87 protein-coding genes and 2 pseudogenes are annotated in these 99,718 nt (G+C 69.6%); 54 read left to right on the top strand and 35 right to left on the bottom strand.

All coding sequences use genetic code 11. From position 1 onward, the window contains the following. Positions 1-770 precede the first annotated feature (770 nt). The 3 genes from ACIBPB_RS30700 to ACIBPB_RS30710 all read left to right on the top strand — a co-directional run bounded on the left by ACIBPB_RS30700 (position 771) and on the right by ACIBPB_RS30710 (position 8,082). The gene (locus tag ACIBPB_RS30700; protein WP_225319601.1) at positions 771-3,884 is read left to right on the top strand and encodes an orotidine 5'-phosphate decarboxylase / HUMPS family protein; all 3,114 of its coding nucleotides are present in this window, start codon (positions 771-773) and stop codon (positions 3,882-3,884) included. Then, positions 3,881-4,360 (top strand): GNAT family N-acetyltransferase, encoded by a 480-nt coding sequence (locus ACIBPB_RS30705; protein WP_030500428.1) that lies wholly within the window; start codon positions 3,881-3,883, stop codon positions 4,358-4,360. Before ACIBPB_RS30700 ends, ACIBPB_RS30705 begins: the two co-directional genes overlap by 4 nt. A 1,247-nt stretch (positions 4,361-5,607) precedes the next feature. Next, positions 5,608-8,082: an EAL domain-containing protein gene (locus tag ACIBPB_RS30710; protein WP_052165556.1), complete on the top strand. Its 2,475-nt coding sequence runs from the start codon at positions 5,608-5,610 to the stop codon at positions 8,080-8,082. Here ACIBPB_RS30710 and ACIBPB_RS30715 read toward each other — a convergent pair. Beyond that, positions 8,020-9,045 carry a DUF6545 domain-containing protein gene (locus tag ACIBPB_RS30715; RefSeq protein ID WP_082171438.1) on the bottom strand — a complete coding sequence of 342 codons (1,026 nt, stop codon included), beginning with the start codon at positions 9,043-9,045 and terminating at the stop codon, positions 8,020-8,022. The two genes, ACIBPB_RS30710 and ACIBPB_RS30715, sit on opposite strands and share 63 nt — an antisense overlap. Before the next feature lie 184 nt (positions 9,046-9,229). Here ACIBPB_RS30715 and ACIBPB_RS30720 point away from each other — a divergent pair, with 184 nt between their 5' ends. Next, positions 9,230-10,063 carry an SAM-dependent methyltransferase gene (locus tag ACIBPB_RS30720; protein ID WP_030500431.1) on the top strand — a complete coding sequence of 278 codons (834 nt, stop codon included), beginning with the start codon at positions 9,230-9,232 and terminating at the stop codon, positions 10,061-10,063. A gap of 662 nt (positions 10,064-10,725) precedes the next feature. Here the strand turns inward: ACIBPB_RS30720 and ACIBPB_RS30725 are convergent. The 3 genes from ACIBPB_RS30725 to ACIBPB_RS30735 form a co-directional block, all read right to left on the bottom strand. Further along, positions 10,726-12,255 (bottom strand): hypothetical protein, encoded by a 1,530-nt coding sequence (locus ACIBPB_RS30725; protein WP_030500433.1) that lies wholly within the window; start codon positions 12,253-12,255, stop codon positions 10,726-10,728. Continuing rightward, on the bottom strand, positions 12,252-12,656 hold the full coding sequence (locus ACIBPB_RS30730) for a hypothetical protein (protein ID WP_030500434.1): 405 nt from the start codon (positions 12,654-12,656) through the stop codon (positions 12,252-12,254). The genes ACIBPB_RS30725 and ACIBPB_RS30730 overlap by 4 nt, the downstream gene beginning before the upstream one ends. A gap of 293 nt (positions 12,657-12,949) precedes the next feature. Then, on the bottom strand, positions 12,950-13,576 hold the full coding sequence (locus ACIBPB_RS30735) for a hypothetical protein (RefSeq protein ID WP_148062129.1): 627 nt from the start codon (positions 13,574-13,576) through the stop codon (positions 12,950-12,952). A gap of 1,379 nt (positions 13,577-14,955) precedes the next feature. Here ACIBPB_RS30735 and ACIBPB_RS30740 point away from each other — a divergent pair. From ACIBPB_RS30740 to ACIBPB_RS30775, 8 genes and pseudogenes are all read left to right on the top strand, one after another. Beyond that, positions 14,956-15,588 (top strand): hypothetical protein, encoded by a 633-nt coding sequence (locus ACIBPB_RS30740; RefSeq protein WP_225319866.1) that lies wholly within the window; start codon positions 14,956-14,958, stop codon positions 15,586-15,588. 82 nt (positions 15,589-15,670) lie between these two features. Further along, a complete protein-coding gene (locus tag ACIBPB_RS30745; protein ID WP_030500437.1) occupies positions 15,671-16,393 on the top strand; it encodes a tryptophan 2,3-dioxygenase family protein in 723 nt (240 codons plus the stop codon). Beyond that, positions 16,390-17,547 (top strand): aminotransferase class V-fold PLP-dependent enzyme, encoded by a 1,158-nt coding sequence (locus ACIBPB_RS30750; RefSeq protein WP_030500438.1) that lies wholly within the window; start codon positions 16,390-16,392, stop codon positions 17,545-17,547. The genes ACIBPB_RS30745 and ACIBPB_RS30750 overlap by 4 nt, the downstream gene beginning before the upstream one ends. After that, entirely contained in the window at positions 17,544-18,773 is a 1,230-nt protein-coding gene (locus ACIBPB_RS30755) for a tryptophan 2,3-dioxygenase family protein (protein ID WP_030500439.1), read from the top strand. Before ACIBPB_RS30750 ends, ACIBPB_RS30755 begins: the two co-directional genes overlap by 4 nt. A gap of 105 nt (positions 18,774-18,878) precedes the next feature. After that, a pseudogene (locus ACIBPB_RS30760) lies at positions 18,879-19,733 on the top strand (nitric oxide synthase oxygenase); the annotation flags it as partial. A 262-nt stretch (positions 19,734-19,995) separates the two neighbouring features. Further along, positions 19,996-20,460, top strand: a complete 465-nt coding sequence (locus tag ACIBPB_RS30765; RefSeq protein WP_013476027.1) for a hypothetical protein — start codon at positions 19,996-19,998, stop codon at positions 20,458-20,460. A 687-nt stretch (positions 20,461-21,147) separates the two neighbouring features. After that, positions 21,148-22,251, top strand: coding sequence for a site-specific integrase (locus tag ACIBPB_RS30770; protein WP_013476028.1), 1,104 nt, complete (start codon positions 21,148-21,150; stop codon positions 22,249-22,251). A gap of 451 nt (positions 22,252-22,702) precedes the next feature. Next, the gene (locus ACIBPB_RS30775) at positions 22,703-23,152 is read left to right on the top strand and encodes a hypothetical protein (protein ID WP_030500440.1); all 450 of its coding nucleotides are present in this window, start codon (positions 22,703-22,705) and stop codon (positions 23,150-23,152) included. Between the two features lie 117 nt (positions 23,153-23,269). Here ACIBPB_RS30775 and ACIBPB_RS30780 read toward each other — a convergent pair whose 3' ends face one another. Both ACIBPB_RS30780 and ACIBPB_RS30785 read right to left on the bottom strand, forming a co-directional pair. Then, entirely contained in the window at positions 23,270-23,521 is a 252-nt protein-coding gene (locus ACIBPB_RS30780) for a hypothetical protein (protein WP_170215183.1), read from the bottom strand. A gap of 895 nt (positions 23,522-24,416) precedes the next feature. Next, on the bottom strand, positions 24,417-24,608 hold the full coding sequence (locus ACIBPB_RS30785) for a hypothetical protein (protein WP_030500441.1): 192 nt from the start codon (positions 24,606-24,608) through the stop codon (positions 24,417-24,419). Positions 24,609-24,842: 234 nt separating this feature from the next. Between ACIBPB_RS30785 and ACIBPB_RS30790 the strand changes: the two genes are divergently transcribed. From ACIBPB_RS30790 to ACIBPB_RS30810, 5 genes are all read left to right on the top strand, one after another. Further along, complete coding sequence (locus ACIBPB_RS30790; RefSeq protein WP_013476029.1) at positions 24,843-25,247, top strand: hypothetical protein; 405 nt, start codon at positions 24,843-24,845, stop codon at positions 25,245-25,247. A 96-nt stretch (positions 25,248-25,343) separates the two neighbouring features. Continuing rightward, complete coding sequence (locus ACIBPB_RS30795; protein ID WP_013476030.1) at positions 25,344-26,462, top strand: sulfite exporter TauE/SafE family protein; 1,119 nt, start codon at positions 25,344-25,346, stop codon at positions 26,460-26,462. Then, the gene (locus tag ACIBPB_RS30800) at positions 26,459-26,677 is read left to right on the top strand and encodes a heavy-metal-associated domain-containing protein (protein WP_013476031.1); all 219 of its coding nucleotides are present in this window, start codon (positions 26,459-26,461) and stop codon (positions 26,675-26,677) included. Before ACIBPB_RS30795 ends, ACIBPB_RS30800 begins: the two co-directional genes overlap by 4 nt. Further along, positions 26,674-27,123, top strand: a complete 450-nt coding sequence (locus ACIBPB_RS30805) for a DUF2752 domain-containing protein (protein WP_013476032.1) — start codon at positions 26,674-26,676, stop codon at positions 27,121-27,123. Before ACIBPB_RS30800 ends, ACIBPB_RS30805 begins: the two co-directional genes overlap by 4 nt. 86 nt (positions 27,124-27,209) lie before the next feature. Further along, on the top strand, positions 27,210-27,431 hold the full coding sequence (locus tag ACIBPB_RS30810; protein WP_049800110.1) for a hypothetical protein: 222 nt from the start codon (positions 27,210-27,212) through the stop codon (positions 27,429-27,431). Positions 27,432-27,713: 282 nt separating this feature from the next. On the opposite strand, the gene ACIBPB_RS30815 is transcribed toward ACIBPB_RS30810, so the two are convergent. Next, positions 27,714-30,101, bottom strand: a complete 2,388-nt coding sequence (locus ACIBPB_RS30815) for an MMPL family transporter (protein ID WP_114920892.1) — start codon at positions 30,099-30,101, stop codon at positions 27,714-27,716. A gap of 134 nt (positions 30,102-30,235) precedes the next feature. On the opposite strand from ACIBPB_RS30815, the gene ACIBPB_RS30820 reads away from it, so the two are divergent. Then, positions 30,236-31,756, top strand: coding sequence for an MFS transporter (locus tag ACIBPB_RS30820; RefSeq protein ID WP_013476035.1), 1,521 nt, complete (start codon positions 30,236-30,238; stop codon positions 31,754-31,756). 140 nt (positions 31,757-31,896) lie between these two features. Continuing rightward, on the top strand, positions 31,897-32,580 hold the full coding sequence (locus ACIBPB_RS30825; protein WP_052165558.1) for a helix-turn-helix transcriptional regulator: 684 nt from the start codon (positions 31,897-31,899) through the stop codon (positions 32,578-32,580). 196 nt (positions 32,581-32,776) lie between these two features. On the opposite strand, the gene ccsB is transcribed toward ACIBPB_RS30825, so the two are convergent. Genes ccsB through ACIBPB_RS30860 form a run of 7 tightly spaced genes read right to left on the bottom strand, consistent with a single transcriptional unit; the run spans position 32,777 to position 39,280 of the window. Continuing rightward, complete coding sequence (gene ccsB / locus ACIBPB_RS30830; protein ID WP_013476038.1) at positions 32,777-33,775, bottom strand: c-type cytochrome biogenesis protein CcsB; 999 nt, start codon at positions 33,773-33,775, stop codon at positions 32,777-32,779. Positions 33,776-33,832: 57 nt separating this feature from the next. Further along, positions 33,833-34,294 (bottom strand): DUF2752 domain-containing protein, encoded by a 462-nt coding sequence (locus tag ACIBPB_RS30835; RefSeq protein WP_013476039.1) that lies wholly within the window; start codon positions 34,292-34,294, stop codon positions 33,833-33,835. Next, complete coding sequence (gene lnt / locus ACIBPB_RS30840) at positions 34,291-35,958, bottom strand: apolipoprotein N-acyltransferase (RefSeq protein WP_013476040.1); 1,668 nt, start codon at positions 35,956-35,958, stop codon at positions 34,291-34,293. Before lnt ends, ACIBPB_RS30835 begins: the two co-directional genes overlap by 4 nt. Further along, positions 35,955-36,740: a cytochrome c biogenesis CcdA family protein gene (locus ACIBPB_RS30845; protein WP_013476041.1), complete on the bottom strand. Its 786-nt coding sequence runs from the start codon at positions 36,738-36,740 to the stop codon at positions 35,955-35,957. Before ACIBPB_RS30845 ends, lnt begins: the two co-directional genes overlap by 4 nt. Then, positions 36,733-37,341, bottom strand: coding sequence for a TlpA disulfide reductase family protein (locus ACIBPB_RS30850; protein WP_030500445.1), 609 nt, complete (start codon positions 37,339-37,341; stop codon positions 36,733-36,735). The genes ACIBPB_RS30845 and ACIBPB_RS30850 overlap by 8 nt, the downstream gene beginning before the upstream one ends. A gap of 5 nt (positions 37,342-37,346) precedes the next feature. Beyond that, complete coding sequence (locus ACIBPB_RS30855) at positions 37,347-37,697, bottom strand: helix-turn-helix transcriptional regulator (protein ID WP_013476043.1); 351 nt, start codon at positions 37,695-37,697, stop codon at positions 37,347-37,349. After that, complete coding sequence (locus ACIBPB_RS30860; RefSeq protein WP_143766998.1) at positions 37,694-39,280, bottom strand: cytochrome c biogenesis protein ResB; 1,587 nt, start codon at positions 39,278-39,280, stop codon at positions 37,694-37,696. The genes ACIBPB_RS30855 and ACIBPB_RS30860 overlap by 4 nt, the downstream gene beginning before the upstream one ends. 365 nt (positions 39,281-39,645) lie before the next feature. Between ACIBPB_RS30860 and ACIBPB_RS30865 the strand changes: the two genes are divergently transcribed. Next, a complete protein-coding gene (locus ACIBPB_RS30865; protein ID WP_013476045.1) occupies positions 39,646-40,503 on the top strand; it encodes a hypothetical protein in 858 nt (285 codons plus the stop codon). Between the two features lie 63 nt (positions 40,504-40,566). Here ACIBPB_RS30865 and ACIBPB_RS30870 read toward each other — a convergent pair whose 3' ends face one another. After that, positions 40,567-41,928 carry a hypothetical protein gene (locus tag ACIBPB_RS30870; protein ID WP_013476046.1) on the bottom strand — a complete coding sequence of 454 codons (1,362 nt, stop codon included), beginning with the start codon at positions 41,926-41,928 and terminating at the stop codon, positions 40,567-40,569. Positions 41,929-42,232: 304 nt separating this feature from the next. Between ACIBPB_RS30870 and ACIBPB_RS30875 the strand changes: the two genes are divergently transcribed. The 5 genes from ACIBPB_RS30875 (at position 42,233) to ACIBPB_RS30895 (ending at position 46,984) form a co-directional block, all read left to right on the top strand. Then, entirely contained in the window at positions 42,233-42,580 is a 348-nt protein-coding gene (locus ACIBPB_RS30875) for a helix-turn-helix transcriptional regulator (RefSeq protein WP_013476047.1), read from the top strand. Then, positions 42,577-43,113: a signal peptidase II gene (locus ACIBPB_RS30880; protein WP_013476048.1), complete on the top strand. Its 537-nt coding sequence runs from the start codon at positions 42,577-42,579 to the stop codon at positions 43,111-43,113. Before ACIBPB_RS30875 ends, ACIBPB_RS30880 begins: the two co-directional genes overlap by 4 nt. After that, positions 43,103-44,314: a sodium/hydrogen exchanger gene (locus ACIBPB_RS30885; RefSeq protein WP_013476049.1), complete on the top strand. Its 1,212-nt coding sequence runs from the start codon at positions 43,103-43,105 to the stop codon at positions 44,312-44,314. The genes ACIBPB_RS30880 and ACIBPB_RS30885 overlap by 11 nt, the downstream gene beginning before the upstream one ends. Positions 44,315-44,402: 88 nt before the next feature. Next, entirely contained in the window at positions 44,403-46,373 is a 1,971-nt protein-coding gene (locus tag ACIBPB_RS30890; RefSeq protein ID WP_013476050.1) for a cation-translocating P-type ATPase, read from the top strand. Further along, on the top strand, positions 46,370-46,984 hold the full coding sequence (locus ACIBPB_RS30895; protein ID WP_013476051.1) for a cation transporter: 615 nt from the start codon (positions 46,370-46,372) through the stop codon (positions 46,982-46,984). Before ACIBPB_RS30890 ends, ACIBPB_RS30895 begins: the two co-directional genes overlap by 4 nt. 82 nt (positions 46,985-47,066) lie before the next feature. On the opposite strand, the gene ACIBPB_RS30900 is transcribed toward ACIBPB_RS30895, so the two are convergent. Further along, a complete protein-coding gene (locus ACIBPB_RS30900) occupies positions 47,067-47,495 on the bottom strand; it encodes a hypothetical protein (protein WP_013476052.1) in 429 nt (142 codons plus the stop codon). Between the two features lie 40 nt (positions 47,496-47,535). Beyond that, positions 47,536-48,945: a mercury(II) reductase gene (gene merA, locus ACIBPB_RS30905; protein ID WP_013476053.1), complete on the bottom strand. Its 1,410-nt coding sequence runs from the start codon at positions 48,943-48,945 to the stop codon at positions 47,536-47,538. Positions 48,946-49,043: 98 nt separating this feature from the next. Here merA and ACIBPB_RS30910 point away from each other — a divergent pair, with 98 nt between their 5' ends. From ACIBPB_RS30910 to ACIBPB_RS30920, 3 genes are all read left to right on the top strand, one after another. Beyond that, on the top strand, positions 49,044-49,436 hold the full coding sequence (locus tag ACIBPB_RS30910) for a helix-turn-helix transcriptional regulator (protein WP_013476054.1): 393 nt from the start codon (positions 49,044-49,046) through the stop codon (positions 49,434-49,436). After that, positions 49,433-49,708, top strand: coding sequence for a hypothetical protein (locus ACIBPB_RS30915; RefSeq protein ID WP_047891324.1), 276 nt, complete (start codon positions 49,433-49,435; stop codon positions 49,706-49,708). Before ACIBPB_RS30910 ends, ACIBPB_RS30915 begins: the two co-directional genes overlap by 4 nt. Positions 49,709-50,436: 728 nt before the next feature. Further along, positions 50,437-52,494, top strand: coding sequence for a heavy metal translocating P-type ATPase (locus tag ACIBPB_RS30920; RefSeq protein ID WP_013476056.1), 2,058 nt, complete (start codon positions 50,437-50,439; stop codon positions 52,492-52,494). Between the two features lie 132 nt (positions 52,495-52,626). Here the strand turns inward: ACIBPB_RS30920 and ACIBPB_RS30925 are convergent, their stop codons facing one another. Beyond that, positions 52,627-53,073 (bottom strand): DUF305 domain-containing protein, encoded by a 447-nt coding sequence (locus ACIBPB_RS30925; RefSeq protein ID WP_013476057.1) that lies wholly within the window; start codon positions 53,071-53,073, stop codon positions 52,627-52,629. 170 nt (positions 53,074-53,243) lie between these two features. Here ACIBPB_RS30925 and ACIBPB_RS30930 point away from each other — a divergent pair, with 170 nt between their 5' ends. The 10 genes from ACIBPB_RS30930 to ACIBPB_RS30975 all read left to right on the top strand — a co-directional run bounded on the left by ACIBPB_RS30930 (position 53,244) and on the right by ACIBPB_RS30975 (position 64,434). After that, on the top strand, positions 53,244-54,416 hold the full coding sequence (locus ACIBPB_RS30930) for a glycoside hydrolase family 3 N-terminal domain-containing protein (RefSeq protein ID WP_225319486.1): 1,173 nt from the start codon (positions 53,244-53,246) through the stop codon (positions 54,414-54,416). Positions 54,417-54,741: 325 nt separating this feature from the next. Next, entirely contained in the window at positions 54,742-55,065 is a 324-nt protein-coding gene (locus ACIBPB_RS30935) for an NADH-quinone oxidoreductase subunit A (protein ID WP_176739798.1), read from the top strand. Beyond that, positions 55,056-56,654, top strand: coding sequence for a hypothetical protein (locus ACIBPB_RS30940; protein WP_013476060.1), 1,599 nt, complete (start codon positions 55,056-55,058; stop codon positions 56,652-56,654). The genes ACIBPB_RS30935 and ACIBPB_RS30940 overlap by 10 nt, the downstream gene beginning before the upstream one ends. Continuing rightward, positions 56,647-57,579, top strand: a complete 933-nt coding sequence (locus tag ACIBPB_RS30945; protein WP_013476061.1) for a complex I subunit 1 family protein — start codon at positions 56,647-56,649, stop codon at positions 57,577-57,579. Before ACIBPB_RS30940 ends, ACIBPB_RS30945 begins: the two co-directional genes overlap by 8 nt. A gap of 1 nt (position 57,580) precedes the next feature. Continuing rightward, on the top strand, positions 57,581-58,144 hold the full coding sequence (locus ACIBPB_RS30950) for an NADH-quinone oxidoreductase subunit J (RefSeq protein ID WP_013476062.1): 564 nt from the start codon (positions 57,581-57,583) through the stop codon (positions 58,142-58,144). Then, positions 58,141-58,443 carry an NADH-quinone oxidoreductase subunit K gene (locus tag ACIBPB_RS30955; RefSeq protein WP_013476063.1) on the top strand — a complete coding sequence of 101 codons (303 nt, stop codon included), beginning with the start codon at positions 58,141-58,143 and terminating at the stop codon, positions 58,441-58,443. The genes ACIBPB_RS30950 and ACIBPB_RS30955 overlap by 4 nt, the downstream gene beginning before the upstream one ends. Beyond that, positions 58,440-60,380 carry a proton-conducting transporter membrane subunit gene (locus ACIBPB_RS30960; protein ID WP_030500452.1) on the top strand — a complete coding sequence of 647 codons (1,941 nt, stop codon included), beginning with the start codon at positions 58,440-58,442 and terminating at the stop codon, positions 60,378-60,380. Before ACIBPB_RS30955 ends, ACIBPB_RS30960 begins: the two co-directional genes overlap by 4 nt. A gap of 4 nt (positions 60,381-60,384) precedes the next feature. Beyond that, the gene (locus ACIBPB_RS30965) at positions 60,385-61,875 is read left to right on the top strand and encodes a NuoM family protein (protein WP_013476065.1); all 1,491 of its coding nucleotides are present in this window, start codon (positions 60,385-60,387) and stop codon (positions 61,873-61,875) included. A 3-nt stretch (positions 61,876-61,878) separates the two neighbouring features. Beyond that, positions 61,879-63,288, top strand: coding sequence for an NADH-quinone oxidoreductase subunit N (locus ACIBPB_RS30970; RefSeq protein ID WP_030271518.1), 1,410 nt, complete (start codon positions 61,879-61,881; stop codon positions 63,286-63,288). 144 nt (positions 63,289-63,432) lie between these two features. Then, positions 63,433-64,434 (top strand): C40 family peptidase, encoded by a 1,002-nt coding sequence (locus ACIBPB_RS30975; protein ID WP_013476067.1) that lies wholly within the window; start codon positions 63,433-63,435, stop codon positions 64,432-64,434. Positions 64,435-64,513: 79 nt separating this feature from the next. Here the strand turns inward: ACIBPB_RS30975 and ACIBPB_RS30980 are convergent, their stop codons facing one another. Then, complete coding sequence (locus ACIBPB_RS30980; protein WP_013476068.1) at positions 64,514-66,046, bottom strand: multicopper oxidase family protein; 1,533 nt, start codon at positions 66,044-66,046, stop codon at positions 64,514-64,516. A gap of 152 nt (positions 66,047-66,198) precedes the next feature. On the opposite strand from ACIBPB_RS30980, the gene ACIBPB_RS30985 reads away from it, so the two are divergent. Continuing rightward, a complete protein-coding gene (locus ACIBPB_RS30985) occupies positions 66,199-66,891 on the top strand; it encodes a response regulator transcription factor (protein WP_013476069.1) in 693 nt (230 codons plus the stop codon). Further along, complete coding sequence (locus ACIBPB_RS30990; protein ID WP_013476070.1) at positions 66,888-68,003, top strand: cell wall metabolism sensor histidine kinase WalK; 1,116 nt, start codon at positions 66,888-66,890, stop codon at positions 68,001-68,003. The genes ACIBPB_RS30985 and ACIBPB_RS30990 overlap by 4 nt, the downstream gene beginning before the upstream one ends. Before the next feature lie 22 nt (positions 68,004-68,025). Here the strand turns inward: ACIBPB_RS30990 and ACIBPB_RS30995 are convergent, their stop codons facing one another. Then, positions 68,026-68,244, bottom strand: coding sequence for an SHOCT domain-containing protein (locus tag ACIBPB_RS30995; protein WP_013476071.1), 219 nt, complete (start codon positions 68,242-68,244; stop codon positions 68,026-68,028). Positions 68,245-68,328: 84 nt separating this feature from the next. Beyond that, complete coding sequence (locus ACIBPB_RS31000) at positions 68,329-68,547, bottom strand: DUF2933 domain-containing protein (protein WP_013476072.1); 219 nt, start codon at positions 68,545-68,547, stop codon at positions 68,329-68,331. Positions 68,548-68,745: 198 nt separating this feature from the next. Here ACIBPB_RS31000 and ACIBPB_RS31005 point away from each other — a divergent pair, with 198 nt between their 5' ends. Then, complete coding sequence (locus ACIBPB_RS31005; protein WP_085983677.1) at positions 68,746-70,914, top strand: heavy metal translocating P-type ATPase; 2,169 nt, start codon at positions 68,746-68,748, stop codon at positions 70,912-70,914. Here ACIBPB_RS31005 and ACIBPB_RS31010 read toward each other — a convergent pair. Genes ACIBPB_RS31010 through ACIBPB_RS31020 form a run of 3 tightly spaced genes read right to left on the bottom strand, consistent with a single transcriptional unit; the run spans position 70,895 to position 73,128 of the window. Next, entirely contained in the window at positions 70,895-71,821 is a 927-nt protein-coding gene (locus tag ACIBPB_RS31010) for a hypothetical protein (RefSeq protein ID WP_201766705.1), read from the bottom strand. The two genes, ACIBPB_RS31005 and ACIBPB_RS31010, sit on opposite strands and share 20 nt — an antisense overlap. Before the next feature lie 6 nt (positions 71,822-71,827). Continuing rightward, positions 71,828-72,463, bottom strand: coding sequence for an ABC transporter permease (locus tag ACIBPB_RS31015; protein WP_201766706.1), 636 nt, complete (start codon positions 72,461-72,463; stop codon positions 71,828-71,830). Continuing rightward, positions 72,460-73,128 carry an ATP-binding cassette domain-containing protein gene (locus tag ACIBPB_RS31020; RefSeq protein ID WP_013476074.1) on the bottom strand — a complete coding sequence of 223 codons (669 nt, stop codon included), beginning with the start codon at positions 73,126-73,128 and terminating at the stop codon, positions 72,460-72,462. The genes ACIBPB_RS31015 and ACIBPB_RS31020 overlap by 4 nt, the downstream gene beginning before the upstream one ends. Before the next feature lie 382 nt (positions 73,129-73,510). Here ACIBPB_RS31020 and ACIBPB_RS31025 point away from each other — a divergent pair, with 382 nt between their 5' ends. The 4 genes from ACIBPB_RS31025 to ACIBPB_RS31040 all read left to right on the top strand — a co-directional run bounded on the left by ACIBPB_RS31025 (position 73,511) and on the right by ACIBPB_RS31040 (position 76,107). Continuing rightward, positions 73,511-73,963 (top strand): DUF2752 domain-containing protein, encoded by a 453-nt coding sequence (locus tag ACIBPB_RS31025; RefSeq protein ID WP_013476075.1) that lies wholly within the window; start codon positions 73,511-73,513, stop codon positions 73,961-73,963. A 61-nt stretch (positions 73,964-74,024) separates the two neighbouring features. After that, the gene (locus ACIBPB_RS31030) at positions 74,025-74,450 is read left to right on the top strand and encodes a hypothetical protein (RefSeq protein WP_084213002.1); all 426 of its coding nucleotides are present in this window, start codon (positions 74,025-74,027) and stop codon (positions 74,448-74,450) included. Positions 74,451-74,521: 71 nt separating this feature from the next. After that, a complete protein-coding gene (locus ACIBPB_RS31035) occupies positions 74,522-75,178 on the top strand; it encodes a DUF305 domain-containing protein (RefSeq protein WP_013476076.1) in 657 nt (218 codons plus the stop codon). Between the two features lie 251 nt (positions 75,179-75,429). Then, positions 75,430-76,107 (top strand): C39 family peptidase, encoded by a 678-nt coding sequence (locus ACIBPB_RS31040; RefSeq protein ID WP_013476077.1) that lies wholly within the window; start codon positions 75,430-75,432, stop codon positions 76,105-76,107. 92 nt (positions 76,108-76,199) lie between these two features. Here the strand turns inward: ACIBPB_RS31040 and ACIBPB_RS31045 are convergent, their stop codons facing one another. Continuing rightward, the gene (locus ACIBPB_RS31045; protein WP_049800113.1) at positions 76,200-76,580 is read right to left on the bottom strand and encodes a hypothetical protein; all 381 of its coding nucleotides are present in this window, start codon (positions 76,578-76,580) and stop codon (positions 76,200-76,202) included. After that, positions 76,577-76,717, bottom strand: coding sequence for a hypothetical protein (locus ACIBPB_RS31050; RefSeq protein WP_168168220.1), 141 nt, complete (start codon positions 76,715-76,717; stop codon positions 76,577-76,579). Before ACIBPB_RS31050 ends, ACIBPB_RS31045 begins: the two co-directional genes overlap by 4 nt. 165 nt (positions 76,718-76,882) lie before the next feature. Here ACIBPB_RS31050 and ACIBPB_RS31055 point away from each other — a divergent pair, with 165 nt between their 5' ends. Both ACIBPB_RS31055 and ACIBPB_RS31060 read left to right on the top strand, forming a co-directional pair. Then, on the top strand, positions 76,883-77,245 hold the full coding sequence (locus tag ACIBPB_RS31055) for a BlaI/MecI/CopY family transcriptional regulator (protein WP_013476078.1): 363 nt from the start codon (positions 76,883-76,885) through the stop codon (positions 77,243-77,245). Continuing rightward, entirely contained in the window at positions 77,242-78,165 is a 924-nt protein-coding gene (locus ACIBPB_RS31060) for a M56 family metallopeptidase (protein ID WP_013476079.1), read from the top strand. Before ACIBPB_RS31055 ends, ACIBPB_RS31060 begins: the two co-directional genes overlap by 4 nt. Before the next feature lie 33 nt (positions 78,166-78,198). Here ACIBPB_RS31060 and ACIBPB_RS31065 read toward each other — a convergent pair whose 3' ends face one another. Together ACIBPB_RS31065 and ACIBPB_RS31070 are read right to left on the bottom strand one after the other, a co-directional pair. Then, positions 78,199-78,492, bottom strand: a complete 294-nt coding sequence (locus ACIBPB_RS31065) for a glutaredoxin domain-containing protein (protein ID WP_227457211.1) — start codon at positions 78,490-78,492, stop codon at positions 78,199-78,201. An 86-nt stretch (positions 78,493-78,578) separates the two neighbouring features. Next, positions 78,579-78,863 (bottom strand): heavy-metal-associated domain-containing protein, encoded by a 285-nt coding sequence (locus tag ACIBPB_RS31070; RefSeq protein ID WP_013476081.1) that lies wholly within the window; start codon positions 78,861-78,863, stop codon positions 78,579-78,581. A 241-nt stretch (positions 78,864-79,104) separates the two neighbouring features. Here ACIBPB_RS31070 and ACIBPB_RS31075 point away from each other — a divergent pair, with 241 nt between their 5' ends. After that, the gene (locus tag ACIBPB_RS31075) at positions 79,105-80,526 is read left to right on the top strand and encodes an MFS transporter (RefSeq protein ID WP_013476082.1); all 1,422 of its coding nucleotides are present in this window, start codon (positions 79,105-79,107) and stop codon (positions 80,524-80,526) included. Between the two features lie 125 nt (positions 80,527-80,651). On the opposite strand, the gene ACIBPB_RS31080 is transcribed toward ACIBPB_RS31075, so the two are convergent. Then, on the bottom strand, positions 80,652-82,160 hold the full coding sequence (locus tag ACIBPB_RS31080; RefSeq protein WP_013476083.1) for a copper resistance CopC/CopD family protein: 1,509 nt from the start codon (positions 82,158-82,160) through the stop codon (positions 80,652-80,654). A 400-nt stretch (positions 82,161-82,560) separates the two neighbouring features. Here ACIBPB_RS31080 and ACIBPB_RS31085 point away from each other — a divergent pair. Beyond that, positions 82,561-82,673: pseudogene (locus tag ACIBPB_RS31085) on the top strand (IS5/IS1182 family transposase); the annotation flags it as partial. Positions 82,674-82,741: 68 nt separating this feature from the next. On the opposite strand, the gene ACIBPB_RS31090 reads toward ACIBPB_RS31085, so the two are convergent. The 3 genes from ACIBPB_RS31090 to ACIBPB_RS31100 all read right to left on the bottom strand — a co-directional run bounded on the left by ACIBPB_RS31090 (position 82,742) and on the right by ACIBPB_RS31100 (position 89,299). Further along, positions 82,742-85,918: an AAA domain-containing protein gene (locus ACIBPB_RS31090; protein ID WP_128136010.1), complete on the bottom strand. Its 3,177-nt coding sequence runs from the start codon at positions 85,916-85,918 to the stop codon at positions 82,742-82,744. A gap of 240 nt (positions 85,919-86,158) precedes the next feature. Continuing rightward, positions 86,159-88,309 (bottom strand): DEAD/DEAH box helicase, encoded by a 2,151-nt coding sequence (locus tag ACIBPB_RS31095; protein WP_227457214.1) that lies wholly within the window; start codon positions 88,307-88,309, stop codon positions 86,159-86,161. Between the two features lie 276 nt (positions 88,310-88,585). Then, complete coding sequence (locus ACIBPB_RS31100) at positions 88,586-89,299, bottom strand: recombinase family protein (protein ID WP_085983669.1); 714 nt, start codon at positions 89,297-89,299, stop codon at positions 88,586-88,588. Positions 89,300-89,707: 408 nt separating this feature from the next. Here ACIBPB_RS31100 and ACIBPB_RS31105 point away from each other — a divergent pair, with 408 nt between their 5' ends. The 3 genes from ACIBPB_RS31105 to ACIBPB_RS31115 are packed head-to-tail and all read left to right on the top strand — an operon-like array spanning position 89,708 to position 94,999. Continuing rightward, positions 89,708-90,331 carry a hypothetical protein gene (locus ACIBPB_RS31105; protein WP_013476087.1) on the top strand — a complete coding sequence of 208 codons (624 nt, stop codon included), beginning with the start codon at positions 89,708-89,710 and terminating at the stop codon, positions 90,329-90,331. After that, the gene (locus ACIBPB_RS31110) at positions 90,331-92,409 is read left to right on the top strand and encodes a DEAD/DEAH box helicase family protein (protein ID WP_013476088.1); all 2,079 of its coding nucleotides are present in this window, start codon (positions 90,331-90,333) and stop codon (positions 92,407-92,409) included. Before ACIBPB_RS31105 ends, ACIBPB_RS31110 begins: the two co-directional genes overlap by 1 nt. Next, positions 92,402-94,999: a DUF2510 domain-containing protein gene (locus tag ACIBPB_RS31115; protein WP_013476089.1), complete on the top strand. Its 2,598-nt coding sequence runs from the start codon at positions 92,402-92,404 to the stop codon at positions 94,997-94,999. The genes ACIBPB_RS31110 and ACIBPB_RS31115 overlap by 8 nt, the downstream gene beginning before the upstream one ends. 321 nt (positions 95,000-95,320) lie before the next feature. On the opposite strand, the gene ACIBPB_RS31120 is transcribed toward ACIBPB_RS31115, so the two are convergent. The 3 genes from ACIBPB_RS31120 to ACIBPB_RS31130 are packed head-to-tail and all read right to left on the bottom strand — an operon-like array spanning position 95,321 to position 98,282. Continuing rightward, positions 95,321-97,465, bottom strand: coding sequence for a tetratricopeptide repeat protein (locus ACIBPB_RS31120; RefSeq protein ID WP_013476090.1), 2,145 nt, complete (start codon positions 97,463-97,465; stop codon positions 95,321-95,323). A gap of 30 nt (positions 97,466-97,495) precedes the next feature. After that, a complete protein-coding gene (locus tag ACIBPB_RS31125) occupies positions 97,496-98,053 on the bottom strand; it encodes a DUF6879 family protein (protein ID WP_013476091.1) in 558 nt (185 codons plus the stop codon). A 7-nt stretch (positions 98,054-98,060) separates the two neighbouring features. After that, on the bottom strand, positions 98,061-98,282 hold the full coding sequence (locus tag ACIBPB_RS31130) for a hypothetical protein (protein WP_013476092.1): 222 nt from the start codon (positions 98,280-98,282) through the stop codon (positions 98,061-98,063). A gap of 335 nt (positions 98,283-98,617) precedes the next feature. Here ACIBPB_RS31130 and ACIBPB_RS31135 point away from each other — a divergent pair, with 335 nt between their 5' ends. Together ACIBPB_RS31135 and ACIBPB_RS31140 are read left to right on the top strand one after the other, a co-directional pair. Beyond that, a complete protein-coding gene (locus tag ACIBPB_RS31135) occupies positions 98,618-99,016 on the top strand; it encodes a hypothetical protein (protein ID WP_128136011.1) in 399 nt (132 codons plus the stop codon). A gap of 156 nt (positions 99,017-99,172) precedes the next feature. Next, the coding region (locus ACIBPB_RS31140) for a hypothetical protein (RefSeq protein ID WP_396842921.1) at positions 99,173-99,718 on the top strand (546 nt) is incomplete at its 3' end.

Below are 99,718 nucleotides of genomic sequence, written 5' to 3' on the forward strand. Positions count from 1 at the left end.
CGCCCAGTCCTCCACGCTCAGCACCTCCCGATGCTTCCGGAGGGGGTCAACCTTCAGCCGGAACCACGGGGTTAGTTTTCAGGCGGAGCCGACAGAAGGCAGACGCATCGCCGGGAGCTGCTGAAACGGTTGCTAGAGGGGCCAGATCATGGACAAGTCCTGGGCACGGCCGCCGAGGAGTACGGGCGACAGACAAGCGGCGGATGATGGGCCGAGTTCCTCGGGCGCGGCGTCCGCCACCAAATTCGGTGCCGGCGCCGCCGGCTCCAGAACGAGCTGTTCGACGTCCTCGGCATCCACGGCCGCCCAGCTGGCAACCGCAGGGCCCCCGGGTAGTCCCGCTGACCGAGCACCCCGAACGGGCTGCAGCGACGTGCCGCAACCGCGCCAGCGCGGCAGACCCTCGAGGGTGAAGACCCCCGAGACAGTCGATCCGGGCTGCGCCAGCCACTCACTACCGCGGCCGGAAGCGGCACAGCGAGCGCGGTCACGCACGCTGTCGCTTCGCACGTCGACGACCACGAGGACACCTCCACCATCACCGCTGCTCGCAAACGCGAGGGCTGCCACAGCAGTGGAGGTAACGCGAAGTCGCAGCGCCCATCCATCGCCGTGGTTGTCTGTGCGACCAGCCTGCGGGTTCGGCCTGTCCCATGACGATGCGTGGACGTTCTAGTGTTGTCCTAGTTTCAGCTCGTCTGCGCCTGCCGTCGTCTACTACGCTGCCGACTGCGACAATGACGCTGAGTGCATAGCCTGGGGGATATCCCGTGGAGACGGTACGGCGGTGGACCGGCCGCGAGGCGAGAGCACTACGCCTGGCCCTGCGCATGAGCGTGCGCGGCTTCGCCGAGCACTTGGGCGTCAATCCAGCGGCCGTCTCCAACTGGGAAAAGCGCGGTGCCGCGACCCGCATGCGCTATGAGACCCAGCAGATGCTCGATGTCGATCTGGCGCGGTCGCCGATCGAGGTCAAGCAGCGGTTCGCCCAGACCCTTAAAGCATCAGCGGCCGCAGGTTCGAGCGGCTCGCCCCCGCCTGCCGACAGCCCAGGGCCTGCAATACGAGATCTCGGCGCCCGTTCCAGGGAACGGACGGCTGCGATCCTCGCGGCGCTCGGTGGCCAGCAGCCCGACGACCTCGTGTACACGCCTTCGGCCGACGTCCAGCGGCAGGTTGCGGACTTCCTCGCCTCGACGGCGCGCGTCTACCTGGTCGCTGGCCCTCCGGGCTGCGGCAAGACCAGCTTCACGCGCCATCTGGCGTCTCAGGCTCCTGGGGTGGATGTTCAGCTGCTGACTGCGGACTCGTGGACCGAGGACATCGACCTGGCACGGGAGATCCTCCGCTACGGCTCCCTGCCGGCCGGCGAGGATCCGCTGCTGACCCTAGAGGATGAGAGCCGGAGCCTGTCCAGGCCGCTGCTCGTCGTCATCGACAGTCCGCAGTCCCGCGCCGTGGTGGACAAGGTCTGCCGCCAGCTCGACGGCACGCTGCGGCAGGTGCTCTCGGGCAACCTGAGGTTCCTCCTCGTTCTACGCACACCGCCGGACGTCGAGCTCGCGCCCTACCCCGTCCTGGCCGCAGCGGTCATGCCCGGCCAGGATCATGGTGCCGGCCCGTCGCTGCGGCTGGACCGCTGGGACGCCGGCACGGCCCGCGACGTGTGGAACGCGCAGCGGGATGCAAGCGAGCCCCCGTTCGACGCCCTGCCCGCGAAGATTCGTAACTTGGCTCGCCTGCCGCTGTACATGAGCCTCATCCGGGCCGCGAAGTCGACCGAGCCGCTCGGGCAAGCCAACGCCTACCGGCTCGTGGAATTCTGCGTCGCCTCGATCTTGAAGGCGGCGGGCCTGGACGTCGAACGTGCGACGGCGGATCTGACATCACTCGCGCGACGGCAGCTCGCCTCCGCATGGCCGCACCACCTCCTTCCCGCAATCCAAGGCGACCCGCCAGGGAACGTCGGTGACCTCACCGTGTCCTCGGTCGCAAGGCTCGTGCGGTCCGGCCCGTTCGGCGGCTTGATGTTCCATCACGACGTCATTCGTGAGTACCTCTTCGCACGGTGGCTCGCCCAGCTCATCGAGTCCCATGGACGCTCGACCGTCACCATCGAGCTGCTCAACGACCTGGCCGCTCGCACGAGCACGTCGGCCGACCTGCGAGGCGTCCTGGAATTCCTCTTGCAGGGCTTGGATGCGACCTCACCGGAGCTGCTGGCCGCCGTCGCGCAGTCACCGTCGGTCAGCATCACCGAAACGCTGCCACTGATGCTCGACCTCACCAGCGATGCCCCCGCCTTCGCCACGGCCGAGGTGCTGCGCGTGTGCGCCTCCCGGTGCCTGCACGACAACGGCCTTCCCCTCGCCAGAGCCCTCCTGCACACCAGCGCAGCCGCCTCGGCGCTCGGTGCGGAGTACCCCCGGTGGATGCTGCGGGTGCTGCGCCGCTTCGGCCCGGCAGTATGGTCCGACATCGTGGCGTGCGTGGAGACGCGGCTGCCCATCGCGGCCATCCACGACTTCGTCCGGCTCGCGCAACTCGACACCGTGGAAGACGCGGTGTTCATCGCCCGACACTTCTACGTCTTCCTCGCCACCGACGACGGCAGTTCCCAAGAACTGAAGGCACTGCTGGCCCACCCAGACTGGCGAGCCCGGGCCGCCCTCGCCGAGGGCATCCGAGCGGGCCGCGCTATCCCACACCACACGATGGCCTCGATCATGGAAGCGTTGACCGCGGACCGCGACTACAAGGTCCGCGCCGCCGTCGCCGAAGCCGTCGGTCGCTCGACGGCACCCGGCGTCGAACACCTACTTGCCACTCTCCTCGACGACCGGAACTGGCACGTCCGCGAGCGCCTCCTCCAAGGGCTTGCCGCCCGAGTCGGACACGACGACTCGGCCGCCGACCTGGTCATCAGGGCCCAGGGAGCATGGCGAAACGGTCCGCGTAATGTCCGAGTTGCCGCGCAGCGGCTCCTACTCAAATCCGGCAGGCAACCGACCCAGGACGAGGACTCATCTCGCAGCGCCCTGTTCGGCCTGCTACGAGAAATCCGCACCGGCGCCCTACGGCTACCCACGAACGTCCAATCCGCCCTGATCAGCCAGGGTGTCGCCTCGGCGGACTGGCTCGTTCGCACCGAAGCCGACCTGCTCGCCTCGAACGGCACGGCCACGAGCACAGCAACAGGCATCAGCAAGGAAGCCTTCCGCCGTCTCCGAGACAGACGCGCACTTCAAGTCGCGCTCGATGTCCGTGACGTCGACCACGCCATCGCCGTCGCACAGGCTGCCGCTACCGCTGGTGTGCAATTCATCGAGATCGGCGACCCGCTCATCAAGAGCGTCGGAATTCAAGCCATCAGCGCCATCAAGCAGCGAACCCCTGGCGCATGGATCGTCGCCGAGATGATGTCCGCAGACTGGGGACGCGATCAGGTGGTCCTCGCGACCGAGGCCGGAGCTGATGTCGTGCTGCTCATCGGACCCGCCAGCACTGCCAGCGTGTCCGCAGCCGTCGAAGCGAGCAAGCGCCTCGCGGTCCCCATCGTCATCGACGTGCCCGAAGGCCGGCTGATCCAACGCTGGGTCCAGGACATGGAACGCGTGGGAGTCGACGGCTTCGCCATCACCACAAACATCGACCTGGGCGTAGCCGGTTTCCACCCTCTCGACCAGGCGCAACTCATCAGGTCGTGGACCAAGCTGCCGGTCGCGGTCTCCGGAGGCTTCGAACCCACAGATGTCGAAGCCAGCAGACGACGCTCGTGGGACATCCTCGTCGTCGGTCGCGGAGTCACTGACTCCCTGGATCCCGCCGTTGCCGCGCGGGACCTCGCCGCATCGATCGAACTCACCGAAGGAAACCGCTCATGATCATCACCCCACTCACGGTCGACCGTATCCCCGACCTCGAGAAACTGCTGGCACTGGGAGAGCCGTACATCAGGCTTCGTGGTTCATCGGACTACTGGCTGTACGCCACGCTGTTCGCCAATACCTGCCCACTCGCCATCATCGATGGAGAGGTCGTCGGCAGCGTGATCGCCTTCCGAAGCCAGGTCGACCCGTCAGAGATCTACCTGCAGGACGTGATGACGCACCCGAGTCACCGCCGGACAGGAATCACGCGGGCGCTCGTAGAAGAAGTTGACCGCCAAGGCACTCTCTGGGGATGCCGGCGCCTCTTCCTCACATCAGAACCGGAGAACCACGCCGCGCACGGAGCGTGGCTCGCCATGGGCTTCAGCAACGTTCCCGGCGACACGACTGAGCAAGGCGTATCTGTGATCTACGACTACAAGGGGCCGGGGAAGCACCGCGCCGTCTATGAGCGATGGATCGGTGCCTAGCATCAAGTGGCGCGGGCAGGAGGTCGCCGTCGAGATATGTGCACGGCGAGGTAGATCTCGACGACGGTGTGATGTCAGTCGGCGACGGGTCGTACCGGCGAGATCTTCGGCTCGCGCGCAGCCGTGCTCGCTGCGCCGAGACGTGTTCTCCAGCGCCCCGCATGTCGCGCTGTTCTCCTCAACGCGGACAGCTTCCCCTGCCCGTCGAACTCGGGCTGGCGGTCGCACAGCGGCTGCGCCCGCCCCGGTTGGGCGGGCGTAGGTTAAGCGGCGTGTGGTGGAACAGCGGGCTGGTGGTGCAGGCGCAGGAGGCGGGCGCACCATGTCCGCGCGCCGACCTTCCTCGTGCCCGATCCGTGCCGGTAGCCGCTGCGCGATAGCAGCCGTTGAATGAGCTCGGAGGCGCCCAGAACATAGCAGGGCAACGACTACCCGAGGTGTCTTGCATCAGGCGCACTTCCCCGGAGTTGCCGACCCTGGTGATCGTCCGCGGCAACTCGGGCCGCGCCAATCCGGTCGCTCCCACGTTCATGCCCGAACCGGTGCCCCCACTGGGCTGCGAAAGCCTAATGAGCGCCAGTGCGGCACCGGAGCTCTGAGGCGCAGGGGCTACCACTGCCGCCGCCCTACGAACACCGGCCCTTCGACCTCACCGTGACCGACGGCGAACCCTCGCCCGTCGGGTGGACCGTTCGCGATGCACCTCTGGGTCGGCGCACCGAGCCGAGCGACATTGTGGCAGCGCTTCCAGCCCATACTCGGCGACAGCAGGCAGGGTAGGCAGCTCGACGAACGGGTCTCCGCCCTCGGCGCCAGCCCTAGCTGCCCTACCGGCGGCTAACCCGCCGACTCGTTGTACTTGCGCACCACCTCGGGCAGCGCCCGCGACGGCAACTATCGGGAAGGCGGTTACGCGTCGCCATCATTGCATCGCACTCCGTTAGTCGGGTTTCGAGCGCAATGGAATCGATCGAAGCCTTCGGCACTCACGGCTAGTCCCTTACTGCGACTCATCTACGGGCTGTCACGCCGCAGCGTCTCAGTGCGCAATGGATGACCAAAACGACTCTTTGGTGTTGAAACGCACCCTTGCGCGGTCATACGTTCCGGCTGGTGTCGATACAGCGGAGAAAGGGGGTGCTGCAATGCGTAAGGGCGTCGAGTGGGGCTGAACGCCCGCTGCTGGGCTGCTACTGTGGACGATCTACTTGGAAGGGCTGGGGCTGATGATCGCGGGGGACTGATTGATGCCGATCCAGCGTGAGAAGTGGGCGCTGGGCCTGTTTACTTCCATCCTTTTTGCTTCGGCGCTGGCGTGCCTCGTGTGGGCGGTTACACATGCGGGGCAGCCGGCGCTCTACTATTCCGTCTACCTTTTCATGGGCGCAGCGCTCATGGCGGTCGGCGCGATCTGCTCGGCGCCGCTTCCACAACGAGTACCGATCCGGATCACCTTGACGCCCACGGCGTGTCTGGTCTGCGCCTCCGCTCTTCCGGTCCCGTGGGTTGTCCTGTGCACGGCGGTTGGGGTCAGTGTGGCGCGGCTGGTGGTGAGCCGTTCCCGGTCCTCGGGCCTGCACAAGACGATCCACAACAGCAGCATGGATGTGGTCACTGCGGCAGCGGCCGGGTCGGTTATGTATTCCTTTGGCCTTCAGCCCGGTTTCTCCGAAGCCGATGTAGGCGACCCGAATCTGGTTCGGCACATGATCGCGTTCCTTACGGCGGCGGTGGCGGTACTGGCGCTGGAAGAACTGGTCACGATCACGACGGTCAGATTGGCGACAGGGCGGCCGTTCCTGCTTGTTCTACGCCATCTGTGGCGGACTCGCCTGATCGTTGCCGTTGGGGAGATCGTCACCGCAGGTCTTGTTGCGGTCGTTACCGGGCTTGACCTGCGAGCGTTGATAGCGCTGCCGACGGTGATGCTTATCGTGCACCTCGCGTTGACTTATCGACTTCAGATCCGCGAAGAGCGGCGTGCTTGGGAGGACCTGGCGGTGCTGAGCGATGCACTGTCGGCGCGTGACCTCGACTTCGTTCTTCGCACCGCCGCAGCCGGAGCGGTAAGGCTGTTCGGTGCTCGGGCCGCTGACATCGAGATCGATGGCAGCGAACGGCTGGTTCGTGCTGGTGGCGACGCTGGCGATGCGCGGGTGGTGTACGACGGGCCGGCAGCTGACGCTCCCGACATCGTCGAGTCGCGGCCAACGGTGCGGTCCGAGTTCGGGGACAACGCGACCGGGCTGCACGGTGTGGTGCGGCTGTATCTCGCCGGGGTCGGTGATGAACTGTCAGCGCGGGAACGTGTCACCCTACGAACTTTCACTGCGACCCTGGCGACGAGTCTCGACAACGCGCACGCGTACGACCTGCTGGAGCAGGAAGCGCGCCGGCATGAGGTGGCAGCCGCCCAGGATTCGGACACCGGTCTTTGTAATCGCAGAACGCTGCTGGCCCGCGTCGCCGAGATCGCCACCGGGACGTGCCATGTGGTCGCGGTTCGCCTAGAGAACTACGACTTTCTCGCGGACCAGATCGGCAGGGATGCGGCTCTGACGCTGCTGAACGAACTTGCCGGAAGGCTGTGCCATGCCCCAGGGGATCCGGGCTCCGTCGTTGGACGTATCGGCGACGCCGAGTTCGCCCTCATCATGTGGGCCGTGCCGCGGGACGCCGCGTACCAGCGGGCGTGCTGGACCGTCGCGGCACTACGCCGCCCGGTCACCACCGATCGGGGCATGCTCAACGTCCGGGCCAGCGCAGGAATGACATCTGGTGCCGCCGCCGATGTCGCGGAGCTGCTCGTCGCCGCAGAACAGGTGATGTGGCGGGCTATTCGCCGGGGGCAAGACCGTTTGGTGTCATATCACACTGGTCCTGCATACGGCCGCGCCCTGGACCGGGACCTGGTCGACGCACGGATGTCGATCGCGTACGAGCCGATTGTCGACCTCACCACCGGCAGCATTGTGATGATGCAGTCCGTGCCGCGAATCCTCTACTCACGGCACGATGTGCTCGTCGCCGACGAGTACATCTACCAGCTCGTGACGAACCAGGACGGCCTGGAAGCCCTCGCACGAAAGGTGCTCACGCGATCCCTGTCCGCCGCGGTGACCTGGCGGGAGGCGCTGCCGCACGTCGCGCTGGTGGTGCCGGTGCCCGCACGCGCCCTCACCCCCAGATTCGTCGACGGGCTCCGTGATCTCCTGCGCAACCACGCTGTGGCGGGGTCATCTCTGGTACTGGAGCTGGCGCAACCTACTGGCCTGCCCGGCCGCGACGTGACCGACCTGCTCCGGCAGTACGGGGTGCGGCTGTTGCTGGGCAGCTACGGCAGCATTCAGGGCAGCATTCAGACGCTCAACGCCGCCACTTGGAGCTTCCTCCGGCTCGACCCGGCCTACGCACTCGACGCCGGTTGGCGGCCGGCGCAGGCTGTCATCCGCGCGGCAGCCGACCTCGCCTTCGACCTGGACCTCGCGGTCATCGCACCCGGGATAACCGTCGAAGAGGAGCGACACGAGTTGGCGAGGCTCGGCTGCGCACTCGGCGGTGGGCCATTGTTCGGGGGCGAGATGTTCCCGAGTCAAGTTCGGAATCACGCCTCGCTGTGGCAGCCGACGGCCTTGCACGACGGGGCGCAGATCGTGCGCTTACACCGCACGCGCTGGACGACCAGGCCGCGTCGCGCTGTCTGGCAGCGGCATGACGGTTAGACCACGCGCCAACGTCGCAGGGGGAGAGGCCTCGCTGGTATCGGCGGACGCGATCACCGGCACCCAGCAGTCCACCTCGGCGGCGACGAGGGGCGAGTCATGCAGAGCGCGAGACATCCTGGCCAGGCGGCGGGCCTCAGCCCGCACGTCAGTCACGTCCAAGGGCGCGGCGACGAAGGGCGAATCGTCAGCGAGCGGCAGCGCGGCCTGGCGCCGACGCAGCGCGACCGCTACCGTCGCTGCTTCGGCGACTGCAGCTACAGCAGCAGAATCGAGCCGGTATCGCAGGGCTCGCCGCTCCGCGCTGTCGTGAACCTGTCCACTGCACCACGGTCTCAGCAGCCGCAACGCGTCGTGGACCTCGATCACCCGTCGATGGCGGTGGTGTCTACCACCTACCTCTACTGGGACCTGCTCACCCGTGCTCGTGCTGATGATCTTTGCGTCAGGCATACCCGCCCGCAGCGTCATCCACAACTGGGTGACGTGCCAGTCCGCACGAAGGTCCGTCCATCTCCGCGATGACCAGAGCCTCAACGGCATCCGCGAGAGAGCTGCTACCTGCCGCGTAGAAGGTTCGGCGGTGCTGCCAGCGGCGTGGGCCATCTGCTGGCACAGCAGGTCAGCGGCCAACTCGGCTTCAGCCTCTAGCGCAGCATCGACGTCTGCGTGTAGGGCATCGCCGTCGTGATCGAGGACCAGATGTGCGACCTCGTGTAGAACCGTCTGCGCTCGCGCGAGCGTGGGCAGCGCTGCGTCGATGATGATGTAGTCGGCTCCGTCGAGCCGAACGAGTAGACCGGGCGGATGCTCGGCTCCCAGTCGTTCACCGCGTATGTGTAGGGGGCGGCCCCGAACACCCCCGATGGCCTCGCACCACGCGTCCACCGTGTACGGAGCGGGCGGCGGCGGCACGCCAGCCTTGCGCAGACGTCGTGCGAGACGCGCCCGAGCCCAGACCATCCACACCTCCTGACACTACGATCAGTGCCGGACCAAAGGTCAGAGTGTAACGCCCGAACGGTTACCTGCAGGCCCCCTGATCATGAGGGCCCACCGAAATGAGCCTGTTCGACTAGGCTCCGCCTCCACAACGGACGGCGCCGACGGCGTGGCATCACAGGTGCGCAGGGACGGGGAAAGAACAGTGGCCGAAACACAGAAGGATGCACACGGCGCCAGCGGTGGCCGCGCTACCGTCGCACGAATCTATGACTACCTCCTCGGCGGCGATCAGAACTTCCCCGCAGACCGCGAAGCCGCACGACAGCTCGTGCAGGCTGTTCCCGACGCGGCCGACATCGCCTGGTCCAACCGCCTGTTTCTGCGGCGCGCGGTCCGAGTGCTGACCGAAGCGGGCATTCGACAGTTCCTCGACCTCGGCTCTGGCATCCCCACCCAGGGCAACGTGCACGAGATCGTCCAGGCGGTCGACCGCACCAGCAGAGTGCTGTACGTGGACATCGACCCCGTCGCGGTTGTCGCATCCAACGAGCTCTTGATGGGCATCCCGGGCTGCCGGGCCATCGAAGGCGATTTCACCCGTCCCGACCTCATTATCAATGCCCTCCACGAGGGTGACCTCGCCAGCGTGATCGACCTCGACCAGCCCACCGCGCTGCTCTATTGCGCGGTGCTGCAGCAGGTGCCCGACGATCGGATCGATGAAGTCGTGGCACCAATCCGTGACCGGCTTGTCCCCGGCAGCGCGATGGTGCTCTCGCACCTGAGTGCGGCGGCTGTTACGGACACATATAAAGAGTCGAGCGTGTCAACGGCGAAGAGTGTGTTTCGCACCCAAGCGGCAACCGAGATCACCCTCCGCACAGACGCGCAGCTCACCGCGCTCTTCGGCGACTACACGCTCATGGCGCCAGGCCTCGTGCCGCTCGGCGAATGGCGACCCGAGTTGAGCGAGCCGGACCCCTACGCCGCGACGCCCGCGCGTTCACCGATGCGGGGTGCCGTGGGGACCAACTGACCGCTGAGACCAAGACGGGCGCGAGATCGGGAGCCGAATGTCCTAGGCGCTCGCGATACTGGCGGCTATGGCAACCGGAGCGACCTGCCCACACTGCGGCTCCACTGGAATGCGCGCCCTGCCTGCGGTGCGCGCAACGGGGGCGCGAGTGGCGCGTACGTCCACGACGACACTGGCGGGGGAATGCTCGCCGTACCCAGCCGCAGTGCCACGGCGTCGTCGAGCCTTCTGGCTGTGCAACTACGGCCCCCTCCTCACCCCCGTTCGGCGTTGCGGCCATCGGCAGTAGCAGCAGCATGTGCGGGAATCGTGGTCTTCATCAGCTACGGGCTGCTGGCCGCACCATCGCCCTCCGCGCAGGACTCTGCTGCGGGTATGTTCGCAGCGGCGGTTCTGGCCGCTGTGGGCGGCGTCGCTGGGTTGCTCGCGGGTGTCCTCCGGCACCGTGCCCAGGGATCGCGCGCGGTGACAGAGCGGGCGATGTGGGTGTGGCGCTCAGCGTCCTGGTGTCGAAGCTGTCACCACGTGGTCCTGCTGGTCCCCGGCGCTGACCGTCGGGTCATCGTGAGCGCGGAGCACGCCTACCAAGCGGTTCGCGACCTCGCGCGAGCGGATGCCGCTGGGGCCCTCCGGCCGGCTCGCTGAGGATACGGAAGGTACACCTAAAGTCCCGGCCCGTTGAGGCCCTGGTGGTAGTCAAGCAGTGGCTCGTCGGCCTGCTGCTGCGCGATGGTGGTTTGCCGGTGGTGGGGCTGGAAGCGCGATTGTTGGAACGGCTTGTGTGACCGGATCTGCAGAGGATGCTGGTCTGGGATGGCGGGAGTCGAAGCTGTGACTGCGCTGCGGCGAAGTCGGGCGCGCAGTTCACGGCGGCTTGCTTCGTTGGGAGGGTCTGACTCGTTGATTCCGGGGAGGGCGGCGACACCGGCTTCGCGGGCCATCCAGCTGGCGTGGCTACGTAGTTGGCTGGTGGCGCTGCGTAGCACGATGCCTTGTGGGCTGGCTGGGCCGGCCTTGATCCAGAGGGCTCGTCTTGCGGGTTCGCCGGCGAGTGCGGGCCGCTGTCGGGGATCAAGTTCGAGGAAGGCGCCGCGGTGCAGGGCGGCCAGGGCTGCGCGGTGGACGAGGGTGGCAAAGTCGGGCATCCTGGCGGCGAGCTCGAGGCCAAGGGTCAGCCAGGCGGCGGCGTCGGGACTGTTCCGGAGGGTGTCAGGGTCGCGCCAGCCGCCGTCAGGGCGTAGCTGCTTGCGGAGCCAGGCTTCGGCAGCGGTGAGAACGGCGGGTCCGATGCCGGGCTCGGGCCTGGTGAGGCTGTGCAGGTGGCCGGCAGCCCGGGCTGCGATACGCCAGGCTCCGGCGAGGGAGCCGATGGCGCCGGTGTTGGTGCGGTCGTCTGCGAGGCCGACCAGGTAGTCGGTCTCGTAGGACAAGGCGAGACCGGTACGGGTGAGTGCGTTGAGGTCGGCCGCGGTGAGGCTGCCGTGGTGCTGCACCAGCCAGGCACGTGTGACGTCCATGGCGGTCAGGCAGTCGGCTGGGGAGTTGAGCGCGGTCCATCTCTCTGCGAGGTCGGTAAGGGGAGGAGGCTGGAGGTGGTAGATGGGGGTGCGCCCGAGTGTGCGGCGGATGGCGCTCGCGGCGGGGTATAGGACGGCACTCGCGGTGCGGGCGTCGGCTATCGCGGTGCGCACGATGGGTTGGTGGCTACCCGCGGTGTATCCGGCTTCCAGCCAGCCGGCAAGGATGCGATCAGCTTCGCTGGCCGCGCGGGCGAGTTGGGCGAGGTGCGTAAGGTTCTGAACGCGATTAATCCCGGCCAGAATCGCGTGGCCTTCCGAGGATCGGGGGCGTCCGCTTGCTGGGTCGAAGTGGCTATTCAGGATTTCGCTGGCGGCACGGGCAGAATCTGCTGCCTGGCGCAGCGCGACCGCCACCGGATGAATGGAAGGCGGCGGCAGAGGAAGATCGGATGCCGTGGTTTGGGTAGCCTGTGAGAGCAGTCCGCCGAATTCCGTTTCGTCTCCCCTTGCGGTGAGGCGGGCCACTTGCCGCTCGATTGCCCTGTAGAGATGTGTGCGGGCGATGGCTGCGGCGGCGTAGTCAGCGATCCCGCCGGGGTCTGGGTTCTGGAGGGTGACTTGCACGGTGGCCAGAGCCTGAGCGGTCTCGTCGAGATGATGGCCGTAGGTCACGGCAGTTCCTGTAATGCGCGGGCGATGTGCTGTGCGACTGAGCTCCACGTCAGCCGTCGCCACGGTGGCTCGCTGTCTCGACCGGCGGCGGAGGTGTACAAGGCAGCCAGTGTGGTGAGCAACGCGCGGAGTGGTTGGCTTATGGTTGCGGCGGCGTCCTCGTCGATGTCAGATGCGTCGAGGGGAAGGATCAGCTCGCCGGGCAGGTCTTGGGTGAGCCGGTCGATACCCTCGGCGATGCTGAGGCTGGCAAATGTCCATCGGTCCGGATCGTCTTTCGCGACGGCGGCAACGAAGTCTGCCACTTTATAGGCGATCACAAGAGCGCTAAGTGCCTCAACTCCGTCGGGGTCTGAATCGTCGGTCAGAATCCGCTGTGCGTAGAGGATGTTTTCGGTCATATGGCTACCCTGCCCTTCGCGGGTGTGGGGATCAACCGGCAGTTGCCAGCCTGTGGATAACGGGGACCTGTTCCACAGATCGTGTTGCTCTTTACTTGGCGGTTCACGGCGGTGCGCACCTGGCTCTGCGGTAGGGCTCGCATGCGGTCCTGATTAGCGTGACCTGACGCTGCGTGTGGCGGAGGGTGGCGAGATCGAAATTCGGTCGCAGTTCGACGTTGGTCGGTTCCCGGAATGAGTGGGAGTGCCACTCCGGCAGGTTTGCTGCTGCGAGAATTGCGCTGGGCCGATGGTCAGCTGGCTTGGTTCCAGAGGTCGCGTAGTGGCACCCAGGAGGAGCCCAAGTCCTCCGACCAGTAGGCGAGGAAAACTCCCGCGATTGGCTGAGTCGGGTCGCTCCACCACACGGCCACGACGACTTGCCCCGCGCGCTCTCCCGATGGGATCTCGTAGGCGTACTCGATGTACTGCACCTTGCGGGAGCCGCCGGGAGCGATCCGATCGACCGGGGGAGTGGCACCGGGAGCGAGCTTCGGCGCATTTGCAGCCTGCGCCCGGTACCGGGCCTGTGCGCGGTCGCGGTCAGCGAGGGTGTGGTAGGAGATCCAGTAGGTAGTGATGAAGCCGGCCGTGCAGCGTGTGCGGCTCTGCTCGCCGGTGCTGCGTTGTGGACCGCCGCTGCTGACATCAGTAATGCAATCGCTGACCGTGGGTAGCCACGGCTCGGCGAAGTCGGCGATGGCCGGGGCCGGGAAGCGAGCACGATTGAGCGCTGCTTGGCGCCGCGCCAATGGTTCACGCGTGGGCGAATGCGAGGAGGCCACTGCGGGTGGCTTGTCGTCGTGCGGCTGGCTGCCCCACCAATTAAGACCGAACGCGGCGGCTGCGCCAGCAAGTGCGACGGCCACGCCCACGGCCACTGCGAGAACGGACCGCGGGGACTGGCGCCGAGATCTGGTTCTGCCGGTATTCACCGCGGGCCCTGCGTCGTTCAGCACGCGTCGAGCGCCGGTGGTGCTGGTCGGACTCGTCCGTACGGGTGGGACGGCAGGCGCCCGGCCAGGTGCGGTGGCTGGCACGTCACCGTACGAGACCGGCCAGATTGCCTGGTCCGGGCGCTGCTTGGTCAACGATCAACTCCTCCCGTTCGACCGCCGCCATCCCTGCGGTTACTGCCGTTGGTGGCGCCCTGGCTCATCGAGCCGTCGACGGCCGGCGACGACTAGGCCGATGCCGGCGGCCAGTGCCGTGGCGCCAAGTCCGAAGATTCGGGTTAGGTTCGCGCCGGTCACCGGCAGGGACGGTCCCGACGGCGCCTCGGGGCCCGTCCCCACTCCGCCCTCACCACCCGGGTATCCGCCAGGCCGCGACGCCCCAGCTCCAGCCGAGCGGCTGGCCGATGGCCGCGCTGACCCGCTGCTTGGGCGTGGGGCGGAGGGCGACTGTGGCGGCGCCGTGCTCGGGTCGGGTACAGGCGGTGGGGTCGCGGGATCAGGCCCGGGAGGAATCGTCGGGTCCGGATCCGGCGGCGGATTCGTCGGCTCAGGTTCGTGGGTCGGTGTCGGCTCCAGAGCGGGCGGACCGCTCTCGGCCTGGGACGGATTCGGCTCGGGCTGTGTCGTCATGGCGGCCGAGGACGTGCTGGTTTGAGTGGCTTCGGCAAAGGCTGGAGACGGCAAAGCGAATCCCGCCGCAGCCAGTCCGACGATGATAGCGGACCAGCCGGAAAAGCGTTGGATTGTTCCTCTCGGTTGGCGTATCACGAACTAGTCCTCCCCCCGTTGATGTTCTGATGATCGCTGCTCGGCGCAGATTTTGGACTGCGGATGAACCTGTCGGCACGCTAGCGAAAGGCTGTCACGCAAGCCAGCGACAGTTCGAGTTGACTCACCCATCTTCAAGGCTTTTTCGCTGCTCAGGGCAATGGCCGCATCCCCGCAAAAGGCGGGTAGATTCGGCTAGGGCTAGCCGTATGAGTGGACACGAGCGCTGCCGTCATGCTGAGTTGTTAATGCTTGGCGCGGCTCCAAGGACGGGGGAGGGGCACCGCCAATACCGGTCGCGGGACCCGTGACTGGCTTATCACCGTGCCCCGGGAAAGGCTAAGGCCGTCAGCATGAATCGTGTCAGCACATTGATGCCGCAATGCCGAAGTACTGCTCTGGGCGTAGGCGACGGCACTGAGAGTCGCCCCGACGATGCATCGCGACCCAGCTCCCTTACCCACGTGCTGCCCGCGGGTGACGTGGCAGCGGAGCGGAAGCTTCCGCAGCATCCCCGAGATGGCAGGAGCCCGACCATGCTGGCATCGGGACGCCGCCTCACCCGTGTGGGGCTCGGACTCGTTATCGCGACGATGATCGCCGGCGCTGGATGCTCGCAGGCCGAACGAGCCTCGCAGCAGCCGGCTTCTCGCGGGACCTCGTCTGCCGCCGCCCCGTCGAGCGCCGTTTCGCCCTCGACGCCACTGGCGGCTGCGGAAACCTACCGTCACGTCGAAAAGCTGTGCCAGGTGCTCAAGCCCTCTGCGTTGCGCGAGTCGCTCGGGCCCGTCAGTAACGAACGAAGCGAGGTGCGGCAAGCGAGTGCTGACACCAACATGACGTGCACCATGACGGTAGGGCGGTTGCCCGACGGCCTGGTAGTGGTGATCACGGCTACGGTCGGCGGCCCCGCCTCGGGTCAGCCGATGTACGAGGGACTGCGGAGCGTCCAGGAAGACAGCGGCCCGGTCACCGACATCAGCGGCCTCGGCGCAGCTGCCTACACCTACAGCGATGAGCTGACTGGCATCCACGTCGTGACCTACGACGACAACCTCTACCTAACTATCGCGGCAGCCCCGCTGCGCCTCGGCGCGCCCATGCCCCGTGACATCGTCGCTCGCCTTACCAGGGTCGCAGGTACGGCCGTGTCCGCACTACGTGCCTGAACCTCTCCACGCCTGCGCTCCAGCCTCCTGCCATGTGTTCCGCCGTGCCCGACGTACCTGACGAATCTGCCCGGAGGACATCGTGTCCGCGACATCCCTACCCGCCGTGCTGCCCGGATCCGGCGCAACCGATTACGCCCGCTACATGCGCATCGACGACCTGCTGTCCTTGCAGAAGGGACCGGGGGAGTGGGTACACCCTGACGAACTGTTGTTCCAAGTCGTGCACCAGAGCAGTGAACTGTGGCTCAAGCTCACCCGCTCACATCTCGCCAGGGCCCTCGCGCACATAGCCGCAGAGCAACCGTCCGCGGCGGAACTCCTCCTCCGTCGGGCTGCGGAAGCGCTGAGGCTCATCACCGAGCACCTGCGCATCCTGCGGTCACTGCCACCGGCGCAGTTCGCCGTCATCCGGACCGCGCTCGGCAACGGGTCAGGGTTCGAAAGCCCCGGGTGGCGGCTTCTCCGCGAAGCGACCACGGAGCTGGACATCGCGTTCGCCCGGCTGCTGTCCTCGCTGCGCCTCACCCCCATCGACCTGTATCGGGGACAGCCGTCGGACCCGCTGTACCGGCTCGCCGAGGCGCTGGTGGAGCTGGACGAGCGGATCGCGCTGTGGCGCACCGAGCACTACAGCGTCGCCACCCGTGTCATCGGTCAAGGCGTGCTCGGCACGGGCCGTACCCCGGTTGACAGCCTCACCAAGCTCATCGCCCACCGCCGGTTTCCGACGCTGTGGGAAGCCCGCAGCGAACTCACTGAAGCGTTCTCGCGCGTGGCCTGTCCCCGGCAGGTGCAGCCGTGACCGCCGCGGCACTGACCCGACCCGCGTTGCTCCGGCAGCGGTTGGCCACGCCATCCGGCAGCGCCCACCTGGCGGCGTGCAGCATCGCCCCCCGCACCCTCGACCTGGAACAGGCTGTTGCCCGGATGCTCAACGACCTCTCGCGGCCCGGCTTCTGGCAAGCATGCGAGGAGCAGGTCGCCCGGGCCCGCCAGCTGTTCGCCCGCCTCATCGGCGCCGACGCCGACCAGGTCGCGATCCTGCCCAACGCCAGCATTGCCGCGCACCAGGCGGCATCCGGCCGCCGGTGGCGACGACGCCGGGAAATCCTCACCACCCGCGCCGAGTTCCCGGGAATCGCGCACATCTGGATGGCCCAACCCGGTGCGCAGGTGCGCTGGTGTGGCACGCCCGACGGAACGGTGCACACCGGCGACTACCTGTCGGCGATCACACCCCGTACCGCGCTGGTGTCAGTGCCCGCCGTCACCTACCGCGAGGCCATCCGCCTCGACATCGCACGTATCGCCGATGCCGCGCACGACACCGGTGCTGCCGTATTCGTTGACGCCTACCAGGCCGCCGGCGTCATCCCCCTCGACGTCGACGCCCTGCGCTGCGACTACCTCGTCACCGGCACCGGAAAATATCTGCTCGGGCTGCCCGGCCTGGCGTTCCTCTACGTCCGGCATCCTGGCGGACAGCCGCCGGCGCTCACCGGCTGGCTCGGCCGCATCGACCCCCATGCCTTTCGCACCACCGTCCTGGACTCGCCACCGCACGCCCGGCGCTACGAGACCGGCACCCCCGCCGCAGCCGCCGTCTACGCCGCCGTCGCCGGCCTGTCCCTGATCGGTGACCTCAACCTGCGGCAGGTACGCCACCACACCCAGCGGCTCATCGCCATGACCGCGCAGCGGCTGGCCGCCCAGGGCGAGGTCGTGCGTCTGGCCGCCGACGTCAACGCGCAAGGCGCCCACCTGGCGCTCATCGAGCCACACGCGGAGGCGATGGCCGCCTGGCTCGGACACCGCGGCGTCATCACCGCGCCCCGTAGAGGTGTCCTGCGCCTGGCCATGCACGCCTACACCACCAACGAGGACATCGACGCCGTATGCGAGGCGATCGCCGCGTACCGGTGCCGCAGCCGCACCCGCCCTGGAGCGGCCCGATGAATCCCGAGCCGCTGCACCGCTGGCTGGCCCACCGCCGGCCCACCACACACCGCTTCCCTTACGACAGTGTCGTCGACGCCTACCTCTACTACGGCAAGCACTTCATCCCCGAGACGTGGACCACGCCGCTGCGCTCCGCCCGTGAGCGCCTGCCCGAGGTGTCCGGGCCGCGCGCATACCTGGCCGACTTCCTGGCCGTCGCCCTCGACAAGGTCGACGGCAAGTACGACTACCGCACCTACCTCGCCCTGCCCCTCCTACCCATACCTGACGCGGAGAGCAACGCCGGACCGGCAGACCAGCTGCTGGCCCGCCGCGACCACCTGCACACCTTGCTCCTGACGGACCTCATCTCCTTCGAGCTGCGCGCCCTCGACAGCACCGGGGCGCCGCTGCCCCAGATGCGTCCCGACGCGATGGTGGTGAGGAAACGGGTGCGACATGCGGTACGCGCCGCTGCTCCCGCACTGCGCCGGCTCAGCTTCGACATCCCTGCCGCCGGCGATCCGATGGCGCTGGCCCGCCGCCTGACCGCGCTGACCGCGATCGATCGCACCGCGGGTGACCGGCTGATGCTGCGGACCACCATGCTGCCGGTCGAGCGCGTCCACGACGAGTACCTGTTTATCCGGGTCCTGCAAGCCTTTGAGTCCACCCTCGCCCTGCTCGCCGTGGACCTCACCGCGGCCATCACCGCCGTGGACGAAGAACGTCTGCCCGCGGCCGGCACGCGCCTGTCCTTCGCGGCCTCGCTTCTGCGCGAGACCGCACCGCTGTGGTCGCTGTTGGCCACCATGCAACCGGAGGCGTTCCACGCCTTCCGCGTCTACACCGACGGGGCAAGCGCGATCCAGTCCCGCGCCTACAAGCTGGTCGAATCGCTGTGCCGCACACCCGACCCGCAGCGTCTGCACTCGGCGGCGTACCTGTCCGTGCCCGACGTGTACGCCCGCGTCAGCAACGGACAGCGCAGTCTCGACGAAGCCCTCGACGCCATCCGCGCCGACCATCGGGCACTCGCGCAAACGCCCATTCTGGCCGACGGGATGCGGCAGTTCGCCGCCGCCGTGCGCCAATGGCGGCGCACCCACTACCGCCTCGCCGTGCGAATGCTCGGCACCGAACGACCAGGCACCGGCGCCACGCCGGGAACGCCTTACCTCCTCCACGGCCGCGACCAAAAGGTCTTCCGCAACAGCGACGCCCACGATCCTGAGGAGCGGTGACCGATGACTGCGCCATCGACCGTGCGCCGACGGGCGGACATGCCCCACGATCAGCTGCCAGCCCAAGCCCACGCCTTCCTCCGCCAACGGCACAACGAGTTAGGGATGCCCGGCCTCGCGCGCCGCTGGCGAGAGGTGCGCGCCGAGATCCGCGCGAACGGGACGTGGCGGCCGACCTACGACGAGCTGGCCTACGCGGCGCGGGTGGCCTGGCGCAACTCCGGCCGCTGCATCGGCCGGCTGCGCTGGCCCAGCCTCATCGTCCGCGACCGCCGCCACATCACCACCCTGCAAGAGGTGCGGCGAGAACTGGCCGCTCACCTCGACGAAGCCACCAACGGCGGACGGATCCGCTCCGTCATCACCGTCCTCCCACCCGCCACACACACCGGCCCGCCCCCGGTGCGCATCATCAGCCCGCAGTTGGCCCGCTACGCGGCCTGGCAGAGCAGAGACGGCGTCCTCGGTGACCCCACCAACGTGGCCTTGACCCACCTGGCCACCTACCTCGGCTGGTCAGGACCCACTCGGCGTGGCCTGTTCGACATCCTGCCCTGGATCGCCGCCACCAACGACGGGAGACTGCACCTGCTACCGGCCGAGCCGGCGCACATCCTCGAAGTGCCGATCCACCACCCCGATCATCCGTGGATCGCTGACCTCGGACTGCGCTGGCCCGCCGTACCCGTCATCAGCAAGATGGCGCTCCACTTCGGTGGCCTGCAGTTCCCTGCTCCGTTCAGCGGCACCTTCATGGCCTCAGAGATCGCCACCCGCAACCTCGCCGACGCCCACCGCTACCACCAACTCCCCGCCATCATCGCAGGCCTGGGCCTCGACGACCGTGACCGGCTGCGCGCCGACAAGGCTCTGCTCACCCTCCACGAAGCCGTGCTGCACAGCTTCGAAACGGCGGGCGTGTCCATCACCGACCACCACCGCGAAAGCCGGGCCTTTGCCCGCTTCGTGCAGCGCGAGGAAGCAGCCGGCCGCGTCGTGGTCGGTGACTGGAGCTGGCTCAACTCCTACCCGAGGACTCCTCAGGCCCCTCCTGGAGCCGCTACTACCACCCCGGCCAACCCACCCCGGCCCTTGTCGCGGACCCGTACTGCCTCGCCCTCACCGCCGGCCGCCCCAGGCCCGGCCACGAACCCTCACCGCGTCAGCGCGCCGACGTCCCCCCGGCCGCTGCCGCCACACCCAACCACTCAAGGGAGGACACATGTCCACACGCACACCCGCCAGACCCCACCGGCGACTGACGCGCCTGGCCGCGGCAGCCGTCACCCTGATGGCCGTCACCGCCGGCCTCGTCGGTGTCTCCGGGCCCGCCCAGGCTTCCGGCTGCCGCGCCGCACCGTACAGCGCGAAATTCGGGGCCGCCGACTACTTCATGCAGTACGACGGCGTCGAAGTCATCAGCTACCCCAGGTACCCCAGCTACTACCGCACCACCAGCCAGTGCCGCGATATCCAGGTCCGCAACACCGGCGACGGCGTGGACTTCGGCCCCTTCTACGCCTGCGTCAACTTCTACGGACGTGCCACCTGCAACAACTGGACCTACGTGCCCGTCGGCCAATGGCGCAATCTCGCGACCAACGTCAAGGACGGCACCAAGTTCTACGTCTGGGTCCGCATCGACATGGGCAGGTACTACGGATTCAGAGCCGTCGGCGACTGGTGATCGAGCCTGGGGCCCGCGGTTGCGCGGGCCCCAAGCTCCGCACCGCTAGTAGTCGCCAATTGGAACGCGTTGCATCGATGCGATGAGACCTGAGAGCTCGGCTCCCGAGCAGGTCACCTACATCCTAGGACGCCTAGCGGATGTGATCTTCTCGGAAGCGGCAAATTTGGGGCCGAGGTCGCCGAGAACCAGATTCTATGAACTAGATGTGCGGGGAGCCGGAGCAGTGGCTTTTGCGAATGCAGCATCCGGAGTTGACGAGGGCGCGAGGCTATCGGCCAAGGCGCCAACATCATTGCTGGCAGCCATCGGTCTCCCGGCCCCTCGGAGACGTAGATCCGCGAATGGTGGCCATTGGCAATACCGTCTCAGTGTCATGGACGCGCGAGGGCGGCTTGCCGATCGAGCCCCGGTTCGCGCCATGGGGTGGACCCCGGGCGACTGGCTGAACGGCAAAGTGGGGGATGGCTTCATCATAATCGAGCGCGGCGAGGACGGGACTTGTCTGGTTACAGCACAGGGACACCTCCGCGTACTCTCTGCGATCAGGCATTCGGCCGAGCTGTCCGCCGGTGAACGATTCTTGGTGATAGCGCGGAGGAAGGAAGGAGCGGTCATCCTTTGCACCATGGATCTTGTGGAGTCTGCGCTCGCAGCTTTCATGCGCAGTGACTCAGGTGGTGTTACATGACCGGCCCGTTGCCGAATGGACTAACCAATCAAGAGGTAGCCGCCCTGCGGTCGATTCTTGCGCGGATTCCCAATGAAAGGTCGCCTGGGCCGTCGGCAATCGGCGAAGCGACGGGAGTCCCGACCTTTCGCGACTACATCCAGCGTGTATCGGTGGCCGTTGCTCCAGGCTCCCGCCGACTTTACGAGAGCTACTGGAAGCGAATCGACCAGTGCTGGGGCGAGCGCCAACTGAACGACCCGACACCATCCGAAATCTCGGCGCTTGTAGAGCAGATCCGCGCGAGTGCAGTCGTGCGGAGTAACTCACGCGGGGGTCGATCTGCGGCTGAACACACGGTCTCTGCCCTTCGCTGCCTCTATGCATTCGCGGTCGCCGACGGCTTGATTGCCGAGGCCGAAGATCCAGCTCGACGGGTGGCGAAGCCCCGAAGGCTGCCGAGTAATCGGCATGCCCTAACGGAACGTCAGCTTGCGCAGATTGTGGAACACGCAGTGAGTACGGGAAATGATCCGCACCTAGACTCCCTCATTCTGCGACTTCACATCGAAACAGCCTGCCGGCGGGGTGGAGCGCTCGGTCTGGACCGAGCGGACCTGGACCTCGACAACTGCTGCATTCGGCTCACCGAGAAGGGCGGGACAGTTCGCTGGCAGCCCGTCTCGCCTTCTATGCTGCGTATGCTTGTCCGGCACTACGAAGAGCGCCGGAACAACGGCGGCGATACGCACCTGCTCAGCTACCGGTCGGGCGCTCCGTTGACGAGCCGTCGCTACGATCATCTCTGGCAGCGATTGGGGCGTCGCCTCCCTTGGGTCCAAGCCCAGCAGGTATCGACACATTGGCTACGCCATACCACGTTGACCTGGGTTGAACGGAATTTCGGATATGCCATCGCAAGAGCATATGCCGGGCATAGCGGCAGGTCGGACGCCGGTGTGACAAGCACCTACGTCAAGGCAGACATTTATGATGTGGCACGGGCGCTATCTTCACTTTCAGGCGAGCCGCATCCGCTTGTTGCCGAGGAACAGGCGATACCTTGGCCGGAGCGCATGCTAGCCGTGCCCGAGGGCGAGGATGAGGTCATGGCGCCGTAGCTGAGTTAGAGCCGGACGACTTCGAAGCCGAGCTGTCCCCAGCCGCAGGTCTGGCGGATGAGGAGCCCGTCCTCCCGGCAGGGAGGCTGGCACTGACTCCGCCACCGCTCTTTCAGCTCCTGCTCAGCCTGTTCAAGATCCGCCAGCCAGGACTGTTCCTCGGCGTACCGCACCCGCGCCTGTTGTCAGCGAGCCTCCTGCCTACCTGACCATCGTGCGTTTGGAGCCACATGCCGTACGCCGGCGTGGATGCCGACCTCGCAGGCTTGCCCTGGTGGGCGGCTGGCCTAACCGGCGAGGCAGGTGATGCTCCAGGGCGCCATCCAATCCCTCTCCGGCCAGACCGATGACAGCGGCTGCTCTCCCCAAAGCCCTGCTTCGATCGCATCCGCACGCGGACTGGACCGGCCGGTGGCCAGCGCACGCGGAGGCCCGCGAGTTCGGCTGGCACGTGCGGTGGGACTTGGAGGGGCGGAAGTTCGTGCGCTGCGCCCCCGACGTGGAGGGCTCCGGGCCGGACCTGTCGCGGCTGTACGAGCACGCGCGGTGGGACCAGGCGGCGCGGCGCTGGGTGCGGCGCCGGGCGGTGCTGTTCTCGCGGGCGGTGCGCGGCGGCCGGGCCACCCTGGAGGAGCTGACGAAGGCGGCGCAGCGCTGGCGCGCCGAGCAGGGCTACGAGGTGGTCGGCGAGCACGCCGGCACCCGCGGCTGGCGGGAGGCCGTCGCCGACATCGAGGACGGCGTGGCCGACCTGGTGGTGGTGCCGTCGGTGGAGCGGCTGGGGTTCGGCAAGCAAGTGTTCGAGCGGATCGCAGCGGCATACGCGGCGGGCGGCGATGTCGCCGGCCCCGGTGTGCAGATCAACGGGAACGGCCGGATCGTCGGCGCCTCAACCAGCTAATCCGCTGAGGGGACCAGCGGCGCGAGCTAGGCCGCTCAGCGGACCAGCCGGCCGCCGAGCCGGCAGCAACGGGGACGGCCCCCGCACCGGATGATCCGGTGCGGGGGCCGTAAGGGTTCAGCGGTACTGCCGGCGCTCGCGTTGCAGCATGACGAACGTGGCCAGGGCCAACCCGACCGGTGTGGCCGACTCGGGCACCAGGTGCGTGCCGACGCCGACGGCGGCTGCGAACAGCCCCATCAGCAGCGTGCTGTACGGGATCCCCGGCTCGCCGAGCGCACCCTGCGGTATTACCTGGGGTGAACCCTTGTGGATTACCTGGGGTACCCCGTGCTGCACTTCTGCTGCATAAGCCCGTAGTCTGGGCATTGCGTTGACTCCTTCCGCCCGCACGGCGTTGGTGTTGCGCTTCGACGGGCGCCCGGGGTCCAGCCGGGTGCCCGTCCTTCGTTTGCGCCGGGATCGGTCGACCACGGCACGCGTCCGGGTCCTTCAAGTGGCTCCACGCGATGAGCTTTACCTGGGGGTCATCGAAGTACCGGACTCCTAGGCACTCTAGTGCGCCGACGGGACATTCCCCGTGTCGGACCACCTGTTCGTACGCCTGTGCGGCGGGAGTGCTGAGAACGGGGTGGACGGCCTGTGCCGCAACGGGATCGAGGCTGCCAGGGGTGCTGGGTGGCGGCAAGGATTTCACAGTTTCGCCACCCGCTAAGAGCTGGAACGTGCAGCTCTCCTACAACGCGTAGCCGTTTCACCGGTCCTGGAAATGGGGCGGCGGGCAGGCGACGAGGCTGGTGAAGAGGTCGCCGAACTACCAGGAAGTTCGCCTGGGCGGTCGAGTGCCACGGGCGGACCGGCCGAGGACCTGGAAGCCGTAGCAGATGCCGAAGACCGGCACGGGGTGCGGGTCGAGATGAGTTCGGCGAAGCCGACCCAGTTGCCGACTTTGGGCAGCCCCGAGGACACCGGCCCGATCGTCGACGAGATGGGGGTGGACTCGTTATTCGGGGGTTGGCGAGGTCCTGCATCTCGTACTCGTCGGTCAGGCGCGGCGTGGCGTGTCGCAGCCGTCGCCGATGGCCGGTGGAGGGCACCTATTCGACTTCTGCGCTATTCGTCGATCTTGGCATTCTCGGTGGCATGCAGCCGGCACTACTAGGTATCGCCGGCTTGAGCCCAGCCGGGCATGGAGCGAGATATCGGATCGCACGGCTGCCCGAATGGTGCCGACGTGTGCTGACGGATCGGGACAGGGGAGGGATCACCAGAACACTGCTCGCCGCTGGGCTGGCCATCGCGTCGGTCGCGGCGCATGGGCGTCCGGGGCCAGCTGCCAGCCCTGCGCCGTCAGCTCGCGCACCTCCGACAGCTGCTCTGGCTCCAACCCGTCCGCGTCCGTGTCGGCGGCCGGGTTTGGGGGCTCGTCGATGCCCCAGCCGTAGGCGCTGTCCATTTCCGCAGCGTACGACCGCAGGCGACGGGTGCCTCAGAAGTCGGGCTTGGGTCGGCTGTTGAGGTAGACCGTCCAGACCAAGTCACGACTCGGACATTCGGGGTGCTCACAGCTGTCACCTCCCATGTCACCCTCACCATTCCTGCTCACACCGGACTCACCTACGCCTGCTGGGATCCGCCGTGCTGCCGGAGGCCGCCGCGAAGCCCCGTTTATGCTTGTCGGGTGCCTGCGGTGATCCAGACCCAGCCCGGCCGGCCGGTCCGGCTGGCGCGGTTGTGGCTGGTCGCCGCGGTCCTGGTGGCTGTGGGGTGGATGCACGGCCTGCAGTGCAGCGACGGCATGGCCATGGTCACCGCCATGCCCGCCGGCGGCGTGCACCTCACCATGGACTCGTCGATGGGCCACGATGGCCCGACGATCACCACCAGCGATGAGAACCCGCCGTCCGGGCTGGGCGGCGAGTTGCTGGGCGCGTGTCTGGCGCTGCTGGTCGGCGTGGTCGGCGCGATGCTGCTCGACCGACACCCGGCCCGCCCTCTCATCGCGCTAGTGCTGGCCGCCGCCCGCTCACAGCATCGCGCCCGGATTCGGGTGCGGGCGCCCACGCTGGCACAACTCTGCCTTCTGCGCACGTAGGAGAAGTCTGCCCATCGCACCTGGTCGCCGCTGCGCGCCCAGGGCGATGTTCTGGCGTGCTCGCTTCTCTCGTTCGCTCAGAAAGGCCCACTATCAATGAATCTTGTCCCTGTTCTGCTCACCGGACTGTTGGCGGGCGGGGTGTCCTGCGCCGCCGTCCAGGGCGGCCTGCTCGCGGGCCTGGTCGCCCGGCAACGCGCCACGGTTCCTGCCGGCCCGGCGTCGCCGCAGGTCCGCCCCCGCCCAGGCAGCCCCGCTTCCGCGCCCACCCGACCGGCCCGGGTGTTGCTGGCCGATGACCTCGCCCCGGTCGGCGGGTTCCTGGCCGGCAAGCTGACCTCCCATGCGCTGCTCGGCGCGGTTCTCGGCGCGCTGGGCGGTGCGGCGCAGCTGTCCCTGCACGTGCGCACGATGGCGCAGCTCGCCGCGGGCGTCCTGGTGATCGCTTTCGGGCTGGCCCAACTCGGCGTGCCCGGTTTCAAGGGCCTGGTCATCGAGCCGCCGACGGCGTGGACCCGGTTCGTGCGCGGCCGGGCCCGCTCCGGCTCGATCTTCGCGCCGGCCCTGCTCGGCGTGGCATCGGTGCTGATTCCGTGCGGGGTCACCCTCTCGGTGATGGCGTTGGCGATCACGTCCGGTTCCGCTTTGGCTGGGGCGGCGACGATGGCGGTGTTCGTGGCCGGCACCGGCCCGCTGTTCGCGGTACTCGGCTACGCGGCGGCGGCGGCCCGGCGGGCGGCCGGGGCGTGGCGGCGCCGCCTCGCCCTCGCCACCGGACTGGTCGTGCTCGCCATGGGCCTGTACACGTTCAACGGCGGGCTGGAGATGTCCGGTTCGCCGGTGGCGGCCAGCCAGCTCGCCGCCGCGGCGGGGTTCGGGCCGGCGCCCGTCACCGCCGCCGCAGTTGCCGCCGACGCACCGCCGGTGTCAATGGTCGACGGCAGGCAGGTCGTGGTGATCACCGCGACGACCGGCGCGTACGCGCCGGGCAACATCGCCGTGCGGGCCGGTGTACCCACCACCCTGGTGGTACGGGCACACAACGCCGAGGGTTGCGTCCGCGCGTTCGTCATCCCGTCCATGGGTGAGCAGTGGATCCTGCCGGTCAATGGAGATACCAGCATCGACCTGGGTACCCCCGGGGCCGGCACGTTGCGCTACACGTGCGGGATGGGCATGTACACCGGCAAGCTGACCATCAGCGAGCAGTCATGAGCAGGTACACGTTCTCCGTGACCGGCATGCACTGCACCAGCTGCGGGCTGCTCATCGACGAAACTCTCGAAGACCTGCCCGGGGTCACCCGTTCGCAAACCAGCGTGCGGGCCGGCCGGACGGTGGTCGACCTCGACGAAGCGTTGTGTGCCCCGGCGCAGGTCGCCGCCGCCATCACCGCTGTCGGCTACCCCGCCCAGCCGGAGGTGTCATGAACACCATCACGGTGCCCCGCCCGGCCGGGGCGGTCCGGTACACGCCGCTGGCGGTGTGGGTGATGCTGGCCGGCGCCACCGCATACGTGCTGGCCTTCAACCCCACCGACCGGCTCGCCGATCCGACCGGGCCGTGCGTGTGGCACGCCTTGTTCGGCATCGACGGACCCGGCTGCGGCGGCACCCGCATGTACTGGTATCTGGTCCACGGCAACCTGATCCAAGCCGCCCGGCACCACCTGGCCGCCTGGGCCGCCACGCCGTTCGTGCTGTACGCCCTCGTCGCCTGGACCGCCAGCTGGACATTCGGCCGGCGGCTACCTCAGCTACGGATACCACGCTCGGCCTACGTCACCTACCTCGCCTTCTTCCTCCTGTATTCGGTGGTTCTGCGCAACCTGCCCTGGGCCCCCTTCACCTGGTTCTATGTACCCGACCTCGTGTAGGCGACGGCCTGACCGGTCCGCCCGACGGTGTCGACAGACGCGCGCCGGGTAGTACCGGTCAGGCCCGTGGCGGGAGGTGAGGCCAGGTGATGGACGGCATGGCCGGCATGGTCATATACATGCTGATCTGGGGTGTGCTCGGACTCGCCCTGATAGCACTGGTCGTGGTGGGCGTGGTCTGGCTGGTCCGGTCAATGTCAGGTACCCGGGCGGATGCGGCTGAGCAGGAGCTGCGCCGCAGGTACGCGGCCGGCCAAATCGATGCCGAAGAGTTTCGCCGCCGCCAGGAGGAACTGCGCCGTCCGTAAGAGTCGGCGGCTGAGCGGTGAGGCGCCGCCTGGACTCCTCCCCTCCCGCGCCGCGACCGAGGAGACTGTGGGACCGGCACAACCGAGGGCTGGCAGCAAGCACTGAACACCCTCGCCATGTACTACGGCGAGCGCGCCCCCACCAGAGGATGAGAAGGCGATCACCGCATCCCACACAAGGTTCCGGACAGCCTCCCGCCCTGCCCGGGACGTGCCCGGGCAGGGCGCCCGTGAGGTTCAATGTCGATGCAGGCCCTTGGCTTAGCCGGGTTGGAGGCCAGGTCAGTGCCGGATTCGGAGCCGGGTGTGTAGGCGGTGTAGCCGTTTCGGCGCCCACCAGTTGGCGGAGCCGAGGAGCCTCATGAGGGCGGGGACGAGGAGGGCGCGGATGATGAAGGCGTCGACGAGGACGGCGAGGGTGAGTCCGCCGCCGAGGACCTTGAGGTAGGTGATGCCGGAGGTGGCGAGGGCGGCGAGGACGATGGCGATGAGCAGTGCGGCGGCGGTGACGAGCCGGCCGGTGCGTTGTAGGCCGGTGGCGATGGCGGTGGTGGTGTCGCCGCTGTGGTCGTATTCCTCTTTGATGCGGGAGATGAGGAAGACCTCGTAGTCCATGGCGAGGCCGTAGGCGACGCAGAACATCAGGACGGGTGCGGTGACGTCGATCCAGCCGGTGGGGGTGAAGTCGCCGAGCAGGTTGCGGAGGTTGCCGTCCTGGAAGACGTAGACCAGCGCGCCGAACGTGGCGGTGAGGCTGATGGTCGACAAGACGATGGCCTGGACGGGGATCAGCAGGGACCCGGTGAGGGCGAACAGCAGCACCGCGGTGGTGATGATGACGATCCCGAGCGCCCATGGTAGTCGGTCCGCGATGGCGTCGCGGGTGTCGACCAGGGTGGCGGCGGGGCCGGTGACCAGGGCGGGTGCGGGTGCGGGCAGGTCGCGGATCTGTCGGACGAGGCGGGTCCCGCTGCCGGAGGTCGGTTCGACGTCGGTGACGGCGGACAGCCAGGTGGAGCCGTCGGCGGCGCGGAACCGTGCCGATGCGGGCGTTGGTGGGGCGAGGATCTGTCCGTTGCTGTAGCTGCCGAGGGCGGTGTCGACCCGGGTGACGTGGGGCAGTGCGGACACGGTTGTGGCGTAGGCGTCTAGTTGCGGATCGTCGACGGGGTTGTCGAGGACGATCGCGGTGGCGGTCGTCTCCTGCGTGTCGAAGCGGGTGCGTAGTTTTTCGGAGGCTTGGTAGCCGGGTGCGTCTTTCGGCAGGACCCGGTGGTCGTTGATGCCGAATTCGACCTGGGTGAACGGGGCGGCGAGGGCGGCGAGCACGGTGACGGTGGTGAGGGTGACCACGACGGGCCGGCGCATCACCGCGGTGGCGAGGCGGTGCCACCGGTCATCGGCCGGACGTTGAGGTGTGCGGCGGCGTCGTAGCCGTGGGCGCAGATTGAGGGCGTTGATGCGTGGTCCGGCCAGCGCGAGCAGGGCGGGCAGGACCAGTAGCGTCGCGGCGGCGGTGAGGGTGGAGACGGCGATGCCGGCGTAGGCGAAGGAGCGCAGGAAGTAGCCGGGGAAGACCAGTAGCGCCGACAGGGCCAGGGCAACGGTGATCGCGGAGAACAGGATCGTGCGCCCGGCGGTGCGCATCGCCGCCTCGATCGCGTCGGCGACGGCCTGGCCGGCGGCGAGTTCCTCGCGGTAGCGGGTGATGAGGAACAGGCTGTAGTCGATGGCCAGGCCGAGACCGAGGGCGGTGGCGAGGTTCAGGGAGAACACCGACACGTCGGTGACGGTGGTGATGGCCCACAGCGCGGCGAGGGTGCCGAGGATGGACAGCACCCCGATCAGCAGTGGCAGGGTGGCGGCGACGGCGCTGCCGAACACCAGCACCAGGACGAGCAGGGTCAGCGGCGCGGTGAGCAGTTCGGCGCGGGTGAGGTCGGTTTCGGCTTGGGCATCGACCTCCCGGTCCAGCTGCGCCGATCCGGTCACCTGGACGGCCAGCGGGCCGTTGTCGGCGCCGAGGTGGCGAAGGACCCGGGCGGCCGTTGCTTCGGCGGCCTCGTCGTCGCCGGCCATGCGCAGCAGGAGCAGACCGATCCGCCCGTCGGAGGACCGTAGCGCAGACGGTCGGCCCGGGGACCAGTAGGAGTCCACGCCCGCCACACCCTCCACGGTGGCGATCTGGTCGGTCAGGGCGGTGCCGGCGGCGACCGCCTCGGGATCGTCGACCGTGCTGTCGGCCTCTGCGAGCAGGACCAGTTGTGGCTCGCCGGCGTCGAACCGGTCGGCGAGGATCTGTTGCGCCCGCTCGGATGGCGCGTGCGGGTCGGTCAGCCCCCCGGAGCCCATCCGGTCACCGGCGGAAGCGCCGATCACCCCGCTCAGCAGCGCCGCCGCCAGCGCCACCACGAGTACGACGACCGGGTGGCGGATGGACAGGCGCGCCAGCCTCGCGAGCATCCCAGCCGGACGCCGGTTGGCGGGCGGTGACGGTGGTGACGGCGTGGCGGCGATGTTGACGTTCATGTCGCTCAGCATCGCCAGGTTGCCAGCGGCCGGCTTGAACAGATCCGCTACCGCCCTAACCTGCCCGTGGGCAGCGAAGGTGTGCGCGTTGGGGGCTGCCCAGCGGGTGCCGCGTGACTGCGGACGAGAGGTGCCTGCCATCCCTGGATTATCGGCTGGCGGCGATGATAACGTGCTGAGCCGAATAACCGCGAGCGGGCGATGACAACATAGTTGAACGATGAAGGGGATGGTCGGGCGTGACGACAAGGGGTGGTGCCGCGGTCGGATCTGCGGTGCCGGTGGACCCGCGGCGGTGGTGGGCGCTGGCGGCGATCGTGCTGACTGCCGTCACGCTCGGCTTCGATATCACGATCATGAATGTGGCGTTGCCGACGATTGCGTCCGCTTTGGACGTGGGGACGTCCGGGCTGCAGTGGATGGTCAACGCCTACGTGCTGGTGCTGGCCGGGCTGATGTTGACCTGCGGTGCGCTGGGTGACCGGTGGGGACGCAGAAAGCTGCTGCTGGTCGGATTGGGTCTGTTCGGTGCCGCCTCGGTGGCGGCGACCTGGGCCGACACCGCCGCGATCGTGATCGCCGCCCGCGCGGTGATGGGTGTCGGCGGCGCGATCATCCTGCCGGTCGCGTTCGCGGTGCTGCCGGCGCTGTTCCCGCCGCACGAGCGGGGCAAGGCTGTCGCGGTGACCGTGGCGGCCACCGGCGTGGGCATCCCGCTCGGCCCGCTGATCGGCGGCTGGCTGCTAGACCACTTCTGGTGGGGTTCGATCTTCCTGATCAACATTCCGATGGCCGCGGTGGCGATGCTGGCCATCGTGGTGCTGCTGCCCGAGACGCGTGACCCCCACCCGCCGCGACCCGACGCGCTCGGCGCGGTGCTGTCCACCGCCGGGCTGGTCGCGCTGGTGTACGGGTTCATCGAGGCTCCCGGCCGTGGCTGGAGCGCCCCCGTTGTCGTGGTCGCCCTCACTGCGGCGGTGGTGCTGTTGGCGGGGTTCGTGTGGTGGCAGCTACGCACCGATCAGCCGATGATCGACCTGCGGCTGTTCGGCCTGCGGCAGTTTCTCTGGGGCAGCGTCGCCGGCATGCTGGTGACCTTCGGCCTGCTCGGGATGCTGTTCGTGGTGCCCCAGTATCTGCAGCTGGTCAAGGGGTTTGATCCGTTCGGCACCGGGCTGCGCCTGTTGCCGATGATCGCCGGGTTGGTGATCGGGGCGTCGGCCGGCGAACGGATCGCCGCTCGTGCCGGCTACCGGATCCCGATCACCGCGGGCCTGCTGATCCTCGCCGCAGGGCTGGCCGCAGGAGCGACCACCGATCTGGACAGCGGGTACGGGTTCGTCGCGGCCTGGCTGGCCGCCGTCGGGCTGGGCATCGGCATGGCGTTGTCTCCGGCGATGGACGCCATCCTCGCCGCCCTGCCACCGCAGCGGTCCGGCTCCGGCACCGCGGTCACCATGACGCTGCGCCAGGTCGGCGGCGCGCTGGGCATCGCTCTGCTCGGCAGCGTTTTGTCCCAGGGCTACACCGCCCGCCTGGACACCACCGGCCTGCCGACCGCAGCGGCCAAAGCCGCGGGTGAGTCCCTCGCCGCAGCCCTGGCCGTCGCCGCCCGCCTCGACAACCCGGCACTGGCTGCCGACGCGAAGGCCGCCTACCTCCACGGCATGACCCTCGTTCTGGTGGTCTGCGCCGTGATCGCCCTGCTCAGCGCCGTGGCCATCGCCGTGCTCATGCCGGGCCGCCGCCCGTCCGCCGGGCTCACCCCTTCGCCGGAGCGCAAGGTGCCGGCGTGAACAGCATCAGCACCGCCGCGCCGACCGGCGGACCGCGACAGCCCACTGCCCCTACGCCCGCCGCTCCTCAGACAGCCCGCGACGCCCGGACACCCGCAGGCGGTGGCTGGGCCGGCACTCTCACCACCGAACCAGGGGTCATGGCCTACACCGGCGTCATCGGAGCGGCCCACGCACACGCCCACGCCGCCGTGCAGGTTCTTCACCTCCACGACGGCCACGTCATCCTGCGCGACGCCACCGGCGCCACCCGCGCCGCCACCCGCGCGATCATCCCCGCCGGGGCGCGTCACGAAATCGTGACCACCACAGCCGCGACCGGCGTCATGACCTTCCTCGACCCGACGAGCGCCGCCGGACATGCCGCCGCTACCGCCCTACAGCGCACCGGCGGCGAGCTGTCTGATGTCGACACGTGGCGAGCCGCCGCGGACCCTACAGGCGCCGCCACTTCGACAGACGGGCACACGCCCACGCAACGTCACCAGCATCCGGCGCTGGTGCAGGCCCTGACAGCCGCACCGAACCTGATCGGCGGTCCGATGACGCTGACGGACCTGGCCGGCCGGGTCGGCATCTCGCCCAGCCGCCTCGGGCACCTGTTCGCCGGGCAGCTGGGCCTGTCATTCCCCACCTGGCGCCGTTGGACCCGCCTGCAACACGCCCTACGACAGGTGTCGGCTGGAGCATCCCTGACCGTGGCGGCGCACGCCGCGGGATTCGCCGACAGCGCCCACCTGACCCGCACCTGCCGCGCCATGTTCGGCCTCACACCCACCGAAGCACTACAGGCCATCGGTTGGGACAACCAGCCAAGACCATGACGCAGGCCCTCGGTCAGCAGGTGGTGCGCCTGCTCCGCGTGGGTATCCACGGCCGGGTCGGACTGGCGTTCGCGCCGAGGGTTTGGCGAGCCTGAGGTGCGCGCTGCATTCGCTCGACTGACGGTCCGCAACGCAGGCCGATCGTCCAGCTCAGTGCATCGGACTGGGCCAGGAGCCCTCTCGTTCATTCTCTCTATCAGTTGGTTCCGGCGTAGGAGTGCAAGCCGGCGATGACGAGGTTCACGGCGAACAGGTTGAACATCATGGTCGCCCATCCGAGAATAGCGAGCCACGCGACGACGGGACGTTTGACGCTGGGGGTGGCGCGGGCGTGAAGGTAGCCGGCGTAGATCACCCAGGAGATGAAGGACCAGGTCTCCTTGGGGTCCCAGCCCCAGTACCGGCCCCAGGCGGCCTCGGCCCAGATGGCGCCGGCGACGACGGCGAAGGTCCAGATCGGGAAGGCGAGCGCGTGCATCTGGAACGTCAGCCGCTCCAGTGTCTCGGTGGCGGGGAGGTAGCGGCCGAGCGCGGAGACGAACCCGTACGGCTTGTTCGTGGCGGTGTCGCGGTCGTGGCGCAGTCGGATCAGGTAGCCGGTGGCGGCGATGAAGCCGATCAGGAAGATCCCGGACGCGATCGCGGCGGCGCTGACGTGGATCTTCAGCCAGTAGGAGTCGAGCGCTGGGACGAGCGGCCCGGCGGGTGTGTGCAGCCGCATGGCGGCCAACCCGAGCAGGGTGACGGCGGCTAGGGCGATGTAGAGCCCGACGGGACGCACCGCGGGACGGCGTGTGAGCAGCCCGAGCCAGGCCAGCACACCGACCAGGGTGACCGCGAGAACGAACTCGTACATGTTGCCCCACGGCACCCGGTCGGCGGCAAGGCCGCGGGTGACCAGACACGACGCGTGGGCTACGGCGCCAGCGCCGGTGGCGGCTACTGCCAGCCAGCCGGCCAGCCTCGACCGGCTTCCGGGCGCGGTGGCCGAAGTGGAGGCAGCGGCGCGAGTAGAGGTCGGTGGCGGGCCGGTGGGTGGGCCAGCGGTTGTGGTGGTGGCCATGGCCGGTAGGCGTGTGTCGACGGCTGGGACAGCGTGGGATCGGCGGAAGGCGTGTTCGGTGGCGTAGCCGACCATCGCGACCAGGTAGGCCAGCAGGGTGACGATGAGCAACTGGTCAGACAGTGCTGCCATGGGGGCAACCTTTCGTGACTCGGCCGGCGCTGGTCGCGTGACTTCGCCGACGCTGGGTTACTGGATGTCGGTTAGGTGCAGCCCGGTGAACGGCGGCCAGGGTAGGTTCCGCGCGATGGCGAACACCGCCCAGGACGCGGCGTAGGCAATCAGCAGCCAGCGTGGCAGCGGCAGTGCAGGCAGCCACCGCCCCATGGTGGAGGCCGTCCACCGTGCCCAGGCGTAGCCGACAACGGGCACAGCGATCAGGGCAGGCAGGTGGTGGCGGGCGGCCTCGGGCAGGTTGCCGTGCAGCAGGTGCCACATCATCCGGGTCCCGCCGCACGTCGGTCCCTGGGTGCCGGTCATCGCGGTCCACAGGCAGCCGCCACTGATGTCGGGGATCGCGTCGGTCGGATTGTGGGTGAGGACCCAGGCGACCGCGGCGGCGAACAGCGCCGCCGCGCCGAACGGCCCGGCTAGTCCCCACCAGCGCGGCGGCGCCGACGGGCCGCCGCCATAGGGTGAAACGCTGCTCATACGGCCTCCCGCGTGGGTTCGGTGATCTGGCGACCACCACGCTCGGTGACTCCGCCACCGCCAGCGGGCGTGATGGTGGTGTGGCGTACCCGGGCGGAGGCGAGCAGCGCGGCGACGGCGGCAGCCACCATGGCCCACTCCGGGGCGGAGCCCACCCGGGTCGCCATGGTGATGGCTGTGGCGAGGCGCACCTGGCGCACGAGTACCGCCTGGGTGTTCATGGTGGTGGCGTCGTGCGTGGTGGCGTCCGGGTCGACGAACGCCGAAATCCCGACGGTGGAGGCCATGAGGGCGGGGCGGCCGTGCTCGACCGCCCGCAGTCGCACCATGGCCAGCTGTTGGCTGGCCTCGGCGTAGTTGAAGGTGGCGTTGTTGGTCTGTACCGCCAGCAGTTGCGCGCCGCCGGTGACGGTGTCGCGAACCAGGCCGTCGTAGGCGACCTCGAAGCAGATCACGTCACCGACCCGGACACCGCCGATGGGTAGCACGCCGGGGGTGGTGCCGGCGACGAAGTCGGCGCGGACCCGATCAACGAGCGTGGTGACGCGCCGCACGAGTGGTCGCATCGGCACGTACTCGGCGAACGGCACCGGGTGACGTTTGACATAGGTGTCGGTCGGCCCGGCGGTGGGGGTCCATACCAGCCCGGCGTTGCGGACCTTGCCCTGGCCGGGGCCCTGCAGCACGGCGCCGACCAGGATCGGGGCGCCGATCGCGTGGGCGGCGGCGTCGATGCGGGCGGCGGCGTCGGGGTTGAGCAAAGGGTCGATGTCGGAGGAGTTCTCCGGCCAGATCACCAGTTCCGGGCGCGGCTGGCGGTGCTCGCGTACCGCGTCGGCGAGCTGCAGCGTGGCGGTGACGTGGTTGTCCAGCACTGCCCGGCGTTGGGCGTTGAAGTCCAGGCCCATGCGCGGCACGTTGCCCTGCACGACCGCGACCACCACCGTGCGGTCGGCCGCCGTCGGCAACGGCACCAGCGCGGCGAAGGCCATCACCGCGGCGGCGAGGCCACCGAGCAGACCGGCGTGGACCGCCCGCCGCGACAGGCCGGCACCGGTCCGTACCGACAGCCGCCACACTGCCATCGCGAGCAGTCCACCGGCCACGGCGACCGTGAAGGTCACCAGCGGTGCGCCGCCGAGCGAGGCCAGCCGCACGGTGGGCGCGTCGGCCTGGCTGAATGCCAGCCGTCCCCACGGGAACCCCCCGAACGGGGTCCGTGAGCGCGCGGCCTCCTGCGCCACCCACAGCAGCCCCGTTACCAGTGGCCACGCCCACCTGGCCCGGTCCACGAGGGCGCTGGCATAGGCGGTCGCGGCGCCGAGCAGCGCCAGGTACAGCGACTGCAGTGTGGCCAGTAGCAGCCACGGCCACCAACCGACCTGCAGGCCGGTGAAGCTCAGCAGCGGAACGAAGAACACCAGACCGCACACCATGCCCAGTGCGGCACCGGCACGCGCCGGCCGGCCGTGGACGGCCAGGGCCAGCAGCGCCACCCCGACCGGGGCGGCCCACCACCAGCCGTACGGTGGGAACGCCACCAGCAGCGCCAACCCCGCCGTGGCCGACGCGGTGAGCGCCCACGCCGTGGACACCCCCCGCACCCCACCGTTCTGATCCGCCACGGCGACGACGGCCGGCGGGGATACGACGGGGGTGGTCATATGCCGACCTGGCCGGGTCCGACGGTGGCGCGCAGCCAGATGGTGAACGTCGACCACCAGCCGGTCATCAACGCCACCCCCACCACGACGAGCAGCACCCCGCCCACGCGGGTGATGGTGCGGCTGTGCCGCCGGGCCACCGCCAAGGCGGCCAGCACCCGGCGCAGGCCCAGGCCGAACAGCACGAACGGTGCGCCCAGCCCGACGCAGTAGGCGACGGCCAGGGCCACGGCCCGCCCGGTGGTCCCATCCACCGCGGCCAAAGCCAGCACCGCACCGAGGGTGGGGCTCACGCACGGCACCCAGCCGACGCCGAACACGACACCGAGCAGCGGCGCCCCGGCGAGCCCGGGCGCCGGCAGCCGTCGTAGCCGCCGTTCGTACTGGGCCGCTGGCACCAGGCCTAGGAAGCTGAGGCCCAGCACGACGGTCAGCGCGCCGGCGATGATCTCCACCGTGCGGGCGTGGACTAGCAGCAGACGCCCTGCGCTGGCGACGGTGACCGCGGTGAGGATGAACACGACGGTGAATCCGGCGACGAACAGCAGCGTGCCGGCCAGCAGCCGTCCCCGAGCCGGGCGCCGCGTCATCGTGTTCACCGTCCCCGCCGCGGCTGAGGTGCTCACGTCCTCGCCGGCCATCCCGGTGACGTAGGAGACGTAGCCGGGGACGAGGGGCAGCACGCACGGCGACAGGAAACTGGCCAGCCCGGCGAGCGCGGCCACGCCGAGGGCGAGCAGCAGCGGACCTGACGTCGCCACCCCGGCGAACATCTCACCCATCGCCGCCACCGGCCTCGCCCGCGATCTGGCGGACCAGCGGTTCCAGCTCCCGCTGGCTGACCACCTTGCGCAGCACCACCGCGACCATGCCCTTACGGTCGACGATCACCGTCGCGGGGATCGTGTTGGGTGACACGTCGGTGAACCCGAGCGCGACCCGCCCGGCCGGGTCGAACAGGCTCGGGTACAACTCCCGGCCCTCGACGAACGCTTTCGCTTGGTCGCGGCCGTCGCGCAGGTTGACCCCCACGAACCGCACCCCGAGGTTCTTGGTCGCCGTGAACGTGGCGTTGAGTTCGCCGGCCTCGGCCCGGCACGGTGCGCACCACGACGCCCAGAAGTTCACCACGGTCACCTGGCCGTCAAGGGTGGCGGCGTCGAACCGGCTGCCGTCGAGCAGTTCACCGCCCAGCCGTGGGGCCCGCGCCCGCTCGGCGGGCGGATACACCACGCTGGCCCCGGGGTCGACGCGGCCGGTGTCGGCGCCCTGCACCACCGCGGTGCTCGCCTGCCCGCCGTCGCGGGTCGGTCCACCCGCGCAACCGGTCGCCGCCAGGATCACCGCCGCCGACAGGGTCGCCGCGGCCAGCCGCCAGGACATTCCGGTCACCGCGGCCTCCTGCCCTGTTCGGCGCACAGCGTGACCGGATGCCCGCCGTCGGCCAACAGTTCCTCCGCGGCCCGCAACAGTGCCTGCAGGCGCGGGGAGGCCAGCCGATACCACACCGACCGGCCCGGTCCCGGCCGGCTGGTGACCAGGCCGCAGTCGCGCAGGCAGGCCAGATGCCCGGACACACCGGACTGGCTGGCCCCCACCGCCGACATCAGCTCGGAGACGGTCCGCTCGCCGTCGCGTAGCGCGGTCAGCAGCGCCAGCCGAGTTGGTTCGGCCAAGCCCCGAAACAGTCGCGCGGCGACCTGCACGTCGTCCCGCGACGCCACCTGCGGTATCGTCACCGGGCGACGTTATCAGCCGAAGCTGATACTGCCTCGTCCGGGACCGGCATGCTGTCCTCGGTCGTCATCCGGTCGGTAGCCTGCTCGTCGAGTTGGGTGGGGACCGCCGCGCGGGCGGCCGCCGTCAGAGCGGCGAACTCGGCGTTGAAGCCGGGGTAGTCGCTGCGGGGCAGGCCGCCGGCGGTGATGGCGCAACCGTCGGGTGCCGGGGTGATCCGGAACCACAGGCGCCGCCGCCGGACGGTCAGCGTGCCGACGAGGCCGGCCATCATGAGAACGGCGGCGGCCAGCACGATTGGCTCGCCCGGATCATGGCGAACGGTCATGGCGATCCACCGCCGGGTGCCGAGGAACTCCAGGGTCGTGCCGTCGTCGAGGGTCCACCGCTCGCCCGGCCGTAGCATCTTCGCCGGCCCGGGTAACTGCGTGAGCCGGCCGTCGGCCAGGGCGCGGCGCGGCACCTCGTACACCGACTGGGGTATCCCGGTTTCCAGGCCCAGGTTGCCCCGGTAGGCGGTCAGCAGCAGGCCGGGCGCGTTCTCGGCCGGGTGCGCGGACAGCGCCGGCGGCCCCGTTGCCGGGACCGTGGGCACGTACACGCCGGAGAACGCCGCCTGCGCGTCGGTGGACCGGGTGCCGGTACGCGGGTCGGCGTTGGCGTCCGGGAACAGCGCCGCGCCTTCGCTGGTGACTGCGGCGTCGATCGGCAGGAACGGCGACACGGAGGTTTGGGCCCGCCCCTGCCGGTCGGTGTAGCGCAGCACCGGGGCGTAGCCGTGCCCGAGCAGATACAGGTTCGCCCCGTCGAGCCGCAGCGGCGTGTTGACCTCCAGCACGTGCCGGCCGCCGTTCTGCTGCGGCGTGGACCAGGTCACGTCGGCGCGGAACACGGTTGGCTGGCCGTTGTCGAGGAACTCGGCGTGGAACCGGTTCAGCTCGACGCAGAAGCCCGGCAGGTCGCGTGGCTGCAGCTGCGGCCCGAGCCCGTACTCGTCGAACTGCTGCAGATTGGTGCAGAACCCGGTGTCCGGTCCGGCTACCACGATCCGGTTGCCGTACCAGCCCCACCCGTACCCGTACGCCACCCCGGCCAGCAACGCCAGCAGCGCGAGGTGGAACGCCAGGTTCCCGGTCTCCTTGAGGTACCCCTTCTCCGCCGCGACGGTCACCTCGTCGCCGTCGGCGCGGACCGCCACGCGGAAACGCCGCGACCGCAGCAGCCCCCGCACCCGTACCGCGGCCTCGGCCGGCGCCAGGGCCGACTGGCCCACCCCAGTGTGGGCCGGCAGCCGGCGGAAGTGCCGCGGCGCCGGCGGCGGACGACGCCGCAGCGCGGCCACGTGCTCGCGCAGCCGTGGTGGCAGCACACCCACCAATGAGGTGAACAAGAGCAGGTAGATCGCCCCGAACCAGGGCGAGGAGTACACGTCGAAGAATCCGAGGCGGTCCAGCCACCTGCTCAGCTCGGGATTGGCTGCTCGGTACGCGTCGACCTTCTCCACGCCCAGGTTGCGCTGCGGCAGCACCGAACCCGGCACCGCGGCCACAGCCAGAAGGAACAGCAGCACCAGCGCCGTACGCATGCTGGTCAACTGCCGCCACCAACGGCGCGCCAACCCCAGCCCGACCGTCACGCCGCGTCGCTCCACCAGGTTCCTCTCACCCCGAACCGCCAGCGATTCATCGCTGGCGGCCGACGATAACAGTCTCACCTGATGCCACCCGCCGGTGGCCAACCTCCGCCTACAGAAGTGCCCGCCCGTCCGGTGCCGCCGGCCGCCGCGTTCAGCGCACGGTCGATGTGTCTGGATCACCGTCGACCCGCCGCGTCTGACACCGCCGGTTCGTGGCGGGGCGATCAATCAGAGGTTGCGGTGTTGACACGGCTCGTAGGCGCCCTCCCGGCCTGGGATGGTCCCCGGCGGCGGATGTCTGCCAACATGGCCGCGTGACGAACCACCGGTCCGATCTGCCAACGGAGAACCACGCCGGCTTCCGCAGGAAGGGGGCGGGACGGCGCTGGCTCGTGGCCAGCGCAGCGGTGTGGGCCGTGCTGTTGATGGCTGCAGCCGGGTTCTCGGCGCGCCACGATGCGCCGACGGTGCGGGAGCAGCGAGACCTCGCCGCCGCCGACACGGTGGTCGACACCGCGCTGGGCGCAGTGTTGGCTGCCGCTCACCCGTGGCCGGTCCTCGAGATCACGTCCGACCTGGTCTCACCAGGGTGCCGCATCACCCCGTTCCGTGACGGCGCCAGCCTCAGCCGCCGCCTGCTGCTTGCCCTGCCCGAACACCACACCACCGACGCCTTGACCCTGTTGGCGCAGCGCCTGCCCGCAGGGTACCGGGCCAGCGTGGCGGCATCGCCCGGCGCGGCGCCGACGCTGCAAGCCGACGCGGGCGGTTTCGTCAGCGTGCGCGGGATCGCCAGCGCGCCGGACACGATCACGGTGACCGTCGACAGCGGTTGCCGGCCGCCGGCGCGGCTGGCCCCCGCACCGTCGGTGGACGAACGCGACCGCGCCGTGCTCGCGCCGGTCGCCGCCGCACTCGGCGGGTCGGCGGATCAGTTTTCCGCGGTGCAGGTGCCGTGCCCGGGCGGCGGCACGGCCCGCGCGGTGACCGCCACTGTCGCCGGGGTGCCGGTGCAGCAGCGATGGGCGCCGGCCCTGCGTGCGATCTCCGAGGGGACCGTTGTGCTGGTGGACGATGCTGCCCGCTTCGCCTACCGGACCGCCACGGGCACCGTGACGGTCCGGCGCGACAGTGACCGGCTTGCGGCCACCGCCGTTACCGGTTGCCCATAACCGCTCCGGGCATGTCGACGCGCCGCGCACCGGTGTAGGGACCGTCGGGGCCTGCATCGACAGCTAGTGCAGCGGAATGATGGTGGGGTACTTGCCTCCCGGCGACGCCTGTGGCGGTTCCCCGCCGCGTTCGGTGCTCACGTGGGAGAGGTCGTGCGTGGCGAGCAGGCGGGTGATCGCGGCGTGCACGGTTCGCCACAGCTGGTCCGGGTCGGCGTCGGCGGCTGGTCGCAGGCGTACCCGCAGGGTCGTCGGCGTGGTCTGCGCGATCTGGTACAGGTCGATGCCGGGTATGGGTTCGAGGGTCGTGGCGAAGGCCAGCGGCGCGATCGCGACGGTCCCGCCGTGTGCGGTGGGGAAGGTGAGCAGGTCCGCGGCGCGGCCCTGGACGCGGAGTGCGGGCAGGGGATTGCCGCAGGGGCACGGGTCGGGGCGTTGCAGGACGCTGTCGCCGAGGTCGTAGCGCAGGATCGGCTGGATGCGGTTGGCGAGGTTGCTGATCAGCACAGTGTGCGAGGGTTGGCCCGGCGGGGTGGGTCGATGGTTGACGTCGACGGGTTCCACCACGACCCAGTCGGCGTTGACGTGCAGCCATCCGTGCTGGCAGCTGTAGCTGAGGAACGGGCACTCGGTGGCGGCGTAGCTGTTGGCTACCGTGGTCCGCAGCGTCCGGGCGATGCGGTCGTACTCGGATAGGGGCAGACCCTCGGCGGACAGCATCGTGAGCACCGGGTTGATGTGCAGGCGGCCGGCTGCCTGCTCGCTGGCCAGCAGCGCGGCGGTGCTGGCGTAGGAGGCGAGCAGTGCGGGCTGGAACCGGTTGAGCGCGTCGACCAGGTCGGGCAGTGGCGTGGTCACCGGCAGCACCTGGACGCGGTTGCCGCGGCGCCGCTGCAGCCGGACGGCGGCCACGGTCGAGGCGAAGTGTCCACCGGCCGCGTTCACCATGGTCATCCTTGCGCGGCGGGCGAGGATTCTCGGCAGGTCCCGTGGACGCAGCCAGGCGCCCACCACGCGAGCGGCCAGCACGTTGGTCACTCGAAGGGCGGCGTCGTCGATGAGAAACACACCCCGGGTGCCGGTGGTCCCGGACGTGGTCGCCACCGTGTAGCGGTCGAGGAATCGTTCGCCGATCAGAGCCGGGTTGTCGACGAAGGCGTCGACGGCCTCCCGGGTTACGGCGCGGTCGGTGCCCCACGCGTCGAACTCGGCCATCAGCTGCCCTTTGGTGGTGGCCGGCAGCAGCGTCGGGTCATCGACGCCGGGCGGAACCTGCCGGTACAACTCGCGGTAGAACGGTGAGTAGGCGCGAGCGAAGGCCACCATGTCTCGCAGGCGGGCACGCTGGCGCTGCTCGATGCTGGCGGCGCCTCGTCGCATCACCCGCCGGGTGTCGCGCAGCAGCCACCACACGGAATCGTCCATCAGGCGTGCCTACCATGTGCTGCGCCGAACTGTCGTCCTCCCGCGGCGCTGGGTTGACGGTTCGCGGGGGCTGGCCGGCCGAGCCACCCACAGGGACGTCGTGGCCGGCCGGTGCCGCAACCGGCCGTTGCGCCGATTGGCCCCGCCCCGGCCGTCTCGACGTGATTGCGCCGATTCGCGGCGTTTGGCTGAAGCCGCTGCGAGGAAGCACAAGACTTATCCATGACACCACCTCTACATCATGAAGCGGCGATGTGATCGCCATCTCGCGATCTTCGCCGGCCTGGTGCGGTAGCATCGCCACATGGCGATGACACAGGAAGTGGAGCGGGAGGCCCTCGCGCCCGCCGCGGCGCTGTTCCGCGGGCTCGCAGACCCGACCCGGCTGGCGATCGTGCGCCGGCTGGCCGGCGGTGAGGCGCGGGTGGTGGACCTCGTTCGGGAGTTGGGGTGGGCGCAGTCGACGGTGTCGGCGCATCTGGCCTGCTTGCGGGACTGCGGACTGGTGGACTACCGCGCGGTCGGGCGCCAGTCCTTCTACTTCCTGACCCACATGGAGCTGATGGACCTGCTGGCGGCCGCCGAGTCGCTGCTGGCCGCGACCGGGGAGACAGTGGCGCTGTGCCCAACCTACGGCGACGGCCCCCGGTGACCGCCGTGCAGACCCCGCCGCAACGTGTGGCGTGGCTGGCAGGCGCGGCGGTGACGGCGCTGGCGGTGGACGTCGCGTCCAAGAGCGCCGCTGTGGCGTGGCTGCCGGGCCGCAGCGTCGATCTGTTCGCCGGGCTGGCGCTTCGGCTGACCCGCAACCCGGGCGCGGCGTTCTCGATCGGCACCGGCATCACCCCGGTCTTCACGGTCGTGGCGGTGGCCGTCATCGCGGGCATCTCCTGGTACGGGCGCAAGGTCACCCATCGCGGGTGGGCGGTGGCGCTCGGCCTGATCGCGGGCGGGGCGGCCGGGAATCTGGTGGACCGGCTGTTCCGGTCCCCGGGTCTGGGCCGGGGGCATGTGGTCGACTTCCTGCACCTGGACTGGTGGCCGACGTTCAACCTGGCCGACAGCGCCCTGATCTGTGGGGTGGCGGTCGCGATGTGGCTGAGCCTGCGCAACGTGCCTCTCAGTGTGCCAGCGGCCGATGACAGCGCGGTTTCCACCAGCGCGGGGGCAACCGGTGAGCGCTGAGATCGAAACGACCGTCAGCGGGCGCGGCGCCGCGGGCCGCATCGTCCTCGCCCTGGCCGTCGCCGCCCCGGCGGTGATCGTGCGGCTGGCCGGGGTGGAGCTGGCACCGGTGGCGGCGATGGTGGTGTTCGGGGCTGCGGTGTTGGCCTCGGTGGCGCTGCTGATGTGGGCGTCGGAGGCCGCCCGGGTGGACATCTCCGGCAGCCTCGCGCTGGCCATCCTGGCGCTGGTGGCGATCCTGCCCGAGTACGCGGTGGACATCTTCTTCGCCTACACCGCCGGCCACGACCCCGCCTACGCCGCCTACGCCACGGCGAACATGACCGGGGCGAACCGGCTGCTGATCGGGGTGGCGTGGCCGCTGCTGGTCGCCTTCGCGATCTTCGCGGTGCGCCGCCGCCGGGTGCGCGGCGAGCGCGACAGGGTCACCTTGGCGCCGCATCGGCGCACCGAGATCGTGTTCCTCGCCGCCGCCACCGTCTACGCCCTGGTCATTCCGCTGACCGGCCGGCTGGCCTGGTACGACACCCTGGTGCTCGGTGGCCTGTTCGCCGCCTACCTGTGGCGCATCCGCGGCAACGAGGAAGGCGTGGAGGAACTCGCCGGTGTCGCGGCCACCGTCGCGGCGCAGCCTGCCGCCCGCCGCCGTGGCCTGGTCGCCGCGCTGTTCGTCGCCGCCGGCGCGATCATCCTCGCCGCGGCGGAGCCGTTCGGTGACTCGCTGGTCGCCGCCGGCGCCGATTTGGGCATCGACGAGTTCCTGCTGGTGCAGTGGCTGGCCCCGATCGCCTCCGAAGCGCCGGAGGTCATCGTCGCGATCACGTTCGCGCTGCGCGGCCGGGCCGACGACGGCATGGGCGCCCTGCTGGCCGCCAAGCTCAACCAGTGGACCCTCCTGATCGCCTGCCTTCCCATCGCGTATTACCTGGGTGGCGGCGAGTTCGCCGGGCTTCCGCTGGACGCCCGGCAGACCGAGGAGCTGGTGCTCACCACCGCCCAGACCCTGCTCGGCGTGGCCGTGCTGGCCGACCTGCGGCTGACCCGCGGTGAGGCGCTGCTGTTGTTCGGCCTGTTCGCCGTGCAGTTCGTGCTGCCCGCACCCAACATCCGCTACGTGATCGCCGCCGTCTACACCGTGCTGGCCGTCGCGCTGCTGATCCGGCAGCGCCGGCACGTCCCCGCCCTCATCAAATCCCTGTAACCCCAGTTCAGAGAGGACCCGTGACCATGACTGCCACCCCTCGACCCGGCAGCGCCCCTGCCGCCGTCGCACGACGAGCAGGTGCCCGATGAGCGACGCGTGCGGCTGCGGCGACGACAAGCCCACCGGCGCAGGCGAAGCCGAGGAGCGGGAACCGGAACGGCTGTGGGACGTCTCCGAGATCCGCGCGGCCGCCGTAGCCGGGGTCCTGCTGCTGGCCGGCTACGGCGCCGGGTGGACCGGCGCGCCGCGGCCGGTGGAGATCGGCCTGCAGGCCCTGGCTCTCGCCGTCGGCGCGTGGACGTTCGTGCCGTCCACGCTGCGCCGCCTGGCCAAGGGCAAGATCGGCGTCGGCACGCTGATGACCATCGCCGCCGTCGGCGCCGTCATCCTCGGTGAGGTCGGCGAAGCCGCCATGCTGGCGTTCCTGTACTCCATCAGCGAAGGGCTGGAGGAGTACTCGCTGGCCCGCACCCGCCGCGGTCTGCGCGCCCTGCTCGCCCTCGTGCCCGCCCAGGCCACCGTCCGTCGCGACAGCATCGAACAGGCCATCTCCCCGGCCGAGCTGCGCGTCGGCGACCTGATGATCGTGCGGCCCGGCGAGCGCATCGCCACCGACGGCATCATCCGCACCGGCCGCAGCGCCCTCGACGTCTCCGCCATCACCGGCGAATCCGTACCGGTCGAAGCCACCACCGGCAGCGACGTGTACGCCGGGTCCATCAACGGCACCGGCGTGCTCGAGGTCGAGGTCACCACCACCGCCGAGGACAACTCCCTCGCCAAGATCGTGCGGATCGTCGAGGCCGAACAGGCCCGCAAGGGCGCCAGCCAGCGCCTCGCTGACCGCATCGCCAAACCCCTCGTTCCCGGGGTGATGATCGCCGCCGCGCTCATCGCGGTCGTCGGAAGCCTGCTCGGTGACCCCGCCACCTGGATCGAACGGGCCCTCGTCGTGCTCGTCGCCGCGTCGCCGTGCGCGCTGGCGATCTCCGTGCCGGTCACCGTGGTCGCCGCCGTCGGCGCGGCCAGCAAACTCGGCGTACTGGTCAAGGGCGGCGCCGCCCTCGAAGCGCTCGGCGCCGTGCGGGGTGTGGCGTTGGACAAGACCGGCACGCTGACCCGCAACCGGCCGACGGTCATCGACGTCGCCGCCACCGGTGCCGCCACCCGCGAGCAGGTCCTCGACCTGGCCGCCGCGTTGGAGGCCCGCAGCGAACATCCCCTCGCCCGGGCGATCCTCGCCGCCGTCGACACCCCCCGACCGGCCACCGACGTCGAAGCCATCACCGGCGCCGGCCTCACCGGCGTCGTCGACGGCCGGACCGTCCGGCTCGGCCGACCCGGCTGGCTAAACCCGGGAGAGCTCGCCGACACCATCACCGGCATGCAGCAGGCCGGCGCCACCGCCGTCCTCGTCGAGGACGGCGGCCGACTGATCGGCGCGATCGCCGTGCGCGACGAGCTTCGACCGGAAGCCGTCGAGGTGATTGACCGGCTACGCCGCAGCGGCTACCACGTCTCCATGCTCACCGGCGACAACCACGCCACCGCCACCGCCCTCGCGGAACAGGCCGGCATCACCGAGGTGCACGCCGACCTGCGCCCAGAAGACAAGGCCCGCATCGTGGCGCAACTCCGCGATCAGCGGCCCACGGCGATGGTCGGTGACGGTGTCAATGACGCGCCCGCCCTGGCCACCGCCGACCTCGGCGTCGCGATGGGCGCCATGGGCACCGACGTGGCCATCGAAACGGCCGATGTCGCGCTCATGGGCGAGGACCTGCGCCACCTGCCCCAGGCCCTCGACCACGCCCGCCGGGCACGGTCGATCATGCTGCAGAACGTCGGCCTGTCCCTCGCCGTCGTCGTCGGCCTGATGCCCTTGGCCCTGCTCGGGGTGCTCGGCTTGGCCGCCGTCGTCCTCGTGCACGAGATCGCCGAGGTGATCATCATCGCCAACGGTGTCCGCGCCGGCCGGGCTCGCGCCCTACAGCCGCTGACCACCACCACCGACGCCGACACCGCACCAGCCCCTGAGACGGTGAGCGTCGGATGACCGGCCGGGAGGAGGCGCTGCGCCGACGGGGGCAGCGCCTCGCCTGGCTCATCGTCGTCTGGGACATCATCGAAGGAGCCATCGCCGTCACCGCCGGCCTGGCCGCCGGCTCCATCGCACTCCTCGGCTTCGGCATCGACTCGGTCATCGAGGTCTTCGCCGCCGCCGTCGTCATCTGGCAGCTACGCGCCGGACCCCGCGCCCGACAACGACCGGCGCTGCAGCTGATCGCCGTCAGCTTCCTCGCCCTGGCCGGATACGTCACCTACAAGTCCGCCTCGGACCTGATCGGAGCCGAACGCCCCGACACGTCGTTAGTCGGCATCGGACTCAACGTCGTCGCCCTCGCCGTCATGATCCCCGTCGCGGTCGCCCAGCGCCGCACCGGCCGCGCACTGGACAACCCGGCCGTCACCGCCCAGTCCCAGGAAACCTGGGTCTCCAACTACCTGTCCGTCAGCCTGCTCGTCGGGCTCGGCCTCAACGCCACACTCGACTGGTGGTGGGCCGACCCGAGCGCCGCCCTGGTGGTCGCCGGCGTAGCCGCCAAGGCGGGCATCGACGCGTGGCGCGAAGCTCACGAGTACCCGCAGCAGGAGCAGAGGCGCTGACCGTCTGGGGGACGCTTGCGGCACCGGGGCTGCCAAGGCCCACCATCGGCGGTTGTCTGACATCGTCACGGCTATGCCTGGACTAGCCGCTGCTGGCGCAGTGGTCGCGGGCGTCGCAGTCCGTGCTGACCACCGGTGGGGTGATCGCTTCGTCGACGATCAGGCTCATCGCGGTGCCCAGTGTCAGCCCTGCGGTTACCGGCCGCATCGGCGTGGTGCGGCGCAGCAGGGCGTACAGGGGTGCCCACGAGACAGCGAGCCCGTAGTGGAACAGCAGTCCCGCCCAGTCCAGCTGCTTCTGGCTGAGGTCGAGGCCGAATAGCTTGGCGGTTTGGGCGGCTGCGATTCGGTACGGTGAACCCCCGGGACGGGCCGCGTCTTCGTGGGCGCGGGCCTGTGCGGGTTCGAGTTCGTAGAGTTTCTGCGACACCGGCTCCATGATCTTCGTGCCCAGGTAGCCGGCCAGAGCGCCGACGCCCAGGTCTTCGCCGGTGGCGGCTGTCCTATTCACCAGGCATCTCCTGTCGTTGGGACTGGTGGGCGCGGGTTAATCAGGAGGCGCAGCAGGACAGTTTCGACACGTCGCGGGTGTAGGTCTGGGCGGCGAGTTTGAGGCCTTCGGCCATGGTCAGGTATGGGCACCACAGGTCGGCCATCTGCTGCACGGTCATGTCGTTGGCGAGGGCGTACACGGCGGTGGCGATGACCTCTCCGGCGGCGTCGGCGACCACGTGGGCGCCGAGGAGTCGGCCGGTGTCGGCGTCGGCGACCAGCTTGATGAGGCCGCGGGTGTCGCGGTTGACGATCGCGCGTGGCACGTACTCCAGCGGCAGTACCCGGCAGTCGCAGCGGTGACCAGCGCTGATCGCCTGGGCCTCGGTCATCCCGGCCGACGCGATCGCCGGGGTGGTGAAGGTGACTTGCGGCAGGTGGTGGTAGTCGACGGTGCGACCCGCGTTGTCGAAGGCGTTGTCGGCCACGATCGACCCGTGTGCGCCGGCGACGTACACGAACTGGGGGTGGCCGGTGACGTCTCCGGCGGCCCAGATACGCGGGTTGGTGGTGCGCAGGTGCTCGTCGACCAGGATCTCGCCGTGCTGGCCGGTCTTGACTCCGACCGTCTCCAGGTTCAGGCCGTCGACAACTGGGCGGCGTCCGGTGGCGATCAGGATCTGCTCGGCGTGGATCTGTCGGCCGGGTTGTCCGTCGAGCACGGCGACGACGTGTCCGTTCTCGCGGCGTACCGACCGTACGGTCGCGGTGGTGTGGACGGCGATGCCGTCGTCGGCGAAGACCTGCTCGATGGCAGCGGACACCTCCGGTTCTTCCTTGGGCGCGAGTCGGTCGAGGGTCTCGACCACGGTGACCTGGGTGCCGAGTCGGGCGAACAGTTGCCCCTGTTCGAGGCCGATGTAGTTGCCGCCGACCACCAGCAGGGACTGCGGCAGGTGGTCGGATTCCATCGCCGTGGTGGAGGTTAGGTAGCCGACCTGGGCGAGGCCGTCGATGGGTGGTATCCACGGGGCCGAGCCGGTGGCGATCAGGTAGTTCTCCGCCTCGATGCGTTGACTGCCGCCGTCGGGCAGATCGACGCACAGCAGCGGGCCCTCGGTGAACCGGCCGTGGCCGGTGAGGATCTCCCAGCCGTACTCGGCGGCGAGGTCGACGTACTTGTCCGCCCGCATGTCTGCCACCAGTCGCCGCTTGCCGGCGATCAGCTCCTGGAAATCCACCTGCTCGGCGCTCGCGCGAATTCCCGGGAAGCGGGCCGCGTCCAGCGCGACGTGGCGGGCGTGCGCGGCGGCCAGCAACGCCTTGGACGGTACGCACCCGGTGTTCACACACGTGCCGCCCACGTCGCCGTGCTCCACCATCACCACGTGCTTGCCCTTACGCCGCGCGGCGATCGCCGCCGCGAAGGCACCGCCACCGGAGCCGACGATTGCCAGGTCGTACCGCATCACGCACCGTCCTCAAGCGGAAACCATCCGGGTACCGGATCCTCGGATGCCACGCTAGCATCTGCTTATCCGGATGATTCCAGGATTGGGGTGGTGAGGTGACCGAGCGTGCGACGCCGGCCTTGACAACGCCGGCCGTGGCGCTGCTGCCGGCCGAGGACGAGGGGGTGGGGATGGTGGCCAAGTTCTTCCGCGCCCTCGCCGATCCGACCAGGCTGCGGCTGCTGGAGTTCCTGCTGCACGAGCCGCACACGGTCGGCGAGTGCGTGACGCACGTCGGCCTGGCCCAGGGCCGGGTTTCCAGCCACCTGGCCTGTTTGGCCGACTGCGGCTACGTTGCGGCCCGCCGCGACGGGCGGCGCACCTTCTACCAGGTCACCGACCCTCGGGTGGCCGACCTGATCATGCTGGCCCGATCTCTGGCCACGGACAACGCCACAGCCCTGGCCGCCTGTATTCGCATCGCCCCGACGCGCAGGACGGAGGGGTGAGCGCCGTGCCTCCCACCGGCAGCACCCCGGCCCAGCACCCATCCACCGTCGGCGGCCCGGCCGCCATCGCTGGCGGGATCGGCGCGATGGTCGCCTGCTGCACCGTGCACCTACTCATCGTCGCCGGTGTCCTCGCCGGGCTCGGCGGCACCGCGATCGGCGGCATCGCCCTCGCCGTTGGGCTGGCCACGGCCGCCACCGTGTGGGTGATCGCGGTCCTGCTGCGCCGGCGCAAGACGACCACCGCAGCGGTGTGCTGCCCACCCCGGTGAATGCCTGGGCGTCGAGCAGGCCGCGCGACGTTGGGCCAGGTCTGAGGCAACGGATGAGGATCAACCGTTAGCGTTGTCTTCGGGCTGGCGGCCTGCACCCCCGCCGGCGCGCAATGCACCACCGCGGTTCGCGCCGGATGCACCCCGAGCAGCCTTGCCGCCTGCAGCAGGACCGCCGGGTCCGGCAGCCGCGCCGTAACCTCCTGGCCGTCTAGCACGAGGTCGGTCAGCTGGTCGATGCCGAATCCGTTGCCAGGCCGGCCGATGACTCCGGACGTCAGCCCCGACCGGCGCAGCGACCCGAGCAGGCTCTGCGCCTCCGCGACCATCACCGCAGTCGGCGGCCCCCAGGTGGCCGGTGGGTTGTGCTCCGACACCGCTGCCAGGTCGAACAGGACCGCGTCGAGACGTTCGAGGGGCAGGCGAAACCTGTCAGCACCGCAGCTGTCTCGCGCGTCGATGCCACTGTCGCCGCAAGTAGTCACCACCCGCCTCCACGAGCCTTCGGGTGAGGAGGCCCGCCCGGCAGGAGCCGCAGACCTTCCAGCGAGACCCTATCCGTGGCCAGGCCAGCCAGCGGCGGAATCGCTGAGATCCCACCGGCGCGCCGTCGCACCCGCGATGGTGAAGACCTGGGGCGTCGGCGCAGCGCCGCCCCAGCCGCTGATGTGCCGGGGCGGTGAGCGTGGCACCCGGCGGCCGCAGACAGGTTTCGGGAGGCGAGGCAGGTGCACCACGGCGGCGGGCAGCCCGGCCATGCCTGCGGCGGCGCCGGGACGCACCCGCAGCACGACAAGCACGCCGGCCACACCCCCGAGATGTTCCGCAGCCGGTTCTGGGTGTGTCTGGCGCTGACCATCCCGGTCGTCCTCACCAGCCGTCTAATCATGGACTGGCTGGGTTACTCGCTGGACTTCCCCGGTGTTTTGTGGGTTGGTCCGGTGCTCGGGTCGGTGGTGTTCTTCTACGGCGGTTGGCCGTTCCTCGTCGGCGCGGTCCGCGAGGTCCGCGACCGCGCCCCCGGCATGATGCTGCTGATCGGGATGGCCATCACCGTGGCGTACGTCGCCTCCGCGGCGACGAGTGTCGGCCTGTTCCGCCTGGACTTCTGGTGGGAGCTCGCCGCCCTGGTCACGATCATGCTGTTCGGCCACTGGCAGGAGATGAAAGCCATCGGCCAAGCCCGGGGGGCCCTGGCCGCGCTGGCCGCCCTGCTGCCCGATGAGGCCGAGCGGGTCGGCCCGGGCGGAGCCGTCGAGCGGGTGGCGGCGGCCGAGTTGCGGGTCGGCGACAGGGCGCTGGTCCGCCCCGGTGGACGCGTGCCCGCTGACGGGCACGTCGTCGAGGGCGGCGCCGAGCTGGACGAATCGATGATCACCGGCGAGTCGCGGCCGGTCCCACGTCGGGTGGGGGACCGGGTGGTCGCCGGCACCGTGGCCACCGACTCGGCGATCCGCGTCCAGGTCGACGCGGTGGGGGAGGACACCGCCCTGGCCGGCATCCAACGGCTGGTCGCGCAGGCGCAGGCAGCCGGTGGGCGGGCGCAGGCGCTGGCCGACCGGTTCGCCGCGTGGCTGTTCTACATCGCCACCGCCACCGCGCTGCTCAGCCTGATCGTCTGGTCCGCGCTCGGCCGGGTCGACCAGGCCGTCGTCCGTACCATCACCGTGCTGGTGATCTCCTGCCCACACGCCCTCGGCCTGGCGATCCCACTGGTCATCGCCCTGTCGACCAGCGTGGCGGCCAACTCCGGGATCCTGGTCAAGGACCGTCTCGCCCTGGAACGGATGCGCACCGTCGACGCGGTCCTGATCGACAAGACCGGCACCCTGACCAAAGGCCAGCACACCGTCACCGGCGTCGCCGCCGCCGACGGCACCAACGAGGACGAGGTGCTGCGCCTGGCCGCCGGAGTTGAGGCCGACAGCGAGCATCCCCTCGCCCGGGCCATCGTCGCCGCCGCCCAACGAGTCGGACCGGCAAGCGGCTCGGAGTTCCGGTCGCTGCCCGGCCGCGGGGTGCAGGCCACCGTGGCCGGGGCGGCATACGCGGTGGGCGGCCCGGCCCTGCTGCGGGAACTGCACGCCGACGTCCCTGCCGAACTGCGCCAGGCCGAGCAGGCGTGGTCGGCGCGCGGCGCCGCCGTGCTCTACCTGGCCCGCCTCGACGGCCCGCCCCAGCTGCTCGGCGCGCTGGCGCTCGAGGACGAGGTACGCCCGGAGGCCCGACAGGCCATCGCCGAGCTGCGCCAACTCGGAATTCGGAAGATCGCGATGATCACCGGTGACGCCCGCCCGGTCGCCGACGCGGTCGCCGCCGATCTCGGTTTCCGTCCCGGCGAGGACGAGGTCTTCGCCGAGGTGCTACCCGCCGACAAGGACGAGATCGTCGCCGGCCTGCAACAGCGCGGCCACCGGGTGGCGATGGTCGGCGACGGCGTCAACGACGCCCCCGCCCTCGCCCGCGCGGACGTCGGACTGGCCATCGGCGCCGGCACCGACGTGGCCATCGAATCCGTCGGCGTCGTCCTCGCCTCCTCCGACCCGCGTGGCATCTCCGCCACCGCCCGCCTGTCCAAGGCGTCCTACCGCAAAATGGTCCAGAACCTCGTCTGGGCCGCCGGCTACAACGTGGTGGCCATCCCCGTCGCCGCGGGCGTCTTCGCTTGGGCCGGTGTGGCACTCAGCCCGGCCGCCGCCGCCGTGCTCATGTCCGCCTCGACCATCGTCGTCGCCCTCAACGCCCAGACGCTGCGCTGGGTGCACCTCACACCACAGGACCACTGAAGACGCATGTCAGTCCTGTCAGTCGCTGGCGCTGGCAACGGTCGCCCCGCTGACCGTCACGGCGCGGTAGGGACGCGTCCGGGGGAGGTTGAGGGCCCAACCGGACCTCGGTCGTCCTCAGTGCCGACCCAGTCAGTAGCGGTCCTTGAGGATCTTCTTCATCTGTGTGATCTCTTCCTCCTGTGACTTCACGATCTGGTCGCAGAGCTCGATGATCTCGGGGTCGGTGATATCTGATTCCTGGCAGACCAGCACGGCCCGGGAGTGGTGCGGGATCATCGACTTCAAGAAGCCCTCGTTACCCACGAACGGCTCGGTGCGCACGGCAGCGAATCCGCCGATGAAGACAGCAGCGAACGCGATGTACAGCATGATGTTGAGACGCTTGTTGGTGAACATGCTGCTCATGACGCCCATCATGATCACGCCCATGATCGACACCATGATCAGTGACATGTAGAAGTTGCTCAGGTTGAGGTAGAAGTCGCCGAAGCGGCGGATCTGCGACAGGGTCAGGACGAACATGACGACCAGACTCACCGCCAGGACGACACCGAACCGAACATAGTTCTGCTTCATCGCTCCTCCGGAGTGGACAGCGTGGTGAGCATCGGGCAAGGGCCCTCAGTACCCGGGTAGACCAGATCCAACCGACGCAACTCTCACCACGTTCGTCGAGGCGTCCCACCAGCGGATGACATCTTCTGGGTGAGGACGCATCGGGCGGGCATGGGTCCTAACGTGCGGGGGTGGACAGCGTTCACCTGCCCCGCCGGCTGCTGCTCGCCGGACTCGGCTCAGCTGCAGTGGCAGCCGTTGCCGGCTGCGAGTCGCACCGCGCCACATCCTCGACGCCCCGGCCAACGAGCAGCCCACGGCCGACCGGCGCATCGCGCGGAGCCGGGGCGGCGCTGCGGCGAAAGATCGCCAGCCTGCTCGTGGTCGGCTTTCGCGGCGCCCAAGCCCCGAACTGGATCATCAAGGCGGTGCGGGACGGTCTGGGCGGTGTGATCCTCTTCGACCAGGACCTGGAGAGCAAGTCGGTGCGTAACATCCGCTCGCCCGAGCAGGTTACGGGCCTGGTGAATACCCTGAAAAGCGCCTCGCCCGGCCGGCTCATCGTCTCCATCGACCAGGAAGGTGGCCGTACCGCCCGCCTCAACCCGAGCAACGGCTTCCCGGCGACCAGGTCGGAGGCCGAGATCGGCGCGGAGAACTCCACGTCGGCGACCGGCGACTGGGCGCGAGGACTGGTGGCGGGGCTGACGCGGATCGGGGTCAACCTGAACTACGCCCCGGTCGTCGACCTGAACATCAACCCCGACAGCAGGGCTATCGGCAAGCTGGGTCGCAGCTTCTCGGCCGACCCGGACGTGGTCGTCAGCAACGCCACGGAGGAGATCCAGGCGCACCGGGCGGCTGGTGTGAAAACCTGCCTGAAGCATTTTCCCGGATCGGGTAGCGCCGCCGGAAACACCGATTTCGAGGTCGTCGACGTCAGCGACACCTGGCAGGTAAAGGAACTCGAACCGTTCCAACGGCTGATCCAGGCCGGCCTCGCCGACTCCGTCATGGCCGCCCACGTGCTGAACAAGCAGCTCGACCCGGCGTACCCGGCGTCGCTGTCAGCCGCGACCGTGACCGATCTGCTGCGCGGCCGGCTCGGCTGGCGCGGGCCGGTGGTCAGCGACGACATGCAGGCGGTCGCCATCACCGACCGGTACGGTGCCGCCGAGGCGGTCGCCCTGGCGTTGCAGGCCGGCCTCGACCTGCTCGTCTTCGCCAACCAGCAGGTACACAACGAGAGAGTCGTCGAGGAAACAGTCGACACGATCACCAATCTCGTCCGGGCCGGGCGCATCACCGAGGACCGCATCGACCAGTCCGTCGCGCGAGTGGATTCCCTCCGCCCGAAACGCTGACCGAGGTGCTCCGGGCACGCTCCAACCCGTGTGCGTGCTCGCGGCACAACATGCGTCGGCTACTACCTCATGATAGTAGAAGTGGGTGAGGAGACGGCTGGATCGGCAGACGCCGGACCCGACGATGGGCTTGTCACGTGCCGGGTGAGGGTCCGGTAAGGCAGGGCACCCTCTGATTTCGGCCCAAGATCTCGCACAGTGCCTGACGGCGAGCGGCGAAGGGAGACAGCACCGGCCGGCGGGGCCCCGGATGGCCGAGCGCTCGGTGAGCAGCTTGGGAGTCAGCAGCGCGGAGGGAAGCGGAATGTACGCAGGGGCAGCGAGCATGGCCTTGGTGGCCGCGCTCATTGTCGGCGGTCTGTACCTGGCCCACCGGGCTTTGGCGATCGCTGCCTCACCGCTGGGGAGCGTGCCCTTCCAGTCCGGGTGGCAGCCTGAGGAGCACGCGTTGTCGCGCTACCACGTTCGGTGGTACCTGGCCACGCTGCTCTTTCTCGCGTTCGACGTGGAGATGCTGTTCATGTACCCGTGGTCGGTGGTCGTCGCCCGGCTCGGGGCCACAGCGATCGTCGAGATGTTCGTCTTCCTCGGGGGAGTCTTCCTTGCGGTGCTGTGGGCCTGGCGGGAAGGCGCGCTGCGATGGGTCTGAGCGACGCGGTGAGTCGGCTCGCCGTCCGGCACGCGCACGTGCTTGTAGCAGAGGCGCCGGGGCACTGGGTGACCCGGGCCGCGGTCGAGCGCCACGTCCTGGCGCGCGGCTGGCGGCTGGCTTTGTCCCCGGCAGAGGCCGACATCCTGGCCGTCTGCGGCCCACCGCCCTCGCAGCTGGCGGAGCCGCTGCACCGGCTGTGGGAGCAGATGCCCGGCCCGCGGGCTCGCATCGATGTCGAATCCCCGCATGCCGTCCCGCCCGCCCTCGTCCTAGCGCAGGAAGATCTGCTCGACCTCAACCGGCAGCGGACCGACAGCCAGGACCGGTCATCCGGCCACACCGCGATCGGCCATGCCCACACCGGCGACCAGCTGCCCCACGAACGGCACGCGCCACAGGAGCACGCCGACCACACCCCGGAGCGCCGCCATGGCGGCGGACAGCAGGACGAGGCGGCCCATGAGCCGCACGCCGACCACGGCAACGGCGCCGACTCCGCGGGAAGCCAGGAACGTCCACACCGCGCAGCGCCGGCGCATGAGGGGCACGGCCACGTCGGCCACGAGGAACCGCCACGCGGCGGCGGTGAGCACGCCGACGACGACGGCGGCCAGGGGCATGGCGATCACGGCCACACCGAGCATGGCGACCACGACCAGAAGGCGGCCCGTGGGCAGGCGGGTCATGGTGGTGGTGCGGCGCACCCCGGGCACGAGGACCTGCCCTCTGAGGGCCACGGCGACATGAGCCATGCCGGGCACGCCGCCCACGCCGATTCTGAAGACGTCCATCACAAGGGGATGGGGCAGTCTTCCCACGGCGCAATGACGCACGAGGGCCACGGCGGAATGGAGCATGGCGGCATGGCCCACGGCGGCATGGAGCACGGGGGTATGGACATGGCCCCCGGCGGTATCCCGCTCGCCTCCGGCGGTGAGGACCGCGACGGCTTGGAGATGGACTTCCTGCACCTGCGACTTGGCCCGGTCCTGGCGTACTGGCCGGCGGGCCTCGTCCTGCGGTGCACCCTTCAGGGTGATGTCATCGTCGATGCGGAGACCAGCCTCGTCACCGCGACCGATCCCGCCGCCGAGCCGGAGCGCCGGTACGCGCCGGAGGACCTGCGCCGGTTCGCCGCCAGACGCTGCGACAACGCCGCCAGCCTCCTGGGCCTCGCCGGCTGGGGTGATGCCGCCTCCCGCGCTCGGCGTATCCGTGACGCCCTGCTGTTCACCGATGACCGTGACGGGCCAGCAGGGGAACTCGAACGGCTGCGCCGCGTGGTCGGCCGGTCGTGGTGGCTGCGGCGCTCACTGCACCGCATCGGGCCACTGGATGCGGACGACCTCGCCCGCCGGGGTCTGCCGGCCACCATGGCAGGCGACGTGCGTGACCGGCTGCTGGCCATGCTCAATCACGCGGCGAACAGTATCGGCGGCCAGCGGCCCGCTGGCTCGTCGCTCGGCGTACCCGTCGACGCGATCCCTGATCTCGTACGCGGGTGGGACCTCGCCACCGCCCGCCTCATCGTCGCCAGCCTCGACCTCGACCCCCTCGTCACGGACCGCGAGGTGAGTCATGCCTGACGTCACCGTGCTCCCCGCCGGCTGGGCGCTGGCCGCCGCAGCACTGCTCGGACTGTTGGCGGCCGCGGCCGCCGCCTTTGACGGGTTCCTGGCCTCATGGGCATCCGGCGCAAGCTCCTCAGGGCTGAGTCAGCCGTTCGGTGAGGTGGCCCGGCTGATGCGCCAGCGGCGGCGGACCACGGTAGCGGGGGACAGCCTGCTGTGGCGTATCGGCGGGGCGGGACTGCTGTTCATGGCGTTGATGATCATCACGGTGGTGCCGCTGGGGCGGTGGACGCTGTTCAACCTCGATGTGGGGGTGATCTGGTTCAACGCCATGGACGTTCTGGCGTGGGCGTTCGTGTGGCTGACCGGCTGGGGTGCCAACTCGGCCCACTCCCTGATCGGCGGTTACCGGTTCCTCGCCCACGGCCTGGCCTACGAACTGCCGCTGATGTTCGCGCTCGTGGCACCCGCAGTAGGTGCGTCGAGCCTGAACGTCGGGACGATCGCCGCCGCCCAGCAGGGCCTCTGGTTCGTCGTCTGGATGCCGGTGGCCTTCCTCGTCTTCTGCCTGGGCGTCCTCGCGATCGCCGTCTGGGGACCCTTCTCCCCGGCCCTCGGCGCCGACGTGGCCGGCGGTGTGACCGCCGAACTGTCCGGCGTCGACCGGCTGCTGTTTCAGGGTGGCCGGTACGCGCTGCTCGCCGCCGGGGCCGCGTTCGCGGTGCCGATGTTCCTCGGCGGCGGCGCCGGCCCGCTGCTGCCCGACTGGGCCTGGGTGCTGATCAAGACCCTTGCCCTGCTGGCCGCATTGGTGTGGCTGCGCCGCCGCCTGCCCGCGGTACGACCGGACGTGTTCATGGAGGTCGGGTGGATCGTGCTGCTGCCCGCGGTGCTGCTGCAGGACCTGGTCGTCGCGGTCGTCGCCGTAGGGAGGGGCTGAGGTGGTCACCCACGTCGTGTTCTGGGCCCTGGCGGTTGTCGCCGTGCTCGCCGGCGCTGCGGTGTTCGTCGTCGACTCGATGGCCCGCGCCAGCTACGCGCTCGCCGTGTCGTTCATCGCCGTCGGTCTGCAGGTGCTGCTGATGCAGCAGAACTACGTCGGGGTGGTGACGATCCTGATGATGGTCATGGAGATGGCCGTCATGGCGGTCTACATGGTCATGTTCATGGGCATGAACCCGGCGCTGATGCCGATGAGCATGGTCCACGACAACCGGCACGCCCTGGCGGTGTCCATCGGCGTGTTCGTCCTGCTGGCCGCCGGGGTGCTGCTCGTGCCGTGGCCCACGCGGCGCGGTGCCCCGCCCGTCGACGTCACCGAGGCGTTGGGGGAGGAATTGATGGGTCCGAAGATGCTGGTCATGACCGGCGTTGGGGCGGTCATGGCGGTGACCATCGTCGCCGGCGTGGTCCTCGCCGCCCACCGGACCCGCTACGACCGGTTCGGCGACGACCTGCGCCGGCGACCGGCCGACGACCCGCAGCCCGGAGGGGTCGGCCGATGACCCTGCAGACCGTGCTGCTCGTCGCGGCCGCGCTGTTCAGCGTCGGCCTCTACGGCGCCCTGTCCCAGCAGGTCGTCGTCATGGTGATGATGGGGCTGGAGCTGATGCTCAACGGTCTCATCCTGGCCGGCGCCGGATTCTGGTGGTTCCTCGCCCCGCACCCGTCCGGGCAGGTCCTGCTGCTGGTCATCATCACGGCGATGACCGTCGAGATGGCGATGGGCTTCGCCGTGGCCACCCACCTGCACCGGGTACGCCGCACCGACATGACCGACATGGCCGCGGACCTGTCCCGATGAACGGGCTTGCGCAGGCGGCGCTCTGGTCACTGGTGGCCCTACCGGCTGGCGTCGGCGCGTTGCTCGCGTTCGACCGGCGGGCTGACCGGCTCGCGGCACCCGTCGCGCTCACCGTTGCCACCGGGTCGGTGGCCCTGTCGGCGGTGGTCGGGGTGGCCCGGCCGCGGGTGGCGGCGCCGTTCCTCGCCGGCACCGAGTTCGCGCTCGCCGTCGACGGGCTCGCCGCCCTGGTGCTGCCGATGTTGACGGTGGTCACCCTGCTCGTGCTACTCGCCGCAGCAGGGGAGATCCGCCGCTCCCGGGCCCGCTTCCACGGCCTGATGCTGCTCTTCGCCGCCTCCGTCGCGCTCACCGCCACCGCGGCGACGCTGCCCACCCTGCTGTTCGCCTGGGAGCTCGTGGGCGCCGCCTCGTACGCCCTGATTGGGTTCTGGTGGCGCGACTCCGACCGGGTGTCCGCAGGCCTGACCGCGTTCGTCACCACGCGCGCCGCCGACCTGGGCCTCTACCTCGCCGCCGGCGCGGCCCTCGCGGGCGGCGCCGGTCTGGCGTTGCGCGATTTGCCCGACAGCAGCCCCGGCTGGCGGCACCTCATCGCCGCCGGGATGCTCATCGCCGCGCTGGGCAAGGCCGCGCAACTGCCCTTCTCGTTCTGGCTTTCTCGGGCGATGGCCGGCCCGAGCCCGGTCAGCGCGCTGCTGCACTCCGCGGCCATGGTCGCCATGGGCGGTTACCTGCTGCTGCGCGTCGAGCCGCTGCTGGCCACGACCGGGTGGGCGGGCCCGGCCACCATGTGGGCCGGAGCGGTGACGGCGCTCCTGCTGGGGGCGGTGGCGGTCGCCCAGCGGGACCTCAAGCAACTCCTCGCCGCCTCCACCTCCGCCCAGCTTGGTTTCGTGGTGCTAGCCGCCGGGGCCGGCGGGATCGCGGGCGGCGCGACGCACCTGATCGCGCACGCCGCCACCAAGGCCTTGCTCTTCCTCGCGGCCGGAGCTTGGCTGACGGCGCTGGGCACCAAGCAGCTCGCCGGGCTGCGCGGGGTCGTCGCTCGGTGGCCGTGGGTCGGGTGGACGGCAACCGTCGGTGCGCTCGCGCTCGCGGGGATGGCGCCGCTGTCGCTGTGGGCGACCAAGGACGAGGTCCTCGCGGCGGCCCTCGAGCAGTCGCCGTGGCTCTACGCGGTGGGGTTGGCCGCGTCGGCGCTCTCCGCCGCCTACGCGGGGAAGGTGCTGGTGGTCATCTGGCGGCGGGTCCCCCCCGACCAGCAGGCCGACGTCGACGCCCACCGGGACGAGGAGGAGACGGCCACCAGGCGGGTCGGCGTCCTACAGCAGGCGCCGCTGGTCGCGCTCGCGATCGGTGCGGGGTTCGCTGGCCTGCTGGCTCTGCCACCGGTCGGCGCCACGGTCGCGCGGACCGTCGGGCAGCCGGAGAAGTTCCACGTGTCGCTGCCGGAGCTTGGGGTGTCGGCGGTGATCGCACTGGTCGTCGTCCTGGCGGTCGCCCGCCGCCCGATCCCCGAGCCGCGCTGGGCGCTGCACTGGCTCGGGCTGGAGCCCGCAGCACGAGTCCTGGTCGTCCGACCGACGCTGCGCTGCGCCGAGGCGTTGGCCCGTTTCGACGACCGGGTCTTGGACCGGGCCGCGGTAGCCCTGGCGCGCACGGTGCTGAGCCTGTCCCGCCGGGCCGGCTCGTTCGACGACCGGGTCCTCGACCGGGGCGTCGAATTCGCCTCGGCCCGGACGCTACGGATGGCCGCTCGGGCCGGCCGGGCCGACGACCGGTGGCTCGACGGGGCGGTGGAGGCGTTCGCCGCCGGGATGCGCCGGCTCGGGCAGTTCGCGCGCCGGCCGCAGACCGGACAGCTCTACCAGTACTACCTACAGGCCGTCGTGGTGCTCCTCGTCGGTGTCGTCGTCCTCGTGGTGTTGGGGTGAACCCGTGCTCAGCGTGATTGTCTTCCTTCCCCTGTTCGCAGCGGTGGCACTGGTCGCGCTGCCGCGGCTGGGAGACACCGCGGCGCGCTGGACCTGGATCGCCGTGACCGCCGTCGATCTCGCGTTGATCGCCGTCGTCTGGTGGCGTTACCACACCCCGCCGACCGGTGAGCTCGCCTTCGCCGAGCGGGCGGCGTGGATTCCCGGCGTGAACAGCAGCTACCACATCGGTGTGGACGGGCTCTCGCTGCCGCTGGTGGTGATGACCGCCGTGATCTTCCTGGCCTGCGCGGTGTACGCACTGCACGAGCGACACCGGCCCCGAGGGCAGGCGGCGCTGTTTCTGTTCCTGCAGAGCGTCAGCCTCGGTCTGTTCGTCGCCGCCGACCTGGTCCTGTTCTTCGTCTTCTTCGATCTGTCCATCGTCGGCATGTACTTTGTCATCGCCGGCTGGGGCCATGGCAACCGGGCACACTCGGCGCTGAAGTTCTTCCTCTACACCTTCCTCGGCTCCCTCGCGTTGCTGGTTGGGTTCATCGGCCTGTACGTCGCTGCCGCCCCGCACACGTTCGACATGCCGGAACTCGTCGCCACGCCGCCGTTGCAGGGCCGGCCGGTCGCGGGTGGGCTGGTGCTGGCGGCGATCCTGCTCGGTCTGGCGGTGAAGACGCCGACCGTGCCCTTCCACACCTGGCTGCCGCCGGCACACACCGACGCACCGGCCGTCGGCTCGGCGGTCCTCGCCGGGGTGCTGCTGAAGATGGGCACCTACGGCTTCGTCCGCATCGCCATGCCGATGCTCCCGCAGGCGTGGAGGGCGTGGGCCTGGGTGGTCGTCGTCGTCGGCGTCGTGTCGGTGCTCTACGGGGCGCTCGTCGCGCTGGCCCAGTCCAACGTCAAACGCATGATCGCGTACACGTCGGTCAACCACATGGGCTACATCGTCCTCGCCGTCGGCGTGGCCGGCCTGGTCGCCGCCGACACCGCCCAGGCTCGCGGCGTGGCGGTCGTCGGGGCGGTCACCCAGATGGTCAGCCACGGCCTGATCACCGCGGCGCTGTTCCTGCTCGCCGGCGTCCTGCGGGACCGCGCCGGCACCTACGACATGCGTGACTTCGGCGGGCTCGGCGCGCCCGCGCCGACCTTCGCCGCGCTGTTCGCCGTGGGTGCGTTCGCCTCCCTCGGCCTGCCCGCCTTCTCCGGCTTCATCGCCGAGTTCCAGATCTTCACCGGCAGCGTCGCCGCGGCACCGGTCACCGCCGTCGCCGTGCTCGGCATCCTGATCACCGCGGCGCTGTTCCTCCGCGCGCTGCAACGCGTCTTCACCGGCGACACCACCGGCAGGTCCATCGGGTTCACCGACCTGCGCGCCCGCGAACTCTGGTCGGTCGGGCCGCTGCTGCTGCTGTCCCTGCTGATTGGGGTGCTGCCGCGCCCGCTGCTCGACGTCATCGAACCGGCAGCCCACGCCGTCGTCGGCCTGCTCGGGCGGTGACCGGTGGAAACGGAGATGATGCGACCGCTGCTGCTGGTCCCCGAGATGCTGCTCGCCGGCGGCGCCCTCGCCGCTCTGATCGGCGGTTCCTTCGTCCCCCGCCACCGGCAGTGGATCATCCGGATCTTCACCGCCGTCGTGCTCGTCGCCACGATCGTCGTCGCCGCGATCCAGTTGGGCGAGCCGGCGACGAGCGCCTTTGACAACTCGTTCGCCGTCGACACGGCCACCGGGATCGCCCGCATCCTCGCGGCGTCCGGCACCCTGCTCATCCTGGCGATCGCGGCCGACGAGATCTCCGGTACCGCGCGGGAGAGCGAAACCTACAGCCTGCTCCTGTTCTCCACCGCCGGCGCGGTGCTGCTGGCCGGGGCGAACGACCTGCTCGCCCTCGCCGTCGGGTTCCTGCTCGCCAGCATCCCGCTCTACGCGCTGATCGGTCTTGCCCACACCGCTGCCGGCGCCGAAGCCGCGCTGAAGACGTACCTGTTGGGAGCCTTGTTCGGGATCCTGCTCCTGCTGGGCGTCACCGTGCTGACCGGCCTGTCCGGCACCACCACCTATCCCGAACTTTCGCAGCGCCTGCCGGACATGCCCCGCGGGGCGGTCGCGGTCGCTGCGGTGGCTCTCCTCGCAGGGCTGATGTTCAAGGCCGGCGGCGTACCCGCGCATTTCTGGGTGCCCGACGCCGCGCAGGGCACCTCCGCCACCGCGGCGACGTTCCTGACCACCGTTCCGAAGATCGGCGCGCTGATCGCCGTCTTCCGACTCGCCGGCGTCCTTCCCACCTCCGTGTCCTGGGCGGTCGCGGTGGCTGTCGTGGCAGCCGTCAGCATGACCCTGGGAAACCTGGCCGCCTACTGGCAATCGGACCCACGCCGGCTGCTCGGCTGGTCCACCGTCAGCCAGGTCGGGTTCCTGCTCGTGCCCATCGTGGCCATTGGACGAAGCGACCTGGCACTGCCGTCGCTGCTGCTGTACCTGGCCGGCTACACGGTGACGAACATCGCCGCGTTCGCGGTCACCGCCGCCCTTCCGGAGCACCGCGACCTCACCGACTTCCGGGGCCTGGCCTACCGGCGGCCGGGGCTCGCCGCGGCCCTGCTGGTCGCCCTCCTCGGCCTGGTGGGCACCCCGCCGACGGCGGTGTTCGTCGGCAAGCTCACCACCGCGACCGCCGCCTGGGACGGCGAGTACGCCTGGCTCGCCGTCGTCGTGTTCGTCAACAGTGTGCTCAGCCTCTTCTACTACCTGCGCTGGATCGTTCCCGTGTACCGAGAGCCCGGCGACTCGGCGGTGACCTCCGAGGCCGTCCTGCGGCGCGTCACGGCGCGGACGGCCATCCTCGCGTCGGCCGTCAGCCTGGCGCTGGGGCTGGTGGCCGGACCGCTCTGGTACGTGGTCAGCCGCTAGCCCTCGGTGACACTTTGGCTGCTCGGGCCGTCCCCTCTTCAACTATCGGCCAATAGTAGGTAAGGATGTGGGCGAACCCGCCGCGGGTGGGGCCGCTACCGCGCAGCCCCGCCCGCTTCCCAAGGCCAGAAGGAGTCCGTGCTGGTGGCATCCCTGCCCCTTCGCCGTCCCCCCGCGAGCCACCCGCCCGTCCGTCGCGGCGGGCTGGCCCGCCGTGCACTCGTCCTGCTCGCGGCCGCTGCGCTCGGCGCCGGGCTCCTGGCGGCACCGGTCCACGCCGCGCCCTCGGCGGACGAGATCGAAGCGCAGATCGACAAGCAGTGGGAACAACTCGAGCCCACCATCGAAGGCTTCAACAAGGTGCGGGCCCAGCTGAAGGTCAACCAGAAGAAGGCGGCGGACCTCGAGAAGAAGATGGCCCCGCTGGAACTGGAGTCCGCGCTGGCGATGAACCGGGTCGGCGCTATCGCCGCCCGGTACTATGTGCGGGGCCCCTCGCAGGAACTGGGTGCCCTTCTGGTGAGCACCAAGCCTGGGACCCTCGCCGAACAGTTGGTGATCCTCGACCGGCTTGCGGCCCAGCAGCACCAGGAAATCGCCGGTGTGCTGGCTGTCCGCGACCGGTACCAGGCGCAGAAGAAGAAGCTGGACGAGCTGATCGCCGCGGAGGTCAAGCAGCAGGACGAGTTGGCGGCGAAGAAGAAGCAGATCGACGCCGAGATCAAACGCCTGACCGCGTCGCTGCCGAAGACGACGGTGAAGGTAACGGGCTGCCCCACTATCAGCGGCGTGGTCAGCAGCGCCGCGCAGACGGCGATCCGCGTCGCCTGCCAGCAGGTCGGCGACCCGTACGTCTGGGGGGCCGACGGCCCGGACGCTTTCGACTGTTCTGGGCTCACCCAGTACGCCTACAAGGCCGCGGGTATCTCGCTCACTCACTTCACCGGCGCGCAGTGGAACGAGGGTCGGCCGGTGTCCCGGGCCGACGCCCGCCCCGGCGACCTGATCTTCTTCTTCAGCGACCTGCACCACATGGGGCTGTACCTGGGTAACGGCCTGATGGTGCACGCGCCGCGGGCCGGTAAGCCGGTCAACGTCCTGAGCATCACCTACATGCCGGTCGCCGGCTTCCGCCGCGTCACCTGAACCGTCGGTCGATGACAGGAGGCTCCCATGGCCGAAGGCCGCGGGAGCCTCCTGTCACCCCGGGGGATAGGTCAGGCTGTTACTCCTGGTACGCCAGGTTGATCATCATGCCGGTCTCGGCGTGGTAGATGTTGTGGCAGTGGGTCATCCACTGGCCCGGGTTGGTCGCGTCGAACTCGACCGCGACGGTCTGCTTCGGCACCACGATCACCGTGTCCTTGCGGACGCCGGTGTCGGTGACGGCGAACGTGTGGCCGTGCACGTGCATGGGGTGGAACATCGTGCTTTGGTTGACGAACTCCAGCCGCACCCGCTCGCCCTGGCCGACCAGCAGCGGGTCGAGCTTGTCGGTGGTGGTGCCGTTGATGGTCCACCGGTAGGGCATCATCGAGCCGCCCAGTTCCAGGCGGTGCACCCGATCGGCCTTGCGGCGCTCCAGTTTGACGGCGTCGGCAGGGCTCAGGCCGCCGGTGAGCAGCACTCGGAGGTCCAGCTCCGCAGGGTGGACAGTCGCGGCCGGCGGGCTGCCGGCGCCGGTGCGGACCACGGCCACGCCTTGGCCGCTCTTGCCTTCGGCGACCGCGACCAGGGGAAAGACGCCGTCGCCGAGGTCCACGGTGACGTCCGCCCGTTCCCCCATGCCGAGCACCAGGGCGTCGCAGGTGGTGGGGGTGACGGGGAAGCCGTCGGTGTGGGTGACGGTGAGACGGTGGCCGCCGAGGGCGATCCGGAACGCGGTGTCGGAGGCGGCGTTGACGAGGCGGATCCGCACCCGCTGGCGCGGTCGACCGGTCAACGTCACCGGGGCGTCCGGTGCCCTGCCGTTGATCAGATAGTGCGGGTAGACCACGTCTCCTGCCCCACCTAGCAGGGGCGAGGTCATGCTCTCCATGCCGCCCATCGACATGCCGCTCATGCCGCCGTGCTCCATGCCGGCCATGCCGTTCATGCCGGCCATGTCGTCGTGGCCGCCCATCGACTGCAGCGACGCCAACACGTCGTCGGGTGTGCGGCCGGTGCCGTCGACCCAGTCGTCGAGCACCACGATCCACTCCTGGTCGTACCGGCCGGCCTCGTGCGGGTCGTCGACCACGAGCACACCGTAGAGAGCGCGGTCGAGCTGGACTCCCGAGTGCGGGTGGTAGAAGTAGGTGCCCGGGTCAGGGGCGGTGAACTCGTAGGTGTGCGTTCCGCCCGCAGCGATCGACCGCTGGGTCACTCCGGGCACGCCGTCCATGTCGTTGCGCAGCGCGACGCCGTGCCAGTGCACGCTCGTCTCGGTGGCCAGACCGTTGGCCACCTCGACGCGGAGCACGTCGCCGGCCCGCGCGCGCAGCAGCGGACCCGGCGCGGAATCCTGGTAGCCCCAGGTCTGCACCTGCCGGCCGCCGAGGTCGAGGGTGACCGGGCGCGGGTTGAGCCTCGCGGACACGGTGCGGGCGCCGGCCCGCCGTCGCGCTGCCTCGGTCCGGGCCACCAGGTCCCCGCCCGGAGCCACGAGACGGGGGTCGAACAGCCCGCCGGCCCAGGCGGCGGCGCCGGCCGTGCCGGCGATACCGACCGTGCCGGCGATTCCGGCCAGCAGTCGTCGGCGGGTGAGGGTGGGGGACATGGCTGCTCCTTCGGCTGCGAGGAACCCTGTCTGCAGCCTGACCTTCGCCGCGGGCCGACGGCCACGTCGCACGGCTTTCTTCAGTGAATCTTCATGAGCGATCGCCGGTGACCTGGGTCCGCCCGGCCTGACCGGCAGGGCAGGATTGGCCCATGGGTGTACGTGTGCTGGTGGTCGACGACGAGCGCAGCCTGGCCAAGGTCGTCGCCAGCTATCTGGAGCGCGACGGTCACGAGGTGAGCTGCGTCTTCGACGGCCGGTCGGCGGTCGCGGCCGCCCGGCGGGACCGGCCCGACGTGGTGGTGCTGGACCTCGCCCTGCCGGGCCTGGACGGCATCGAGGTCTGCCGCCAGATCCGCACGTTCACCGACTGCTACGTGGTCATGCTCACCGCCCGCAGCGAGGAGGTCGACAAGCTCATCGGCCTCGGCGTCGGCGCGGACGACTACCTGACCAAGCCGTTCAGCCCGCGCGAACTCGTCGCCCGGATCCGCGCCATGCTGCGCCGTCCCCGCGCCGCCGTGGCCCCGGCCGCGGAGCAGTCGACCCGGACGGTCGGCGGGCTGCGGGTCGACCTGGCCGGCCGTGAGGTGTACGTCGACGAGCAGCCCGTGGAACTCACCCGGACGGAGTTCGACCTGCTTGCCGCGTTGTCCGCGCAGCCGGACACGGCGCTGCGCCGCCGGCAGCTCATCGACGCGGTGTGGGGTGCCGACTGGGTCGGCGACGAGCACCTCGTCGATGTGCACATCGCCCACCTGCGCCGCAAGCTCGGCGACGATCCCGCCGGGCCCCGGTTCATCCGCACCGTCCGCGGCATCGGCTACCGGATGGGGCGGGGATGAGACGACAACTGGGACTGCCGGGCCGGCTTCTCGCCGCCCAGGCCCTCGTGGTGCTGGTCGGCGCGGGAACCCTCGGCCTGGTGGCGGCCGTGGTCGGGCCGGCGATCTTCCGGAGCCATCTGAGGCGGGTGACCGGTCCGGTCGACCCCGGGACCGCTCATCACGTCGAGCAGGCGTACGCCTCGGCCAGCGCCCTCGCCCTGGGGGTCGCGATCGCCGTATCGCTGCTCGCCGCCCTCGCCGTCAGCGCCTACCTGGCTCGCCGCCTTGCCCGACCGGTCACCCAGTTGGCGACCGCCGCCGCGGACGTCAGCCGGGGCGACTACGCGGCACGGGTCAACGGTCCCGGCCTCGGTCCGGAGTTCGACACGGTCGCCGCCGCCTTCAACACGATGGCCGCCCGGCTGGCCGACGCGGAGGCGACCCGCCGCCGTCTGCTGGCCGACCTCGGCCACGAGCTGCGTACTCCGTTGGCCACCATCGAGGCGTACGTGGACGCGGCCGAGGACGGGATCGCGGTCGAGGGCGAGGACACCTGGACGGTGCTGCGGGCGCAGACCACCCGGCTGCGCCGTCTGGCCGAGGACGTCGTCGCGGTGTCCCGCGCAGAGGAGCACCAACTCGACCTGCGCCCCCGACCGGTCGCCGTCGGTGAGCTGGTCAGCGCTGCCGTGGCCGCCGCCCGGCCCCGGTACGCGGCGAAGGGCCTCACCCTGCACGAGCAGGTGGCACCGGACGTCGGAGTGGTCGACGCCGACCCGGTACGGATGGGGCAGGTGCTGGGCAACCTCCTCGACAACGCCCTGCGCCACACCCCACCGACCGGGCGCGTCAGCGTGCACGCCACCCGGGCTGCCGACGAGGTGCGCGTCAGCGTCACCGACACGGGAGACGGCATCGACGCGCGGCACCTGCCGCACGTCTTTGAACGCTTCTACCGGGCGGACGCCGCCCGGGACCGCGAGCACGGGGGATCGGGCATCGGGTTGGCCGTCGCCCGCGCTATCGTGACCCAACACGGCGGCAGGATCACCGCCGCCAGTGAGGGCCCCGGCCGGGGCGCGATGTTCACCGTCGCCCTGCCCGGCGCAGGGCCCGCCGCAGGCAGCTGACGAAGCGCGTGGGGGAGGCCCGTCAGCGCAACCCGTCCAGCCTGCGGCGGTACTCCTCGTCGTCCAGCTCGCCACGGGCGTAGCGCTCGGCCAGGATCCGCCGGGCGGAGTCGCCGTGGTCCGTCGCGCGTCGGCCGGTGCCGACCGTGAGCCAGACCGCCGCGACGATGATCACGGCCAGGACCAGCCAGCCGACCATCATCAGACCCATCGGCCAGAACCAACCGTTGCCATCATGCATGTGGGTCACGTCCTTTCCGCTGTCGGACCCTGCTGTTCTCCTGGACCTGACGGCGTCGCCGGCATACCCGTCGCCGCTGCCGGCTCACCTGACCGACGAATTCGTCTCCGACGGGCCGCGGCGCTCGCTGCCACCGGAGTGACCGCTGTGGTCACCGTGGCCGCCGTGCATGAACAGCATCATCAGCGGGCAGGCGAGCGCGAGCAGCCCGTACGCCACCGAACGTGCCGGCACGCCGATCGCCAGCGCCCCCGCGATGAGGATCACCAAGGCGGTCACGTACAACGGCAGATGTCGCCTCATCACCGGTCTCCTTTCTCGTAGCTCCCAAACCGAGCCTGCTCCCGGGTTCCGCCGGGCGGCAGCGCCTACCGGCCCCGGCCGTACGGTCGAAGGTCCTACCCCCTCCGGGTAGCGGTAACAGGAAGCGCTCAAGACCACGTACCAGCAGCCTTGCCCTATACCCCCTAGGGGTATATGTTCGAGGCGGAGGTGGACCTCATGACACGCCACGACACCCACCATGCCCCGCTCGCGACGGCACCCGAGCACCCGCACCCCGCTCACGGCCACGTCGCCGAGCGGCACGCAGATCACACGCCAGAGCGTCGCCCGCCGGATCAGCCCCAGCACCACGACCACCACGGGGGACACGGCGGCGGACACGACAAGCACGCCGGGCACGACCCGGAGCAGTTCCGGCGCAAGTTCTGGCTGAGCCTGGCGCTGACCGTGCCGATCGTCGCCACCAGCCACATGATCATGGACTGGTTCGGCTACACCCTCGACTTCCCCGGCATGACCTGGGTCGGGCCCGTCCTGGGGTCCCTGGTCTTCGCCTACGGCGGCTGGCCGTTCCTGGCCGGCGCCGTTCGGGAGGTCCGCGACCGGGCTCCCGGCATGATGCTGCTGATCGCGATGGCGATCACCGTCGCGTACGCCGCCTCGCTGGCCACGAGCCTGGGTGCGTTCAGCCTCGACTTCTGGTGGGAACTCGCCGCGCTGGTCACCATCATGTTGCTCGGGCACTGGCAGGAGATGAAGGCGATCGGGCAGGCCCAGGGCGCCCTGGCGGCCCTCGCCGCCCTGCTGCCCGACGACGCCGAACGCCTCGACGACGCCGGGCAGCCGCACCGGGTGCCCGCCGGCGACCTGCGCGTCGGCGACCTGGTCCTGGTCCGCTCCGGCGGCCGGGTTCCCGCCGACGGACGGATCGTCGACGGGGCCGCCGAACTCGACGAGTCCATGGTCACCGGCGAGTCCCGGCCCGTGCCCCGTACGGTCGGCGACAAGGTGGTCGCCGGCACCGTCGCCACCGACTCCACCCTGCGGGTCCGCGTCGACGCCGTCGGCGAGGACACCGCCCTGGCCGGCATCAGCCGGCTCGTCGCCCAGGCGCAGGCGTCCGCCGGCCGCGCGCAGGTGCTCGCCGACCGGTTCGCCGCCTGGCTGTTCTACCTCGCCACCGCCGCCGCGCTGATCACCTTCGGCACCTGGTGGGCACTGGGCGACGTCAACGAAGCCGTGGTCCGTACGGTGACGGTTCTGGTGATCGCCTGCCCGCACGCCCTCGGGCTGGCCATCCCGCTGGTGATCGCTCTGTCGACCGCGGTGTCGGCGAAGGCGGGCATCCTGGTCAAGGACCGCATGGCGCTCGAACGCATGCGCGGGGTGGACGCGGTGCTGTTCGACAAGACCGGCACCCTGACCAAGGGCGCCCACACCGTCACCGCCACCGCCGCCACCGCCGGGCTCACCGAGGACGAGGTGCTGCGGGTCGCCGGCGCGGTGGAGGCCGACAGCGAGCACCCGCTCGCCCGGGCCCTGGTGCGGGCAGCCCAGGGGCGCGATCTGGTTGCCACGGCGCGGGACTTCCGCTCCCTGACCGGACGCGGCGTCCAGGCCGTCGTCGACGGCACGTCCTACGCGGTCGGCGGTCCGGCGCTGTTGCGGGAGCTCGGCGCCACTGTGCCCGCGGACCTGGCGGACGCCAGCGCACGCTGGTCGGCCCGCGGCGCGGCCGTCCTGCATCTTCTGCGGCTGCCGACGGACGGCCGACCCGAAACGATCGGCGCGTTCGCACTGGAGGACGAGGTCCGGCCGGAAGCCCGGGAGGCGATCACCGAGCTTCGGGACCAGGGCGTCAAGAAGATCGTGATGATCACCGGAGATGCCCGCCCGGTCGCCGAGGCGGTCGCCGCCGACCTGGGCTTCCGTCCCGGTGTGGACGAGGTGTTCGCCGAGGTGCTCCCGGCGGACAAGGACCGCGCGGTCGCCGACCTGCAAGGGCGTGGCCTGACGGTGGCGATGGTCGGCGACGGGGTCAACGACGCCCCGGCACTCGCCCGCGCCGACGTCGGCATCGCGATCGGCGCCGGCACCGACGTGGCGATCGAGTCCGCCGGTGTCGTCCTGGCCTCCTCCGACCCGCGTGGCGTCACCGGCGTGATCCGGCTGTCCCGCGCGTCCTACCGGAAGATGGTGCAGAACCTGGCCTGGGCGGCCGGCTACAACGTGGTCGCGATCCCCGTCGCGGCCGGCGCGCTGGCGTGGGCGGGCGTGGCGCTCAGCCCGGCGGTCGGCGCGGTGCTGATGTCCGCCTCCACCATCGTGGTGGCGCTCAACGCACAACTGCTCCGACGGGTCCGTCTCACCCCCGGACGCCGTTGAACGTCCCGCTCTGGCCCGGCCGGCTTGCCGTCGGCCGGGCCAGAGCCGGCACGAGGGATCCGGGCGGCGACACGGACCGCCGGTAGGCGACCGCGACGGCCAGGGACAGCACCACGATCCACCCGGAGGCCAGCACCAGCGCGCCGAGTTCGTCGAACCCCCGGGTCAGCGCGCCGTCGAGGAGAACCCTGACGCTGCCGTAGCCGGGCAGCGCCTTCGCCCAGGACGGGGGCTGGGAGCGCAGCATCGGGCTCTGGCTGATGCCGAGGTCGAGGAAGGGCAGCAGGAACGCCATGAACACCCCACCGACCCGGCCGAAGACCGGCGCGAGCAGCGCACCGACGAGCGCGTACGTGCCGGCGACCAGGATGTTCCCGGAGGCGTACACCGGCCAGCGGACCGCGTCGAACACCGACGCCGTGGTGGCCAGCGACACCACCGTGGCCAGCAACGCCGCGGCGGCGAGCACCCCGAGCCGGCCGGCCAGCAACGCCGCCGGACGCAACCCCGCCAGGGCCGCGCGGCGGTCGCCGGCGCGGCTGTCCAACAGCGTGAACAGGCCGGCCAGCGCCGCCAGCGAGGCGACCGCGATGGGCGCCATCGTCGCCCCGTGCACCTCGGGCATCGGGTAACTCCCGGCCAGCCGCCGGCCGTGCTCCCGCACCGTCACCGTGATGGGCTGGTCGGGAGTGATCGCGTCCGCCAGCAGGATGAAGATCACCGGCACCGCGACGTAGAGCGCCCACAGGGCCGGATTGCGGTGGGCGTCGCGCCACGCCGCCCGGCCGGCGCCCGCAAGCTGGGCCCGCCACCCGCCCGGCCGCTGCCGGCGACGGGGCTGCCCGGCGCGGCGGGTACGCCGCACCGCGAGGGTCCAGGCGACCGCGACCGCCGCGACGGTCCACACAAGGGCCTAGCCGATGTCGCCGAGCCGGCCGGCGTGCCCGGACGGGAGATCCACCATCCACGAGGTGACGAAGTGCGTCGGCAGTATCCGGGTGCCCACCCGCTCCTGGGCCCCCATCGCCGGGCCGAGGAAGACGTCCAGGATCCAGATCAACAGCACCACCACCGAGCCGTTGACCGGGTTGCTCACTAGCGTTCCCACGGCCGTGCCGATGGCGACGTAGATGACCGCCGCCATGAGTGTGCCGACCACCACGTGCCCCGGGCGGTCGATACCGGTCCGGAGCGCGAGTGTGACCAACGCGATCGCGCTGACCAGGACGGCCAGCGCCAGCCCGGTGAGCAGCCGGGCCGCGACCATGCGTGCCGGCCGCAGGCCGGCCAGCACCACCCGTTGGTCGGTGTCGCGGGTGGCGGCGCTCTGGAAGTACATGCCGATGCCGGAGAGGAACGCCGCCGACCACGCGGCGGTGGCGTTCTCGACCGCCGCGCCGCCGCGACCGCCGAGAATCCGCGCTGCGTCGGCCAGGGTGCCCGCCACCACCGCCACGAAGACGACGGGTACGACGACCAGCAGCAGCAGGTTCACCCGGTTGCGGGCGTAGTCGGCCAGGAACCGCCGCACGAACGCCAGGACGGTCACCGGGATGCCACCCGGCCGTCGGTGATGGCCACGATCCGGTCGAACCGTTCCTCGTCCACGACGAAGTGGCTGATGACCAGTGCGCTGCGGCCGGCCCGCCGGCGTTCGCCGACCAGGTCCCAGAACTTCTGGTACGTGTCCCAGTCGAAGCTCGCGTAGGGCTCGTCGAGCAGCATCAGTTCCGGGTCCGGCAGCAGGGCCAGCGCGAGGTTGAGCTTGGCCAGAGTTCCGCCGGAGAGCCGTTCGGCGCGGGTGCGGGCGTACCGGGGGAAGCCCAGCTGGTCGTACAGCGACTGCCGGGACCGCTCCGCCTCCTCCTCGGCCATGCCGTAGGCGTGGCCGAACAGATCGAAGTGCTCGTCGCAGGTCAGCCGGGGATACAGCTGCGGGCTCTGCGGGCAGTAGCCGATCCGCCCGCGGTGCGTCACCGTCCCCGCGTCCGCGCGCAGCGCGCCGACCAGGATCTTCATCAGGGTGCTCTTGCCCGAGCCGTTCTCACCGATCACCCCGACCACCTGACCTGGCCCCAGGTCGAGATCCACCCCACGCAGCACGGGCTGACGCCGCCGGAACGGTCCCCGACGGTAGGACTTGCGCAGGCCCCGCGCCGTCAGCACGGCCGTCCCCGGCGCCTGGTCGGCTATGGGGTCCTCACCGCCGGTCACACGTCACCTCCGTACGCACGGGGTGGGGGTGTGAGGGGTCCGTACTGCTTCAGCTTAGGGGGCGGTGGGGGAGGGGTACCGCCGTTACGTCAGGCCCGTCTGCTGCGGCTGCCACCGGCTCCCGAGTCGGCGCGGAGCCCTACGTCACCCGTTGGCCTCGCGACGAACAGCCGATCCCCGCCCACGGTGAGGGCCACGGGAGTGTCCCGGGTGGCTCCGCCGCTGGGCGACCAGATGCCACCGCTGATCTCCTTGGTGCGGGTCCCCTCGGCAGGGTGCCCAGGCGTGCCAACTACTATGCGCGGTTAGTAGACGCGTGTCGGGATCACTCGCTCCTGCCCCTCTCGGCACGTGTCCTCTCCTGGCACACGAGGAGGTGGCGATGCGACAGGTGGCGGGTTCCCCCCATCGCGCGACGCAGCGCGCGGCGACTCTCGCACTGGCCGGTGCCGTCGGCGCGGCGGCGGCGTTCGTTCTTCGCTTCGATCCGACCGACCGGGTCGCCGACCCCACCGGCCCCTGCCTCTGGCACGCGATGACCGGCATCAACGGTCCGGGTTGCGGCGGCACCCGGATGTTCTACTACCTGCTGCACGGCGACCTCCTCGAAGCGGCCCGCCACCACCTGGCCGCCCTGATCGCCGTTCCCTTCCTTCTCTACGCGGGCATTCGCTGGGCCGGCGTCGCCTGGTTCGGGCGGGAGCTGCCCGCGCTGCGGTTCTCGCCCCGCGTCTACTGGGTCTACGGTGCCGCCTTCCTGCTCTACAGCACCGTGCTGCGCAACCTGCCGTGGCCACCGTTCAGCTGGTTCGACATCCCGAACCTGACCCCTTGACGCGGCGTCCGCGGACCTCGATCTCCGGCAGGCGGATTTGCACCGACTATCCTGGTACAGCATGAAAAGCGCGAAGGTGGGCGCGTCGAGCGGGCCGGAGCAGCACGCGCCCCTGCGGCTGATGCTGCTCGTCGCCCTGGCCTTCGGCGTTCTCGGTATGCACACCGTCGGACACCATCCCTATCTCGGAGGCTCCGGCGTCGAAAGCACGATGGCGGACCTGCACCACGCACCCGTAGCGCCGGCAGGGGAGCACAGCCCCAGCGGCTCGGACGGCCACGGTCACGGCGTCGACGCATTCGCCGTATGTCTGGCGGTGCTCGGCGCGGCGGTCGTCCTCGCCTCCCTGTCGATGCTCCGGCGATGCCGACGGGATCTGCCTTTATCCGCACGCGCCCGGCACTGGACGAGAGGTCGGGGATACGACCCTCCATCCCGACCTCGCCTCGGACTGCAGATGACCGCGGTGTCGGTCCTGCGGACATAGACCCTCGGGGCCGCCGGGCTCCCCAGCACAGGACCCTCTGCCAACCACTAGCGACAAGGACCATTCACTCGATGAAGCGAAACATCCTGCGCCGGACCGCCCTTGCCGGTGTCGCCCTGTCTGCTCTGCTCGTCACCGCCGCCTGCGGCGGGGGCGACGACATGGCCGGCATGGACCACGCCAGCAGCAGCCCGTCGACCGGCGCCTCGTCCGCGGCGAACGGTACGTTCAACGACGCGGACGTCATGTTCGCCCAGATGATGATTCCGCACCACCAGCAGGCCGTCGAGATGGCCGGCCTCGCCCCGAGCCGCGCGAAGGACCCGGAGCTGAAGGATCTGGCCGCCAAGATCAAGGCCGCCCAGGATCCCGAGATCACCACCATGAAGGGTTGGCTGACGGCGTGGGGCAAGCCCACGTCTGCGCCCAGCGGCCACAACATGCCGGGGATGTCGGCCTCGCCCGGTCATGACATGCCGGGGATGAACTCCGACATGCCGGGCATGATGTCTGACCAGGAGATGGCTGACCTCACCGCCGCCATGGGCACCGACTTCGACAAGAAGTTCGCCGAAATGATGATCGCCCACCACAACGGCGCCATCGAGATGGCCAAGACCGAACAGGCCAACGGCAGCAACCCAGACGCCAAGGCTCTCGCCGCCAAGATCGCCGCGGACCAGGCGGCGGAGGTGCAGACCCTCCAGAAGATCCTCGACCGCCTGTAGGCACGTACCCGTCCGGCCGGGCCCGAACTCTGCTTCGAGCCCGGCCGGACCCTTGCTGGGCCGTTGAGTGCTGTGTCCCTGTGGCCGAGGACTCACGGGTGGAATGTGGGCCCCGTGCCGCCAAGTTGTGCTCACCGCATGCCGGAGCCGGACGCTCCGGCATGCGCACATCCGGCTCGCAGGCGCGTGCCGACCCGAGAAGAGCGGTGAGTGGTCCGTGACCGCCGCGGCTCCCCGAGGAGAGGCGATACATGAACAACCCTGCCCGACGGCTTTCGGTCAGCCACACACACAACTTTGCCATGGTGAGAAAATGCGTGGCCGCAGCGGGAGTGGCTCTTGCCGGCATGATCGCCGCAGGTCCGGCGACAGCTGCCTATGCCGCCCCGGCTGCCGCGGCGACAGCCAGAGCAGCTTCTGCCAAGCAGGTGAACGACTACACGTTCCAGGCGCAGCCCAACATCTACTACTGCGGTCCTGCCTCCACGCGGATCGCACTGAGCGCGCAAGGAAAGATGGAAGACCAGGACAAGCTGGCGAGCGAGCTCGGCACCACCTTCGCCGGCACCGCCTCGGCCTTCGAGATCACCCGCGTGCTCAACGACAGTCTGGGCAGGCAGATGTACAAGACCGTGGAGATTCCCAACGAATCGGCCAGCGCCGACGAGGTGACCCGGCTCAGGACCGACCTCACCAAGGCCATCGACGAGCAGCGCATCCCGGTGGTGAATGTCATCGGTACCGCCGTGGACGCCGAAGGCATCACCCGGTCCTTCCCCGTCGGGCACTACCTGACCGTGGTCGGCTACGACAGCGACGGAGGACGTCTCAAGATCGCCGATCCCTGGCAGCCCGTCGGCGACGGCACCTACTGGATCTCGGCTGCGGACCTGGCGAACTGGTCCGCCTCGCGCGGCTACTCGGCCTGACCAGCACCGTGGCCCCTCGCCGTTCTGGCGAGGGGCCACGATGCGGCTCGGCGATCCGACGACGGATCCCTCCACCGCGGTCGACCCGACGATCAGGCCCAGATCACGTGGGTGAAGACCATGGTGCCGTCGGCGAAGTGCCGGACGTAGGTGGAGTGCCGGTCAGCGCGCGAGCCGCTGACCAGCGTGCCCCAGGACTCCGGGGAGTTGCCGCCCGACGCGTTGGCCGGCGCGGAGCCAACCGTGCTGGTCGAGTCGACGTGCGAGTACATGGTCACCAGCTCGTCGTAGTCGTGCTGGTTGGTGCTCGGGTCGTTGGTGTAGTCCATGCAGGTGCCGAGGTTGGCGTTGTTGAAGTTCTCGTCCTGGTGGTCCAGGCCGAAGGTGTGGCCGACCCCCTGGCAGGTGGCGAGGTTGCGCCACGCCGGCGTGTTGTACTGGGCGGTGTTGAAGTAGGTGTCGTTCAGCTTCACGGGCTCTGGGTGATGTGGGTGCCGCCGGTGACCGAGATCGAGGCGATGCCGAGCCAGCCGTTGTTGCCGTAGGCGGAGTTGCAGACCTCCACCCGGCCGGCGGTGGCCTTACAGGTCTTCGGGCTTGCGGAATGCAACTTTTTCGCCTCTCGTGAATATGGGCCACCATTGAGGTCGTCCTGGGACAGCGGGACGCTCCTGAGGTATCGGGACTCTGCGCTCGCCAGCCGTCACGGTTCCGGCACGCCCTGCTGGCCTGGCGGGCCGCCCCGCGTACCCTTGCGGGCACGAAGGGAGCGCACGTGGCAGAGCTGGGCAGACTCGAAGCGGCGGTCATGGACGTCCTGTGGCGGGCGGACCAGCCCTTGCTGGTCAGAGAGGTCCTCGACGCACTGACCGCCGACCGTGCTCTGGCCTACACGACCGTGCTCACTGTGCTCGACAACCTGCACCGCAAGGGTTGGGCGGCGCGGGAGAAGGATGGCAAGGCATACCGCTATCGCCCCGCCGGCAGCCGTGAGGAGATCGCCGCTCGCACGCTGCGCCAGGTGCTCGAGACCAGTACGGACCCCGACCTGGTGCTTCTGCATTTCGCCAGGTCGGCCTCGGATCGGGAACTGCACATCCTCAAGCAGGTGCTGCACGAGCGGGAGCCCGGGGCGTGAGCGTCGCGCTGGCACTGGTCGCTGGTGTCGTGGCCGCCGCCTGGTGGGGGCCCGTCGCGCTGCGATTCTGCTTCCGCCACGTCGCCGACCCGGTCGCCGTGCTGCTCGGCTGGCTCGGGCTGATCGTCGCCGTGACGGCCACCTTCGGCGTCGCCGTCGCCGTGCTGCTCGCCCCGGGCGCCGCCCACGAGTGGGCACTGCATGACCTCGCCCGGCTGTGCTGGCACTGGGCGCAGCCCAGTCGCCCGCAGGCCCTCGGCGAGGTCCTCGGGGCGGCGGGCGCTCTGACCATGTTCGCGGCGTTCATGAAGTTTGCCGCGTCGTGCGTCCGCCGCACACGGACGGCATGTCGCGCCCGACGCGCTCACGCGGATCTGCTGACTCTCTCCGGCGGCGCGGCCGAGCCCGGTGCCAGGGCGGTGCTGTGGATCCCGCACGCCACCCCGTTGGCGTACAGCCTCGGCGGCTCCGGCGGCCTGACCGTCCTCGCCAGCTGCACCCGAGACCTGCCGGCGGATCAGCTCGCCGCGGTGCTGAGCCACGAACGGGCCCATCTGCGCGAGCGCCACCACCTGCTGGTGTCCGCCGTGGAAGGGCTCGCGTCGGCCGTCCCCTGGCTGCCGCTGACGCGGGAAGCACCCACGGCGGTCCGCCTGCTCGTCGAGCTGCGCGCGGACGCCGCAGCCGTAAGGGAGTGCGGCCAGGCGGCTGTGCGAGATGCGCTCTTGAGCTTCGCTGGTGCGCCCCACCCGCCGTCCGCCCTGTCGATGGCCGGGGGAGAGGTGGGGATCCGGTTGCAGCGGCTTCAGTCGCGTACCCCCCACGGCCGCAATCTCGCGACTCGGACCGCCTTCGCCGCGGTCGCCCTCGGGGCGCCCGTGGGCATCGGCATGCTCGCCGCAGTCATCACCTGTCTCTAGGCGGCGCGGACTCCGGCGGGCGCGGTGGAGGCGTCAGCTGGCGAGGCCACCAGTTTGATGGCGGTTGCTGGCCAGGTGCGCGCGCAGTTGGTCGTCGGTGGGCTCGACCAGGAAGCTCCCGTCCGGCCAGACCAGGGTGGGAATGCGGCGTTGCCCCTGCTGCAGACCACGGATCAGGTGCGTCGCGGCCTGGTCCTCATCGACGTCTACGTACACGTACGGGACGCGGGCGGCGTCGAGCAGCGCTCGGCTGCGTCGCACGTCCGGGCACCAGCCGGTCCCGTACACGACGAGCTCATCCTGGCGGGCTTGATCGTTGATGGTCAACTCGTTCTCCTCGTCGCCGGGACGGATGGCAAGGCTGCATCCCCAGGGCACCCACCAGCGCCCTGGGGATGCGGGATGCCCGCGGCTCAGTCCACGAGCTGGTAGCCGGCTCGCTGCACGACCGCGCGGACCTCGGCGGTGTCCAACGGGTTCTCGCTGAGCACCGTGATGGTGCCCGTGGCCACGTCGGCCTGAACGTCAGTCACGCCCGCGATCTCGGAGAGGTGCCCGGTCACCTTCTTGGCGCATCCGCCGCAGGTCATGCCGGACACCTGGTAGGTGCTCCGGGCGCCGCTGCTGGTGTTCTGGGCTGCCGGGGCGCTGTCGATCGTGACGGTGCCGCAGCCGCAGCTCGATTCATTGCCGCACATGGAATCTCCTCGGTGTCGCAGACGATGGCGTGACGGTGCGCAAGGCCCCGTCCTGGCGACGGTCGGTTGTATGCCGTCCCACAGGACTGAAGATACCCCTCCCCGGTATCTGTCTCAAGATCTCGGCTAATCCAGCGGCGCGCTGGGGATGTCATCCGGATCACTTGACGGTAGATACCGATGGGGGGTACAAACTTGCCACTACCTATACCCCCTAGGGGTACCTGAAGGAGTGGCTGTCATGTCGTCCACCTCGAAGCGCTGGTGGGCCCTCGGGCTCATCGCCCTGGCCCAGTTCATGGTCATCATGGACACCTCGATCATCGGTGTCGCCCTACCACGGATCCAGGCGGATCTCGGCTTCTCACCCGAGAACCTGTCCTGGGTCTTCAACGCCTACGTCGTCGCGTTCGGCGGCCTGCTGCTGCTCGGCGGCCGGCTGTCCGACCTGCTCGGCGCCCGCCGGATGTTCGCCGCCGGCTGGCTCGTCCTGCTCATCGGCTCCGCCGCTGCGGGCCTGGCCGACAGCGTCGCCGTCGAACTCGCCGCCCGCGCCGTCCAGGGTGCTGGTGCGGCGCTGATCGCCCCGTCGGCGCTGACCCTGCTGATGATGCTCTTCGGTGCCGAGCCCAGGGAACTCACCCGGGCCCTCGCCCTCTACGGCGCCGCAGCACCCGCCGGCGGCACCGCCGGAGTCTTCCTCGGCGGCGTCATCACCGAGTACGTCAGCTGGCCCTGGGTCTTCTACATCAACCTCCCCATCGCGGCCCTCGCGCTGCTGGCGACCCCGCTCCTGATGCCCGCCGGGGGTACCCGCCGCGGCTCACTGGATGTCTTCGGCGCCCTCACGGTCACCGTCGGTCTCGGCGCCGCCGTGTACGGCATCGTCCGCGCCCCCGAAGTCGGCTGGGCCTCCGGGCAGACCTGGCTGGTCCTCGCCGGCGCTGTCGTCGCGCTGGCCGCGTTCGTCGCCATCCAGGCGGCCCGCCGCGAGCCGCTGATGCGGCTGTCGATCTTCCGGGCCCCGAACCTCGCCGCCGCCAACATCGCCCAACTGCTCCTCGGGGCCGCGTGGATCCCGATGTGGTTCTTCCTCAACCTCTACCTGCAGCAGGTCCTCGGCTACAGCGCCTTCCCCAGCGGCGCCGCGCTGCTGCCGATGACGATCCTCATCATGATCGGCATGATCACCATCGCCCCGCGGGCCATCGCCCGGTTCGGCGCGAAGCCCATGGTCGTCACCGGCCTCGCGGTCCTCGCCGTCGGACTCGGCTGGCTCGCCCTGGTCCGCCCCAACGGCACCTTCACCGTCGACGTCCTGCCCGCCTCGCTGGTCGCGGCGCTGGGCATGTCGCTGGCGTTCATCCCCTCACTCGGCACGGCCATCTCCAGCGCCCGGCCCGAGGAGGGCGGACTCGCCTCCGGCATCGTCAACACCAGCTACCAGGTCGGCTCCGCGCTCGGTCTAGCCGCGATGACCGCCGTGGCCTCCGCCGCCGGTGCCGACCGGCTCGGCGACCTTGCCGCCCTGACCGACGGCTACTCCGCGGCATTCCTCGGCGCCGGGATCATCGCCGCCGCAGGCGCCGTCACCGCCGGACTCACCCTGCGGTCGGAGAAGCGGGAGCCGGCCGAGACCAGCGAGCCGGTACACGTTGGCTGATCTGGCCGTCGTCGCGACACGCCGGGCGCCGGCGCGGCACAGCCGCCGCCGGCGCCCGGGGGTTGCACGACTCCAACGGTCATCGCCTCCGTAGGCCGACCAGCCTCGGCCGATGACGACTCCACCTAGGTTTCGGAATTCACCAGAATCGCGGTAGCGACCACCACAGCCATCATCAGGAACGCCTCGGCCACGACCGTGCGCCGCAGTTGTCGGGTGCCATCCGCGGCGCGATCGTCCAACCTCGGTACCACGCGCCTACTGTTGTAGAGCCCGACGAGTGCAACCGCCGCGACGATCGCGACCTTGACCAGGAGCACCCGACCCCAACTGGTGCTCACGAGATGTGCCGGCCGCTGCAGGATGAGCAGTGCGAGAACAGCGCCCGCCACGCCGGTGAGCACGACCGCGGCGCTGGCCGGAATGGAAAAGCGCACTGCCATCTCCGCAGCGCCCGTCGGCACGCCCGACCGGGCACGACCCAGCAGCAGGACGGCCAGGAGGAGGACCCCGCCGACCCACACTGCGGCAGCGATGGTGTGGGCCAGATCGGCCACCACAACGGCCGCTCGCGGCTCGGCGGTGACGGTGTGCCCATCGAGGAGGAAAGAGCCCAGTAACAGCATCACCGTGACGCCCAGCAGCACCGGGCGAACAGCCCGCGCTCGCACGCGCTGAGCCGCCCCACTCGTCGCATCGCCCCCTGCCACCGCCACAACCAAGGACCGTGAGGTCGTCGGAATTGCGGCGACCGTCGGTATCGAGTGACGACCCACAGCATGACGTCCCCGGATCAACGCCGCTTCCAGCGTCCCGGACACGAATAGACCGGCCGCGCCCATGAGCCGCAGCACCAGGCCGGCAGCTACCGGAGTCCGACTCAGCGCGGCCAGCGCCGGCGTACCGGCGCCCGAGGTGAAGGTGCCCTGCTCGCTGAACGCCGCGGCCAACGCCGCCAACTCCAGCGACGCCCCAACCGCTACCACCAGCCCGGCCGAACGCACCCACACCTGGACCACCCGGATGTCGCTACGGGTGCCGACCAATGTCGTCAGGGCGAAGACGAGACCGCCGACACCAAGCAGGATCGCGCCGTAGCACAGCCAACGGCCAACGGCACCGACAATGCTTGGCCCTGGCTCCGTATCGCTCGGGTGGGCAACCGCATGTCCCCGTGGATGCGCCGATGGCAAAGTCGAGGGCATCCCAGAGTGGCCGGCATGCGCGTGCGGGCTGCCCGTCGGGTGGGGTGTGGGTGTCACTCCCGGCGTCCCCGGCGGTGAGGCCACCGCGAAGGTGATTACACCTGTTAGGGGATGTGCGTCGGGTGCTGCGACGCTCCACCGCAGGTGGAACGTGCCGGCAGTCAGGGGAGTGCCCGGGTGGACCAACCACGTGCGGCCCTCGTCGGGCGTGTGACTGCCCGCAGGCACGGCGTTGCCCATGCCGTCGGAGAGCTTGAAACCCGCACCCGTGGGTGTGCCGGCGGCACTGAACGTCAGCCGGATCTCCCGAACCGTGCCATCGATCCGCGCGCCGTCGGCCGGAACGGCCCTGACCAGCTTGAAATGCGCGGCGGCAGGCGAAGCAAACCCGAGCGCCACGACGAGGGCCGGAAACAACGCCAGCCACACCCGCAGTGCCCAGCGTGCGGCGTGACGTGCTGACGGCTGACGACAAGCGGGACGCGACGATGCAGCAAGCAAAATCAGGCCGCCCGACGACGCCGCTGACAAGACACTGTCGATCCTTCCCCCGAAGGAGGCGTGGACCCGATGCCCACCTATCACTCTTACCTGGCGGTTGCCATCCTAGGGCAACTACTAGCACCCGATAGTAGGGGCATCCGGCCTCGAGGACTTGAAAAGCCCCTGCGGATGCGCGGCGATCCGAGGCGGGTGTGTGATTAGGGCGGACGACGGGTCTGAGGTCACGATCTCCTGTGCAGCAGAGGCGGACCCTGAGTCGTCGGTGGCATCGGCCCCAGAGGACGTCTCGCAACTCGGTACCCGGTCCATGGTGGATCATGTCGGGGTGGAGGTGATCTTGGCAGCCCGCCAGGAGTAGATCTTCCGTTCACAGGGCGGCAGCTCGGCCTGTTCCGCAGGCTGGTGCGACTGGTCGCCGAGCGTGGCGGGAACGCGATCGGTGCGACACCGGCATTGTGAGTAGCGTCCAACTCCTGTCAGAGACCGTCTGCAGGGCTCCCCACCCGTCAGCGCAAGCTCCGGCTGATCGCCATGTCGCCGCCGATCGGCTCGCTCGGACTTGCACTCCAGCCGCAGGTAGCAGCCCGTGTGTTGGCGGGGTCGGCGACGCGGGCGTAGCAGCGCCAACGCCAGCCTTCTTTTGTGCGGTGCAACGCGAGCGTGGTGGTACTGCAGCAACGCTCGCATATGGGTGGTGACTGACGGAACTGAGCCGCACTTTCGTGCTCAAGTATCTTGCGTGCGAAGTGGGCGCCTTCCATCACGAGCATGACTTCACGGCTTTGGCGTTGTGAGAGTACGTTGAGGCTTCCAAGGAGCACGACTCGCTCGTCGATGACGACGATCTTCTGGTGCATCTTGTACATCTCGACGATGATCGGTCCGGCTGCGCGGAGTGTCGCAAGGTTCTGCTGCGCGTTGGCGGTGCCCTGTAGGTGGTCTCGCGCGTCTCGGACGAAAATGATCACCTGAACGCCCCGTGCGATGGCGTCTGCGAGCACTGGTGCCACGGACCTGGTGCGATTCGTCGTCCAGGTGGCCCACATCCAGATGGAGTGGCGTGCGGAGTTGAGATGCTCGGTGAAGGTTTCGTAGAACTGCTTCTCATCCTGAATTTCGGCGACGCGGACATGTTGGGCCAGGATGTCCGCCAGGTCGCTCCCGAACTCTCCGAGAGCGGGGCGGTCGGGCTCTGCCACCGATGGTGCGGTGATCAGCCGCTCTGCGGGCACGGTGCGAATGGGGTCACCCAGTAACGGCGCGAGGTGGGCGAGCGCGGTGTCTGGCGGCGCTCCCTCGATAAGGTCGCGGCTGCCGATGAGGTAGAGACGGTTCTTAGTACGGGTGACCGCGACGTTGAACAACTTGAGGCCTTCGCGGGCGAAGCCGCCGCGAGAGACGCTGGCTTGAGCAATCCATCGAGGCTTGCCATCGTCCTCGACGAGGTCGAGCACCACGACGTCGAACTCTCGTCCTTGGAAGCGGTGAGCGGTGCCGACCTCGGTGGGCTCGGTGCTGGTCTCTTCCCGGTCGCGTAGCGCTTCAAGCGTGGCCTCGGCCTGCGGGTTGTAAGGAGTGATGACGCCGATCGTCTCCCCGCGGGAGCGGTGATAGTCGGCCAAGGCCCTGCTGATGAGCGCACCCGCCGGCCACCAGCCCTTCGTGCGGCCGGTTGCCCGCACGGTGGCGAGGTCTCCGAGCCTGTCGGTGTCGATGAGGACGATCTCCGGGTCGTCGTTGCCCCGCTTCGGGATGGTGGGTGCGGCGCGCAGCAGGCCGTCGTACGCGATGGCGTTGGCCACGTGCATGACGTCGTGTCCGAAGCGGTGTTGCTCGTCGAGCACGGTGCAGCCGGGGTGTGCGATGGCGTCGGCGGCAACGGCGACGCCGCACATACCGAACACGTCGTCGCACAGCCACCGCTGTACGTCGGGACGTTTGCTGTCGGTGAGGGGCTTCGGCAGGACAGGGCCGAGTTGCATGAAGTCACCGAGCAGCACCGCGGTGGTCGTGGCGCGGGACACCGCCAGCAGCGTTTCCGGGATGGTGGCGGCGCCGACTTCGTCGATGAGTACGACGTCGTAGGGCCCGTCGAGGAGGACGTCAGCGGTACGCAGTCGTGCGAGGGTGGTAGCAATCAGGCGCGCCTGGCGTATCAGGGTGGCTTCCGCATCCCGGCGGAGACGGTCGTAGTCGTCGTGGGCCTTAGCGTGCTCCTTCTCGAGGCGGGACCGGGCACACGCTTCGGCAGCGACGCGACGGCGCAGCGCCTGCAGACGCTCGTACTGGGCTGGCAGGTCGTGACGATCGGCCTGCTCGACAAGGGCCAACTGTGCTGGTGTAGCGCGCGGTGCCGCCTCGGCCGCCAGCAGCCGCAGCTGAGCCGTCTCCTGTTCGGCGATTGCCGCGGACAGGTCAGCGCTCGACGCTTCGCGGGCTCGCTGCGCCTCGGCCAGAGCGTGGTCACGGCCAGCGATCTGCTCGCGGGTGTACCGAGCCTCGGCCTCCAGCGCAGCCACCCTCGGCTCGCTGGATCGCTGGAACCGGCTGAGGAGAGACTCGTTGCGTTGTACCTCTTCCTCGAGCGCGGTAAGCATCTCCTGCTGCTGGTGAAGCAGCCCCCGCAGATGCTGCAGCTGGCGCCAATCTCGGGTCCGCGCCAGTAGACCGCCGCTCTGAACAGCAGCCAGCTGCGCCTCGGTGCGGTCGCGCTCGCCCCGAGCGGCGAGCAGCCGCATCGCAACCTGGTCAGCCTCCTGCTGAGCCAGCGCGCCCTGCCGCCGAATGTCGTCCAAGGCATCCAGAGCGGCTCGTGACTCCGAGGCGTCCGCGACCGCGGCTCGCGCTTTGCGAACTGCCGTCTCGGCGCGCGCCAGCGCGTGGCGACATGCGATGACGTGATTCCCGACATCCGCCACCTGTTGCGCCAATCGAGGGATGTTTCGGTCCCGGTCAACCGCCGCCTGGGCGCTTGTGTGCTCGTCCGGGTTGTAGTCGGCGACGAGCTCTTCAACAACGCGTAGCTCGTTGACCGTCTGCTTGAGCGCCAGCAGTTGGTTCTGCACCTTCAGCCGTCGTTGCTCGGCCTCGGCCAGCGCGGCCTTCACGAGATGGGCGAGCGACACGTCGGGGTCGGTGGCGATCTCCCGCAGATGAGGCGGCCCGACGCGGATCAGTTGTCCTGGACGGTGCCGACGATGCCTAATCACTCCGGCGAGGGCGTTGTCGACGGCGATGTTGGTAGCCGACACCAGTAAGACACGCTTACCGCTGGCGATCAGGGAGCTGACCGCCTCGCTGAGCACCCATGTCTTACCTGTGCCCGGAGGCCCCCACACCAGGCGCACACCCGGACGCAGACAGGATGTGTACGCCTCGCACTGTGCTGGGGTGAAGCCCGCAACATGCTCCAGCGGCTGAGGCGCGGGCGAGAGGCGGCCGGCGGCGAGGTCTCCGGCCAGACCCTCCGGCTCTACGGTGGCCAGGACCTCGCGAAGCCGATCTAGCAGGTACGCGGGAGACTGCCGCAGCTGCCACAGATAGGCGTCAGCGAGGTCTACGAAATCCGCCACCCTGACCCGGAGCTGCTGCCCCTCCTGCATCACCTCAAGCGGCCGGTACCCTCCCTGATCTCCCCTCGGCAGGGTCGGGCCGGCCACCCGCAGCGCATCAAGCTGTTCCATGTCGGCACGTGACCCGCGAAGGTCAACGCGGTACCAACCCGGCTCGGCAGTGGGGTGCGCGCGTCCCACTCGCCCCCACGTCGGCCTGCTGGTACCACCCGCGACCGACCTCCACACATCGACCACCGAGCAGACTTCCTCGCGCCACCCCGACACGATCACCTCCGAATGCTTGCCAAGCCAGCTGAGGAGGATCCGCCGTCAGCTCTGGGAGGCATGCGCTACGGCGCCATCGCGCCGTCAGCCAACCGGCCGTTTGTCGAGCCCGAGCCGCTGCCGCTCGACCATGATGATTCGCTGCTCAAGTGGGATCGCCTCATCGGTGAGCAGGCCGTGGTCGACGTAGCGGCCGTCGACCGCTGACGGGTCCGCTCTCTTCGCGACGCTGTCGTGGGCATACGCGCGGATCAGCGCGGTCTTACGTCCAAGCATCTCCAACAGCCGCTGGTCGACGGTGTTCCTGGCGAGCAGGCGATGCACCCGCACCCCGCGGGTCTGCCCCATCCGGTAGCACCGTCGGATGGCCTGCTCTTCGGCCGCAGGCGTGAGCTGCGGTTCGGTGAGCACGACCACGGACGCCGCCGGGAGGTTCAGGCCCACCCCTCCGACGGTGATCTGACTGATCAGGACCGCATGACCGTCGAGTGCGCTGAACTCGTCAACGACCTGTTGCCTGGCAGCGGGAGCAATGGCACCCGTGAGCAGGAAAGTCGGCGAATCATGCAGACTCGCGCGTACGCGGTCCAGTACCTCCAAGAAGTAGGAGAAGACCACGACCTTCCACTGGTTGTCTGCGGCCTCTTGCACCACCTCGCGTAGCCGCTCCACCTTCGCCGGCACTGCTGACTCGTTCGTCACCACGGCAGCACGACGCATGCTGGCGAACTTCCGGTCTTGGACCGCCTGCCGATAGGCACGCGCTTCAGCTCGACCCATCTCGACCCAGTCTTCGACCTCGATCAGGTCCGGAAGCTCGGTGAGGACGTCCTTCTGGTTGCGGCGGAGGTAAACATCGGCGACCTTGCGGCGGAAGTTGTCGGCGCCGGCCAACCCGTCGGTGATGTTGATCGTGGCCGCCACCGCTGGGTTGAGGTATCGGATCAGGTTCCGGAACTCCTCGACCCGGTTCAGCACTGGCGTACCGGTCAGGAAGACCGCTCGCGGAGCTTGAGCGAGATAAGCGGCGACGGCCTGAGACCGCTGAGCCTTCGGGTTCTTGATCTGCTGAGCCTCGTCGACGATGACGAGTCCGGGACGGAGGTCACCGGGTAGGGAAAGCCGACTCAGTGTCTCGAAGGTCGTGACCGCCACACCTCCATCGGCGTGCCACTGTCGGACCGCGTCGTCGCGCTCCGGCCCGTGAAGGCGGTGAGCGGTCAGCGTGCTGTGGAGGGCTACCTCCCCGAGCCAGTTGACGACCACGCTGGCCGGGCAGACGACGAGAAAGTGGCGCTCTCCGGCCGCGGCGAGATGGGCACAGACGGCGATGGCCTCAATGGTCTTGCCCAGCCCCATCTCGTCCCCGAGGATGCATCGCCGTTGCAGGAGCGCGTATCGCACTCCGAAGGCCTGATAGCCGCGCAGCGTCACGCGGAGCTTTCCCAAGTCCAGACCGATCTGCCCGGCCCGGTTCTGCAACGCCTGTGGCAGGTGCCCGTGGGCCGCCGCGCCGTCTGCAGCCCTACCGCTGACCCTTTCCAGCAGCGTGGTGTAGACCGCTGGATGTTGGGCGAAGTCCGCCCACAACTCCTCGTGCCCGCTTGCACCTGCCTGGGCCGCCGCGCGCTCCCACTCGGTGAGCAGCGCCCCTGCGGCCTTCGCCTGCCGACTGGCAAGAAGGCGCTGGACATCCGCGACTGCGGACCACACAGCCGCCTTGGTGGCCGCCCGAGCTAACACCAAACCTGCCAGGCGGGTGGCTGGCCTCGCCCTACGCAGCGCACCGGGGAGATCGTCCGTGAGAGAGCCGATCCGGGCGGTGCTGTCGGCCTGCAGCCGTGTGATATCGCGAAGCAGCCGCAGAGCGCGCAGCAGCGGATCCAAACCTGGATCTCTACCGTCGACGGCCAAGCGGACAGTCACGTCTTGCTCGACGAGGCGCTGCATCGTGTGCGCCGCCTCCGCGACTGCCGCCGCACTGTGATTTCCCACCCCCTGCAGCCGCACAAGATCGTTGTGCGATGCTCGCAGCACGTCCAGGACTGTCCGATAACCCGCACGCTCGAGAGCTGGAATGCTTCGCACACCTTGCCGCACCGACCGCAGCTCTTGGACAGGCATGTTCCGCAGCCGCTCAAGCACGGCGGCATGATGCGCTTGGCGATACAGCTCCGTCGCCTGATGTTCAGCAGCCCTGCGAGCTGAGCCGAACAGGTCCAGCTGCTCGATCAACAGCTGTCCACGGCGCCAGGCCTCACGGGCGACCGCTCGACCAACGGATGGCTCTGCCGTGTCCCGGGGCTCTGATCCTGCCGCTCCCCGTTGGCCCAAGCTGCTATCCCTTCTAGCGGCTGGAACAACCAGCCTGCGTCAGGTCGACACCCGAGGCAATGAGACGGCGATGTCGGATGGCTGATAGACAAGCGCCACTTGAAGCCGGGACGGCTCGACGCCCAACACCGGGTGCTCTCCGGCCAGGCGAGCTGGCCTGATCCTTTCGCCCGGCGGTCAGCGTGCTTGCGTCGTGATGGTGCCGCCCGCATGCACCTTAGATGCCGGGCTGGCAGGTCCAGGCCGAAAGTTCGAGCGCCTCTGCCGTCTTGCGATGCTGGCCACGCTGCGGCCGGTGAGCCGCTGCTCGAAGATCCACCGGACGTACGGGGCGGTGGCCGGGTCGGGTTCCAGGCGGTGCAGACGGCGTCCCCAGGCGGCGTGGGCGCGGTTCGGATGAGGACCGGCGTCGACCAGCCGGTAGCCGTAGGGTGGCCGGCCGCCGAGATGTCGACCCTGCAGCTCGGCTTGGGCGCGCAGGGCCGCAGTCGTGCGATGCTGCGCCCGGGACACCTCCCGCTGGGAGTGCACGCCCAGCAGGTCCAGCAGCGCCAACTGTCGGGGGTTGTTGAAGTCCACCGGCCCATAGGTCTCCGGAAGCCACAGCTGCACACCATGCCTGAGCAACGTGGGGGTCATCTGTTCGAGCTGCTGGCCGTGAAAGGCACGTTCGTACTCGCCCACGACGATCGCGTCGAACCCGCGCGCCGGGTCTGCTAGCGCGGCGAGCAGCCGTGCCGCCTGCGGCCGATCCGGCCAAGCGATTCGGCGAGAGACACCCTCGTCGAAGAACTCGACCACAATCCGACCATGACCAGCAACAAGATCTTCGGCGTAGCCGCACTGCCACCGGCACGACGACACTCGATCCTGGAATTCGACCGTGGACATCCGGCGTAGAACGCGAACCGCAGCCCATCGGTAGATGAGGTGAACCGTCGTGGCCGTAGCTTCCGCTGCCCGGTGGCCCACGACGAAAGAGTGCCCCGCTCCGGGGGTGTCGTCATCCTCGTCGACATAGGACCTCCACGATCGGCGTGTCTACCCCCGTCCTGGGGCCAGAGTAGGAGGGGCGGCTGATTCATGCAGGTCCGCCACCCTTTCGGGTGGTATTAACGACATCCGGCCGAGTGGCTGACGGGCAGCGTCGGGGCAAGGTCTGTCGGCGACCCTGGCTGCTCGTTGATAAGGGTGCGCCGGGGCGGCGCAGCGTGACAACATAGCCGCCCGTCGGTACGTTACGTACTGGTTCTGCAACGCGGCGCCGCTGCCGGGCGCCGTTACGGGGAAGGTCGTCAGATGAGTTCCCAGGCGCCGCTGTGGTTCCCGCGCTTCGCGGACGTGCCGGGCGTCCGCTACTCCCCGCCGGCAGGGCTGGACGTGTCCAAGCTCAGGCAGCGCAGCGTCCGCCCGACGGTGGACCATTGGCCGGACATGCCGCCGTCGCTGAGCTGGCCGCTGCCGAACGGAACCACCAGTGAGGCCCCTGCCGGTGCTCACCGTCTCGATGATTCCCGTAAGGCGACGACGGCCCGGGTGCTGCGCACCCTCGCCGAAGCCCTCGAGCTACCCGGCGAACCCGCCGACTACCACTTCGCGATCCAGGAGGTCGTCTCGCTGTTGTGGTCGCGCCGCGCCGAGGGGCCGCAGGCATTCGTCGAGCTGGAGCGGCTGGGCTGGTTAGACCTCCAGCTGATCCAGGCCTGCCCCGACGCGGTCACCTATGAGCACCGTGACGGCGGGGTGCGGTTCGTTAGCATCACGGCGTTCCGGACACTTCTTGACCTCTACCTCACCGAGGGGGCACTCGGCGACGCAGCCCAGGTGCTTGAGCTCGCCGACCGGTTCGACAACGGCGACACTCCATCGGCCCGGCGGGCACGGGAGCGGTGTGCTGCGTTCGCCGCGGAGGACAACAGCTGATGATCCCCGCCCAGGCGGGCAAGGTCACGTCGCTGGCGGACGTGCTGCCCAGCGACTCGTTTCTCGAGTGGGCGTTCCTGCGGTGGGTACTCACGCCGGCCGCGTCCCACGCGATCGCCGCTCGGGTCCGCCCGCAGGCGGAGGTCACTGTCGACGGGCGCACCTATCGCTTGGACTATGAGATCGTTGGGGACGAGCTGACTGTCGCTGTCGAGCTCGACGGCTTCGCCGTGCATGGCACCCGTGCGGCGTTCACGTACGACCGGCTCCGGCAGAACGACCTGATCGCCACCGGCCGTGCCGTCATTCGGTTCTCCTACGATGCGATCCGCACCGACACCGCCCGCTGCATTGCCCAGCTTCAAGCGGTAATCACCCGCGACGCCGCGCTTGCTCTCCTCGTCGTCCCCGATCCCCATGTGGAGGCGCCCGACATGGCCCCCGACCCGATGTGGGCGTTGGCGCCCTCCCCGCGCGCCGCGGCGGCGACGTCCTCCGGGTACTTCGTCGGCGTCCGTTCCGCCGTTGACGTCCGCACCCTGCGGGAGTGTCAGAAGCAAGCATTCACCGCGCTCGGCAACTATTACGGCTCCGGTGGCACGAAGGCCGCCTGCGTGATGAGCGTCGGTGCCGGCAAGACCGTCCTCGGCGTGGTCGCGGCCCTAGCGTTCACCCGGCGCCGCGCGCTGGTCGTCACGCCGGGCAACGTCATCCGAGGCACGTTCGACCGCGCCTTCGACCACCAGGCGCCCGGCAACGCTCTCTACGGGCTCCCCGGTGGCCCGCTCATCCCCGGCCGCCGCCCGCCAGTGGTGCGGGTGCTCGACCGGGACACCGGCGGCATCCGGCGCGTCACTTGCGAACAGTTGCTCGCCGCCGACGTGATCGTGACCAACTTCCATTCCCTGGGCACCGGTGACGACCCCGACGACCTGCTGGCCAAGCTCGCCCCCGGCGACGTGGACATGATTGTCGTTGACGAGGCGCACATCGCCGCCGCGGAGTCCTATCAGCGACTGTTCGCGCACTTTGCTGGTGCCCGGTCGCTGCTGATGAGCGCCTGCTTCACCCGCCTGGACGGCAAGCCGATCGATGCCGACGTCGTCTACCGCTACCGGCTGATCGACTCCATCGCCGACGGCAACGCCAAGAACCTGCGGTTGCTGCCTTTCATCCCCGACACCGCAGTGACCACCTACGAGCTGGTGTGGCCCGGCGGGCGCCGGGAGGAGATCGTTGGACGCGACGCGCTGCTCGCTGTCCTCGGAGACGAACGCAAGCTGTCGCGGATTACCGCGCGGTCCACCGAACCCATCCGTCAGGTCATGCGGGTCGTGGCCAGCGCATTGGGCGCTCAGCGGGAGCTGCTGTTCCCGGTCAAGCCGCGGGCGCTGTTCGCGGCGATGGGTCAGGCACACGCCGAGCAGATCTCCCGCATCGCCAATGAGCACGGCATCGCCTGCGACGTGTTGCATCACTCGATGACTGACGCCAAGATCAAGCGGGTTCGTGAGCGATTCGAGTCCGATGCCGGCGACCTGGACGCGGTCGTGCAGTTGAAGATGCTCGGCCAGGGCTACGACTTCCCGCCGATCTGCGTTGTCGTCCCGATGCGCCCGTACGGCAGCTTCAGCGAGTTCTACCAGTTCATCGGCCGCGGGATCCGGGTGCTGCTCCACCCGGCGCTGATCGGCCGGGTCGGCCCGGAGCAGCAGTTCCTCGACGCCGTGCTGCACGCTGAACTCGGTCTCGACGAGCACCTGAACACCCTTTACGCCGAGAACGACATGGACCCAGTCACCGGTGATGCGAAGCTCGATGCCCTCCCGGGCGGCACCCGGCCGCCGTTGCCCGGCACTACCGGCGGTGACGAGGCCGGCCGGATGGACGCCTTCGTCCTGTTCGAGCGCGGCGAGATTGCCAGCCGCGTGGTGTACGACGCCGACCGGGTCGAGACCCGCCGCGCGGAACGCGAACGGGAGGCGCTGGCCGCCCGGTACGCCGCCTACGCGGCCAGCACCGCCGACCCGGTGAAGTTCGAGCAGTACGTCGAGGTGATGCGAGGCATGCGTGACTGACAGCCTGGGACGCCGGCTGGCCGCGACCACCGACGCAGAGGAGTGGCTGGCCGTCGAGGACGAGGCCGGTGCCGGCAAGCGGTTCGCCGCGGTGGACGGGCTGCTGGCCGCGGTCACGTCTGCGGCGTTCGCAGGCAAGCCCCCAGTGCGGGTGACCGCCGCCGGAGCCACCAGGGCGCTCACGCTTCGGCACGTTCCCGCCTCGGCCCGTGCGGCGCTCAAGGAGGGGTTCGACCTCGCCACGCAACAGGCGGCGGGCGCGTGGTGGCTGCCGGAGTCCGCGCCGATCAAGCCAGGAACGGTCAACCTGCCCGCGTACTACGCCATCGAGCCGCAGTGGGCGATGAACACCGCGGCGACCGACGCCGTACGCGTCGAGTTCGGCGGCAGCCCGGACGCGCTGGCCAGCTGGGCGCTGCTTATTCCGTTCGCCAACGCCCTCTACGCGCCGCTGATCCTGCGCGGACCCGACGCCGGCGCGCTCGAGCCCGCCGCCCGGGACGCCTCCTGGGCCGCGGTCGACGCCTTGTATACCGCGCTTGGACTCGCGAGCGAGAACGTGCGGTCCACGCTGACCCGGATGCGTCCGGGCAACGGCTGGTCGCAGCTGCCAACCGCGGAGCAGATTGCGACGAAGGTGGCGCTGCTCGACGCGCTCCGCCAGGTCGTCGGCCGGCAGACAGTCCGCCGTTGGCGCGCCGAGGTGCTACGGCCGCTGGTGCGCCGGTACTACGCGAAGGCGAACAAGGACGCGCCCACCGCACGCGTGGTACTGACAAAGGCGCTGCAACCAGCGACCGCCGCCTACTTCGGCGGCAACTGGCTGGCGCTGCTGGACTACCTCGGCGAGGCCGTGGCCGCCAGCGAGGAGATCACCACCGCTCTGCCGGAGCCGCGGCTGTATGTGCAGGCCTCAGCGAAGGTCGAGCAGGTCGCCGCGGAGAAGAACCTGCCGGTCGCGGAGGTCGCGAAGATCCTCGCCAGCTACCTCGGCACCGACGAAATCCGTTCCCCAATCCAGCGCCGCCTCGACGTCCTGCGCCGCTACTGGACCGCGTTCGACACCGTCCACGCGCGGCAGGCCTCCGGCATGCCGGCGCCACCGGACCTGACGCCGGGCCGCGGCTTCGACATCGGCAAGGACGTGCCATTCACCCGTCCCGATCTCGAGCGGGTTCTGCCCCCGGCCGTGCTCGCCGACATCGAAGCCCTATGGAACGGCGCATGCGTTCCTCGCTACCCCGACCGCATCGTCTCGGCGCTGTTTCCACACGCGGAGATGGTCGCTGCGTTCGGCCCCGCTCTGACCTTCTGGAACAACATCGCGCTCACCTGCTGGTTCTACTGCGAGGGCCCCTACTCCCGCACCGACATCGACGGCGCGGCCGAGTTCTACAGCCGCAGCGTCAAGGCCCTCGCCGCCGCTGACACACCGGTCGACCCGCAACTGTTCGCTGATCTGCGCGCCGCGCAGCAGCGGCTGGGACCCCCGCAGGAACTGTGGGCAGACCGCCGCGTCCTCGAAGCAGGCCCCGGCGTCAGCATCACGATGTCGATGGGCGGGGGCGTTCGCCGCGACGGGTTCGAGATCCTCCGCGACATCGTTACCACGCACCGCCGCGCATGGGCCGCCCAGAACCTGGAGACTGCGCTGAACCGCGCCTGGGAGGAGCCGCTGCGCGAGCTCGCCCGCCAGGTGAACCTTGCCGTCGCCCGCCGCGGCAAGCTCCCTACCCTCAAGCAGTTCGCCACCCTCGGGGCGCCGGTCGCCAATGCGTGGTTCGGCGGGGACCTCGCCGCGCTCTACGCCGCCGTCGGCGAAAGGGCACCGGTCGAGCAGACTCGCGTGCAGCTGATGCCCTATGACCGGGCGGCGTTCTGCAATCAGGTCTTCACCGACCTCGGCGGCCGGTACGTGCCCAACAGCCGCGCGGTTGAGGACATCGAGGGCAACCGCCTTTCGTGGGACCTCCGGAGGCTGGCCGCCGAGGCCCCCCGATTCGTCCAGCTCGAGGAGGCGCTCGACCGGCCGCCGACTCCGGAGGAATTCGGCGCGGCCCGGCTCACCTGGCCCACCACCGTTCCCTTCAACCGGTACGCTGCTGCCGTCCGGCAGGTCCGTGCCGGACTCGACACCGTCCGTCAGACCTCGACCACCACGGAACAAGCTGCGAGCCGGGTCGCCGGCACGGAGCCGACGATCACCTCGGTAGGGCCGCCAGCGTCGGCATCCCCGCCCGCGCGGATGGCTCCGCTCGGGCGGTCATGGGAGTCCACCGGCCAGGCAGCTCCGGCCCGACCCGCCCCGGAGCAACGGCCAACCCCTGCGCCACCGTCGACGCCCGCTACCGCGGCGCAGCCAGCCCCAGCCCCACCAGGGCAACCGCCCACACCGCCACCTGCGGTCTCGCCGGACGCCGACACCGCGGCCCCCGAACGACGCTCAGGCGTGCTGGGGCGGCTGCTCGGCCGCCGGCAGGCGTCGGCCCCGGCAGCCCCAGGCGCCGGCTGGTACCCGGACCCCCACGTGCCGGCGCAGCTGCGCTGGTGGGACGGCGCCGCGTGGACGGAGCACATCCACAGACCGTGACGACCGACCCGAGCGAACTACTGGCCGGTTGCGCGCTCCCAGCCTTCGGTCGTAGTCCCCTCCTGACGCGAGGTAACGAGCCGGCGGATACCGGGGCGTAGGCGCGGGCCGCCTGCTGATGCGCGTGCTCTCGCGGCGACGACAGGCGCGGGATGTCCAGTGCCTTCATTCCAATGGAGCAAGCAGTGGGAGACGACCGGTACCCACTGATCGCAGGTGCGGGGAACGGGCGATCCATCAGCGTCAGGCAGCGCCGGCATCTCCTCCGCCGGACTGTGAAGAGAACTTGGGCCACCGCAGTGTTGATGGCTGCATGTCCGGCTACGGCCCCTTAGTCATGTCGTGTTGTGCGATGTTGCGGCGGACGGCGTTGGCGTGGGGGTCTCCGAGCGGGTCGAGAATTTGGAGTGCTTGCTGCCAGCAGCGCTGCGCGTCGTCAGTTTGGCCAGTGGCGTGGAAGGTGTCGCCGAGAGCTGCGAGGGTGAGGCCCTCGCAGCGTCGGTCGTCGAATCTGCGGAAGAGTTCCAGGGCTCGCTGATGCTGTCGAAGGGCCTCGTCGAGTTGGCCGGCCCGCTGGTACGCCAGGCCAAGTGGGTAGGAAGCCCAGGCGATGCTCCATTGGTCGTTGATGCTGCCGAGAATGGAGACGGCTTCCTGGTAGTGGGCGATGGCGGTGTCGAGGTGTTCGCGTGCGCGGTGGCAGTTGCCGAGGCTGAGCAGCGACATGCCTTCGCCTCGGGTGATGCCATGGTGGCGGAAGACCTCCCGCGCTTGGCGGTAGAGGTCCATGGCTTGGTCGATCTGCCCGAGTTCCTCGTGGATGAGGCCGAGGCCACGCAGGCAGAATCCTTCCACCCAGTGGTCGCCGACGTCACGGCTCGCGTCGACGCCCTGGCGGTAGCAGTCGAGGGCGGTCTCGCGCTGCTCCATCCGCCAATAGGCGTCCCCGAGGCAGCGGAAATTGGCGGCCTCGCCAAGGCGTGACGCAGCCGAGCGCGCAGCGCGCAGGCCGGTGAGGTGGACGTCGCGCCAGTCGGCCCAGTACGACTTGAGCTCGAAGAAGCCGTCACTGACGACGGGCAGCTGCCAGGCGATGTCGTGGTCACCCAGCTCGTCTGCTTGCCGAATGGTGTCGAGCAGGTTCAGTCGCTCCTGCTCGAACCAGGCCATCGCCTCGGCCACGGTGCGGACAGGAGTCAGGGGGACGTCGGGGTCGGCTGCGGGGAGGGCGATGGCGTGGGAGTAGGGGAGGATGATCTTCCGCCCTTCCTCCGCCATCCATAGGTACCAGGTGTAACCGCGGCGTCGTGATTGGCGCTGCTGTTCGGGTGTCTCCTCTGCCTGCGCGCGTTCGAGGGCGTAGGCACGCAGAAGATCGTGGAACAAGTACCGATCGCGAGCGGGGTTCTGCATGAGGTGTGCCGCGGTGAGTTGGTCGAGGAGGCTACGAGCTCGGGGCAAGCTCACGCCAGCGGCCGCTGCCGCTGCCGCGACGGATATGTCGGAGCCTGCGTGCAACCCGAGGAGCCGGAAGAACCGCGCCGCATCCTCGGGCAACGCCGAGTAGGACCAGGAGAACACCGCACGTACGTCGGACAGTTCGTCATCGCCGATCGTGAGGGCGTCAAGCTGGTGGTCGGCCAGCGCGAGGTCCGCCACGAACTCGGCGAGGGTGACGTAGGGGGCATTGGCGATGCGTTCCCCGATGATCCGCAGGGCTAGCGGGAGGTAGGCGCAGCGGCGAGCGAGTTCGCCGGCGGCCTGTGGTTCGGCGCGGACACGGTCTCCGCCGATGCTGTCGCTGAGTAGCGCGATCGCTTCTTCGGGGGACAGGACGTCGAGGGTCATCCGTGACGCTCCTTCCCGCGCGATGAGGCCGGAGAGCCGGCTGCGGCTGGTGATGATCGCCATGCAGGTCGGTGTGGCGGGCAGCAGTGGGCGGACCTGGCCGACCGTGGACACATTGTCCACCACGATCAGGATCCGTTTGCCGGTCAGAGCGGAGCGGTAGAGAGCGGCGCGTCCGTCGGTGTCCGTCGGGATCTGTTCGGCCGGTACGTGAAGGGCACGCAAGAAGGTGTTCAGTGCTTGTCCGACGTCGAGGGCCGGTCCCGGGCCGTAGCCGCGCATGTCGACGTAGAGGTCTCCGTCGGTGAACCATGTGCGGGCCCGGTGGGCCCAGTGAACGGCCAGCGCTGTCTTGCCGACCCCGGGGGCGCCGGCGATGGTTGCGATGGTCGTTGACGTGCCCTCGTCTGCTGTCGCGTCGTCGTGCGCCGGCAGAGTCGCGTCCAGTTGCGTAAGGGTCTGCTCGCGGTTGACGAAACGAGCGGTGTCGAGGGGAAGCTGGCGAGGCGGCGGGGGAGGCGGTTCCCTGCGCCCGAACAGGTTAACCCCGCCGTGTACCGTACCGGCCTGGACGACGGCCCCAGCACCGCCGGACAACTCGTTGCGCGCGGTGTGCACGGTGCCTCCTCCCCGACGGCGAACTACAAGTTAGGGGGAGCTGGGCTGAAGCTGATCCGCGCACTGCCGGTAGGGGATGGCTTCCGCTACGGCCGCATCACGCCACAGATTGGCCTGCACAATTTTCTCAGGCTCGCTGATCAGCTCACCGGAGACGAACCGCCCCGCCTCGTCGTAGTACATCGCCACGAGCTGGGAGGAGTCGAACAACCAGTAGTCGTAGTGCGGCAACCCGGCTGGCCAGTCGTCGCCGGAGACCACGATGAGGCGAACGTCCTCGCCCGCCTCGACGGTGTGCTCGTAGGCCCAGCCGCACTCGAACCGCACGTAATCTGACAGTGGCTCGACGACGACGTGGACCCGGTGCATGCGCTTGCCGGCCGACGCAGCCGCCCGCACGGTGTCGCACCACGCCGCGATCCCGGGAAACTCCCCACGGCTCTCACCGGCCAGGAACCGTGCGAACTCATCCTGCTCGTACGACACGTCGTACCGCTGCAGCGTCTCCAACCGGTAGGCCGTGTAACGGAAGTCGCGGAACAGCCGGTTGAACTCGTCGTCATCCAGAGACGTAAAGGAATGGGTCAACCCTCGATCACCGCTGCCCCGACTCGCGATAGCGCTCAATGGCGCCCAGCACGACCTCGGCAGGGATCCGAACCGCACCCTCGCCAGGAAGAACGTTCTCCAGCTCGCCGTAGGTGTCCTCATCGACCAGGTTCCCCTGGACGACCAGATCGCCGCTCTCACTCAGGTAGACCGTGGGACAACCGTTGCCACCCGATCCCGGGTCCTTGTAGAGCTTGGTCAGCTTCATCGCGGCCTCCTTCAGAGGGGAAGCAGACGACAGGCCAGTGCCGTCGGTGAGGAGGGTAATGCGTAGCGTAGTCGCCGGACAAGCCGATATCAGATGCCCGATCATAGTGACCCGGTAGCGCGCCCGTCGTAGATGCCTCAGTGTGAGGCTCGCCGAGGTGGGCCGAACCCGGAACCGGATCTCGCCGCCTGGCGCGAGGTCGTCGGTGGCATCTGTTGCACAAGCTCCTGCCAGCAGTTGCGAGCCGTCTGTAACATCCAGGCGGATGGATGAGCGCCGTGGTTGTAGTTGATCTTTAGGGTGCCCGAGGTCGGACGCTTGGAGGTGAACAGACAGTGGATCCGCTTCTGCTTGCTGCCGCCACGACACTCGTCGCGTGGACGACCACCGAATTGGCTCAGGGCGGTCGCTTGGCAGTATCGGCGCTGATCGACTTCCTGCGAGAGCGATTCCGGCGCGAGCCCGGGGCGCGAGAGGCCATTGAGGCCGTGCTTCACCAGCCGTCATCGGATGCCGCTCGTCTGCTTGCCGAACTGCTGCATCGCGAGACGTTGCGGGACCCAGCGTTCGGTGCCGAGTTCCACACTCGATGGGAGCAGGCCAGCAAGGCTGTCGCAGCGAGTCTGGGCGGAGTAGCAAACTCAATCTCCGGTGACGTCAGTGGGCCAGTGGTGCAGGCCCGTGATGTCCATGGAGGTATCTTCTTCGGCGACGCCGGCACCGGGCGACGCTGACGGTGACGTCGAATCAGTGGAACGGTAGACGGCCTGAGTCGACTGAGTGATTGCCCCGGGCACGTCGCTTCCCTGCCGGTGCTGATGGTGGGCAGACAGGAGAGCCGTGCTGGGACGGGTCGCACCTGAACGTCAACTCCCCGAGCGTAGGTAACTGTGATCACCCATGACGAACTCGCTGACTGGATCTTGATCGTCTTGGGGGACCTTGGCGGCAGCGCCACCCGAGCCCGGGTCCTTGACGTGATGGAAGGGCAGTTTGGCGGTTGTCTTGCGGCCGACGACCGCGGGCGGCGCAAGAGGGGAGAAATTGTCTGGAAGAACAACGCCTCATTCGCCCGGGACGGGCTCGTCAAGGCGGGACTACTCTTATCGAAAACGGTATCTGGGCACGGTACGTGGACGTTGTCGCCCGCAGGGAAGCGGAAGTCTCAGGCCCTGCGAGCGAACCAGGACGCACCGCTCTGCCCGTCATTTCGTTCGATCGCGGCCAACGTAACTTGGTCCACGGCTGCGGGGCGGTTGGTCGGACTGGTGCCTATGGAGCCCACCTTTACCGACAACGCTCTGCTCGCCCTAGCGATCCAGCACTCTGGCCAGATCAAGATCCAACGCTTCACCTCCTATGAGGAGGCCCAATCCGGCGCCGACTGGGAGTGGTGGATCCGCGATCGATACGGGTACGCAGGGTTCCGGGTCCAG

It is taken from the genome of Micromonospora sp. NPDC049836, assembly GCF_044465125.1.
GTDB lineage: Bacteria > Actinomycetota > Actinomycetes > Mycobacteriales > Micromonosporaceae > Micromonospora.

What these genes read in the sequence shown, in the direction of transcription:
- ACIBPB_RS30705 (WP_030500428.1), top strand. Translation starts at nt 3,881, where the DNA reads ATGATCATCACCCCACTCACGGTCGACCGTATCCCCGACCTCGAGAAA.
- ACIBPB_RS30710 (WP_052165556.1), top strand. Translation starts at nt 5,608, where the DNA reads ATGCCGATCCAGCGTGAGAAGTGGGCGCTGGGCCTGTTTACTTCCATC.
- ACIBPB_RS30715 (WP_082171438.1), bottom strand. Translation starts at nt 9,045, where the DNA reads ATGGTCTGGGCTCGGGCGCGTCTCGCACGACGTCTGCGCAAGGCTGGC.
- ACIBPB_RS30730 (WP_030500434.1), bottom strand. Translation starts at nt 12,656, where the DNA reads ATGACCGAAAACATCCTCTACGCACAGCGGATTCTGACCGACGATTCA.
- ACIBPB_RS30740 (WP_225319866.1), top strand. Translation starts at nt 14,956, where the DNA reads ATGCTGGCATCGGGACGCCGCCTCACCCGTGTGGGGCTCGGACTCGTT.
- ACIBPB_RS30755 (WP_030500439.1), top strand. Translation starts at nt 17,544, where the DNA reads ATGAATCCCGAGCCGCTGCACCGCTGGCTGGCCCACCGCCGGCCCACC.
- ACIBPB_RS30765 (WP_013476027.1), top strand. Translation starts at nt 19,996, where the DNA reads ATGTCCACACGCACACCCGCCAGACCCCACCGGCGACTGACGCGCCTG.
- ACIBPB_RS30770 (WP_013476028.1), top strand. Translation starts at nt 21,148, where the DNA reads ATGACCGGCCCGTTGCCGAATGGACTAACCAATCAAGAGGTAGCCGCC.
- ACIBPB_RS30780 (WP_170215183.1), bottom strand. Translation starts at nt 23,521, where the DNA reads ATGCCCAGACTACGGGCTTATGCAGCAGAAGTGCAGCACGGGGTACCC.
- ACIBPB_RS30785 (WP_030500441.1), bottom strand. Translation starts at nt 24,608, where the DNA reads ATGGACAGCGCCTACGGCTGGGGCATCGACGAGCCCCCAAACCCGGCC.
- ACIBPB_RS30795 (WP_013476030.1), top strand. Translation starts at nt 25,344, where the DNA reads ATGAATCTTGTCCCTGTTCTGCTCACCGGACTGTTGGCGGGCGGGGTG.
- ACIBPB_RS30800 (WP_013476031.1), top strand. Translation starts at nt 26,459, where the DNA reads ATGAGCAGGTACACGTTCTCCGTGACCGGCATGCACTGCACCAGCTGC.
- ACIBPB_RS30805 (WP_013476032.1), top strand. Translation starts at nt 26,674, where the DNA reads ATGAACACCATCACGGTGCCCCGCCCGGCCGGGGCGGTCCGGTACACG.
- ACIBPB_RS30815 (WP_114920892.1), bottom strand. Translation starts at nt 30,101, where the DNA reads ATGGCAGGCACCTCTCGTCCGCAGTCACGCGGCACCCGCTGGGCAGCC.
- ACIBPB_RS30825 (WP_052165558.1), top strand. Translation starts at nt 31,897, where the DNA reads ATGGCCTACACCGGCGTCATCGGAGCGGCCCACGCACACGCCCACGCC.
- ccsB (WP_013476038.1), bottom strand. Translation starts at nt 33,775, where the DNA reads ATGGCAGCACTGTCTGACCAGTTGCTCATCGTCACCCTGCTGGCCTAC.
- ACIBPB_RS30835 (WP_013476039.1), bottom strand. Translation starts at nt 34,294, where the DNA reads ATGAGCAGCGTTTCACCCTATGGCGGCGGCCCGTCGGCGCCGCCGCGC.
- lnt (WP_013476040.1), bottom strand. Translation starts at nt 35,958, where the DNA reads ATGACCACCCCCGTCGTATCCCCGCCGGCCGTCGTCGCCGTGGCGGAT.
- ACIBPB_RS30845 (WP_013476041.1), bottom strand. Translation starts at nt 36,740, where the DNA reads ATGGGTGAGATGTTCGCCGGGGTGGCGACGTCAGGTCCGCTGCTGCTC.
- ACIBPB_RS30850 (WP_030500445.1), bottom strand. Translation starts at nt 37,341, where the DNA reads ATGTCCTGGCGGCTGGCCGCGGCGACCCTGTCGGCGGCGGTGATCCTG.
- ACIBPB_RS30860 (WP_143766998.1), bottom strand. Translation starts at nt 39,280, where the DNA reads ATGCGTACGGCGCTGGTGCTGCTGTTCCTTCTGGCTGTGGCCGCGGTG.
- ACIBPB_RS30870 (WP_013476046.1), bottom strand. Translation starts at nt 41,928, where the DNA reads ATGGACGATTCCGTGTGGTGGCTGCTGCGCGACACCCGGCGGGTGATG.
- ACIBPB_RS30875 (WP_013476047.1), top strand. Translation starts at nt 42,233, where the DNA reads ATGGCGATGACACAGGAAGTGGAGCGGGAGGCCCTCGCGCCCGCCGCG.
- ACIBPB_RS30890 (WP_013476050.1), top strand. Translation starts at nt 44,403, where the DNA reads ATGAGCGACGCGTGCGGCTGCGGCGACGACAAGCCCACCGGCGCAGGC.
- ACIBPB_RS30895 (WP_013476051.1), top strand. Translation starts at nt 46,370, where the DNA reads ATGACCGGCCGGGAGGAGGCGCTGCGCCGACGGGGGCAGCGCCTCGCC.
- merA (WP_013476053.1), bottom strand. Translation starts at nt 48,945, where the DNA reads ATGCGGTACGACCTGGCAATCGTCGGCTCCGGTGGCGGTGCCTTCGCG.
- ACIBPB_RS30925 (WP_013476057.1), bottom strand. Translation starts at nt 53,073, where the DNA reads ATGAAGCAGAACTATGTTCGGTTCGGTGTCGTCCTGGCGGTGAGTCTG.
- ACIBPB_RS30935 (WP_176739798.1), top strand. Translation starts at nt 54,742, where the DNA reads ATGGCCTTGGTGGCCGCGCTCATTGTCGGCGGTCTGTACCTGGCCCAC.
- ACIBPB_RS30940 (WP_013476060.1), top strand. Translation starts at nt 55,056, where the DNA reads ATGGGTCTGAGCGACGCGGTGAGTCGGCTCGCCGTCCGGCACGCGCAC.
- ACIBPB_RS30945 (WP_013476061.1), top strand. Translation starts at nt 56,647, where the DNA reads ATGCCTGACGTCACCGTGCTCCCCGCCGGCTGGGCGCTGGCCGCCGCA.
- ACIBPB_RS30955 (WP_013476063.1), top strand. Translation starts at nt 58,141, where the DNA reads ATGACCCTGCAGACCGTGCTGCTCGTCGCGGCCGCGCTGTTCAGCGTC.
- ACIBPB_RS30960 (WP_030500452.1), top strand. Translation starts at nt 58,440, where the DNA reads ATGAACGGGCTTGCGCAGGCGGCGCTCTGGTCACTGGTGGCCCTACCG.
- ACIBPB_RS30980 (WP_013476068.1), bottom strand. Translation starts at nt 66,046, where the DNA reads ATGTCCCCCACCCTCACCCGCCGACGACTGCTGGCCGGAATCGCCGGC.
- ACIBPB_RS30985 (WP_013476069.1), top strand. Translation starts at nt 66,199, where the DNA reads ATGGGTGTACGTGTGCTGGTGGTCGACGACGAGCGCAGCCTGGCCAAG.
- ACIBPB_RS30990 (WP_013476070.1), top strand. Translation starts at nt 66,888, where the DNA reads ATGAGACGACAACTGGGACTGCCGGGCCGGCTTCTCGCCGCCCAGGCC.
- ACIBPB_RS30995 (WP_013476071.1), bottom strand. Translation starts at nt 68,244, where the DNA reads ATGCATGATGGCAACGGTTGGTTCTGGCCGATGGGTCTGATGATGGTC.
- ACIBPB_RS31000 (WP_013476072.1), bottom strand. Translation starts at nt 68,547, where the DNA reads ATGAGGCGACATCTGCCGTTGTACGTGACCGCCTTGGTGATCCTCATC.
- ACIBPB_RS31005 (WP_085983677.1), top strand. Translation starts at nt 68,746, where the DNA reads ATGACACGCCACGACACCCACCATGCCCCGCTCGCGACGGCACCCGAG.
- ACIBPB_RS31025 (WP_013476075.1), top strand. Translation starts at nt 73,511, where the DNA reads ATGCGACAGGTGGCGGGTTCCCCCCATCGCGCGACGCAGCGCGCGGCG.
- ACIBPB_RS31030 (WP_084213002.1), top strand. Translation starts at nt 74,025, where the DNA reads ATGAAAAGCGCGAAGGTGGGCGCGTCGAGCGGGCCGGAGCAGCACGCG.
- ACIBPB_RS31035 (WP_013476076.1), top strand. Translation starts at nt 74,522, where the DNA reads ATGAAGCGAAACATCCTGCGCCGGACCGCCCTTGCCGGTGTCGCCCTG.
- ACIBPB_RS31040 (WP_013476077.1), top strand. Translation starts at nt 75,430, where the DNA reads ATGAACAACCCTGCCCGACGGCTTTCGGTCAGCCACACACACAACTTT.
- ACIBPB_RS31070 (WP_013476081.1), bottom strand. Translation starts at nt 78,863, where the DNA reads ATGTGCGGCAATGAATCGAGCTGCGGCTGCGGCACCGTCACGATCGAC.
- ACIBPB_RS31075 (WP_013476082.1), top strand. Translation starts at nt 79,105, where the DNA reads ATGTCGTCCACCTCGAAGCGCTGGTGGGCCCTCGGGCTCATCGCCCTG.
- ACIBPB_RS31090 (WP_128136010.1), bottom strand. Translation starts at nt 85,918, where the DNA reads ATGGAACAGCTTGATGCGCTGCGGGTGGCCGGCCCGACCCTGCCGAGG.
- ACIBPB_RS31100 (WP_085983669.1), bottom strand. Translation starts at nt 89,299, where the DNA reads ATGTCCACGGTCGAATTCCAGGATCGAGTGTCGTCGTGCCGGTGGCAG.
- ACIBPB_RS31105 (WP_013476087.1), top strand. Translation starts at nt 89,708, where the DNA reads ATGAGTTCCCAGGCGCCGCTGTGGTTCCCGCGCTTCGCGGACGTGCCG.
- ACIBPB_RS31110 (WP_013476088.1), top strand. Translation starts at nt 90,331, where the DNA reads ATGATCCCCGCCCAGGCGGGCAAGGTCACGTCGCTGGCGGACGTGCTG.
- ACIBPB_RS31130 (WP_013476092.1), bottom strand. Translation starts at nt 98,282, where the DNA reads ATGAAGCTGACCAAGCTCTACAAGGACCCGGGATCGGGTGGCAACGGT.